The organism is Kitasatospora sp. NPDC127121, from assembly GCF_042677305.1.
In the GTDB taxonomy this organism is placed as follows: Bacteria; Actinomycetota; Actinomycetes; order Streptomycetales; family Streptomycetaceae; genus Kitasatospora.
Map to the genome: position 1 here is coordinate 1 of NZ_JBHXTQ010000027.1, position 88,522 is coordinate 88,522.

Sequence of the window (88,522 nt, forward strand, 5' to 3'; positions counted from 1 at the left end):
ATCCGCCACCCCGGATCCGCCACCGTGATCGCCACGGCCGTTCGGACGCTCCACCGTGCAAACCGGCCCGGGAGCAAGCACGGTGGGGGCGTGCTGAGGAGAAGGCTGGCGGCCCTGTGCGCCCTGTGCGTCCTGCTGTTCTGCGTGCCGGCGACCGGCGCGCAGGCCAGGTCGCCCGGGTGGGCGGTCGTGGTGGTGGACCAGGAGTCCCGTAGCGTCCTGGTGCTGCAGAGCGCCGAGGAGCTGATGGCCTACCGGGGCCCGGGGCGGCTGCCGGTCGTGTGGGGCTGGAGCGCCGACCGGGCGGCCGGGCTCGCGGACCTGGCGCCCGCGCGGAGCTGGACGAATCCGGACGAGGCGAAGAGCCGGGTCCGGCAGGGCCGGCGCTACCTGCTGACCACCGCCTCCGGCGGCCTGGCCGCCGTCGTGGACACCACCACCGGCGCGACGCGCTGGGCGGCGGACCTGGGCGGGGCGGCCAATCCGCACAGCATCGAGCTGCTGCCGGACGGCAACGTCGCGGTCGCGGCGAGCGGTGGCGGGTGGGTGCGGCTGTACGCGGCCTCGCAGGGGCCGCGTGCCACCGCCCACGCCGGCTACCCGCTCCCGGGCGCGCACGGCGTGCACTGGGACGGCCGGACGGGCCTGCTCTGGGTGCTCGGCGACGACGTGCTGACCGCGCTGCGGGTGGGCGGTACCCCGGCGGCGCCCACCCTGACCGCCGTCCGGTCGACGCCGCTGCCCGACCACGGCGGGCACGACCTCGCGCCGGTGCTGGCCGAGCCGGGGCGGTTCTGGGTGAGCACGCTGACCGGCCTGTGGCGGTACGACCCGGCGGCCGACCGCTTCACCGCCGTGCGGCTGGACGACCCCGCAGCCGTCCGGGACGTGAAGAGCGTCGGGGACGAGCCCGGCACCGGACGGCTGCTGACCGTGGCCCCCGACCACAGCGGGCCGTGCTCCTGGTGCACCTCGGTGATCACCCTGCACCGGCCGGACGGTACGCGGACCCTGCGCGGGACGCACCTCTACAAGGCGAGGTGGTGGGGAGGCTGGTAGCAGATTTGCGACGCGCAGGTGCCGGTTTCGGGGTTCGGGTCGGCGATGCCACCCGTTCTGCCGACGGCATTCGGATGATGGGGCATATTGTGTACCCCGGCAAACTACTCCAATAGAAGTGAGTTTCCCGTCGCCGTCCGTAAACCATCCGTCCACCGTGTCGGCTGGGATAGCGTCGAAGGCGTCGGGGGGCCGACACCGATTCGGTGTATTCGAACACTAGCTACCGGGCCGTAATGGCCGGATTGAGTCATGGAGAAAAACGTGTCGAATTTGATGCCGGAAAACATGCCGGAGAAAATGCCGGACACCGTCGACGACCTGCAACTCGCGGCGGAATCGCTGGCCGCTTTCCCGGCCCGGGGCGCGGCCGGAGGCGCGGATGTCACCGAGCGTCTCGCGGCGGTCGCCGAACTCTGCCGGTCGGTTGACGCGGTGCTCGACAGCCTGGTCGTCCAGGTCGCCGCGGAAGCGGCCGAGGAGGGTTGGACGGCGGCCCGGATGGCGGCGGAACAGTCCGGTTACTACGCCAGGTTGCGCCGGGCACTGCTCCCCGCCGCGACCGGCGCCGGGCTGACGCAGCAGTGAGCGCGCTGCACCTGGGCGTGCACGTGCTGTCCTGCCCCACCCGGTGGAGCGACGTCGACGAGAACGGGCACATCAACAACGCCCGGCTGGTCGGCTACGTCCAGGAGGGGATTTACGACATGTTCTGCCACCACGAGACCGCCGTCCGGGACGCCCTGTTCCCGTCCGGATTCATTATCGCGCGACACGAGATCGATTTTCTGGAGCAGTTGTACCACCGGCCCGAGCCATTGTCGGTGCAGTTGACGGTTGAACGGATCGGGCGGAGTTCCACGCATATCGTGGTGGATGTCTGCCGTGACCCGCACACCTTTATGCGGGCCAGGACCGTGGTGGTCGCGCGGGACCGTGAATCCGGCCGCTCGCGCAAACTCAGTTCGAACGAGCGGCGTTTTCTCGAGGCGTTTATGCCGGACGAGGTGCGGGCCCCCGCCGTGCCGGCTGTGCCTGCTGTGCCCACCGCACCGGCCGTGCCGGTCACGGCGCCGCCGCCGCAGCGGGTGGCGGCCCGCACGGGCGCCGCTCTGCCGCACCGCACCCGCAGACGGTGTCGGGCCTCGGCGGCCTGACACCCGGGCCCCTGGTGGCCCCGCGCCGGGCAGGGCGCGGGCCGGCGACGTGATCGACAACGGCGTCGATCCGTCCGGCCGGTCTCCCTGCCGCCGTGCCGCAGTACGCTGAGCAGCACGGGCACCGGCGAACCCCAGGCGGTCACGGGCCGTGACGGCGCAGCCGACCGGACCTCGCCGCCACCAGCCGTCCGCCACGGGCCGTCCGCCATCAGCCGTCCGCCGCCACCGGGCCATCGGGCCATCGGATCGTCCGCGCGAGGGCCGGCGGCTCTCGGCCTCCGGCTTCCGGGCGGAGCGCAGCCGGTCCCCGCCGACCGGAAGGAGGACGCGATGACCATCTCCCCGGAGGACTTCCGCGCCCGCGTCGTCGACTGCGGGGAGTACCCGAGCGAGGCGGAGGCGGAGCACGCCATCCGGGTCGTGCTCGCACTGCTCGGTGAGCACCTGGTCGGGGCCGAACGGGCCGAGCTCGCCGACGCGCTGCCCGAGGCGTACGCCCCGCTGCTGCGCGATGCCGGGCCCGCCGCCGAACCGCTGACCGCCGAGCGCTTCGTGCGCGGTGTGGTCGGCTGGATCGACGGCGCGACCGAGGCGACTGGGCCGTGGGACATCGGGGCCGTGCTCGGCACCCTCGCCGACCTGGCCCCGGGGGAACTGGTCGACCGCGTGGTCGAGCAGCTCCCGGACGGTTACGACCTGCTGTTCGGCCACCCGGTGCCGGCCTGGGCCGGCGCGCCGGTGGTGGCCCGGAACAGCTCCGCACCCCGGCCGGTCAGCTCGACCGGTCCGGCACCCGGCCGCAGGTAGACGGACGCGCCCCGGGGGAGGTCGAGGTCCGCGAAGCCGGGGGCGTGCAGTCGGGCGCGGCCCTCGGCGCACAGCAGGATCTGCGGGGTGGGCAGCTCGGCGCGGACGGCGGCCGGGCCCGGGCGCAGCCGGGAGAGTCGGAACTCCTCGGCGGGGGAGGGGAATTCGTCCTCGAACCGGTCTCCTGGGAGCGCCGTGAGGACCTGCGGTTCACCGGTGTGGAAGGACGTGACCGCCAGCAGGCCGTCGACGTCGACGTGCTTGGGGGTGAGCCCGCAGCGCAGCACGTTGTCCGAGTTGGCCATCAACTCCACACCCACGCCCCGGAGGTAGGCGTGCGGCACGCCAGCGTCCAGGTAGAGGGCCTGGCCCGCCGTAAGCCGGACGTGGTTGAGCAGCAGCGCGGCGACCAGGCCCGGGTCGCCGGGGTACTGCGCGGCGGCGCGGGCGTAGCCGGCGCAGGCCTCGGCGAACGGGCCGCCCTCGGCCGCGAGCCGGTGCAACGCCCTGGTGATGTCGCGGAGTTGGGGGCCGGTGGGACGGTCCTCGGCCAGGACCCGGCGCAGCAGTGCGGGCAGGACCTCGGCGGCGGGGTGCGCGCGCAGGTCGTCCGCCCAGCGGGCGAGCAGCGGGACGGCGAGCGCGTCCAGCAGCCGGGCCGTGTCGGGGGCCGGGCGGAATCCGCACAGTGCTTCGAAGTCCCCGAGGGCGCAGATGAGTTCGGGCTTGTGCCCGGGGTCCTTGAAGACCCGCTCGGGTGCGTCGAGCGGGACCCCGCGGGCTTCCTCGGCCGCGTACCCGGCCGCCGCCTGGGTCCGGGTCGGGTGGACCTGGAGGGAGAGCGCCCGGTCGGCGGCCAGCACCTTGAACAGGAACGGCAGCGCCGGGCCGAACCGCCCCACGGTGTCCGGCCCGAGCATGGCGTTCGGGTACCGCTGGATGAGTTCGTCCAGCGGCTGCGGCCCGCCGGCGCCGTCCGGAGCCAGCAGCTCGGAGGGAGCCGACGGGTGTGCGCCCATCCACAGTTCGGCCTGCGGGGCGCCGGTCGGCGCGGTGCCGGTCAGTGCGGGGATGGCGGTGGGCGAGCCCCACGCGTACGGGCGGACCGGGTTGTGGAGCAGGGCGAAGGGCGGGAGCGACATGGCGCGGCCTCCGAGGGGTTCGGGTCAGCGGCAGAGCGCGGCCGCGCCGATCAGCCCGGCATCGGTACCGAGTTCGGCGCGGCGGACGTCGAGGCCGCGGATGTAGGACAGCGTGGCGTAGCGGTCGAGGTGGCGGGCGAGCGGCGCGAACAGGACGTCGCCGGCGGTGGCGACGCCGCCGCCGACCACCACCCGGTCGAGGTCGACCAGGGCCGCGGTGGCGGCGATCCCGGCGGCGAGGGCCTGGGCGGCGCGGTCGAAGGAGGCGAGCGCGACCGGGTCGCCCGCCTCGGCGTCGGCGGCGACGGCCCGGGCCGAGCGGTCCTCCCCGGCCGGGCGCCAGCCCTCGGCGAGGGCCCGGCGGGCGATCGTGGTGCCGCTGGCGAGACCCTCCAGGCAGCCGCGCGAGCCGCACGGGCAGGGCTCGCCGTCCAGGTCGACGCTGATGTGGCCGAGGTGGCCGGCGTTGCCGCTCGGGCCGGGACGGACGGCGCCGTCGAGCACCAGCCCGGCGCCGACCCCGGTCGAAACCACCAGGCACAGCGCGTTGGCCGCGCCCCGGGCGGCGCCCTGCCAGTGCTCGGCGGCGGCCATCGCGACGCCGTCCCCGGCCAGGTGGACGGGCAGCCGCCGGGCGGCCACCGCCGGGTGCGCGGCGACCTCGGCGACCAGCGGGAAGTCGCGCCAGCCGGGGATGTTGACGGGGCTGACGGTGCCGGCGGCGAGGTCGACCGGGCCGGCGCTGCCGATCCCGACGGCCGTCACGGCGGTCCAGTCGGCGGTGCCGGCGAGCCGGTCCAGCACCTCGTGCACGACGGCGAGCACGGCCGCGCCCGGCTCCCGGGCCGGGGTGGGCAGTTGGAGCCGGTGCCGCAGCCGCCCGTGGCCGTCGACCAGCGCCCCGGCGATCTTGGTGCCGCCGATGTCCACGGCGGCGAACAGCGGGGTGGCGGCGGGCGGCGGGGTGAGGGTCATCGCGGCGGGCTCCAGGCGGGTTCGGGCGGGGGTGGCGCCCCGGCGGGCGGGCCGGGGCGCCGATCAGCGTAGTGCGGCATGCGGGGCGCGGCGGGCGGGGGTGCGAGACCCCCAACGGCGGGGCCCCCAACGGCGGGGCCCCCAACGGCGGGGCCCCAGCGGCGGGGCCCCAGCGGCGGGGCCCCAGCGGTAGGGCCCCGCCGTCAGCCGGCCGTGCTCAGCCCGCCGCGCTCAGGCGCAGCGTGACCAGCTCGAACGGCCGCAGCGCCAGCCGCACCGCGCCGTCCTCCACGGCCACCTCGCCGCGGGTGCCGTCCCAGGGCCGCTCCAGCAGGTCGCAGGGGACGGCGCCGGCCAGCGGGTAGGAGGTGGTGAGCAGGCCACGGGCGCGGCCGCCGCCGGCCTCGTAGACCCGGACGATCAGGTCGCCGCTGCGGTCGTCGGCGAGCTTGACCGCGCTGACCACCAGCGCGTCGTTGTCCAGCTGCACCAGCGGCGCGACCTGCTCGGCGCTGCCGGTGACGCGCCGCTCGGGCAGGCCGATCCGGTAGCCCTCGCGGACGGCGTCGCCGATCGCCGCGCCCGGGACGAGGGCGTGCCGGAAGCGGTGCAGGCCCTGGTCGGTCTTCGGGTCGGGGAAGCGCGGCGCGCGCAGCAGCGAGAAGCGGACGGTGGTGGTGGTGCCGCCGTCGGTGTCGCGCACGGCGCGGGTGACGTCGTGGCCGTAGGTGGAGGCGGTGACGAGGGCGACGCCCCAGCCGGGCTCGTCAAGGTGGACGAAGCGGTGGTTGCAGGCCTCGAACTTGGCGGCGTCCCAGCTGGTGTTGGTGTGGGTGGGCCGGTAGAGGTGGCCGAACTGGGTCTCGGCGGCGTACCGCTCGGTGTGCACGTCCAGCGGGAACGCGGCCTTGAGGAACTTCTCGGTCTCGTGCCAGTCGACCTCGGTGTCGATGTCGAGCCGCTGCTCGCCCGCCCGCAGGGTGAGCGTCTGGACGACGGTGGACGAGCCGAAGGAGCGCGCGACCCGGACGGTGGCCTGGTCGGGGGCGGAGAGCGCCGTCAGCGCGTCCACGGCGGTCAGGTCGGTGACGGTGTTGCGGTAGAACTGGTCGACGTCCCAGGCGTCCCACATGTTGGGGAAGTCCGGGTGCAACTGGAGCAGGTTGGCCCGGGTGCCGGGGGCGACGCTCTCCCGGCCGCTCGCCACCTCGACCACCGACGCCACCAGGCCGTCGGCGTCCACGACCACGTCCAGCAGCCCGTTGCGCAGCAGGAAGCCGCCCTCGGGCCGCTCGACGACCTCGCAGGCGCCCGCGCCGAACACGGCCGGGGCGGCCCCGCCGGCCGGGACGGCCGAGCGCGGGTGCGGCGCCGAGTTGAACACCAGCTCGCGCCCGCCGGCGGTGTCCCCGGCGAGGGCCTGCTGGGCGCCGTCGATCAGCGAGTCCAGCTCCGCGGCCAGCGCCGCGTACGTCGCCTCGGCCTCGCGGTGCACCCAGGCGATGGAGGAGCCGGGCAGGATGTCGTGGAACTGGTGCAGCAGGACGGTCTTCCAGATCCGGTCCAGCTGCTCGTACGGGTAGGCCGCGCCGGTGCGCAACGACGCAGTGGCGCACCAGAGTTCGGCCTCGCGCAGCAGGTTCTCGCTGCGCCGGTTGCCCTGCTTGGTCTTCGCCTGGCTGGTCAGGGTGGCCCGGTGCAGCTCCAGGTAGAGCTCGCCGACCCAGACCGGCGGGTTCGGGTACTCGGCCTCGGCCTTGGTGAAGAACTCGGCGGGCTTCTCCCAGCGGACGGTGGCCGAGCCCTCCAGGTCCTTCATCCGGCCCGCCTTGGCGACCATCTCGCGGGTGGTGCCGCCGCCGCCGTCGCCCCAGCCGGTCGGGGCGAGCGAGTGCCGGGCCACTCCCTTGTCCTTGAAGTTCCTTGCCGCGTGGGCGATCTCGCTGCCCTTCATGGAGCAGTTGTAGGTGTCCACGGGCGGGAAGTGGGTGAAGATCCTCGTCCCGTCGATGCCCTCCCAGAGGAAGGTGTGGTGCGGGAACTTGTTGATCTGGCTCCACGAGATCTTCTGCGTCAGCAGCCACTTGGAACCCGCGTTGCGGATGATCTGCGGCAGGCCGCCGGTGAAGCCGAAGGTGTCGGGCAGCCACGCCTCGTGGTTCTCCACCCCGAACTCGTCCAGGAAGAACCGCTTGCCGTGCACGAACTGCCGGGCCATCGCCTCCGAGCTGGGCATGTTGGTGTCGGACTCGACCCACATGCCGCCGGCCGGGACGAACCGGCCCTGCGCCACGGCCTTCTGCACCCGGGCGTACACCTCGGGGCGGTGCTCCTTGATCCAGGCGAACTGCTGCGCCTGGGACATGGTGTAGAGGAAGTCCGGCTCGTCCTCCAGCAGCGCGGTCATGTTGGCGGTGGTGCGCGCCACCTTGCGGACGGTCTCGCGCAGCGGCCAGAGCCAGGCCGAGTCGATGTGCGCGTGGCCGATCGCACTGATCCGGTGCGCGGACGGCACGGCGGGCGCGGCCAGCACCCCGGCGAGCTCCGAACGGGCGGCGGCCGCCGTGCCGTTGACGTCCTGGAGGTCGATCGCGTCGAGCGCCCGCTCGACCGCGCGCAGGACGTCCCAGCGGCGGGCGCCGTCCACCGGCAGCTCGGCCATCAGCTCGCCGAGCACCTCCAGGTCGATCACCAGCTGCCAGACCGTCTCGTCGAAGACGGCGAGGTCCATCCGGGTCAGCTTGTACTGCGGCTGGTCGCCGGCGGTGTCCTTGTCGCCCAACTCGGTGGGCAGGAAGGGGTGGTAGTCCAGGATGACCGGGTTGGAGGCCGCCTCGACGTGCAGCAGGACCTGCTCGCCGCCGGCCGCGGGGGCGGCGATGCGCACCCACTGGTTCTGCGGGTTGAGGCCCTTCACCGGGGTGCCGTCCGGGCGGTAGACCAGGCCCTCGCACTGGAAGCCGGGCATGTTGGCGTCGAAGCCGAGGTCGATCAGCGCCTCGACCGTCCGCCCGGCCCAGGCCTGCGGCACGGTGCCGGTCACGGTGATCCAGCTGGTGCCCCACGGCGCGCCCCAGGCGTCGCCGACCGCGATCGGGGTGCGCGGCGCGGCCAGGCCCTCGGCGACCGGGACGGGCTCGCCGGGTGCCGTCCAGATGCCGACCTCCAGCGGGACGGACTCGGGGTAGACGGCCGGGCGGATGCGCTCGTCCAGGACGCGCTTGAGGCGGGACTCGACCAGCGTGCGGTCATCGTGCATGTCAGCGGGCTCCGTTGCGTGACTGAGGGGCGTGTCTGAGGGGCGTGAGTGAGGATCGTGGCTGAGGGGTAACGGCTGGGGCGAAGGGTTACAGGGACCGTACGTCGTCCGGGTGGACCACCTCGGTGATCCCGCGCGCGGCCAGGTGGGCCTGGTCCTCGGCGTGTTCGGCGAGGACGGTGGTCGGGCGGGCGCCCGCCTCGGCGAGGCGCATGAACGCCTCGTAGACGGCGCCGCCGGGCCCGCAGACCGAGCGCTTGGGCGCGGTCACCTCGTCCCCGGTGGCCACCACCACGGCGGTGGTGCGCGGCGCGGGCGGCTGCCAGGAGCGGCGCGCCTCGGCGGCGGCCTCGGCCAGTCGGGCGCCGGCCGGCTTGACCGCGCGGTCGGTGGTGAGCAGGCCGAGGCTGTACTCCAGCTCGGGGAAGTCGGCCAGCGAGCGGTCCACGTCGTGCGAGCACCACCAGGTGACGCCCCACACGTCCGGGCAGTCGAGCACGGCCTCGACGGTGGCACCGGTGAACCGGGCGGCGTCCTCGGCGGTGATGTGCGGGGCGGGGGCGCCGACCTCCTGGAGCCAGACCGGGCGGGCCGGGTCGTCCGCCCAGGCCTTGGAGAGCTCGACCAGGTAGGCGGCGTGCTGCGCGGTGGCGGTGGAGTGGGCGCCGTAGCGCTGGGCGGTGCCGTTGAACACCCAGGAGTGCACGGCGGTGGCGGCGCCGATCCGGGCCGAGTGCCAGGGGGTGAACGGGTGTTCGTCCAGGTACCAGGCGGCGTCGTAGGAGGCGTGCAGGTGCATCCGGCCGGGCGCGCCCTGCTCGCAGGCGTCGAGCATCCGGCGCAGCCAGGCGTCGGCCTGTCCGGGGGTGATCCGGTCGGGGTCGGGGTGCGGTTCGCCGGAGAACTGGTTGATCTCGTTGCCGAGCGTCATGCCGAGGAAGTTGGGCCGCTCGTGCAGCGCCTCGGCGAGGGTGCGCAGGTAGGCGGCCTGGCCGTCGAGGACCTCGGGGTCGGTGAAGATGTTGCGCCGGTGCCAGGTCTGCGTCCAGGAGGGCAGGAAGTCGAAGCTCGACAGGTGGCCCTGGAGGCCGTCCACCGCGACGTCCAGGCCGCGTTCGCCGGCCGCGTCCACCAGGGCCGCCAACTGCTCGACGGCGCGCGGGCGGATCAGGGTGCGGTTGGGCTGGAACAGCGGCCAGAGCGGGAAGACCCGGACGTGGTCCAGGCCGAGTGCGGCGATGGAGTCGAAGTCGGCGCGGACGGCGTCCAGGTCGAAGTCGAGCCAGTGGTGGAACCAGCCGGCGCTGGGTGTGTAGTTGACGCCGAAGCGGGGGCGCTGCGGTGCGGGGGTGCTCATGGGCGGGTGATTCCTCAACGGGTGTGGGGCGAACGGGCGGTGGGGTCAGGAATCGTCGGACACGTCCTCGGTCGGACCGGGCCTAACCCTTGACGGCTCCCTCCTCGACGCCCTTGAAGAAGAAGCGCTGGCAGACGCCGAACACCACGACGATCGGCAGGAAGGCGATCATGGTGCCGGCCGCGATCAGCCGCGGGTTCGCGGAGAAGGTGCCGTTGAGGTACTGGAGTCCGACGGTGAGGGTGTACTTCTGCGGGTCGTTGAGCACGATCAGTGGCCAGAGGAAGTCGTCCCAGGCGCCGATGAAGGTGAAGATGACGATCACGCTGAGCATGCCGCGCACGTTGGGCAGGCTGATGTGCCAGAGCCGCTGCCACACGGTGGCGCCGTCGACCAGGGCGGCCTGGTCGAGTTCGAGCGGGACGGCGGCGAAGGCGGTGCGCATCAGCAGCACGTTGAGCATGGCGATCGCGCCGGGCAGGGCGACGCCGGTCAGGCTGTCGGCCAGACCGAGGCCGCGCACCAGCACGTACTGGGAGACGATGGTGACCTCGCCGGGGAGCACCAGGGTGGCGAGGAAGAGGCCGAGGACGAGCTTGGCGCCGCGGAAGCGCAGCCGGGCGAGCGCGTAGCCGGCCAGGGTGCAGCCGACCACGTTGCCGGTGATGCAGATGGCGGCGACGATCAGCGAGTTGAGGGCGTAGGTCCAGACCGGGATGGTCTCGGCGACCTTGCCGTAGTTGCCGAAGGTCAGCTGTTCGGGGATGAAGCTGGGGGTGCTGGTGTAGACGTCCTCGTTGGGGCCCTTGAGGGAGGTGGAGAGCTGCCACAGGAACGGCCCGACCACCAGCAGCAGGACGAGCACCAGGAGCAGGTAGCGGCCGGCGGTCTGGGCGGGGGAGGGGGTGTTGAAACCCCGGGAGCCCTGGGAGCCCCGGGAGCCCCGGGGTCCCTGCGAGCCCTGCGAGTCTTGAGCGCGGCGGGCGGCCTTCGAACGGGAGTCGGTCACGGGGTTCAGGCCGCCTTCCGGTTCAGGCGCATCAGCAGCAGCATCGGGCCGAGGGTGATGACGAACAGCATCAGGCTGAGCGCGGAGGCGTAGCCGAGGTGGCCGTTGAAGCCGCGGCTGTACATCTGGATCAGCATCACCACCGACATGTCCCGCCCGCCCGGGCCGCCCTGGCCGTGGGAGAGCACGTACAACTCGGAGAAGACGCGCAGCGCGCTGACCGAGATGAGGACGGAGACCAGCATCATGGTCGGCCGCACCCCGGGCAGGGTGACGTGCCAGAACCGGCGGATCGGGCTGGCGCCGTCGACGGCCGCCGCCTCGTGCAGTTCGCGCGGGACGTTGGCGAGGGCGGAGAGGTAGATGACCATGTAGTAGCCGAAGCCCTTCCAGACGGTCAGGGCGATCGCGCTGAACAGCAGCAGCCAGCGGTCGGTGAGGAAGGCGACCGGGGAGTCGGTCATCCCGGACTGCTGGAGCAGGCCGTTGACCAGGCCGCGGTCGTCCAGCACCCAGCCCCAGATCAGCGCCACCACGACGGCGGAGGCGATGACCGGGGTGTAGAAGGCGGTGCGGAAGAAGGTGATGCCGGGGACCTTGCGCTGGACGAGCAGGGCGAGCAGCAGCGGCAGGATGGTCAGCAGGGGCAGGCAGACCAGCATGAAGACGATGCTGTTGAGCAGGGCGTCGGCGAGCTGTTCGTCGTCGAGCAGGCGCCCGTAGTTCTCCAGGCCGGTGAACTGCCCGCCGCCCAGGGGCTTGGCGTTGGTGAAGGACAGGATCACCGTGTTGACGGCCGGCCAGAGGTTGAAGACGGCCAGCCAGAGTATCGCGGGCCCGGCGAGCAGCCAGGGGGTGAACCAACGCCGGTGGGTCATGCCGTTGCCTTCCTGGGGGTGGTGCGGGTCATTCCCGGGTGCGGCGGGCGGGGGTGGCCCGCCGCTCGACCGGTACGGTCGGGGTGGCGGTCGGCCGTCAGCCCTTGAGCAGCTTGTTGCACTGCTCGACGGCGGAGTCCAGCGCCTGCTTGGAGCTCGCGTCGCCGCTGATGGCCAGCGCGATCTGCTGGTTGATGATGGTGCTCATGGCGTCGTCGACCTGGACGGGCTGGATCAGCTTGGCCTTGGCGAGCGAGTCGAAGGCGACCACCTTGGCGTCGCCGGCGTTGGTGCCGTCGCTCTTGCTGAAGAACGGGTCGTTCGCGGAGGCCTTGGTGGACGGGAAGACGCTGGTCAGGTGGGAGAACGCGGCCTGGTTCTCGGGGCTGGTGACCCAGCGGGCGAGGGCGACGGCGGCGGCCGGGTTCTTGGTGTTCTTCGGGATGGTCAGGCCTTGTACGTACAGCGGCGGGACGCCCATGGTGGGGGAGGAGAGCATCTTCGGGGCCATCGTCGGGTTGTCGGTGGCGAGGCTGGTGATGAAGTTGCCGCCGCCGGTGGTCCAGGCCGCCGTGCCCGCGTTGAAGAGCTTGGAGTTGCCGACGTAGGTGTTGGTCAGCACGTCCTTGGGCAGCAGGCCCTCCTTGAAGGCGTCGCGGTACTTGTCGAGCAGCGCGGCGGCCTCGGGGGTGTTGAAGGTGAAGGACTTGCCGTCGTCGGACATGAGCTTCACGCCGGCGTTGTAGAGGTCGCCGAGGCCCGGCTTGCGGCTCATCAGGTAGGTCTGGCCGCCGGACTTCTCCTTCATCGCCCGGGACTGGGCGATCAGGTCGTCCAGGCTGGCGGGGAGCTTCTTCGGGTCCAGTCCGTTCTTCGTCAGGAGTTCCGAATTCCAGTAGTTCACATCGGTGTTGAGGTACCACGGGTAGCCGAAGGTGCCGTTCAGGCCGGTGTAGCGGTAGGCCTCGACGCCGCCTGCGACGTACTCGTCGGCGAGCTTGGGGTCGGCCTTGAGGACGTCCAGCAGGAGGTCCTTCTTGGCCAGCGGGAAGGCGAAGTCCGGCGGGAGGTTGACCACGTCGGGCAGGCCGCCGGACGCGGCCTGGCTGAGGACCTTGTCGGAGTAGCCCTCGCCGGGCTGGTCGAGCCACTCGACCTCGACGCCGGGGTACTTCTTCTTGAAGCCGTCGAGGACGCCTTGGACGTAGTCGGTGAACTTCGGCTTGAGCGCCCAGGTCTGGATCGAGACCTTGCCCTTGACCTCGCCGGTGGCGGCCGCACTCGCCACGCTGTCGCTGTTCTTGCTTTCGCTGGAGCCGAGTCCGCAGCCGGTGAGTGCGGCCGCGGTGAACGCCGTCGTGGTCAGTGCCGCCCAGATTCTTCGCATGAGGGTCTCCCGGTCCTGGGGGTGGGTGGGGGATCGTGCCGAGCTCGGGGGGTGGTTTTGGGTCACGGGGGTGGTGCCGAGTTCCAGAACCTGTATTACTAAACCGGTCTAGCTATGCCAGGGACTATGCTCCCGCCTAAACTTGGATGTCAAGAGAGGAGTCGGGTTCTGTGGCCAGACCGACGATCGCCGACATCGCGCGCCAGGCCGGTGTCTCCAAGGGCGCGGTGTCCTTCGCGCTCAACGGCCGCCCCGGCGTGAGCGAGGCGACCAGGGCCCGGATCCTGCGGGTCGCCGAGGAGATGAACTGGCGCCCGCACAGCGCCGCGCGGGCCCTCGGCGGAGCCAGGGCCGACGCCGTCGGGCTGGTGATCGCCCGCCCGGCCCGCACCATCGGCGTCGAGCCGTTCTTCAGCCAACTGCTGTCCGGCCTCCAGGCGGTGCTCTCGGCCAGCTCCGTCGCGCTGCACCTGATGGTGGTCGAGGACACCGCCGCCGAGATCGAGGTCTACCGGCGCTGGGCCTCCGAGCACCGGGTCGACGGCTTCATCGTCGTCGACCTCCAGGTCCGCGACCCGCGGCTGCCGGTGCTGGACGAACTCGGCCTGCCCGCCGTCATCCTGGGCGGGCCCGGCAAGGGCGGCGGCCCGCTGCGGATCTGGGCCGACGACCGGGAGGCGATGCTCTCCATCGTCGACTACCTGGCCGCCATCGGGCACCACCGGATCGCCCACCTCGCCGGGCTGCCGCACTTCCAGCACACCCAGCGCCGGATCCGCGCGCTGCGCGACGCCTCCCGCCGGCTCGGGCTGGAGGAGGCCGTGTCGGTGCCCACCGACTTCAGCGACGCCGAGGGCGCCGCCGCCACCCGCACCCTGCTCTCCCGGCCCCGGCGGCCCACCGCGATCGTCTACGACAGCGACGTGATGGCCGTCGCGGGGCTCGGCGTGGCCGGGGAGATGGGCGTCGCGGTCCCCGCCGAACTGTCCATCGTCTCCTTCGACGACTCGGTGCTGGCCCGGATCGTCCACCCGCCGCTGACCGCGCTCAGCCGGGACACCTTCGCGCTCGGCGAGCAGGTCGCCCGCAGCCTGCTGGCGGCCCTCGACGAGGCCGGCTCCGGGCGCGACCTGCAGATGCCCACGCCGCGGCTGACCGTGCGCGAGTCCACCTCGCCGCCGGGGGCCGAGCCACCCGACGGGGTGGTTGCTGCGCGAGTCGTTGACAGCGCTCCTGAACCGGTTTAGGTTCGCTGCGCCGAGCGGCCTCCGCCCGGCGCGCACCCAGGCCCTGTCCGGCCCGCACCCTCCGCAGGCCCGCTCCCCCCGCGGGCCCGCCGCGTCGCCGCTGCGCAGGCCGCAGCGGCGACGCGGTCGCCCCGCCCCCGCGCGCACCGCCACGCCCACATGCACCCGGCCCGTCCACGCCGACGGCCCGCCCCCACCCACCTCCGCTCGATCGGAGCCACGCATGTCACGACGGATACCCCTGCTGCTCAGCGCCGCCCTCGCGGCCGCCGTGCTGGGCGCCGCCCCCGCCGCCCACGCCGGGCCGCAGGCGCCCACCACCCCGACCGCCAGTACGCCCGGCACCCCCGGCACCCAGCCCTACGCCTCGTACTGGTACCCCTCCACCATCCTCAACTGGGACCCGGCCACCGACCCGGACGCCCGCTTCAACCGCTCCAGCGTCCCGCTCCAGCCGCGCACCAGCGACCCCGCCCTCAAGGCCAACCCCAACGCCCGCACCGGCGAAGGGAAGGTCGCCTCCCTGGTCTCCTTCGGGCCCACCTCCAACAACCCCTCCCAGGGCTCCGCCGACCCCAACTACTACGCCTTCGGCTACTGGCAGTACGTCGACAAGCTGGTCTTCTGGGGCGGCTCGGCCGGCGAGGGCCTGATCCTCGCCCCCAACCCGACCGTCATCGACGCCGCCCACCGCAACGGCGTCAAGGTCTACGGCACCGTCTTCTTCCCGCCCGCCGCCTACGGCGGTCAGCTCCAGTGGCTCCGCGACTTCGTCCAGAAGTCCGGCAACAGCTACCCCGTCGCCGACAAGCTCGCCCAGGCCGCCCAGTACTACGGCTTCGACGGCTGGTTCATCAACCAGGAGACCGGCGGCGGGGATTCGGCCCTCGCCACCGAAGTGCGCAACCTCATGCAGTACAGCAAGGCCAAGAGCGGCACCGAGTTCATGTGGTACGACGCCATGACCACCTCCGGCTCGGTCAACTGGCAGAACGCCCTCACCTCCGCCAACTCCCCGTTCCTCCAGGACGGTTCGAAGCGCACCTCGGACTCGATGTTCCTGAACTTCAACTGGAGCTCCGGCGGCCTGAACTCCTCCCGCGCACTGGCCCGGCAACTCGGCCGCAGCGAGTACGACCTCTACTCCGGCATCGACACCGAGGCCAACGGCTACAACACCGGCGTCGACTGGAACTCCCTCTTCCCGGCCGGCCGGCCGCACACCACCTCGCTCGGCCTCTACCGGCCCGAATGGACCTGGAAGTCCGCCACCGACCGGGCCGACTTCTACGCCAAGGACGCCCGCTACTGGGTCGGCGCCAACAACGACCCGTCCAAGGCCAACCCCGCCGACAACTGGCCCGGCCTGGCCGGCTACGTCGCCGAGTCCTCGCCGATCACCGCCAAGCCCTTCGTCACCAACTTCAACACCGGGCAGGGGGACTTCTACAACTCCGCCGGCACCCGGGTCGCCACCGGCGGCTGGAACAACCTGTCCCTCCAGGACGTCCCGCCGACCTACCGGTGGATGGTCGACTCCAGCGGCAGCCGGCTCACCCCGTCCGTCGACTTCACCGACGCCTACCAGGGCGGCTCCTCGCTGCGCCTCACCGGCACCCTGGACGCCGCCAACACCGTGCGGCTGTACGAGACCAAACTGCCCGTCGCCGCGAACACCAAGCTGGACCTGGTGGTCAAGACCCCGGCCGCCGGGCCCACCAAGCTCAAGGCCGCGGTCTCCTTCACCGACGCGCCGAACAGCTTCACCACGATCGACGTCGGCGCCAACTCCGGTACCGGGTGGGAGCGGCACACCCTCGACCTCGCCCCGTACGCGGGCCGCACCATCGCCCAGCTCGCCCTCCGGGCCGACGGCACCGACCCCGCCTACGACGTGCGGATCGGCCAGATCTCCGTCCACGACGGCGAGGTGGGCGCCCCGGCGGGGCCCAGCGGCCTCACCGTCCTCGGCGCGAGCGACGTGACGGCGGGCTCCAGCCAGTCGCTGCGGCTCTCCTGGACGGCCGCGCCCGGCGGCGACGTCCACCACTACGAGGTGTACCGGCGCAACGCCGACGGCAGCCGGACCTTCCTCGGCGCGACCCCCAACGACGCGTACTACGTCGGGCGGCTCGACCGGGCCGGCACCGAGGACGCCACCACCCTCGACGTCGAGGCCGTCTCCACCACCTACGGCCGCTCCACCGCCGCCTCCACCACCGTCGGCTGGACGGGCACGCCGCCCGCGACCGGCGGCAACCTGGCGCTGAACCGCCCGGCCACCGCCTCCGGCCAGTGCAACGCCAACGAAGGCCCGGCCAAGGCCGTCAACGGCACCGTCAACGGCGGCACCGGCGACAAGTGGTGCAGCCTGAACAGCTCCAAGTGGCTTGAGGTGGACCTCGGTTCGGCCAAGCAGCTGTCCAAGTTCGTGGTCAAGCACGCGGGCGCGGGCGGCGAGAGCGCGGCCTTCAACACCCGCGACTTCTCGATCCAGGTCCGCTCGAACACCACCGACCCCTGGACGACGGTCGCCGACGTCACCGGCAACACCGCGGGCACCACCACCCACCCGGTGACCACCACCGCCCGCTACGTCCGGCTGGTCGTCACCAAGCCCACCCAGAACACCGACCCGGCCGCCCGCATCTACGAGTTCGAGGCCTGGGGCCAGTAGCCGGGCACGCCGGCAACTCCCGCCGGGCGCGCGGCAACCGACCCCGCGCCCGGCCCCCGTACCTGCACCGAAAGGACCCTCCCCGTGCCGGTCACCATCACCGCCGTCGAGAACACCGACCTCTTCACCGGTCCCGAGGAAGCCCCGCGCCAACTGCTGCGGGTCACCCTCGACGGCCCGGCCGCCCGGATCACCGTCAGCGGTCCGGGTGTGCGCGGCGAGGCGACCGGCACGGGGCTGGTCGAAGTCCCACTGGAGCTCACCGGCGCCCCCGAGCCGGGCACCAAACTCCCCGTCACCGTCGAGGCGGAGGGCGCCTGCGTGGACGCCCTGGTGGAGGTCGCCGAGCCCGGCTGGACGATGTTCCTGGTCTCGCACTTCCACTACGACCCGGTCTGGTGGAACACCCAGGCCGCCTACACCTCCCCCTGGGAACTGCTCTCCGCCGACGCCACCACCCGGCCCCTCTGGGAGCGCAACGGCTTCGCGCTCGTCGACGCGCACATGGACCTCGCGCTGCGGGACCCGGTGTACAAGTTCGTCCTCGCCGAAGTCGACTACCTCAAGCCGTACTTCGACCAGCACCCCGAGCGCCGCGAGACCCTGCGCACGCTGCTGGAGCGCGGCCAGGTCGAACTCGTCGGCGGCACCTACAACGAGCCCAACACCAACCTCACCGGCGCCGAGACCACCATCCGCAACCTCGTCTACGGCATCGGCTACCAGCGCGACATCCTCGGCGGCGACCCGCAGACCGCCTGGCAACTCGACGTGTTCGGGCACGACCCGCAGTTCCCCGGCCACCTCGCCGCGGCCGGCCTCACCGGCAGCGCCTGGGCCCGCGGCCCCTTCCACCAGTGGGGCCCGATCCAGAAGAACTTCCGCGAGGCCAAGGACGACGCCCGGGTGATGCAGTTCCCGAGCGAGTTCGAGTGGATCGCCCCCTCCGGCGAGGGCGTGCTCACCCACTACATGCCGCACCACTACTCGGCCGGCTGGTGGATGGACTCCTCCCCGGACCTCGCCACCGCCGAACAGGCCGTCTACGAGCTGTACCGCAAGCTCAAGCCCGTCGGCGCGACCAGGAACCTGCTGCTGCCCGTCGGCACCGACTACACCCCGCCCAACAAGTGGGTCACCGAGATCCACCGCTCCTGGGCCGCCAAGTACCTCTGGCCGCGCTTCGTCTGCGCCACCCCGCGCGACTTCCTCGACGCCGTCCGGGCCGAACTCGCCGCCACCGGCCGCCGGCCCAGCCCGCAGACCCGCGACATGAACCCGGTCTACACCGGCAAGGACGTCTCGTACATCGACACCAAGCAGGCCCAGCGGGCCGGCGAGGTCGCCGCCGCCGACGCCGAGAAGCTCGCCACCCTCGCCGCCGTCCACGGCCTCGGGCAGTACCCGACCGCCGCCCTCGACAAGGTCTGGCGCCAACTCGCCTACGGCGCCCACCACGACGCCATCACCGGCTCCGAGTCCGACCAGGTCTACCTCGACCTGCTCGGCGGCTGGCGCGAGGCGCACGACCTGGCGGCCGCCGTCCGGGACGAGGCGCTGGACGTGCTGACCGCGCGGATCTCCACCGCCGGCGTCGGCTCGGCCGCCGACGCAGGGTCGGCCGACTCGGCTGTGGTCGTCACCAACACGCTCTCCTTCGACCGGACCGACCTGGTCGTCGTCCAACTGCCCCCGCGGACCGGGGCGGTACGGGTGCTCGACGACCGGGGCGAGCCCGTGCCGAGCACCGTCGACCGGGGGGCCCTGCGCTTCCTCGCCGCCGACGTCCCCGCGCTCGGCTGGCGCACCTGGCGGCTGGTGGAGGGCCCGGCGGCGGAGCCCTGGACGGCGGCCGAGGGCGTGGTGATCAGCAACGACCGCTACCGGGTGAGCGCCGACCCCGTCCGTGGCGGCGGCCTGTCCTCCGTCCACGACCTGCTGCACGACCGGGAGTTGATCCAGGGCGGCCGGATCGGCAACGAACTGCGGGTCTACGAGGAGTACCCGCAGCACCCCGACTTCGGCGAGGGCCCCTGGCACCTGGTGCCCAGCGGGCCGGTGCGCGGCTCCGGCACGGCCCCGGCCGACGTGCGCCGCGAGACCGGCCCGCTCGGCGAGCGGCTGGTGATCGGCGGCACCGTCGACGGGATCCGCTACGAGCAGACCGTCACCCTGTGGCGCGGCCTCGACCGGGTCGACTGCCGGACCAGGGTCGTCGACTACTCCGGCGCCGACCGACTGCTGCGGCTGCGCTTCCCCGTCGACCTGCCCGGCGCGCTGCCGGTCAGCGAGGTCGCCGGCGCCGTCGTCGGGCGCGGCTTCGCCCTGCCCGACGTCGACTCCGCCGAGGCGCCGTGGACCTTGGACAACCCGGCCAACACCTGGTTCGGCCTCGGCGCCACCGCGCGCGCCGTCCTGTCCGATCCGGCCGGATCGCCGCTGGGGGAGCGGGCGTTGGGCGTTGCCGAGGTGGTCGTCCCGAGCCTGGACGACGCCGCCGACGCCCGCCCGCTGGTGGTCGCCCTCGCCCGGGTCGGCGTCACCGCCACCACCTCCGGCGCCGACTGGGCCCGGTACGGCTGGCTGGACGTCGACTCCAACCTGCCCGACTTCCGGATCGTCCTCGGCGGGCCGGAAGAGAACGACGCCGCCCGGGAGTTGATCGAGCGGGCCGGCGAGGAGTACGCGAGCGTCCTCAAGACGCACGGCGCGGTCTGGGTGCCCGCGCTCACCCCGCTCGCCGAGGTCTGGCAGCCCGGCGCCGACCTGCGGGACCTGCGGGCACTGCCCGCGCTGGTCGTCGCGGACGCCGCCGCGCTGGTCGCGGACCTCGCCGACGCCCGGATCAGCGCCGTCTGCCCGTCCGAGGTCGTGGACCAACTCGCCGACCACACCGTCGCGTTGCTCAGCTTCGGCCTGCCCGGCTTCGCGGTCGACACCACCGGAGCCCTGCACCTCTCGCTGATGCGCTCCTGCACCGGCTGGCCCTCCGGCGTCTGGATCGACCCGCCCCGGCGCACCCTGCCCGACGGCGCCTCCTTCCAACTCCAGCACTGGACGCACGAGTTCAGCTACGCACTGGTCGGCGGCCCGGGCGACTGGCGGAGCCAGACCCTGCCCGCCCAGGGCCAGGAGTTCAACCACCCGCTCTACGCCCGGATCGCGCCGCCGCAGGACGGCCCGCTGCCGGCCACCCTCTCCTGGCTGCGGATCGAACCGCAGCGCGAAGTCCTGCTCGGCGCGCTCAAGCCCGCCGGCAACCCGATCGCGCACGGATCGGCGGCGGTCGTCGGGCGTGAACTCGCCGTCCGGTTGGTCGAGTCGACCGGCCTCGGGCGTACGGCGGAACTCGGCGGCGCACTCGGGCTGAGCCACCTGCGGCCCGCCGACCTGCTGGAACGCCCCCTCGGCGAGGCCGTCGAGCGCGTCGACCTCGCCGGCTCGCAGATCGCCACCTTGCTCGCCGCCCCGGGCGTCGCCGCCGAACCCGGCGGCCCGGTCCTCGGCCCGGTCGCCGAACCCGCGCAGCCCGTCCACGCCCGCTACTGGCTGCACAACCGGGGCCCGGCGCCGCTCGGCTACCTGCCGGTCTCCGTCGGCGCCTCGCCCGGCCTGCTGCGGACGGACGGCGAGGCGGTCGAACTCTCCGTCGCCCTGTCCTCGCAGCTGCGCGACGCGGTGGTCGAGGGCACGGCCGTCGTCCTGCCGCCCGAGGGCTGGCAGACCAGCCTCGGCAGCCGCCCCTACCGGCTGGAGCCCGGCGGCCACCTGCGCTTCCCGGTCACCCTCACCCCGCCCGCCGAAGCGCTGCCCGGCCTGCACTTCGCCGCCGTCCGGATCGTGCACGACGGCCAGGAGATCGAGGACGTCGTGACCATCGCCGTCGGCGACCTCCCCGGCCTGCTGCCCGCCCCCGGCGACACCCCCGAGGACTGGACGATCGCCCAGGGCACCAAGGCCACCACCGGCCGCGACACCGGCCTGGACGTCGCCGTCTCCGAGGAGACCCTGCGCGTCACCCCGGGCGGCCGCACCACCCTCGGCCTCACCCTCACCAACCGCACCCGCGGCGAGATCCGCGGCGAACTGCAACTCGTCTCCCCCTGGGGCACCTGGGAGGCCATCGCCGACCCGGTCCGCGGCTTCACCGTGGCGGCCGGATCGTCCTCGACCGTGGACTTCGAGATCGCCGCCCCCGAATCCACCGACCCCGGCGCGTACTGGGCGCTGGCCAAGGTGATGTGGTTCGGCCGCTGCCAGTACGCCCCGACCGTCGCCCTGGAGGTGGAGGCATGACCCTCGGTCTGCTCGACGGCCGGCCGCTCCCGCGCACCGCCCTCGACCACCGCCTCGCCGCCCTCCGCACCGGCCCGCGTTCCACCGCCCTGCCTCAGTCCGGCAGTTCGGAGGGCCGCCAGCTCACCCGCTGGGTCGCCCAGGTGCTGCTGACCGAGGCGCTGTGCGAGGCGGTCGCCACCGAGCGCGACCTGCCCGTACGGTCCACCGGACCGGCGCGCCTGGACCAGCAGGCCGCCGTCGAACTCGGCTCCATCACCGCCGCCGCCTACGAGGGCAGCGCCGCCGTCCGGGCCGTCTACGCGGCGGTCACCGCCGACGTCGAACCCTCCGCCGCCGACGTCGCCCACTACCGCACCCTGACCACCCGCCCGCCGTCGTCCGTCTGGCACCTCGCCCTGCCCGACGGCGAGTTGGAGGCCGACCCCGACACCCTGCCCGCCGCCCTCGCCGAAGCCCTCCGCGAGGCCGCACCCGGTACCTGGGTCACCGCCGGCCCCTGGACGGCCGCCCTCCTCGCCGTCCGCACCACCCCGGAGGAGCGCGACCCCACCACCGACCTAACCGAAGCCGCCCGCCGCGCCGCCTTCGTCCGCTGGCTCGACCACGAGCGCGCCCAACGCCTCACCCTCGTCGAGGGATTGGAGCACCCCGGCGACCCGGCCCAACCCGACAACCACCACCGCCACTGAGGCGCCGCCCCCTCCGCCGATCTCGACGGTGGCCCCGTCGAGGTCGGCGAAGGGGGCCGGTGGCCAGGCTCAGCCGCCGCCCACGCCGCCGGTCGAACCGCCGTGCCCGTACCGGAAGTGGTTCCACGAGCGCCGGTCCGAGACCGAGGGCGGGGGCGGCGGTGCGGGGCGCTGGTGGTGGCTGACGTGCAGGTCCACCTCGACGGCGGGGGAGAGGGCCTCGCGCAGCTCGCGGTGGAGCGCAGTGGTGTCGGTGTCCTGGGGCAGGGGCCGCTGGGGGAGCTCGCCGCGCTCCAGCAGGACGGTCAGCGTGATGGTGACGGACCTCGGGCGCGGGTCGCCGTCGTACGGCTCCTCTGTGGAGTGGTCGATCCGGATCCGTCGCACCTCGGTGACCGGCATCGGCCGGTCCGCCCGGGCCCCCCGGACGAGGACAACAGTGGCCGGCTCGGCGGAGGGCGCGAAGCGCAGCCGGTGCACGGTACGGAAGACCAGGCGGACCATCAGCGCCCACCCGATGACCGCGCACGCCCCACCGGCGATCCCGGCCGCCGCCCACACCGGGCCCCATCCGGTGCCGGCGAACAGCATGCCGATGTCGAGGGGAAGGGAGAAGAGAGCACCGTACAGGAACAGCACCGGTGCCGCGATCACGCTCTGGAGCGCGGCCGTGAGGGCGTACCGGAGCGAGCCGCCCCGCTCCACGAGGACCAGGTCGAGCACGCCCGGGTTCGAACGATCCATCAGAACACGCCGCATGACGCAACGGTAGAAGTGCGCGGCGCGCTGCGGAAGTACAAGGCGCCGACCGGCCGGCCGCGAGCCGCTACGGGTCGCCCCGACTCGGCAGCCCCCGTCAGGCGATCTTGCACGGCACGTAGGCGTGCCCCAGCTGAACGGCCGCGCCCAGGCGGTGGTTTCCGTCCTGGATGCTGATGCCGCCCCCGTCGACCCGGATCTTGATCGGTTCGAGTGCGGCGCTGTTCTTCATGCCGGTGACGGCGGCGCCGAGCCGCTTCTCGACGAGCCCGCCCGCCACGGTCTGCGCACGGCCGCTGGCCTGCTGCAGCAACGCGACGCTCACCTCGACCAGTTGGCCCGAACGCACACCCTGCGCCTCGAAGTCCTGCAACTGGTCGATCTGCGCACCCTGGAAGGCCCCGGCGCCCGCCCGGACGTGGAAGCTGGTGTCCCGCTGCCGGGAGAAGTGGCCGCTCAGGTCCGCCTGCGCCTGCTCCGGACCGACCTCCATGTTGACGAGCTTGTAGTAGGTCTCCAGGTCGTCGTCGACCTTGATGTACCCGTAGCTGCCGTCCTCGTCGAAGATCACGCGCTCCTCGGAGCCCGCGAGTTGGTAGATCTTCTCGTAGTACTCCTTGGTCAGCTTCTCGTCCAGGACGAGCCGCAACCCCGGATAGTCCGGGTCGACGTGGGTGTGGTCGCCCTCCTCCCCGGCGGGCTTCGCCGCAGGGCGCCGCTGCACCGAGGGCCCGACGGCCTGCGTGCCGTGCGCGTGCGCCGCGTGCTCCGCCTCGGACTCCCGGGCGAGCGGCCGGGACAGCACCCGGGAGGCGTTGGCCTCGGCCTCGCGCTCGAAGCGGTCGGAGGGGTCGCTGACCCGCAGTCCCGTCCCGTCGTCGGTGCCCGCGACAGGGCCGCTGCGCTGCTGGATGACGTGGGTCAACTCGTGCGCGAGCGTGTGCTTGTCGCCCCCTCCGGCGCCGAGCACGATGTGGCTGCCCGAGGTGTACGCGCGGGCGCCGATCCCCGCCGCCGACTCCCGGGCGGTCGCACCCGTGTGCAGCCGGACATCGGAGAAGTCCGCACCCAGCCGCGTCTCCATCTCGCTCCGGATCCCGTCGGCCAAGGGCGTGCCGGCGCTCCTCAGCACCTCGTGGACGGCAGAACGCTGTACGTCGGCCGCGGCGTGCTCGTGCTGCTCCTGTTCCTGCTCCAGCATCCGGCTCACCGCGGCATTGCCCACGGCCCGCTGCATGGCGGTGAGCGCTGCCGGAGTCACCGCCCGGGCACCGGACGGCAGCCGGGCGGGAGCCGCGGGCCGACTGCTACGGCCCGGTCGTCGGTCGGCGGCAAACGCACTACCGGAGTCATGGGCACGCACAGGAAAGGCCCCTTCGAGGGATCGGCGACAGTCCCTCCCAGTCTGTTCGACCCCGCACCTCCGGCGGAAGGTACGCCAGGGCAACGTCCGATGTCCCCAGGGGCCACACCCGTCGTCAGCCGGCCGAGCTTGGACTGATGGCTTGGCTAGGCTGTCGGCATGATTCGCGCAGTGGTGTTCGACGTCGGCGAGTGCCTGGTGGACGAGACCCGGGAGTACGGCACCTGGGCGGATTGGCTGGGCGTGCCTCGGCACACCTTCGTGGCACAGTTCGGGGCGGTGATCGCCGAGGGGCGCGACTACCGCGAGGCCTTCCAGGTCTTCCGCCCCGGTTTCGACCTGTACGAGGAACGGGAGAAGCGGGCGGCGGCCGGTCAGCCCGAGACGTTCGGCGAGGAGGATCTGTATCCCGATGTCCGCCCGGCCCTGGCCCGGCTCCGGGCGGACGGCCTCTGGCTGGCCATCGCCGGAAACCAGACCGTGCGGGCCGGGGCGATCCTTCGCCGGCTGTTCTCCGCCGACGTCGACCTGATCGGCACGTCCGACGACTGGGGCGCGAGCAAGCCGGACCCCGCTTTCTTCGAACGAGTCGCCGCAGTGGTTCCGGCTGATCCGGGCGAGATCCTCTACGTCGGCGACCGCCTGGACAACGACGTCCTGCCCGCCGCCCGCGCGGGGATGCAGACCGCGCTGATCCGCCGGGGACCGTGGGGCTGGATTCAGCAGCACGACCCCGCAGTCGACCGCGCGACCCTCCGGATCGACTCGCTCGCCCAGCTGCCGGAGCTGATCGCGAAGGCTAACGCCGGAGCGAACTGAGCGTCGCGGACCACGAGTAGAGGCGGTCGTCGACCCGCCGCGCTCGCCCCGAGCGCGGCGGGCTGAACTGCTTCGGATACCGCGGTTTGTGTCGCCGTCGGACTTACGGGTGGTGCCGCGGCCGGGCCTGCACGGCGGCGGCCTGGTGTCGGCCCGTTGCTGCTGCGCGGCGGTGCGGACTGACCGGGCTACCGAAGGACGCGGACCATGACGGCGTAGAGCGGGGCGTCTTCGAACGGACGGTGCTCGCCGACCTTTTTGTATGCCCAGCGTTCGTACAGTGCCAGGACACGAGGGTGGGTGACGTCGACGTAGAGCACGGCCAGCGCCTCGGCCCGCTCGGACAGCAGTGCATTGTGTGTCTGCTCGGCGATGCCGAGCTTCCGCCAGTCGGGGCGCACCATGACCTCGGACACGGCGAACGTCGACGTGTCGGCGGGCGGCGGCATGTGGGGGCGCCACCACTCGCGGCCGTCTTCCAGCGGGGCGCCGTAGGAGTAGCCGACCGGCTCGTCGGCGTCGTAGGCCATGACACAGCTGTAGCCCGGCCGGGACGTCCAGTGCTTGGCGAACCAGGGGAAGCGCTGGACGAAGGGGTCGTCGGCTTGCTCCCGATAGGCGTCCGCGTGGACGTCGATGAGCAACTGCGTGTGGTCGGCGGGAATGCTGCCGGCCTCGTAGCGGCGGAGGGCTATCGTCACTGGGTGTCTCCCTGGGCGTGGACTCGGTCGGTCCACTCTCGCGTAGCCGCCGAGGTCGGTGCCAGGGTGATCAGGCCGCGGTGGAAGTCGCCGAGGAGAGTGCGCAGCCTCGGCGGAAGCGGGTCGGCGCCCATCAGGGCGTACACGCCGGTGGCGGTGACGATGGCCTGTTCGACTTCTCCTTGTCCGAGCTGGGCAAGCGCGAGGCGGGCGGTGGCGGACGCACGGTTGCGGCGGAACTGTGGGGGGATCCCGGCCAGGGCACGGTGTGATGCGCTCTCGGACTCTGCGCTGTCGTCGAGGTGCTGATGGACGACAGCACTCAGCGCGAACAGTTCGGCCGGCCCGTAGAAGTCGGTCCACGGCGGACGCTCGCGGCTGTCCGCGCGGCCCAGCGCATCACGGGCGTGTCCGAGGCAGCGCAGGGCGGCCTGCCGGTCGCCTGCGGTGGAGTGGGCGATCGCGGCGCGGGCGTGCGCGAGGGAGGCGAGGAACGGGTCGCGGCGGGTTGCCCCGGCGTCCTGGGCGGCTCGGGCGGCTGACAGGGCGGCCGACGGCCTGTTGCGTTGATAGCCCACCATGGAGAGGCAGTTGAAGACTCGCATTGCGGTCACGTGGTCGTTTCCGAGACCGGCGAGGCGCAGAGCCGTCTCGAAATACCGCTCGGCGTCGTCCAAGCGGCGGTCGTCGATGCAGGAGAACCCGGCCGTGGCGGTGTAGTCGGCGGCGAGGCTGTAGAGACGTCGTTGGACGCCGCCGCTGATCGTTTTGTCCACCTTGCTGAGTGCCTGATTGGCGCCGGTCCGCGCGGCCGCCCTCGCTGCGGGCGGTGGCGTAAATGCCGTCGCCGTTCACCCCCGGTGCCTCGATGGGAGGTGCCGCCGTTGCCGCCCGGCTCGTGTGGTGGGTGGTCATCGCTGCTGCCTTGGTGGCGGGATTCGCCGCAGGGCGTGACCGTTGATGGCCACCGGTTGGCGTGGCCGACCGGCCCGCCGAGCTGGTTGCTCGGCGGGCCGGGAGCACCGTCGAGGCGGCAGAGGGATTGGCGTTCAGACGATCTTGCAGGGGGCGTAGGCGTGGCCCAACTTGGTGGCCGCGCCCAGGCGGTGGTTTCCGTCCTGGATGCTGATGACGCCCCCGTCTCGACCGGGAGGGTCCGCCGGGCTGCCTGGGCCTCGGGCGTTGGTCGCCGTGCACCGGACGGTTCCGGCTGTCAGCCGGCGAGCGTGGCGTTGACGAGTGCCTTGATGTAGGGGAGGTCGTTGCCGGTGCCCGTCGGGTTGAGGGAGTACACCACGCGGTGTCGGAGGTCGCGGGTGGCGAAGACGCCGTTGTCCCAGCCGGGGCGGGAGCCGGTCTTGCCCCAGGCGTACTCGCCGTTCGGGAGTTGGTAGCGCATGAGCCCGCCGATGCTGTAGCAGGCCGTTTGGCCGACGCAGTTCGTGTTGTCGGCGGCGTTCGGCACGTTCGGCACCTCGAACACCAGCTTCTGCTGGGCGGGCGGGAGCAGGCGGCCCCGGAACAGCGCGGTGATGAAGTGGTCCAGGTCGGCGGCGGTGGAGACGATGCCTCCCTCGGCCCACGGGTACGGGCTCTGCTCGGTCACGTCCTGTCCGTCGAGGTACACCTCCGCGTGGGGCGAGGGGATGGTCGGGTCGTCGGCGGCGGGCAGGCTGGTGTGGCTCAGGTGCAGCGGCCGGATGATCCTGTGCTCCAGCTCGGTGGTGAGGGAGTGGCCGGTGACCTTCTCGACGATCAGCCCGAGGACCAGGGAGTTGAGCCCGTTGTACTGCTGCTCGGCAGGGGGTGCGGGCGGCACGTCGGTGGCTGTGGCGAACGAGGCACGCAGGAGGTCTTCGGGCGTCACGGACTTGAACTGCCATCCGGGTCCGTCGTCCGGGCCGGGAGTCCGGGCGGGCTTGGGCAGGCCGCTCGTGTGGTCGAGGAGCTGGCGCACGGTGACGCGGTCGTACGCCTCGGGCAGCACCTCGGGGACGTACTGCCGTGCCGGTGTGTCCAGGCCGATCCGGTGCTCGGCGACGAGTTGGAGAGCCACGGTGTTGGTGAACACCTTGGTGACGCTGCCGATCCGGAGGTAGGCGCCGGCGGTGACCGGGCCGGCGGTGGCGTCCACGCCGTCCTGCCTGATGAGCGCGCCCGCAACGACGGCGTCGGGCAGGTGGTCGAGGATGCCCTGGACGGTCGGGTTCACCAGCGCCGGGGCGTTGGAAGCAGGTGTGGCGGCGGCCGCCGGCAGAGCCGCGCCGGTGGTGAGGGCGGTGGCCAGGGCGAGGGTGGTGACGGCGAGACGGATGCTCATCGGGGTTTCTCCGGGGCGGCGTTGACGGACTTGTTGACCTCGTCAACTCTGCTGCGTCCAGCTGCCGTTGCCCATCGGTGATCACCCTGATAACAACCCTGGACTGTCCCTGGGGGCGATCAGACGATCTTTGTTCCTGTCGGGTTGCTCTTACCGGCCCGACGGAGCGCGGCGCTGGAACGTGACGGCGCCGCTCAGGGCAGCAGCGAGACCTGGTAGTGGGCGATGGACCAGTCGTCGGCCGACCGGCGCAGCAGGACGCCGAGGTTGACGGTGAGGGTGGGGCGGTCGGGGAAGGCGAAGTCGACGCCCAGGTACCCGAGCAGGAGGTCGTCGGTGAGGCGGCGGGTCTCCAGGACGTTGTAGGCGGCGGTCATGCCGGGCGGCTGGGAGGCGTAGTACTCGGCGATGCCGGTGCGCCCGACGGTGTACGGGTGGAGGCCCTGGAAGATCGCGTCCTCGGTGAAGCAGTCGGCGACCTGTTCGGGCTGGTGGGCGTCGACGGCGGCCTTCCAGCGGTCGAGGACGGCACGCAGGACGGTTTCGTCGTTCATCGGGCGCCCTCCGGGAGGCCGGGGTCGTTGGGGTGGGGGGAGAGCGGGGTGACGGTGTCCTGGCGCCAGACCCGTAGCGGCATGGAGGTGAGCACCTGCTCCAACCGCTCCTCGTCGGGGGCGTTGAACAGGCCCCAGGTGCGCCATTCGCCGGGGGCGAGTGGCGGGCGCCAGAGCCGCAACAGGACACCTTGGGCGGCGAGTTGGCCCGAGCGCCGCGCCTCGCGGGCCCGGATGTCGGCGATCGCCTCCTCGGTGGTTCCGTCCGGGACGGTGGTCACCATGTCGACCAGGAATTCCATCGGCGTCCTCTCGTACGGGTCTACCGGAGTATCGAGGGGCGCAGGCGCCGGGGGTGCGGAGGCACGCCGGTCACGGCCGGGCGTCGTGGCCGGCGCGCAGGCTGAGGACGGAGCCGGCCAGGAGCAGGCCGACCAGGGTCAGCAGCGGGGCCGTCCAGGAGCCGGTGGCGGTGTGGAGGGCGGCGGTGAGGGCGGGGCCGGTGGCGGCGAGGAGGTAGCCGCAGGTCTGGGCCATGGTGGAGAGCGCGGCGACGTGGTCGTGGTCGGTGCCCCGGCGGGCGAAGAGGACGGCGGCCAGGGCCTGGCCGCCGCCCATGCCGATGCCGAGGATGCCGGCCCAGAGCGGAGCGCCGGTGGCGGGGGCGAGTACGACGCCGAGCAGGCCGAGGACGCAGACGGCCACCACGGCGAGCAGGTGCGGCCGCTGGTCGGCGCGGGCGGCGGCGAGGACGGGGGCGAGGAAGCCGCCGATGGCGAGGCCGAGGATGAGGACGGCCTGGTCGGTGCCGGCGGCGGTGCGGCTGAGGCCGGCGTCGACCAGGATCGAGGGCAGCCAGGCGAGGGTGGCGTAGAAGACCAGGGTCTGGATGCCGAAGAAGGCGGTGAGGCTCCAGGCGAGCGCGGTGCGGCCGACGGGCCGGCGGTGCACCGGCGCGGCGGCGGCTGGTATCCGTCGTTCCACCCGCAGCTGTGGCGCCATGCCCGCCGCCGCGAGGACGGCCGGGAGGATGGCGAGGCCGATCGCGGCCCGCCAGGACCACGCGTCGGCGACCGGCGCGACCAGGGCGGCGACCACGGCCGACCCGGTGCCCATCGCGAGGGCGTAGACGCCCATCATGGTGCCGATCCGCCGGGGTGCGAAGCGGGCCCGGACGAACACCGGGATCAGCACGTTGACGACCGCCACCGCGATGCCCACCAGCACCGTCCCCGCGTAGAGCCCGGGCAGGCCCGCCGTGCGCAGCAGCGCTCCGGCGACGAGCAGCACGCTCGCCCAGAACAGCCCGCGCTCCTCGCCGATCCGCCGCCGGGCGAGGGCGCCGAGCGGTGCGAACAGGCCCATGCACAGCGGGGGCAGCAGCCCGAGCACGGTGACGGTGCCCTGGCCCCAGCCGGCGACTGGCGCGAGCGGTCCGACCTGCCCGAACGCGACCCGGGTGTTGAGGCTGAGCAGGATGAAGCCGACGACGAGCAGCGCGCCGGAGGCGGGGGCGGTGTGGCCGGGTGAGGTCCGGCTGGGGGCGGAGGCGGTGCTGAGCGGCATGAGCGGCGAACCCTTCGCTGCGGCAGGAAGTTAGGCTTGCCTAAGCTTTCACGCTCAAGTGCGCTTGAGTGCAACCCGCCGGCCGTGAACCGTGAAGGAGACGACGCGTGGAGCAGCTCTACTCGATCACCGAGGTCGCGAAGGCCTTCGGCCTCTCCGTCCCCGCCCTGCGCTACTACGAGGACTGCGGCCTGATCGCCCCCGCCGCCCGCCGCGGCCGGGTGCGCCAGTACGACCGGGCGGCCCTGGAACGCCTCGCCCTGGTCCAGCTCTGGCACGTGGACGGCATGATCCCGCTCGCCGGGACGGCCGCCGTGATGGCGAGCGAGCAGGCGGCGGAGCGGAAGGCGCTGCTGGCGGCGCAGCGGGACGAGATGACGGCCCGCGCCCGCCGTCTGGAGCGCGCCGCGGCCGTCCTGACCCACATGCTCGACTGCCACCGCGACCGCCCGCTGGACTGTCCGGTCACCCACGCGCACATCGACGCCCGCGTCGACGCCGCCCTCGCCGGCGAGGAGCTGGCCGACGACTTCCTCCCGCCCGCGACCGGGACCGGGACCGGTTAGCTCAGCACCGCCGGCGTCGGCCCGTCGGGTCGCACGGTGATGCTGTAGGCGGAGCCGGTCGGGACGGAGCGGAACCGCACGGTGTGGGCGGGCAGCAGGAGTTCGAGCAGCGCGGTGGTCTCGCGGACGGCGAACTGGGTGCCGAGGCAGGCGCGGGCGCCGAGGCCGAAGGGGAGGTACGCGCCGAGTTGGGCGGGGCGGGCGCCGGTGGCGGTGAAGCGGGCGGGGTCGAAGCGTTCGGGGTCGGGCCACAGGGCCGGGTCGCGGTGGGTGAGGTAGGGGCAGACCAGGACGTCGGTGCCGGCGGCGATGCGGTGGCCGTCGATCACGTCGTCCTCGACGGCGTGCCGGGGGAGCAGCCAGGCCGGGGGGTAGAGCCGCAGGGCCTCGCTGACCAGGGCCTGCGGGTCCGCGCCGCGCGCTTCGGGGTGGCGGTCGAGGAGGAGGAAGAGCCAGGTGAGGGTGGTGGCGGTGGTCTCGTGCCCGGCGACGAGCAGGGTGACGAGTTCGTCGCGGATCAACCGGTCGGTGTACTCGGGGTGTTGGGCCGCGGCGTCGAGCAGGACCCGCAGCACGCCGGGCTCCTCGACGTCGGTCGCCGAGCGGGCCGCGTCGATGGCGGCCAGCGCGACGGCGTCGATCCGGGCGAGGTCGGCGGCGACGGCGTCCCGGGCGTCCCCGGCGTCCGTGGGCAGGGTCGGCATGGCCGCCACCACCCGTTCCACGGAGCGGAGTTCATGGTCGGTGCGGTCGTCCAGCGGCAGCCCGGTGAGGGCCCGCCAGACGGTGTCGAGGGCGAATCCGCGCATCTCCTCGCCGAGGTCGAAGGTCTCGCCGGTGCGCGCGTACCCCTCCCAGCGGTCGGCTGTCCGGCGGGCGGCGGCGGCGATCCGCTGCTCGTAGCGGCGCATCCCGGTGCCGGTGAACTGGGACTGCAGCAGCCGCCGTTGACGTTTCCAGGCGTCTCCGGTGGCGGAGAGCACGCCGTCGCCGACCAGCATCCGCGCGCGGTGCGAGCGCTTGACGTAGCGGTCGGGGTGGCGGCCGAGCACGTGCTGTACGGCGGCCGGGTCGGTGACCAGCACGGTGGGCGTGGGGCCGAGCCGGAAGGCGGCGATGCCGCCGATGCCGCGCTGCGCCCGGGCGAGCAGGTCGATGAGGTCGGCCTCCTCGGTGCGCCACTGCTCGACGGCCTCGGCGGCCAGCTCCGGTACGGGGCGGGTGTCGGTGGTCACGGGTGTTCTCCTCGGGGCGGCTGACGGTCCGTCGGCTCCGACTCTACGGACTCCGGGCCAGGGCTGCGCCGAACGGGTTTCCCGGCCGGCCGCCGCCCGCGCGGCAGCCGGCACACCGTGTGCGAACCGGTACGGTGCGGCGGGGCCGGTCGGCCCCGGCTCGCTGCGCGGATGGGAGAACGCATGTCCGGGACCAGGCACCTCGAAGGCGGCGCGACGGGACGAGCGGCCCGATGGCTGGCAGGCGCCCTGCTCGTCCCGGCCCTCGCGGCCTGCTCCGGTGGAGGCGGTGGGGGAGGCGGCACCGCCACCGTCCCGACCGGCCAGGGTGGAGGCGGCTCGTCAGGTCAGAACGGCGGCTCGTCGGGCCAGAACGGCGGCTCGTCGGGCCAGAACGGCGGCCCGGGTGGGACGGAGGACGCGCGGACCAAGGGGGGCGGGGGCGGCGGGGGGTTCGCGGACGCGGGTGAGGTGTCGGCGTCCGCCACGGGTGTCGGGGTCTACGCCTCCGTGACGCTGCGGAGCACGTCCACCAAGACCTTCACGGCCGTCCTCAGCCAGGTCACCGACTGCTCGGAGGGTGCCGCGCCCGCGACGCCGCCGAGCAAGGAGGTCACCGTGACCGGGGGCCGCAGCGCGCCGCAGCAGTTCGTCCTGGCGACCGACAGCGCGACCGGGCGGCCGCTCTGTCTGACCGTGACCGTCGACGGCGAGAGCAGGTACATCAGGGCCGAGGGCCTGATCAAGGGCTCGGAGGGAGGCGGCGGCACCGGGACCCCGAACAGCGGCGGCACCGGGCTCCCGACCGGCGGAGGCGGCACCGGAACTCCCACCGGGAGCACACCCTGAGCGGGTGGACGGCGGGGGAGCCGGCCGACGGCGAACCGAAGCCGCCGGAGGCTCCCCGGTTCAACTGGGTCGGCTTCCTGGCCTCGGTCCTCGGCCCGACCACCTTCGTGACCGCGTTGGTCTTCTTCCTCGGTTTCGCCTACACCGACTCCTTCTACCACTACTTCGGGCTGGACGCCGCCACGCTCGGTTTCGGGACGCCGGACCTCCTGCTCCGGGGCTCCCCAGCGCTTTACCTCCCGGTCGGGGGCCTGCTCTTCGGGGTGCTGCTGGTCGCGCTCGCCTACCACCTCGCGACCAGGCGGGGCGCCTCGCGCTGGGTCCGCCCGGCCTGCGTGCTGATCGCGGCGGCCGTGGCCCCGTTGCTGGTCCTGGGCTTCCTCGCCGGCTTCGGGGCGATCGACCTCGGCCAGTACGCCGTCCCGCTGCTGATCGGCGGTGCCCTGCTGCTCGCCGTGCTGGCCCGGTTGTTGTTCGCGCGCGTCACCGGGAGCCCGTACCCGCTCCCGGGCGAGCGCGCGGCCGTCGTCGTGACCGTGGCGATCGTCGTGCTGTGCTCGTTCTGGGCGGCCACCGGGTACGCCCACGCGAAGGGGACGGAGGACGCCCGCCGGTTGAGTGCGCGGCTCTACCAGCGCCCGGCGATGATCGTGGACACCACGGAACGCCTCTACCTGGCCTGGCCCGCGGTGCAGGAGTACGCGTTGGCCGACGCCGGGCAGGGGCAGCGCTTCCGCTACCGCTACCACGGGTTCCGGCTGCTGGCGCAGTCCGGCGCCCGGATGGTCCTCATCCCGCGCGACTGGACCTGGGACACCGGCAACGTCCTGGTCCTGCCGCTCGACACCAACGTCCGGGTGACCTTCCACCCTGGGTGAGGCCCGGCTGAGGCCCGGTTGAGGCCCGGGGGTGCGTCCGGCGCACAGCTGCGCCGCGATCCGTCCCCCTCGACGGACCGCGGCGCAGCGGCTTACGGGGTGTCAGGCGGGTGCCCTACGGGTCACACGGCCTGCCACAGGGCGGGGACGATGGGCGGCTCCCAGCCGACCTGGGCGGTGTGACCCTGGATGCAGCGGTAGCTGACCCCGTTGTAGGTCACGACGTCGCCCGCCTGGTAGGTGGTGCCGGGCGTCCAGGTGCCGCCGGGGTTGGTCGGGCCGTTGCCCACGACCAGCGAGAAGCTGGTGCTGTGGGTGGCGGTGCCGGTGCCGGTGAGCGTGATGCTGTAGGTGCCGGCCGCCGTGTTCGCGGCGGTCGCGATGGTCAGCGAGGCCGAGGCGCCGGACTGCACCGAGGACGGGCTGAAGGAGACCGTCACGCCCGCCGGGGCGCCGGAGGCGGTCAGGTTGACCGTCTGGGCGGAGCCGGAGGTGGTGGCGGTGGAGACCGTCGCGGTGGCCGAGTCGCCGGGGTTGACGGTGGCGGTGGCCGGGTTCACCGCGAGGGAGAAGTCGTTGGCGGGGGTGGTGCCGCCGACGGAGGTCTTCCAGATGGTGTAGGCCACGCCGTCGGCGCTGCGGTTCAGCGCGGTCGGGTCGATGTTGCTGGTGGTGTCGCAGGACTGGTGGTAGCAGGAGTCGTACGAACGGCCCGCGCTGCCGCCCCACTTGGTCGCCTGGCCGGAGGTCTTGACGGCGTCGGCGCCGGCCGCGTAGCCGGAGGTGGGGATGCCGGCCTGCTGGAAGGAGTAGTCGTCCGAGCGGCCCTGGCCCTCGACGTTCTCCTCCGGCTGGAGGTTGAGGGAGTCCCAGTAGGCCTTCATCGGCGCGGAGGCGGCGGAGGTGATGTTGTTGATGAAGTAGCCGGCGTTGGGCGAGCCGACCATGTCGAAGTTGTAGTAGGACTTGATCGCGGAGCGCTGGGTGGAGCTCAGCTGGCCGACGTAGGACTGCGAGCCCTGGAGGCCCTGCTCCTCACCGGTCCACCAGGCGAACCGGACGTGCCGGGTCAGGGTGGGGTTCTGCTGGGCGAGGACGAGGGCGTTCTCCAGCAGGGTGGCCGAGCCGGAGCCGTTGTCGTTGATGCCGGGGCCGGCCGAGACGCTGTCCAGGTGGGCGCCGAACATGGTGACCTGGTCGGCGGGGCCGCCGGGCCAGTCGGCGATCAGGTTGTTGGACTGGTAGGTGCAGGAGGTGCAGGTCTGCTCGGTCACGGTGTAGCCGGCGGCCTGCAGCTTGCCCTTGATGTACGCCACGGACTGGCTGTGCCCGGCGCTGCCGGCCCGGCGGTTGCCGCCGTTCTGGTTGGCGATGGTGTTCAGCTGGGTCAGGTGGGCCTGGACCTTGGCGACGTCGATGTCGGGCGCGGGCCCGCCGGGGGTGCCCCCGCCGCCGACGGTCAGGGTGTACTGGGCGGTGTGGGTGGCCGCGCCGGCGGTGCCGGTGACGGTGATCACGTACGTCCCGGCCGGGGCGCCCGAGGAGGCCGACAGGGTCAGCGTCGCGGACGAACCCGTCTGCACGGAGGAGGGGTTGAGCGTCGCGGTGACCCCGGTCGGGGCGCCCGAGGCGGTCAGGTTGACGGTCTGCGCGGTGCCCGAGGTGACGGCGGTGGAGACCGTCGCCGTGGTCGAGGCGCCGGGCTGGACGGAACCGGAGGCCGGGCCGAGCGCGAGCGAGAAGTCGTTGTTGCCGGACGGGGTGCAGGTCGGGTCGCCGCTCTGCGCGGGCACGCTGATCGCGTCCCAGGCGGCCTTGGTCCGGTTGAAGTAGTTGCAGGTCGGGTCGAGGTTCTTGGCGGCGGTCAGGGTGGTGGTGCGGTACCGCTTGTAGGTCATGCCGCTGGTCTTGAGCAGCATGCCGCCGTAGAAGACCTGGCCGGCCTGCTTGACGCCGATGCCGGTGACCGAGGAGTTGTTGCAGGTGGGGCTGGACGGCTTGCCGCCGCCCGGGTTGGAGCCCATCGACAGGAGGTAGAACCAGTGGTTCAGCGGGCCGGCCGCCGCGTGCACCTCGGTGCTGGGGATGGAGGAGGAGTAGCAGTTCGGGTCGTTGTTGACCAGTGAGGGCTGGTAGAGGTTGCGGATCGGCCCCTGGCCGACCAGGTTGACCTGCCGGCCGACCTGGTAGTCGGGGTAGTCGTAGGGCGCGGGCTGGTTGGCGTACTCCTTGGTGAGCGCGCCGAAGATGTCGCCGGTGCCCTCGCCCAGGCCGTTCTCGTTGTTGGCGCCGCCGGGGGTGTACTGGTCGATGCCGTGGCCGAACTCGTGGCCGACGACGTCCTGGGCGGCGATCCACTCGTTGTTCTGGTTGTGGCCGATGGAGATGGAGCTGCCGTCCCAGTAGGCGTTGACGTCGTTGAGGCCGACCTTGACCGGCCAGCTGCCGCCGTTGCCGTTGTGGCCGTTGCGACCGAGCCAGTCGCGGAGCATGTCCCATTCCTTCTGGGCCGCCCACATGGCGTCGGCGCAGCCGGTCTCCTTGCTGGAGGGGTTGCCGGTGCCCCAGGAGTCGGAGGACTTGCTGAACACCTGGCCGCTGCTGTAGTCGGAGCAGGTCAGGCCGGGCCGGTTCGGGTCGCGCAGCGAGTACGAGCCGCCGGAGTTGGTGGTGCTGATGGTCAGCGGGCCGGGGCCGTTCCACTTGCTGTTGATGGTGCCGGCCCGGACATCGTCGTAGCTGTCGATCACCTCGCCGCTGGCGGCGTCCACGAAGACGTGCAACGTGCTCGGTGCGCTCTCGGTACGGCCCTTGAGGACGGTCTCCCAGGCGAGCCGGCTCGCGCCGTCCTTGACCCGGACGACCAGGCGGCGCTCGGCCACCGAGTCCACCGCGGCCAGCTTGGTGCGCGCGGTCTTCTCCGCGTTCGCCGCGCTGACCTGCGGGGTTATCGAGCCGCCGACCGGCCCGGTGGCGGCCGACTGGAGGCCGCGGACCTTGCCCTGGCCGTCGGCGAGCACCACGGCGTCGCCGCCGACCACCGGCAGGCCGCGGTAGCTGCGGTCGTACGCGACGGAGTAGAGGCCGCCGAGCCAGGGGGTGACGGCCCGGCGCTCGTAGGTCTCGCCGGGGCCCTTGGCCAGTGCGTCCAGGCCGGCGGCCGCGGCCGCGTCGGCGGCGTTGACGGCTGCCGCGAGGGCGCTGGGTGGTGCGGGAGAGGGGGTGGGCGCGGCGGTGGCCGGCCCGGCCGTGGCGGCGATCATGCCGGCCAGCACGGTCAGGGTGGTCGCCGTGGTCAGCAACCGTCCTGTGGAAACTCTGCGTTGCATCGAGGCTCCTAGCATGTGGGGGCCCTCGACCGCGGACGGCATGGCTGGTGGCGCACCGCAGGGCCGTGTCTGGGGGACGGCCGTGCGGGCCGTCCGCGTTCGGGTGCCGGAACCCTCACACGGCGTCATGCTCTGGTCAATGGCTGGTGCACGCGATGCATAGGGTTGGCAAATTCCGTCAAGCTGGGCTTTTGCCCGAGTGGTTGAGACCACCTCATGTACGGACCGGGTGTCATCGAGTACCGTCCTGATGGTCGGAAGGTTGGCGAGGGCCCGGGGGAAGCGACCGGAGGAGGCAGCCGTGCACCGGAACCGCGTGGCCGTGGCACCGGCGTCCGCACCTCCGTTCCCATCTCCGTCCCCACCCGTCGCCCCGCCCGCCCAGGAGCTCGGCGCCTGGCGGGACTTCGGCGCCCGGCTGCGCCACTGGCGGCGCCGGGCCGGCCTCACCCAGGCCCAACTCGGCGCCGGCATCGGCTACGACCACACCGCGGTGAGCAAGATCGAGCACGGCGCCCGCCGGGTCACCCCCCGGATCGCCGACCGGATCGACGAACTCCTCGGTGCGGGCGGTGACTTGCGGGCCGCCTGCCAGCGGGCCGAGACCGCCGAACTGCCCTCCCTGGCGCCCCTCGCGCCCGCCCTGCTGCGGCCCCCGCTGCCCACGGCGGCCGTGAACGGGCCCGGCGGCCCGGCCCGCTGGAGCGCCCCCGCCCAGCCGCCGCCCCGGCTGCCTGACTACGGCCTGCTCTGCCCGCTGCACGGCGCCGACGGCTGCGACGTCCCCGACCCGGTCGAACTCGCCGCGCTGCACGCCGAGTTCTGCGCCGCGAACCCGGCCGCCGCACCGCCCCTGGACGCCGCCACCGCACACGCCCTCACCGGGCTGCTCGCCGCCCACCTGCGTTCCGGCGAGGCCGGCGGCCTGCCGGGCCTGGCCGCCGCCGTCGAACGCACCTTGCAGGCCGTGCTCGCCCGGCTCGCCGCCGCCCCCGCCGCGCAGCGCCGCCCGCTCGCCCGGCTGGCCGCCGAGCACGCGCACGCCGCGGGCGCGCTGCGGATGCAGGACGGCCGCAACGCCACCGCGATGGCCTGCTTCGACCGCGCGCTCGCCTGGGCGGAGCTCGCCGGGGACCAGGCCACCCAGGTCGCCGCGTTGAGCGACATGAGCACCCTCGCCCGGATGGACGGCGACCCGGCCGCCGCCCTCGGCTACGCCCGGGAGACCGGCCGCGCCGCCCCCGGCCGGCACTGGGCCGGCGCGATGGGCCAGATCGGCCAGGCCCGTGCGCACGCCCTGACCGGCGACGTCCGGGCCACCATCCGGCACCTCGGCCGCGCCCGGCTGCACCTGGACCACATCGGCGCCCGGGACGAGGACGACGCGCCCTGGCTCTCCATCGCCTCGATGCGGCTGCGGGTGGAGTCCGGCGCGGCCGCCGCGCTGCGCGACCTCGCCGCGGTCGTCGACGACCCCCGGCTGGCCCGCCGTGCGCTGACCGCCGCCGAGACCGCGCTCGGCCTGCTCGGCCCGGCCCAGCTCCCCTCCAGCCGGCTCCTGTTCACCGTCCGGGTGGCGGACTGCCACGCCTGCGCGCACGACCCGCAGACGGCCGTCCAACTGCTCGGGCCCGCCCTGGAGACCGCCCCGGCGGCGGCCCTGCCGGCCCTGGTCGGGTACGAGCTGCGCGGCCTGCGCGACCGCCTCGCGGCGTACCGGCCGGACGCGGCGTGGCGGCTGGCGGAGCTGGCGGGATCCTGACGGGCGCCGCCGCCCGCGCTGCCCACCCCGCCCACGCCCGCGCTGCCCACCCCGCCCACGCCCGCGCGCCCGGTTCGCGCTCGCCCCGTGCCACCCGCGCCGCCCTCGCGGGACCGGTGGCCGGATCCGGGTCCGGACCGCACCCCGCCACAGGGGGGCGTGCGACCTCGCCCGGCGCGAAACCGGCCTCGCTGCGCTCCGGTTTCTCCAGTGCCTACGAACAAACGCGCCCCTTTCGCGCCGCCCTAGCGTCAACTTCGTGCGCGGATCTTCCTCCGATCGGGTTATTTATGGCGTTAACACGTCGAATGACTGCCGCAGCTGACCGCTCCCGCTAGAGTCTCTGACGTTTCCAGTCATTAGTTCGCGAATAACCAAGGGGGCGCGTGCTGTCCGCCATTGCACGCCGGCTCGCTCATCCGCTTCTGCTCCTGGGGGTGCTGTGCACGGCCGTCGCCACACTGCACTTCCACTGGGAGCCCGACCGGGTCTCCCCCCTCGTGCTGGTCGGCGTCCTCGGGTACCTGGCGGTACTGGAGCGGGTGATCCCGTACCGGACCGACTGGCATCCGAGCGGGCGTGAACTGCGCTGGTACACCGTGTACTTCGTGCTGAGCATGGTCGGCGGTGCGGTCGCGGTGGGGCTGGTGACGGCGCTGGTGCAGGTGCTCGGGGCGGCCCGTCCGGCGCTCCCGTTCGCCGTGGAGATCCCGCTCGCGCTGCTGGTCGGCTCGCTCGGCGACTACCTCGTCCACCGCTGGTCCCATCACAACCGGTGGCTCTGGCGCCTGCACGGCGTCCACCACGTGCCGGACAAGGTGAATGTCGCGAACAACGGCGTGAACCATATTCTCGACGTGTTCGTCGCGCAGTCCGTGGTGCAACTCTTGTTGTCGCTGATCGGCTTCTCGGCGGAATCCGTGTTCGTGGTCGGAATATTCATTCTTGCGCAGGGGTATTTCGTTCACGCGAACATCGACGTCCGCCTCGGGCTCCTCGGCCACCTGCTGGCCGGCCCCGAGCTCCACCGACTGCACCACAGCACCGACCTCGCTGAGGCCGGGCACTACGCCTCCGACCTCTCGCTGTGGGACCACGTGTTCGGCAGCTTCACCTGGCGCCCCGGCCGGGTGCCCACCGCCGTCGGCCTCGCCGATCCGGCCGCCTTCCCGGCCACCGGCGAAGTGGGCGCCACCCTGCTGCACCCCTGGCGCCAGGTGAAGGCCACCGAGCCGTCCGTCTGACCCTGCCCGCGAGGCCGCTCTTCCTCCGCCCGTGTCCGCGCCGCCACGCCATCACCCTCGGATTGGATCATGACCACCTCGCCCTTCGCCGTGCCCTGCGACCGGATCGCGATCACCGGCATCGGCTGCCGCCTGCCGGGACACGCCAACGACCACCGGACCTACTGGCGCAACCTCGTCGAGGGCCGGGACTGCCTCACCGCGACACCCGCCGACCGCTACGACACCGGCACGCTCGGCAGCCGCGACCGCTCCAAACCGGGCCGCCTGATCGGCGGCCGGGGCGGCTACATCGACGGGTTCGACACCTTCGACCCGGACTTCTTCGGCATCAGCCCGCGCGAGGCCGAGCACATGGACCCGCAGCAGCGCAAGCTCCTGGAGGTCAGCTGGGAGGCCCTGGAGGACGGCGGCCTGCGCCCCGGCGAGCTGGCCGGCCGCGACGTCGGCGTCTACATGGGGGCCTTCACCCTCGACTACAAGATCCTCCAGTTCGCCGACCTCGACTTCCGCACGCTCGCCGCGCACACCGCCACCGGCACCATGATGACGATGGTCTCCAACCGGATCTCGCACTGCTTCGACTTCCGCGGCCCCAGCGTCTCGATCGACACCGCCTGCAGCTCCTCCCTGGTCGCGGTGCACCTCGCCTGTCAGAGCCTGCTCCGCGGCGAGACCGAACTCGCCCTGGCGGGCGGCGCGTTGCTGCACATGGCGCCGCAGTACACGATCGCCGAGACCAAGGGAGGCTTCCTGTCCGCCGACGGCCGCTCACGCGCCTTCGACGCCTCCGCCGACGGCTACGTCCGGGCCGAGGGAGTCGGCGTGGTCGTCCTCAAGCGGCTGTCGGACGCGCTGCGCGACGGCGACCCGGTGCACGCCGTCATCCTCGGCAGCGGCGTCAACCAGGACGGGCGCACCAACGGCATCACCGTCCCCAGCGCGGACGCCCAGGTCACCCTGATCGAACGGGTCTGCGCCGAGGCCGGGGTGGTGCCCGGCAGCCTCCAGTACGTCGAGGCGCACGGCACCTCCACCCCGGTCGGCGACCCGATCGAGGCGGCCGCGCTCGGCCGGGTGCTGGGCGTCGGCCGCCGCCCGGGCGACCGCTGCTACGTCGGCTCGGTGAAGACCAACATCGGGCACACCGAGGCCGCCGCCGGCGTCGCCGGGCTGATCAAGACCGCCCTCGCCCTCAAGCACCGGCGGATCCCGCCGCACCTCAACCTGGAACGGCCCAACCCCGGCATCGACCTGGCCGCGCTGCCCTTCGACATCCCGACCGCCCCGGTCGACTGGCCCGAGCACGACGGGCCGGCCCGGGCCGGCGTCAACTCCTTCGGCTTCGGCGGCACCAACGCGCACGTCCTGCTGGAGGAGGCGCCGAGCGCCGGGCCCGCCGCCCCGGCCCCGCAGCCGGCCTGCACCGTGCTGCCGCTGAGCGCCAAGGACGCCGCCGGACTGCCCGAACTCGCCGCCGGAATCCGCCGGGAGCTCGCCGCCGGGGTGCCGCTCGCCGACCTCGGCCACACCCTGGCGCACCGGCGCCAGCACCTGCCCGAGCGGCTCGCGGTGGTCTACTCCACGCAGGACGACCTGGACGAGGCGCTGGCCGCCCACGAGCGCGGCGAGGCGCACCCCAGGGTGCTCCAGGGCCGCGCCCGGGAGCGCCAACAGCGCCGCCTGGCCTGGGTGTTCACCGGCATGGGCCCGCAGTGGTGGGGCATGGGCCGGGGCCTGTACGAGAACGAACCGGTCTACCGGGCGGCCGTCCAGGCCTGCGACCGGGAGATCCGCGAGCAGGCCGGCTGGTCCCTGCTCGACGAACTGCACCGCGACGAGGCCGACTCCCGGATGGCCGAGACCTGGCTCGCCCAGCCCGCCAACTTCGCCGTCCAGCTGGGCCTGTCCGCGCTCTGGCGCAGCCACGGCCTGCGCCCCGACGCGGTGGTCGGGCACAGCACCGGCGAGGTCGCCGCCTTCCACGAGGCCGGGGTGTACGACCTGGCCGACGCCGTCCGGGTGGTGCTCGCCCGCAGCCGCCTCCAGCAGCGGCTGGCCGGCACCGGCACCATGCTCGCCGTCGGCCTCCCGGAGGCCGAGGCGGAGCGCCGGATCCGCCCGTACCGCGCCCGGGTCTCGCTGGCGGCCGTCAACAGCCCCTCCGCCGTGACCCTGGCCGGCGACACCGACGCGCTGCGCGAACTCGCCGAGGACCTGCGCGGCCAGGAGGTGTTCACCCGCTTCCTGGAGGTCGAAGTCCCGTACCACAGCGTGCGGATGGACCCGATCCGGGACGAGCTGACCGCCGCGCTCGCCGCGCTCAAGCCCAACGAGGCCCGGCTGCCGCTCTACCTCACCGCCCGCGAGGGCCTCGCCCGCGGCCCCGAACTCGACGCCGGGTACTGGTGGCACAACGTCCGCAACCCGGTGCGCTTCCGCGCCGCCGTCGAACGGATGGCCCAGGACGGGCACGGCCTGTTCCTGGAAATCGGCCCGCACCCGGTGCTCGGCCACGCGATCCGCGAGTGCGTCGACGGCGCGCACGCCCTGGCGTCCATCCGCCGGCACGCCGACGAGCCCGCCTGCTTCACCCGGTCGCTCGCCGAACTGCACACCCTGGGCGTCGAACCGGACTGGCGCGCACTGCACCCGGCCGGCCGGCCGGTGCCGCTGCCCGGCTACCCGTGGCGGCGCGACCGGTACTGGGTCGAGCCGAGCGCCGTCCGGCAGGTCCGGCTCGGCGAGGTCGACCACCCGCTGCTCGGCCGCCGCACCGCGAGCGCCCAACCCGCCTGGACCACCGCACTCGACCCCGAGCGGCTGCCCTACCTGGCCGACCACCGGATCGAGGGCCAGGTGGTCTTCCCGGCGGCCGGGTACCTGGAGATGGCCGCCCAGGCCGTCCGCGCCCTCACCGGCGGCACCGAGGTGGTGCTCGCCGAGATCGAGCTGAACCGGGCCCTGTTCCTCTCCGACACCGAGCCCACCCCCGTCCAGCTCGGCTACGCCCCGGAGGACGCCCGCTTCACCATCGCCTCCACCCCGGCCGGCGGCGAACCGGTGGTGCACGCCGGCGGCCGGGTCCGCACCGGCCAGCGCCGCGCCCACGGGCCGGCGCTGGACGCCGAGGCGATCCGCTCGCGCGGACAGCGCTTCGACGGCCCCGACTGCTACCGGCTCCTGGCCGCCCGCGGCTACGACTACGGGCCCGCCTTCCAGGCCGTCCAGGAGGTGTGGGCGAGCCCCGGCGAGGCACTGGCCCGGATCAGCCCGACCGACCGGCTCGGCCCCGAGGCGGCCGACCACCAACTGCACCCGGTGCTGCTCGACGCCTGCTTCCAGACCCTGCTGGCCACCCGGCTGCTCACCCCCGAGGACGGCGGCGTCCGGCTGCCGGTGTCCATCGAGGAGGTCCGGCTCGACCAGGTCGGCGACCGGCCGCTGTGGGCGCACGCCACCGTCACCCGCGAGGGCGGCGGCGAACTCGTCGGCGACCTCGCCCTGTACACCGAGGACGGCACCCCGGTCGGCCGGATCACCGGCTTCCGGGTCGCCGACGTCGCGCAGGCCCCCGCCTCGGTCGGCCTCGCCACCATTGACGGCTGGCTCACCGAACTCGCCTGGACGGACGCCCCGGTCGCGCCCGCCGACCAGGACCTCGGCGACCTACTGCTGTTCGCCGACGCCGGCGGCCTCGCCGAACGCCTCGCCGCGCTGGCCGCCGAACGCGGCGCCCGCTGCCACCTGGTCCGGCCCGGCACCGGCTACCGGTCCGGCGACGGGCGCTCGACCGTGCGCCCGGACTCCGCCGAGGACCTCACCCGGCTCCTCACCGACCTCGGCCCCGGCTACCGCACCGTCGTCCAGCTGTGGAACCTCGACCAGCCCGCCCTCGACACCACCACGGCCGACCGGCTCGGCCAGCTCGCCACCCTCGGCGGCTACGCGCTGATCGCCCTCGCCCAGGCCCTTCCCGCCGCCCTCCCGGACGCCCGGCTGCACATCGTCACCCGGGGCACCCAGGCCGCCGACCCCGCCGACCGGGTCGAGCCGCTCGGCGCACCCGCCTGGGGCATCGGACGGGTGCTCTGGCAGCAGGAACTCGTCGCCCAGCGCGGCACCCTGATCGACCTCGACCCCGCCGCCGACCCGCTCGACCAGGCCGAGGCGCTGCTCGCCGAACTCGCCTCCCGGGACGAGCAGGAGATCGCGCTGCGGGCCGGCCACCGCCGCACCAGCCGGCTCCGCCAGGCCGAGGGCCTCACCCGCCCGCTGCCGCCGGTCCTGCGCCCCGACGGCAGCTACCTGGTCACCGGCGCGTTCGGCGCGCTCGGCCGGCTGCTCTGCCGCACCCTGGTCCGGCGCGGCGCCCGGCGGCTGATCCTGGTCGGCCGCACCGCGCTGCCCGAGCGCGACCAGTGGTACCGGACCGACCCCGCCAGCCCGGCCGGGGAGCGGATCGCCTTCCTGCGCGAACTCCAGGCGCTCGGCGCCGAACCGCTGCTCGCCCCGGTCGACGTCACCGACGAGACCGCCCTCGCCGCCTGGCTCGCCGACTACCGGCAGCGCCAACGCCCGCCCATCCGCGGGGTGTTCCACCTCGCCGGGCAGGTCAAGGACGTGCTGGTGCCGCAGATGGACCGGGCCGCCTTCGACGCCGGATACGCCCCGAAGGTGGTCGGCGGCCACCTGCTGCACCGGCTGCTGCGCGACGAACCGCTCGACCACTTCGTGCTGTTCGCCTCCGTCGCCTCGCTGCTCACCACCGCCGGGCAGACCAACTACGCGGCCGGCAACGCCTTCCTGGACGCCCTCGCCCACCACCGCCGGGCCGCCGGCCTGCCCGCGCTCAGCCTCGACTGGGGCCCCTGGGCCACCGGCATGATCGAGGAACTGGGCCTGGTCGCCCACTACCGCGACGCCCGCGGCATGAGCTCGCTCCCGCCGGACGCCGGCACGGCCGTGCTGGAACGCGTCCTCGGCCAGGACCGCGCCCAGCTGCTGGTCGCCACCGTGGTCGACTGGCCGACCTTCCTCGCCTGGTACCCCGCGCCGCCGCCGCTGGTCGCCGACCTGGCCGCCAGCGCCGCCGAGCAGGCCCCGGCCGAGACCGGCGGCTTCCTGGACGCCTACCGCACGGCGGATCCGCCGACCCGGCACCGGCTCGTCACCGAGCGGTTCACCGCCGCCGCCGCGGCCGTGCTGCGGATCGGCGCCGAGCGGATCGCCCCGGACACCAGACTCGGCGCGCACGGCCTGGACTCGCTGCTCGCGATGGAGCTGCGCGCCCGGGTGCACGGCGAACTGGGCGTCGCCCTGCCGGTGGTGGCGCTGCTCAGCAACGGCACCGTCGGCGACCTGGTCGACCTGCTCGTCGCCGGCCTGGCCGAGCGGCTCGACGCCGAGGGCGGCCCCGAGCAGGCCGAGGTCGAGCTGCACACCGACGAGGCCCGCTACCCGCTCACCCACAACCAGCAGGCGCTGTGGTTCCTGCGCCAGCTGCACCCGGACGGTTTCGCCTACAACATCGGCGGCGCGGTGGAGGTGCGCGCCGAGCTCGACCCCGAGCTGGTCTTCGCCGCCTTCCGCGCGCTGGTCGCCCGGCACCCCGGGCTGCGGGCCGCCTTCACCGCGGAGGAGGGCCGGCCGGTCCAGCGGATCCGCCCGGAGGCGGTGGCCGACACCGGACTGTTCGACGTCGAGGGCCGCCCCTGGGAGGAGATCCACGCGCTGATCGTCGCCGAGTACCGGCGGCCGTACGACCTCGCGAACGACCCGCTGGTCAGGCTGCGGCTGTTCCGGCGCGGACCGGACCGCTGGGTCCTGATGAAGGCCGTCCACCACATCGTCTCGGACGCGATCTCCACCTTCACCTTCATCGAGGAGCTGTTCGAGGTCTACGAGGCGCTGCGCCAGGGCCGCACCCCCGAACTCCCCGCCGTGGCCGCCCGCTACCTCGACTTCCTCAACCACCAGAACCGCTTCCTGGCCGGCCCCGACGCCCGGCGGATGCTCGACTACTGGCGCGGCCACCTGCCGGCCGAGATGCCCGTCCTCGCCCTGCCCACCGACCGGCCCCGGCCGGCCGTGCAGACCCACAACGGCGCCTCGGCGTTCTTCCGGCTCGACGCCGACCTGACCGCCCGCGTCCACGAGCTGGCCCGCGCGCACCACGCCACCCCGTTCATGGTGCTGCTGAGCGCCTACTACCTGCTGCTGCACCGCTGGTCGGGCCAGCAGGACATCGTGGTCGGCAGCCCCGTCACCGGCCGCACCCAGGAGGAGTTCGCCTCCGTCTACGGCTACTTCGTCAACCCGCTGCCGCTGCACGTCAGTTTGGCCGGGGAGCCGACCGTGGCCGAGCTGCTGGCCCGGGTGCGGGAGAGCGTGCTCGGCGGCCTGGACAACCAGGAGTACCCGTTCCCGCTGCTGGTCGAGCAGTTGGGGCTCCAGCACGACCCCAGCCGCTCGGCGGTGTTCCAGGCGATGTTCATCCTGCTCACCCACAAGGTCGCCGTGGAACGCTTCGGCTACCGCCTGGAGTACATCGAACTCCCCGAGGAGGAAGGACAGTTCGACATGACGCTGTCCGCCTACGAGGACCGCGGGGACGGCTGCTTCCACTGCGTGTTCAAGTACAACTCCGACCTCTTCGACGCCGCCACCGTCGAGCGGCTGGCCGCGCACTACCGCAACCTGCTGGACGCCATGACCAGCGCCGGCACCGACCGCCCGGTCGGCCGGCTGCGGATGCTCGACGAGGCCGAACGCCGCCGCATCCTCACCGGCTTCAGCGGCGCCGACCGGCGGGCCGACCACGACACCCCGGTGCCCGAACTCGTCGCCAAGGCCGCCGCCGAACACCCCGAGGCCGTCGCCGTCACCTCCCCCCGCCCGGACGGCGTCCGCCGCCTCACCTACGGCGAGCTCGACCGGCGGGCGCAGCGGACGGCCCTGCGGCTGCGCGAACTGGGCGTCGGCGAAGGCTCGGTGGTCGCGGTCTGCCTGGACAAGTCACCCGAGCTGATCGTCGTCCTGCTGGCGATCTGGCGGGCCGGCGCCGCCTACCTGCCGCTCGACCCCGGCCACCCGGCCGACCGGCTCGCCTACCAGGTGACCGACGCCGGAGCCGCCCTCGTCGTGGTCGCCGAACGGAACCCGTTCGGCACCGAAGCGCCCGTCCGCCCCGTCACCCTGGACGAACTCGACCGGCCGGCCGCCGAGAGCGGCCCGCTGCCCGCCGCCGACCCGGACCGCCCCGCCTACGTCATCCACACCTCCGGCTCCACCGGCCGCCCGAAGGCCGTACGGGTCGACCACCGCAACCTCGCCGCCGTCACCGCGGGCTGGCGCGCCGAGTACCGCCTCGACACCGAGGCCCGGGTGCACCTCCAGATGGCCGGGACCGCCTTCGACGTGTTCTCCGGCGACCTCGCCCGGGCGCTGAGCACCGGCGGCACCCTCGTCCTGGTCGACCGCGACCTGCTGTTCGACACCGCCCGGCTGTACCGCACCATGCGCGAGGAGGCCGTCGACTGCGGCGAGTTCGTGCCCGCCGTCGCCCGCGGCCTGCTGGCCCACTGCGAACGCGAGGGCCTGCGGCTGGACTTCCTGCGGCTGCTGGTCGTCGGCTCCGACTCCTGGAAGGCCGCCGAGCACCGGAGGCTGCGCGCCCTGTGCGGGCCGGATACCCGGCTGGTCAACTCCTACGGCCTGACCGAGGCCACCATCGACACCAGCTACTACGAGGGCGGCGCGGACGCCCTGGAGCCCGGCCGGATGGTGCCGATCGGCCGGCCCTTCCCCAACAGCGCGCTGTACATCCTCGACCACTACGGCGAGCCGGTACCGCCCGGAGTGCCCGGCGAGCTGTGGATCGGCGGCGCCGGTGTCGCCGCCGGCTACCCGAACGACCCGGAGCAGACCACCCGGCGCTTCACCACCCTGGAGCTCGACGGCCCGCCCGTCCGGCTCTACCGCACCGGCGACCTCGGCCACTGGGACGCCCACGGCACCGCCCACCTGCTCGGGAGGATCGACAACCAGGTCAAGGTGCGCGGCCACCGGATCGAGATCGGCGAGATCGAGGCCCACCTCACCGCCCGCCACGAACTCGCCCAGGCCTGCGTGACGGTCCGTCGGGACGCCACCGGCGAAGCCGTGCTGGCCGCCTACCTGGTCCCCGCCGAGGGGACCACCCTGGACCGCCGGGAACTGCGCCGCCACCTGGCCGAGCACCTGCCCACCGTGATGATCCCGTCCCACCTCACCGAACTGCCCGCCCTGCCGCTCACCCCCAACGGCAAGGTCGACCTGGCCGCCCTGCCCGAGCCCCGGATCGACACCGGCGACGCGCAGCACGAACCGCCCGTCACCCTCTACGAGATCCGCACCGCCGAGCACTGGAGCAACCTGCTCGGCGTGGCGGAGGTCGGCCTCCAGCACGACTTCTTCGAACTCGGCGGCAGCTCCATCCGGCTGATCGAGCTGATCCACCACCTGCAGACCGAGTTCAACATCAGCATCCCGGTCGGCCTGCTCTTCAAGGTCACCACCCTGCACGGGATGGCCCGCACGCTGGAGCAGATCATCACCGGCGAAGTCGCCGGCGGCCAGCCGTACCTCTGGTTCAACCCCGGGGCGCCCGAAGGGCGGACGGTGTTCTGCTTCCCGCCGGCCGGCGGCCACGGCCTGGTCTACCGCCAGCTCGCCGCCCACCTGCCCGACCACCGGCTCGCCGCCTTCAACTACCTCGCCGGCGACGACAAGACCGCCCGCTACGCCGACCTGGTCGAGGAGCTGGAGGAGTCGGGGCCGTACGTCCTGCTCGGCTACTCGCTCGGCGGCAACCTCGCCTTCGAGGTGGCCCGGGAGCTCGAACGCCGAGGCCGTACGGTCAGTTCCGTCCTGGTGGTGGACTCCTACCGGATCCCCGAGCCCTTCGAGCTCGGCGAGGAGCACCTGGCCGTCTTCGAGCGCGAACTCCACGAGCACCTGCACCGGCACACCGGCTCCCGGATCGTCGCCCAGGAGACCCTCGAACAGGCCCGGGACTACCTGGCGTTCTGCAGCCGAACCCCCAACCTGGGCGTCCTGAAGGCCCCGCTCAACGTCGTCTGCGAACGGGACCGGCTGGCGCTGCACGCGGGCGGCGAGCACGGCTCCTGGCACGGCGCCTCCAGCGCCGGCACCGCCGTCCACTCCGGCCACGGCAGCCACGCCGAGATGCTCGACGCCGAATTCGCCGCCCGCAACGCCGAACTGGCGGGCGCCATCCTGGCCGGAGGCACCGCCGATGGCCGGGCCTGAGCGCGGACCGGACTGGTCGAGCCGGGAGCGGGCCCCCGGGGGCCCGCCCCGGGTCATCGTGATCGGCGCGGGCATCGGCGGGCTCTCCACCGGCTGCTACGCGCAGATGAGCGGGCTGGAGACCCGGATCTTCGAGAAGCACGTGCTGCCCGGCGGCTGCTGCACCGCGTGGTCCCGGCACGGCTACCTGTTCGACTACTGCATCGACTGGCTGATCGGCACCGCCGAGGGCACCGGCGCGAACCAGGTGTGGCGCGAACTCGGCGCCCTCGACGGCAAGTCGATCACCCGCTTCGACGTCTTCAACCGCGTCGTCGACGAACACGGCCGCGCCGTCACCTTCTACGGGGACCCGGACCGGCTGGAACGGCACCTGCTGGCCACTGCCCCCGGCGACGCCAAGTCGATCCGGGCCTTCTGCCGGGACCTGCGCCGCTTCGCCGCCATCGACCTGCCCTGGGACCTCACCCCGCCGCCGCTGCGCGGCCCGGCCGAGCGGCTGCGCACCCTGCGCACCGTGCTGCCCGCGTTCCGGCTCTTCTGGCGGACCGCGACGACCCCGATGAGCGGCTTCGCCGAGCGCTTCCAGGACCCCCTGCTGCGGCGGGCACTGCCCAACATGTTCCTCCAGGAACCGGCCGGCTTCCCGCTGCTGCCGTACCTGTACACCTTGGCCGCCGCGCACAACGGCAACGCGGGCTTCCCGCAGGGCGGTTCGCTCGGGCTGGCCCGCTCGGTGGAGGAGCGCTACACCTCGCTCGGCGGGGTGATCGGCTACCGCTGCCGGGTGGAGCGGATCCTGGTCGAGGGGGACCGCGCCGTCGGCGTCCAACTCCGGGACGGCTCCCGGCACTTCGCCGACCACGTGGTGGCCGCCTGCGACGGGCCGACGGTGCTCGATCGGCTCCTCGAAGGCCGCTGGTCCAGCCCCGCCACCGACCGGCTGTACGGCGAGCTGCTGGACAAGCCCGGCAACCTGTACCCGGCCGTGGTCTCGGCCTTCGTCGGCGTGGACGGCCCGCTGCCCGAGGGCGAACCGCACAGCACCACCTACCTGCTGCCCCCCGAGCAGGGCGCCCGGCTGCCCGGCTCGCTCCAGCGCAGCCTGGTCGTCCAGATGCGCTCGGACTACGCGGAGGGCTTCGCGCCGCCCGGCAAGTCGGTGCTGCACTGCACCTACTTCAGCGACTACCGCTCCTGGAAGGACCTGCGGGTCAGCGACCGCCGCGCCTACCGGGCGCGCAAGCAGGAAGTCGCCGCGTTCGTCCGGGAGTTCCTGGAGCGGACGTACCCGGGGCTCGGCCGCCGGATCGAACTCGTGGACGTCGCCTCCCCGGTGACCACCGAGCGGTTCACCGGCAACACCTACGGCAGCATCCTCGCCTGGCAGGCCTTCTCCGAGGCCGAGGACGCCGCCAACCGGCTGGTCAACCGGGACCGGATGCGGCTGCCCGGGCTGCGCGGCTTCTCGATGGCCGGCCAGTGGGCCGGCCTCGGCGGTCTGATCCGCGCCGCCACCAGCGGCCGGTACGCCGCGCAGTACCTCTGCCGGGAGCTCGGCCGGCCGTTCCGGGCCTGGCCCAGTGACAACCAGGAACCTTGGCACGCAGGCAAGTTGGGCAAACTGCCGCAACTCGACCGGGCCACCGTGGGAGTGCCGGAATGACCGGAACGAGTACCAGCAGGCAGACCATGGTGATCGTCGGGGGCGGGCTGGGCGGCCTGTCGACCGGCTGCTACGCGCAGATGAACGGCTACCGCACCACCGTCCTGGAGATGCACGAACTCCCCGGCGGCTGCTGCACGGCCTGGGACCGCGGCGAGTTCACCTTCGACTGCTGCGTGAGCTGGCTGCTCGGCAGCGGCCCGGGCAACGAGATGCACCAGATCTGGCTCGAACTCGGCGCGCTGCAGGGCAAGGTGATGCGCAACTTCGACGTCTTCAACGTGGTGCGCACCCGGGACGGCCGCGCCGTCTACTTCTACTCCGACCCCGACCGCCTCGAAGCGCACCTGCTCGACCTCGCCCCGGAGGACGCCCGGCGGATCCGGCAGTTCTGCGAAGGGCTGCGCAAGTTCCGCCGCGCCCTCGTCCGTTACCCCTTCCTCAAGCCGGTCGGACTGATGGGCCGGGCCGAGCGCTGGCGGATGCTCGCCTCCTTCCTGCCGTACTTCAACGTCATCCGGCGCTCGATCACGGTGCTGATGAGCGACTACTCGGCGCGCTTCCGGAGCCCGCTGCTGCGCGAGGCGTTCAACTTCATCCTCTACGAGAAGCACCCCAACTTCCCGGTTCTGCCCACCTACTTCCAACTCGCCTCGCACGCCGGGCAGTCGGCCGGGGTGCCGGAGGGCGGCTCGCTCGGGCTGGCCCAGTCGATCGAGCAGCGCTACCGGCGGCTCGGCGGCGAGATCAGCTACAACACCAAGGTGGCCGAGATCCTGGTCGAGCAGGACCAGGCCGTCGGGGTGCGGCTGAGCGACGGCCGGGAGATCCGGGCGGACATCGTGGTCGCCGCCTGCGACGGACGCACCACCATGCTGGACCTGCTCAAGGGCCGCTACCTGAACGACACCTACCGGCGGCTGTACACCCGGACCATCACCGAGCCCGGCATGGTCTTCCCCGGCTACCTCACCGTCTTCCTGGGCCTGCGCCGCCCCTTCCCGGCCGGGGACCCGTGCACCACCTACCTGTTGGAGGACGAGGTCGCCGACCGGCTCACCGGCATCCGCCACCCCAGCATCAACGTCCAGTTCCGCAGCCGCCACTACCCCGAGCTGTCGCCCGCCGCGACGACCGTCGTCTACGCCAGCTACTTCTGCGACATCGCCCCCTGGCGGGAGTTGAGCACCGGCCCGGAGCAGGCGCCGCGGCTGCGGCGGGGCGAGGAACTGCACACCCTGCCGGTGGGGCGCGGCCGCGAGTACCAGCGCGAGAAGCGGCGGGTGCGGGACGCCATCGTGGAGTTCCTGGACGGGCACCACCCCGGTCTGCGGGACGCCGTCGCGGTCAAGGACGTGTCCACCCCGCTCACCCAGGTCCGCTACACCGGCAACTACGACGGCACGGTGCTCGGCTGGCAGCCGTTCGTGGAGAGCGGCGAGACGCTGGAGGAGGAGATCAAGCGCAACGGGCCCGGGCTGCCCGGCCTGGCGAACTTCTACCTCTCCGGCGTGTGGGCGACCACCGGGGGACTGATCCGGGCGGCCGCCGCCGGTCGGCACGTCGTCCAGTTCATCTGCCGCGACGACGGCCGGCCGTTCACCGCCGCCGTGGACGACAGCGCGCCGCCGCCCACCCTGGTCATCGAACCGGTCGGGCCCGCCGACCGGCGGTTTGGAGTCACCTCATGAGGGTCGAGAAGTGGGTCGTCCGCGAGCACGTGGACGGCGTGCCGGACGTCGAGCGGATGTACCGGAAGGTGGTCGAGGAGGTGGACGTCCGCCTCGCCGCGGACGAGATGCTGCTGCGGACCAGGTACGTCTCGGTCGACCCGTACCTCCAGGGGATCGCCCTGGACACCCCGATCGGCGACCACATGGGCGCGGACTCCATCATGGAGGTGGTGGAGGCCGGGCCGGACGCCGCCTTCGCCGTCGGTGACCTCGTGCAGGGCTTCGGCGGCTGGCGCAGCCATGTGATCAGCAACGGCGCCCCGGCGCTCTGGCAGACCGGCACCTTCCCGATGGTCTTCCCCGCCTACCGGCGGCTGGACCGGGGCGACTACGACGACGCCCTGCCGCTCTCCACCGCCCTCGGCGTCCTCGGCGGCCCGGGGATGACCGCCTGGGGCACGGTCGAGAAGTTCCTGAAGGTCCGGCCGGGGGACACCGTGCTGGTCAGCGGGGCGTCCGGGGCGGTCGGCTCGGTGGTCGGACAGCTGGCCCGGCACCGGGGGGCCCGGGTCATCGGCACCACGGCCACCCCGGCCAAGGCCGCCCGGCTGCGTGAGCTGGGCTTCGACGCGGTCCTGCTCTACCGCGACGGCGACGACCCCGAGCGGCTGCGGGAGGAAATCGCCAAGCTCGCCCCGGCCGGCATCGACCGCTACTTCGACAGCCTCGGCGGGGCGCTCACCGACGCGGTCTTCTCCCAGCTCGCCGTGGACAGCCGGGTCGCGGTCTGCTGGCAGTGGGGCAGCCAGGTCGGCGGCGACTGGGCGGGCCCGCGACTGCTGCCGATGATCATGTTCCCGCGCACCACCATCCGCGGCATCTTCTCGCTGGAGTGGTTCACCGAGGAGAACTGGTCGGCGCTGCGGCAGGAACTGGGCGCCCTCGTCCGCAGCGGGGACCTCGGCTACCAGCAGACCGTCCACCGGGGCTTCGACAACATCCCGGCCGCCTACCGCAGCCTGTACGTGGACCGCTCCGCGAGCCGGGGCAAGGTGCTCGTCGAACTCTGAGCCGGGCGGTCCGCGGGGCCGGCCGGGGCGGGCGGTTCGTGGGCCCGCCCCGGCCGGGCGCAGGTCAGTTCAGGGTGAACCAGGTGGAGCGGGACTTCTTCCACTCCGGCTGGGCGAGGTCCTTGGCGGCGGTGCCGTCGCCGTACAGGTCGGCGGAGCCGTCGTCGGTGATCAGCTGGGCCCGGGCGCCGGGGGCGTCCAGGTTCGGCACGTCCGGGACGGCCTCCCAAGCGCCGGCGTCGCTGGTCGGCAGGTCGACCAGCTTGACCGGCTGGGAGCCCGGCTGCCCGTTCCAGCGGTAGAGGGCGTACGGGGCGGAGTTGTCCTCGGCGGACCAGGAGCCGGCCACGATCAGGTACTGGCCGAGGTCGTTGCGGCGCAGGTCGCGGATGGAGAGCCCGCCGAGGTCCAGCTCGACCGGCTCGCCGAAGGTCGCGTGCGAGGCCGAACCGGACAGCAGCGACGGGAGGTTGGTGACCGGGACGAGCAGCGCGCGGCCGCCGGTGACCGCCGGGGTCAGCGGCGCGCGGAAGCCGATGTACGCGGTGGTGGTGCTGCCCGGGGCGAACTCCAGCCCCTCGACGTTGAATCCGTCGATCTGCTTGGGCGCCTGCCCGTCCGCCGCGCCCGCCGCGAAGCCGTAGCGGTCGCCGTGGGCGCCGTCCCAGGCGATCAGGTCGTCGCGCAGGCCGTGGTACGAACCGGCCAGCGACAGCTGGGTGTTGGCGCCCGAGCCGGTGACCTTCGTGGTGAACACGGTGTGCCGGTCCGGCTTGACCTTGCCGTCCTTGTTGTTGCCGAGCGAGCCCGTCCAGTAGATCGTGTCGCCGACCCGGGCCGCGGCCTCGATGTCGATCTCCTTGGAGACGCCGAGCGCGGAGCTGAAGTCCCAGGTGCGGACCGGCGCGCCGGAGGCGTTGCGGTCGTACAGCCGCAGCACGTTGGACTCGTCGTCGCCCACCAGGATGTAGCCGCCGCCCGCGTCCACCGCGGCCGAGGCGTCGCTGGAGCCGGTCAGGTAGCGGCTGGCGGCCGGGAACTGGACGGCGGGGGAGGCCGCGTAGTGCAGGGTGCGGGTCGCGGTCTTGCCGCCCAGGCCGGTCACCTTGATGGTGAGGTCGGTGTAGCCGACGCCCTGCGCGGCGACCGCCAGGGTGCGGGTGCCGCCGGTGCCCGTCACCGCCACGTCGCCGGTCCGCGCGACGGCGCTGCGGGTGCTCGCCGAGGCGGCGACGGTCAGCGCCGAGGTCGCGGCCCCGCTCTGCGCCACCGCCACGGACACCGTCGGATCGCCGGTGGCGCCGACCGCGCCGGACAGGTAGCCGGCCGAGAAGGTGATCGTCGGAGTGCCGTACGAGGCCGCGGAGGCCGGGACGACCGGCAGGGCGAGTACGGGCACCGCCGCGACGGCGACGGCCAGCGGCAGCAGACGGCGGGGGGAACGGGACACGGTGACAGCCCTTCGACGCACGGGGAGGAGCGGGGGCGGTGCGGATCCGGACCAGCCTGGGCGGCCGCGGCGAACGCCAACCCTACGCCGGAGAACCGGACGGCGAACAGCAGGCCTCCAACGGCGGGCGGGAGTTGGCGCGGAAGCCCGCTAGCCTCGGATTCCGGCCGTGTGCAGCCGGCGGCGGACCTCGTCCCACTCCGGGGTGACCGGCGCGGTCGACCGCGCGCCGACGCCCCGGTCCTTGAAACCGCTGGACGTCGACACGCACACCACCGGCCCCTCGGCCTCCCCGAGGCCCTCGACGCCGCCGAGGCTGCGCAGCCCCGCGAGCCCGGCCGCCGCGGACAGCTCCGTCCAGAGCCCGGAGCGGGCCAGTTCGGCCTGGGCGGCCGCGAGTTGGCCGTCGTCCAGGGTCAGCACCCGGCCGCCGCTCTCGCGGACCGCGACCACGCCCCGGTAACCGCCGACCGGGGAGGCGATCGAGTACGCCTCGCTCGGCCCCACCGTCACCCGGGCCGCCGGCAGGCCCTGGCGGACGGCCAGGGCGAGCGGCGCGCCGGACGCGGACTCGCAGGCGACGATGCGCGGCACCCGGTCGGCCAGGCCGAGCCGGTGCAGTTCGCTGAAGCCCTTCCAGACGCCGAAGAGCAGCTCCCCGTAGCCGGTGGGCACGAACACCGCGGCCGGCACGCCGATGTCCCGGAAGATCTCGTACGCGACGGTCTTGTAGCCCTCGGGGCCGTACGCGTGGCCGGTGTGGGTGGTGGTGAGGTTGCTGACCGGGTGCAGGCCCAGCCGGTCCACGACCTGCCGCAGCAGCGGCCAGCGGGCCTCCCACGGCACCGGCAGCACGACGGCGCCGTAGGCGTTGAGGAACGCGTCGACGGCCGGCGGCAGGTCGGGCCCGGTGAACACCACGCAGCGCAGCCCGGCCCGGGCGGCGTAGGCGGCGGCGGACGCGCCGTGGTTGCCGGAGGAGGCCACCGCGATCCCGGGCGCGCCGACGCCCACGGCGGCGCTGGTGGTGCAGCGGTTCAGCCGGTCCTTGTGGCTCCAGGTCGGGTTGCGGGCCTCGTCCTTGACGTACACCCCGGGTTCGAGCTCGACCAGCGGCGTGCCGCCCTCGCCCAGGCCCGGCGCGAGCAGCGGCGGCAACAGGGGGGCCCACCGCTCCAGCCCGCCGCGCGGCGCCCCGGCGTCCGCCCCCGGGGCGAACAGGGCGGCCGCGTCGGCCTTGAGGTAGGCGTAGTCGACCTCGACGGGGTAGGACACGTCCTCGGTGCCGGTGCGGGGACAGCCCGCGGTGAGCGGGGGCCACAACGGGTAGTCGAGGGTGGGATCGCCGAGGGAGCGCTGGCCGGTTGCGAGGGAGCCGTCTGTCGCCATGTCAGGAGCCTAACCGGACCTGCGGCGCCCGGTCCGGCGGATTTCGGGGCCCGGTGGGCGGGGGATGGCGGGCCTCAGGGGTTCCTGCGGCCGCTACTGGCCCTGCCGGACGGCCGAGACGTCGAACTCCAGGACGACCTTGTCGCCGACCAGGACGCCGCCGCTCTCCAGGGCCGCGTTCCAGGTCACCCCGAAGTCCTTGCGGCTGATCGTCACCGAACCCTCCAGGCCCACCCGCAGGTTGCCCTGGGGGTCGACGGCGTTGCCGGTGTACTCGACGTCGATGGTGACCGGGCGGGTGACGTCCTTGACGGTGAGGTCGCCCGTCACCCGGAACTCGCCGTCCCCGCGCGGCTCGATTGCCGTCGTGGTGAAGGCGATGGTCGGGAACTTCGGCACGTCCAGGAAGTCGTTGGTGCGCAGGTGCTGGTCGCGCTGCTCGACGCCGGTGTCGATGCTGTCGGTCCGGATCGTCACCCGGGCGGTGGAACGGCCCGGGTCGGCGCCGTCCAGGTGGGCGCTGCCCTCGAAGGCGGTGAAGGAGCCGCGGACCTTGGTCACCATGGCGTGGCGCGCCACGAAGCCGATCCGGGTGTGGGCGGGGTCGAGGACGTAGTCCCCGGTGAGATCGGACAGGGAGACGGTCATGGTCGGCTTACCTCCTGGGCCTGTGTGGGGCCTCTGCGGGGAATCGCGGGGGCAGGGTCCTCGGGGGTCGCCGACCTCGGCGGCGGTGCCGCCCCGGTCGCCCCGGACCACGCTAGGTGCTGCGCCCCGTCCCCGCCCGTCGGGCCCGGGCCGCTGTCTTCCACGCGGGTGCCCCCGCCCGGGTGGAAGACAGCGGCATGGGTTCAGCGGTGGCTCGGGAACTGCACCACCTGCTGGTAGGTCGGACGGTTCTGCCAGGTGGTCTTGTCGTCCGTGACACCGCCGAGCGGGCGCTGGATGATCGTGTCGGCGCACCACTGGTCGCCGGCGGAGCAGTCCGCGTCGCCCGGGTAGACCTGGGCCGGGGTCTGGGCGGCCGCCCGCTTCAGGGTGTCCAGCAGCACGCCCCGGCAGGCCGCCAGATCGCCCCCGCCGCAGTACGGGCGGGCCAGCGGGCCGGCCACCTGGTCGCCCAGGACGGACCGCAGGTCCTTGTCCAGGTAGCTCCACCAGCCGTACTGGAAGGCCGAACCCTTGTGCGGGATCGCCTCGTTGGCACTCACGGGGCCGCCGCTGCCGGGACCGGTCTGGCCGCCGGAGGGCGACTCGTTGATCTGCAGGGCGCCGGTCAGGGCCGTGAACAGCTGGTCCCCGAGGCCGGGTCGCATGACGCCCTCCGCGACCAGCGGCCACCAGGCGTCCAGGACGCGGATCGCGGCGGCGTCGGCGTAGCCGTGGCTGCCGGGCGACGTCTCCTTCCGCTGGGCGCCGCCGGCCAGCCAGGCCTCCAGCTGCTGGAGCGCGGTGGCGGCGGCCGGATCGGTGACGGGGGCGCTGCGCAGCACCCGGATCAGGTCCGGCAGGACGTCCTCGGCGCGCAGGTCGGCCAGGGCGGCGCCGGCCATGGCCTGGGTGAGCGAGACCCGGCTCGCCTTGCCGCCGTTGCGCAGCAGCGCCTTGACCCGGTCGTCGAGCAGGTTGCCGCGGTGCACCGAGCCGTTGCCGAACCCGGCCGAGGTGAAGCCGTCGGCCTGCTTGTTGTTCCAGGAGATGTAGTAGTCCTGGTTGACGGACTGCGGGTGCTCGGCCGCCGGGGTGTACCGGGCGGTGTTGGTGGCGGGGTCGAAGTCGGCCCACTCGTAGGCCGGTTCGGCGCGCAGCGGCAGGCCGGGGTCGACCCCGGGGGCGCGTACGGGGTTGCTGCCGGAGTTGTAGTACGCGATGTCGCGCGAGTCGGCGTAGAACCAGTTGAAGGTGTAGTTGATGTCCTGCGCGGCCTGCTGGAAGCCCGCCGCGTCGTGCACCGCGCCCGGGTCGTTGAGCTCCTGGAAGCCGATGATGGAGTCCGCCTCGTGCCGGTAGGTGGAGCGCAGCGAGGTGAAGGCCACCGGGGCGCCGCCGACCGTGCCGCGGGCGGTCACCAGGCCGTACCTGCTGCGGTACATCACCAGGGTGTAGGAGCCGGCGGCGGTGGAGTCGGCGGTGGTCGGGTTCCAGGTGTTCTTGCGTTCCAGCCGGTCGAAGGGGACGCACTGGCCGTGCCAGAGGTAGGAGTTGGCGGCGGTGGTGGCCGGGGAGCCGTCGGTGGTGCAGAGCGGGACGGCGTAGGTGTCGGTGATGTCCTGCCCGGCGGAGGTGGCGCTCCAGGCGTAGTCCTGGCCGCGGCCGAGCTGCACGTAGAAGCTCAGGCCGGCGAAGGCCGCGCCGCGCGCGCTGATGCCGGGGCCCTGGATCTCCTCCAGCATCAGCAGCTGCGGGGCGAAGTAGCCGGTCTGCGGGCCGAACACGGCCACCGGGTGGCCGTCGTCGGTGTGGGCGCCGGAGACCAGCAGGGCGTTGGACATGCCGTGCTTGGCGGTGAGCAGGTTGCCGGGCAGCACACCCGGGGCGGCGGTCCTCGCGGCGCCGGCGCCCGTGCCGGTGGCGTCGTAGATCATCCGCTCGGGCACCACCGAGCCGGGGTCGGGCAGCGCCTCGCCCTGCGGGGCGTCGGGGACCGGGGCGTAGGGGAAGCGCTGGCCGTCGTGCAGGGTCTGGACGGCCTCCGGGTCGTCGGCCTCGCGCAGCGACTTCCAGACCGCGTCCCCGGCGTCCTTGCCGTAGCGGGCCTCGGCGGCCGACTTGACCTGGGCGGAGGCGAGTTCACCGCCGCCGCCGGAGCCGAACAGGGCGCCGACCACGGAGGCCAGGGCGACCAGGTCGGTCAGCTTGAACGGCTCGATCGACCCGGCGTTGGTGATCGGGTCGATGTGCCCGGTCAGGTCGTACTCGCCGGGGAAGGTGCGGGCGTTGTACGACTCCTTGGCGTACTGGTTGATGCCGTCGAGGTAGGCGTTCGCGTCGGTGAGGGCCTGGGCGGCCCGGCCGCCGCGGGCCGCCAGGGCGTCGATCTGCTGCTGCAGTTCCGCCTCGGTGTACGGCGCGGCCTGCCAGAAGCTCTGCTCCAGCTGGCGGTTGGCGGCGGCGCCGCCGGCGAAGCCGGACAGCTGGCCGCGGCCCACGTGCCGGAACAGGTCCATCACCCACAGCCGGTCCTGGGCGGCGGCGTAGCCCGCGCCGTACTCGGTGCCGTAGCGGGTGGTGCCGGTGATGTGCGGGACGCCGGTGGCCTTGTCGCGGACGATGGTGACGTCGGCGCGCGGGCTGATGGTGCTGGCCACCTGGTCGGCGGGGACGCCGAAGGAGGCGTCGTTGAAGAAGTCGCGCAGCTTGGCCTCGGTCAGGCCCGGGTAGCCGGAGGCGAGGGCGGCGTACGGGCCGAGCTGGTCGTCGGTGTGGGCGGGGCGGCTGCCGAACATCCGGTTGAGCAGGATCTCGGCGAGCGTGGCGTTGCCGTTCTCGCCGGGCGGCAGGATGTCCCGGCAGTGGCCGCCGCAGTAGTCGGCCGCGGTGGCGGTCGGGGCGGCGGGGGCGGCGGCGGTGGGGGTGGTGGTCAGGGCGGCGGTGACGAGCAGGGCCGACGCTGCGGCGGCGGCCGGGAAGCGCAGGGGGTGGGGGCGTAGGCGCAAGGGGAGCTCCTCCGTCGAAGCCACGGGAGCTCGACGGTAGGGGCGTTACTGACCGGTTGGCTAGTGGCGTGCATGCCATTTCCGGTGTGGTGCAGTGGAGTTGGTGATCCGTCGGGACCGTCTACCGCTTACGGCCTACCGCCTACCGCCCGGCGGCGAGGCGGGTGGCGAGGTGGGCGGCGGCGGTGGCGGCGTCGGTGCGGGGGAGGCGGGGGTGGAGGTCGGCGAGGAGGTGGTGGAGGCCGTCGCGGATCGGGCCGGGGGCGGTGGCCACCGAGCCGGTGAGGACCAGGGGTTCGGCGGGGGCGGCGGTGGCGCGGGCGAGGTCGGCCAGGTGGTCGGCGGCGGTGTCGGCGATGGCACGGGCGGCCGGGTCGCCCTGCTCGGCGAGCCGGGAGACCAGCGGGGCGAGGGTGGCGAGCCGGCGGGGCGGGCCGGCGTAGGCCCAGTGGAGCAGGGCGTCGGGGGAGTCGGCGGCGCAGTGGGCGCGGACGGCGGTGCCGAGCGGGCCGGCCGGGTCGGCGTGGGCGTGGCGCAGGGCCTCGCGGCCGAGCCAGAAGCCGCCGCCCTCGTCGCCGAGCAGCCAGCCGAGCCCGCCGCTGCGCGCGAGCGTGCGGGCACCGGCGAGCCGAACGCAGATCGCGCCGGTGCCCGCGATCAGGACGGTGCCGTGGCCGTCGGTGACGCCGCCGGAGGCCAGGGCCGGGACGGTGTCGGGGACGAGCCGCACCGGGTGGCGGAGGCCGAGGGCGGCCCGGCAGCGCTCGGCGAACGCGTCCGGGTCCGGTAGGGAGCGGTACCCGGCGAGGCCGATCAGGCAGGCGGCGATCCGGTCCGGGCCGCGCCCGTCGAGGGCGGCCGTGACCGCCGCCGCCAGTCGGCCGAGCGCCGGCTCCGGCCCCTCTCCGGCGGGGTTGGCGCCGGGGCTCTCGCCGCGGCCCCGGACGGCGCCCGCGGCGTCCAGGAGGACGGCGCGGGTGCGGCTGCCGCCGGCGTCGACGCCGAGGTGGAGGGTGGTCATCGGGCGCCTCCGGTGCGGGCTCGGCGGGTGGCCGGGGTGGTGGTGAGCGGCATCAGGTCGGCGGCCGGCAGGGCGCCGCGGACCTGCGCGAGCGGCTGCCGCCGGGGCTCCGGAGGGGGCGCCGGTGGGCTGACCGGTCCTCAGCGTAGAGGGATCGCGGCGGAAGGGGCATCTACGCCGCCGAGCCCGGCACCCTGCGCTTCGCCGACGCGATGATCGCCGCGCTCCTCGACGGCGGCCTGGACGAGCGCCGCGCGTCCTGGGTGTTCTGGACCATCCAGTACCTGACCCTCGGCCTGACCCAGGAGGAGCAGGCCCTGGCCGCCCAGTGCGGCGTGCACACCCTCGGCCCGGCCCTCGCCGGCGGCGGCTACCCGGCGCTCGGCCGGGTCGTCCCGGATCTGGAGGATGCCGCCTTCACCGAGCGCTTCGAGTTCGGCCTCTCCCGGATCCTCTCCCCGTCCGGCCCCACCGCCCCCTGAATTCCCAACAGCCGCCCCCTCGTTGCCCCGGCCGCTCCACACGCCCCCCCTCGGGACCGCCTTTACCGGTGCTCGGCGAGCGGCGGGTGGGGCGGCCGATCGGCTCTGTGACAGCAGGTATTCCGCCGACCGGCGGCGATTTTCGGCCCTCCTCCCACATCGGGCGATCCCGGCCGCGCCGCCCCGCCGGATCGGCCCCCGCCGCTCCCCGGCCCGGGAACCCGCTGGGCAGGCGCGAGATCACCGTTTGTGAGGCTTGCCTAACCTGTGCCCCGCTGCGACCGGAGGGCGCTGTCCGCTTCGAGGTGTTGGCCGGATCGGGCGACATGCGGACTTCTTGACAGGCGGGAGCCCATACGCCGAAGCTCATCGCAGTTGGCGAATTTCTCACCGAACTCCCGCTCCGCTTCGGCCTCTTCGCGAGGCGTTTTTCTCAGCAGTGGCTTCGTCATGAGGGAAAGTGAGATCCGCTTGACGTTCGTGACCGCGGAAACCCGCGCGGAACCGGCCCGCCCGGTGAAAGCGAGAAACCGGGACAGTGGGGTTCCGGACCACGGGCGGATGTACGGGCGGATGTACGGGCGGGCCGATGTCGAATTCCGCACTGCAGTGCGGGAATTCGGGTTGCCCGACCGCGCCGCCCCGGCGCGCCCCGTCCCGGCGTGCCCCGCGCACGTGACCGCACCTCCTCCGGCGACGGCCTGATCCGGAGGGCCCCGCCCGGTGCGGACGACCGCGCCGGGCCGCCCGCCCCTGCCCGTCCGGGACCGACCCGTCGCCGCCGCACCACCGCCTCCGTACCACCGTGTCCGTACCACCGCACGGAAGGAACAGCCATGTCGCAGAACACCTGGGACAAGGAACCGCGCCCCGCCAGGCTGGAGGAACGCCTGGACGACGGCGTGGTCCGATGTCATCTCAGCCCCCGGAACTGCCGGATCCGCCCCGGCCAGCACGGATTCTGCATGGTCCGGGCCAACCGGGACGGCCGCCTGGTGACCCTGAACTACGGGCGCTCGGTCCACGCCACCGAGGAGACCATCGAGACCGAGGCGGTGTTCCACTACGCGCCCGGCGCCCGGATCCTCTCGATGGGGAACGTCGGCTGCATGCTCAACTGCGACTACTGCCACAACTGGAAGACGTCGCAGGCGCGCCACGTGGAGGACAAGGACGTCTACCACTACACGCCCGAGGAGGTCGTGGACATCGCCGTCCGGCACGGCGTGAAGGTGATCTCCTGGACCTACAACGACCCGGTGGTGTGGCACGAGTTCGTCGTGGAGACGGCCGCCCTCGCCAAGGCGGCGGGAATCGTCAACCTCTACAAGTCCGCGTTCTTCATCAGCGGCGAGGCGATCGAGGAACTGATCCCGGTGATCGACATCTTCTCGGTGTCGATCAAGTCCCTGGACCCGAAGTACTACCGGAAGATCACCAAGGGCTGGCTGGAACCGGTCCTGGAGGGCACCGAGCAGGTGTTCCGGGCCGGGAAGCACGTCGAGGTCTCCACGCTGATGGTCACCGACCTCAGCGACGACGAGGCGACCGCCCGGGACATGGCGAGGTTCGTCGGCGAGCGGCTCAGTCCCGACGTGCCCACGCACTTCGTGCGCTTCCACCCGGACTACAAGATGACCAACACCATCCGCACCCCCGTCGACCGGCTGGAACGGGCCCGCAAGGTCGCCATGGACATGGGGCTCAACCACGTCTACCTGGGGAACGTGTACGACACGGAGTCGACCAACACCTGGTGCCACCGGTGCGGGCAGCTCCAGATCACCCGCTACGGCCTGAACGCCGACCTGGTCGGCCTGGACGCGGCCGGCGCCTGCATCGGCTGCGGCGCCCGCTCGCCGATCGTCCTGCTGCCCGACGCCCGCCCGCGCGCCCGGGTGCCGGAACTCCCCGCCGCCGAGGGCCTGGACCTGGCCCGCTTCGACTGGCACGGCGACGTCCGCGCCCTGCACGTCCAGGTGCGCAACACCTCCGCCGCGCCGGTGCGGGCCTACCACCGCCGCTACGGCGACCCGGCCGCCGACCAGGGCTGGCAGGTCATCGACCTGGCCCCGCAGGAGAGCTTCCGGTACATCGCGGCCAAGAGCACGGCGGGCGAGGTCGGCGTCCAGGTGGCCGTACCGCCGCAGTGCACCTCCAGCCTCCACCAGGTCTTCGACCGCGCGCACTTCCCGACCGTGGAGGCCTCCGCCGGAACGCTGAACGAGGACGTCTCGCCGCTGCCGCTCTTCCAGCCCCGCGCCAGGTCATGACCGGGCCCGCGAGCACGACGGAGCAGGCGGGTCCGATGCGGCACGGGACCGACTACCGCGTCCTGCCGTTCAGCGACGACCTGTCGGCCGTCCTCATCACCGGCAGCCACCGGCTGCTGCTCGCCCCGGCGGACACCGCCGAGCGGCTGGCCTCCGGCGTCGACCACCTGCGGCTGGACGAGCGGCGGGCGTGGGAGCGGCTGCAGGCCGGCGCCGCCACCGGCCGGGAGGCCAACCGCATCCGGCTCCGGGAGAGCGCGCTCTCCGACGGCGCCGACTTCGCGGTCAACGTCAACCTGACGAACGTGTGCAACCTCGCCTGCACGTACTGCTTCGCCGAGGGCGGGGACTACGGCCGGATCACCGAGGCGATGGGCGAGCACTCGATCGCCTGGATCTTCGACTTCATCCACCGCTACGCCGCGCCCGGGCAGCGGGTCCGCTTCGAGTTCTTCGGCGGGGAGCCGCTGGCGAACTTCACGGTGATCCGCAAGATCTGCGAACGCGCCCGCGACCTCACCGGGCGCTCGGGCCCCGAGTTCGTCCACCGGATCTCGACCAACCTCACCCTGATGCCCCAGGGCGTCGAGGAGTTGTTCCGCGACCACCGGTTCATCGTCTCGGTCTCGATCGACGGCGGCCGCGAGGTCCAGGACGCCAACCGCCCGTCCAAGAACGGGAAGGGCTCCTACGACCGGATCATCCGCAACCTGTTCCGGCTGCGCGAGGCGTGCGGCGACGACGTCACCCTGGTGGCCCGGATGACCATCGCGACGGCGCAGCCCAGCCTCACCGAGAGCGTGCTCGACCTGTGGGGGCTCGACCTCTTCGACTACTTCCAGATCTATCCGGGCGTCTACCCGGTGGAGCAGGGCACGACGGTGCCGATCGCCCTCACGCTGGGGGACCGGAAGCTGTCCGAGCCGAAGGGCATCCAGTACATCAACCACTTCCTCCAGCCCGGCATCGTCGAGCAGTTCAAGGACTTCCTGGTCCACTACCCGCGGCTGTTCGCCCCCGACAACCGGTTCAAGGGCGTGCTGGAGTACGAGCGCGCCGTGCAGATGGTCACCGAGGGCGCGGCGGCGCTGGCGTTCTGCTCGGGCGGGCGGACGTACTACACGCACTCCCCGGACGGCAGCGTCAGCCCCTGCCACCGCCTGGTCGGCGACCAGGGCTTCGACGTGGGCACCGGGGCCGAGGGCCTCACCCGGGACCACCCCGAGTGGCGGCGCACCGTCGACGAGCACCGGGTGTGCGGGTCCTGCTGGGCCCGCTACCTGTGCGGCGGGGGCTGCCGGCAGGAGAACCACGTGGCCTCGGGCGACGTGAACGTCCTCAACACCGAGTCCTGCCAGTACCAGTTGATGCTCGCGGAGGAGGTCGTCAAGATGTTGGCCCGCTCCGCCGCCGACTACCGCGAGCGGTCGCGGGCGCGCTACGACGACCTCTTCGTCTCGTGCGGGCGCCCGGTGGTCCCCAACGACCGGCCCGCCCTCGACGCGGCCGCCGACGTCCGCCCGTTCCAGGTCCTCTGCTGACGGCCTCCGCCCCCGGACCCGTCCACCACCACGCCAGGCCGGCCCCGACGAAGGAGTGACAGCAGATGGCCGAGAAGATCATCCGACGGAACATCCACACGTACCCGTTCAAATACCGGCACCACGAGTACGACGAGTACTTCCGCCCCGAGAACGCGGTGCTCTACCTGCACGTCCCGTTCTGCATCACCAAGTGCGGATTCTGCGACTACACCGTCTACATCAACCGGAACGAGCAGCACTTCGCCCAGTACGTCGACGTGCTCGAACGCGAGATCCGCGCCTTCGCCGCCAATCGGGCCTTCCCCGCGTTCCGGGTCGACGCGGTGTATTTCGGCGGCGGTACGCCGGGCATCCTCACCGGCGACCAGACGGCCCGGCTGCTGGACGCCTGCCGGGAATCGTTCGAATTCAACGAGGGCGCGGAGATCGGCCTGGAATTCGACCCCTCGACGGTCGACGAGGCCAAGATCGCGCGGATGCGGGAGGCCGGATTCACCCGGCTCAGCGTCGGGGTCCAGGCATTCGACGACCGGCTGCTGGAGATCTGCAACCGCTCGCACGACCTGGCCACCGCCGAACGCGCCTTCCGCACCGTCGTCGACGGCGGTTTCACGCACACCAACATCGACCTGATCTTTCCGCTGCCCGGCCAGTCCGTGGACGACTGGAAGCGCAGCGTCGACCGGGCCATCGAACTCGAACCGGCCTGTATCACGGCCTACGGCCTGGAGATCTGGCCCAAGACGGCGTTCCACTCGCTCATCACGTCCGGGAAGATGGCGCTCCCCTCGGCGCAGGACGAGCGCCGGATGTACGAGTACGCCATCGACGCGCTGGAGGCGGCGGGCTTCGCCCGGCGCAGCTCGACGGGGTACTACCACCCCGACCGCTGCGCCGACTACTCGCGCTTCCTGGAGTACTACTGGCGGACCTGGCCGATGATCGGATTCGGCGTCTCGTCGAAGAGCGTGATCCACGACCGGCTGTTCGTCAATGTCAAGCCGCTCAAGAAGTACTACGAGATGGTCGGAAGTGGTCAAATTCCGCTGGATTTCGCCACGTACCTCACCAAGGAACAGGAAATGCGCCGCGTCATGATCCGCGGCCTCAAGATGTGCGAGGTCAACCGGCCGGACTTCCACGACCGGTTCGGCGTCACCATGGAGGCCGTCTTCGGGGCGGAGATCGAGCAGCTCATCGACAAGGGCTGGCTGGAGGAACGGGGCACGGACGTGTATGCGCTGACCAGGCTCGGTCAGTTGTTGTCGACCAATGTGTACGAGCTGTTCTACGCGCCGGAAGATCTCAGTCCCGCCGAAGGGGATGAGGTACGGTTCGGCATATCGGAGCTCGTCGAGTGACCTGATCGGCGGGTGTTGTGACGAGGGGCAGAGCGAATTGTCGCGCACGTGCTCGCACCAGGCCTTCCGCCGGGCCTTCCGCCGGGCCTTGAGCCGGGACCTGAGCCGGGACTTTCACCGGGACTTTCACCGGGACTTTCACCGGGACTTTCATCGGACCGGAATGATCGCGGTGACCTGCGGGGGACCGCGGTGAACATCCTCCCCGCGTGGTTCGCCGGGCTCAGCCTCGGCTTCCTGGTCGCCCTGCCCCTCGGCCCCATCGGCCTGCTGTGCGTGCGCAGCGTCCTGCGCGACGGCTTCCCGACCGGCTGGGCGATCGGCCTGGGCGCGGCCCTGGTGGACATCGCCTACGCCGGCCTGGGCCTCGCCGGGGTCGGCAGGCTGCTGGACGTCCCCGCGCTGCGGACGGCCCTGGGGCTGGCCGGGGCTGCCGTGCTGGTGTACATCGGCGCGCGCTCGCTGCGCTCCGCCTTCCGGGTCCAGACGGCCGCGGAGGACGAGCGCAACCCCGAAGTGGTCCGCCCGCTGGCGGCGTTCCGCACCGCGCTGGCGGCCACCGCCTCCAACCCGGCGACGATCGGCTACTGGGCCGCCGCCTTCGCCGCGGCCACGGCGGCGAACGTCACCGGGACGCTGCCCGCCTCGGTGTCCATGCTGGTCGGCGTCGGCTGCGGCACGCTCCTGTGGTTCACCCTGCTGAGTACGGGCGTCGTGGTGTTCCGCCGGCGCTTCAGCGCCCGGCTGCTGAAGGGCGTCGACCTGGTCGCCGGGATCGGGGTCATCCTCTTCGGCGGCTTCCTGGCCTACCAGTCGCTCGCCTGAACCGGCCGCGGTGACGGCGTCGGGCGGCGGCTGACCGAGGCCCTGCATCGAACTCCCAGCTGTGTGACGGGAGTTCGGTGGCGGGGCCCCGGCTTCCGAACAGCCCGGTGTCCGCGCCGCTGCCCGCCTCCGCGCCTCTGGGGGCGGCAACGGGCCGGACGCCCGTCCCCCTGGAGGAACCCATGGCGTCGCACCGTCCCCCTGGCGTCGATCCGAACGGAAAACCTTGGCGGCTGGGCGAGTTACTGCCCAGGGCGCTGGTGTACCTGGCCGGCTGCGTGGTCTTCTCGACCGGTGCCCACTTCTTCATCCAGTCCGATCTGGGCACCGACCCGCTCGACGTCTTCTCGCTGGGCGTGCTCAAGCACCTGCCGCTCACCATCGGCCTGTGCCAGGCGGCCGTCGCGGTGGTGTGCATCGGGGCGTGGGCGGCGTGGAACCGCAAACGCCCGGTGGTCTCGCCCTTCGTGACCTTCTTCCTGTGCGGCAGCCTGATCGACCTCTTCCAATGGCTGCGGCCGGCGGCCTGGTTGGGGCTGAGCAGCTACCCGCTGATGCTGCTCGGCGCGCTGCTGTGCGCCTACGCCTCGGCGCTGATCATCATGAGCGGCTTCGGCATCCGGGCCATCGACCTGCTGGCGATCACCATCCGGCACCGCTGGACCTGGCCGTTCTGGTGCGCGAAGGGGCTGATCGAAGGAGTGCTGCTGCTCTGCGGCTGGCTGCTGGGGGGCCCGGTGGGCATCGGTACGGTGGCCTTCCTGGTCTTCGTGGACCTGCTCATCGAGCCCTTCGTCCGGTTCAACCGGCGCTTCCTCGACATCCCGGACCACGGCTTCGCGGTCGCCCTGGCCGTGCCCTGACCGGTGCCGGTCCGGCCGGCCCTGGTGGTCGCCGGCGACGGCCGGTGGCGGGGCGGTTGCCGGAGTACCGTGGAAGGGGTCGAGACACCGCCGCCGTCGGCGGTTGCCGCAGGTGTCCTCGACCCGGTGGTGCGACGTGGGGACCGGAGGCGCCGGTGGCGCGAGAGAGCACGCCCGCGGTCGACGACTCCCGGCAGAGCCCGGTCGGAGCCGTCGGCAAGGTGACGGTGCCCATTCCGGCGGGCGGCCCGGGCGAGGTCCTGGTCGCCCTCCGGGGTGGTTCGGAGGTGTTCGCGGCCTGGTGCTCGGAGCCGGTCGGCCGGGACGTCCGGGTGGTCGTGGTGGACGCGATCTCGGCCCGCTCGGTGATCGTCGAGCTGTTGCCGCCCTAAGTAGAGCTGTTGCCGCCCTCATCGCGGTTTCGGATCCCAGCTGGTCAGGTGGTCGGTCATGTTCTTCTGGCACGTTCCCGCACCCAACGAGGCGATGCTCATCTCCGGGTCCAAGCACCAGGCGCAGGACACCCAGTTCCGCATCGTCACCGGGCACGGCAGCCTCGTCCTGCCGGTCAAGCAGAAGGTCCGCATGCTCTCCCTGGCCCTGCGGGAGGCGGAGATCGCCGAGGACTGCGTGACCCAGCAGGGGATCCGGCTCACCGTGCGCGCGGTCTGCGTGTTCAAGGTCGGCGACGACGCCGTGTCGATCGCCAACGCGGCCCGCCGCTTCCTCTCGGAACAGGACCAGATGGAGGAGCTCGTCGGCCGGATCTTCGCCGGCCACCTGCGCTCGATCATCGGCGGGCTGACCGTCGAGCAGATCATCCGGGAGCGCAGCCGGGTCGCCCAGGAGGTGATGGCGGGCAGCCACGGCGAGATGGAGAAGCTCGGCATCGTGGTCGACGCGCTGCAGATCCAGGAGATCGAGGACTCGACCGGGTACATCGACAACCTGGCCGCGCCGCACGTGGCGGCGGTCGCCAGTCAGGCCCGGATCGCCCAGGCCAAGGCGGACCAGGAGGCCGCCGAGCGGGAGCAGCAGGCGGCCGCGCTGAAGGCCGAGTACGAGCGCGACACCGCGATCAAACGGGCCGGGTTCCTCGCCGAGACCGAGCAGTCCAGGGCCCGGGCCGCCCAGGCCGGGCCGCTCGCCGAGGCCCGGGCCTCCCAGGACGTCATCGAGGAGCAGACCGCGCTCGCCCAGCGCCGGGCCGCGCTGGCCGCCCAGCAGCTGGAGGCCGACGTGCGGCGCCCGGCGGACGCCGAGGCCTACCGGCAGCGGACGCTGGCCGAGGCCGCCCGCGACCGGGTGAAGTTCGAGGCGGACGGCAGCGCCTACAGCGAGCGGGCGCTCGCCCAGGCGCAGGCGGACGCCAACACCGCCCGGGCCGACTCCCTGCGCGGCGGCAACCAGGAGCTCATCGCGGCCAACCGGATCGTGGAGAACCTGCCGGCCCTCGCCGACGCGGCGGCCCGGGGCATGTCCGGAGCCGAACTCACCGTCCTCAACGGCAGCGACGGGGTCAACCAGATGGCGGCGGGCATCGTCAGCCAGGGCCTCGCCATCCTGCACTCGCTCCAGCACTCGACCGGCCCGTTCGGCGACGGCAAGTCCAAGCCCCGCTTCCCGGAACGGACTTGAGGCACCCGGGGGCCCGCGGGCCGAGGCGTCAACGGGCGGCGACGAGGCCGTCCACCAGGGCCCGCAGGCCGTCCAGGTAGGTGTCGTCGGTGGTCAGCGCGGCCCAGCGGTCCGCGACCTGGGCGAGGCGGGGGAGTTCGTCCGGGTCGAGGCCGGCGAACACCTGCTCCCGGTACGTGGCGCGCTCGTCGTCCGCGCGCCGCCGGGCCGCCGCCGCCCGGACCACCAGCTCGCCGGCGGTGTAGTACCAGATCGTCCGGTACCCCTGTACGGCCCGCTCCGGCGTGAGGCCGCACGCGGTGAGGCCGTCGACGATCTGCTCGACGAACCACAGCGCGGACGCGGACATCAGGTCGTCGGCGGTCAGCACCTCGACGATCCAGGGGCAGTCGGCCAGGGCCTCGTGGATCGCGGCGGCGGACCGGACGACGCGGTCGCGCGGGTCGGCGGGTAGTTCGGGCCGGCGCAGTGTCCGTGCCGCGTGGTCGTCCAGCAGCAGGACGAGCAGTTCCTCCTTGTCGCGCACGTGGTGGTAGAGCGCCATCGGCGTGCTGCCGACCTCGGAGGCGAGGCGGCGCATGGTCAGCCGGTCCGCGCCCTCCTCGGTCACGATCCGGCGGGCCGCCTCGACGAGCTGCTCACGGGAGATGCGGGGCGGTCGGCCCGAGGTCCTGCGCGGTGCGGTCGGCATGGGTCCATTCTTCCCCAGAGGTCGACAGCGGCGATGGTGTGGGGTTAGTTTTCTTACGCGTATAGAAATTGCTGACCGGAAGGAACACCGCCATGACGCCCACCGCCGTCGACCTGTTCGCCTCGGCCCTGCACTTCCACTCCGATGGCGAAGTCCGAGCCGCCGAGCGGCAGATGGCCGGCGGCGCGCCGGGCACCTGGCACCTCGGCGCCTTCCACGTGGAGACCGACGCCGACGTCCACGCCGACCACTGGGAGATGCACCCGGAGGCCGACGAGGCGGTGTGCTGCCTCACCGGCGGCGCGCGGCTCTACCTCCGACCCGCGGGCGGGGACGCGGACGGGGGCGGCGACGGCGCGGGGGGCGGTGTCGACGAGCTGGTGCCGCTGCCCGCCGGCAGCGCCGTGGTCGTCCCCCGGGGCCGCTGGCACCGCCTCGAACTCGACGGCCCCAGCGACCTGATGTCGCTCACCCTGCGCCACGGCACCCGGCTCGAAAAGCGCACCGACGCCCCCTGACCGCAGGCGCCCCGGGCGGCTTTCTCAGCGGCGGCCGGTCAGGACTCCCCGCTCCACGACCGCCAGAGCGCCGCGTACGCCCCGCCGGCGGCGACCAGCTCGTCGTGGGTGCCCAGCTCGACGATGCGGCCCGCCGCCATGACGGCGACCCGGTCCGCGTCGTGCGCGGTCTGGAGCCGGTGGGCGATGGAGATGACCGTGCGGTCGGAGCGCACGGCCGCCATCGCCCGCTCCGCCTGCCGGGCCGTGGTCGGGTCGAGCAGGGACGTCGCCTCGTCCAGGATCAGGGTGTGCGGATCGGCCAGCTGGACCCGGGCCAGGGTGAGCTGCTGGGCCTGCGCGGCGCCGAGTTCGGTTCCGCCGGTGCCCAGGAGCGAGTCCAGCCCGTCCGGGAGGTCGCGCACCCAGTCCGCCTCCACCAGGGCGAGCGCGGCCAGCACCGCCGCGTCCTCGGCGTCCGGGGCGGCCAGCGTCATGTTCTCCCGGAGCGTCCCCATGAACACGTGGTGCTGCTGGGTGATGAGCACGACGCGGTTGCCCAGCTCGCCCGCCGCGGCGAGGTCCGCGACCGGCACGCCGCCGACCAGGATCCGCCCCGCGTCCGGGGCGTCGACGCCGGCGAGCAGCTTGCCGAGGGTCGACTTGCCGGCGCCGGACGGGCCGACCACGGCCAGCCGCTCGCCCGGCCGGACCACCAGGTCGACGTCCGTCAGCACGTCGTGCGAGCCGGTGTAGGCGTACCGCACGCCGACGGCCTCGATCCGGTCGTCGGCGGGGCGCAGTCCGGTGGCCGGCGGCTCCTGCGACACCAGGCCGACGCCCTTGATGCGGGCGAACGAGGCACCGCTGCGCTGCAGTTGCTCGACCCAGTTGAGCGCCCGGTCCAGCGGGTCGACGAGCTGCCACATGTAGAGGCCGCCCGCCACCACCGCGCCCAGCGTCACCGAGCCGTGGAGGTGGCCGAGGCCGCCCACCAGCAGGACGAGCGCCATCGGCAGCGCGTGCGCGAACTCGGTGACCGGGAACAGTACGGTCCGCAGGAACAGGGTGCGCACCCCGGCCCGGTAGGCGGTGTCGACGGCCCGGTCGACCACGCCGTCCTGGCGCGCCCCGACCCCGTACGCCTCGATGGTCCGGGCGCCGTGGGCAGTGGAGTCGAGGACCTCGGTGACCCCGCCCGCCGCGGCCCCCTCGGCGAGGTAGGCCTCCCGGGCCCGGGACAGGTACCAGCGGCTCACCGCCCAGACGATCGGCAGGCCCACCAGGGCGCAGAGCCCGATCAGCGGGTCGAGCAGGAAGGTCGCGGTGAGGATGACCAGCACCTGGACGACGGCGATGAAGACGTCCGGGGCCGCGTTGCGCAGGGTGGCGGCCACGGTGCCCACGTCCAGCGAGGAGCGGGTCACCAGGTCGCCGGCGCCGACCCGTTCCGCGTACCGCCCGGGCAGTGCGAGCGTCCGGTCGACGACCTCCTCGCGGAGCCGGGCCAGGGCGCGTTCGCCGAACCGGTGGGAGAGGTAGCGGGCGTAGCGGGTGAGCACCAGCTGGGCGAGGGCGAACCCCAGGACCGCCGCGGCGAAGCCGTCCACCTGGCCGACCGTCAGCTCGCCGTTCTCGACCCGGGTGACGATGCGGCCCAGCAGCCACGGCCCGGCGACGCCCGCGAGGGCGGCGAGGCAGGTGAGGGCGACGATCGCGCCCATCGCCCGGCCGTCGTCCGCCAGCAGGCGCCAACTGGCCCGGCGCACCGTCGCGGTGTCGGCGACCGGGAGGCGGTGGGGGGCGTCGGGGGTGTCGGGGTTGCTCATCGGACCATGCCTTCCTCGGCGTCCGCAGGGGCGCTCGCCGGGTGGTCGTCGCTGCCGCCGCGGAACACCAGCGCCGCGTAGCCGGGGTCGCGGGCGAGCAGCTCGCCGTGGGTGCCGGTGGCCCGGACCTTGCCGTCCACCAGGTGGACCACCTCGTCGGCGCGGCCGAGCACCAGGGGGGAGGTGCTGACGACCAGGGTGGTCCGGCCGCCGCGCACGGCGCCGATCCGGGCCGCCACGGCCGCCTCGGTGAGCGCGTCCAGCGCCGAGGTGGGCTCGACCAGCAGCAGCACCTCGGGATCGGCCAGCAGCGCGCGGGCCAGTCGCAGCCGCTGGCGCTGCCCGCCCGAGACGTTGCCGGCGCGGTCGTCGAGCGGCGCGTCCAGGCCGCCCGGCAGGGCGTCGACGATGTCCTCGGCCGCGGCGGCGTGCAGGGCGCGCCGCAGCTCCTCCTCGGTGCGGTCGCCGCGGATCGACACCGCGGAGCGGAGCGTGCCGCCGAACACGTACGCGTCGTCGTCCGACACCAGGATGTGGCGCCGTAGTTCGGCGGGCACCCAGTCGGAGAGCCTGGTGTCGCCCCAGGTGGCGTCCGAGTCGGTGTAGCCGCCCAGCCGCTCGACGACGGTCCGGGCCTCCTCGGGCCGGGCGGCGGCCAGCGCGGTGAGCCGCCCGGGCCGCAGCAGCAGGCCGGAGTCGGGATCGCTCAGCCCCGCCGGGGCCTCCGGCGGGGTCGTCAGTGTCCGGCTGCGCGTCGAATCCGGCCGCAGCGCCAGGATGTCGATGACCCGGCGGGCGGAGACCAGCCCGCGCGGCAGGTCGTCCGCGCCCTCGACGAAGGCGGAGACGGGCACCAGCAGGGCCGCCACGTAGCCGTAGACGGAGACCAGTTCACCGACCGTGATCGAACCGGCGGCCGCCATCCGGGCGCTGAGCCAGGTCACCACGGCCAGGAAGACCACCGGCAGGCAGGCGCCGAGCGCCTGCACCCAACTGGTGAACGAGGCCACCCGGTAGCCGAGCGGGACGAGGGCCTGCGAGCGCTCCCGGTAGCGCCGGGCGAACATCGGCTTGCCGCCGATGCCGTTCAGCACGCCCAGCCCGGCGACCAGGTCGCCGGCCAGGGCCGTCAGCGACCCCTGCTGCTCGCGGTAGCCGCCCTCGGCGCCGTGCAGCTTCCCCAGCAACGGGCCGACGGTGAGGGCCAGTAGCGGCACCCCGAGGAGGATCACCGCCGCGAGCACGACGGAGATCCGGACCAGCAGGACGGCGGTGGCGAGGTAGGCGATGACCGCGCCGACCCCGGGCCCGGTGATGGTCAGCGTCTGCGCGATCCGGCCGATGTCGCCGGCCTGGAGATGGGTCAGCTCACCGGCCGACACCTGGCGCGGCAGCGTCGTCCCCAGCCGGTTGACGTGCCGGGTGATGACCTGGACGGTGCGGTACGCGGCGTCCGCCCGGACGAAGGTCATGGTGCGGTGCCGCAGGATCCCGAGGACGGCGATGAGCGCGCCGACCACGAGGACGGCCGACACCCAGAAGACCAGCGCGCCGCTGTCGCGGGCCCGGAGGCCCTCGTCGATCGTCCTGGACATCAGGTAGGGCGGCAGCATCAGGGCGCACATCCACAGGCTGCCCCAGGTCGAGCCGAGCAGGACGCGGCCGCGTTGCCTGCGCACCAGCCACCAGAGGAAGCGCAGCGGACTCCGGTGGTCCGGCAGCCCGGGATCACGGTAGGGGACCCGGCGCGCACCCCCGGGCAGGTCCGGTCCGTCGCCGGTCATCCCGCCTGCCCCCGGGCAGGCCCCCGAGCTATGAACTGGTCCAGGATCCGTTGACGTCTCATTCCCGGAGTCTGGCAGACCGCCCCGCCACGGAACTGACGCACCCCCAGGTCGGGCCGGCGGGGGCCGCGGAGCCCGGCTGACCCGGGGGTGACGCGGTGGGGGCGGTCGGTTCCGGCGGCCGCCCCCACCGGGTCACCTCTGCGGTGTGCCGGCCGCGCCCACCACCAGCCAGTGGGACGGGAGGTCGATCCGGCTGCCGTCGGGCGCGAACTCGGTGAGGAACAACGGCAGTTCGCCGGAGGCGAGGACGGTGAGCCCGGCGGTGCGGAACAGTTCGCCGAAGGCCGAGTCGACGACCTCGGCGGGGGCGAGGCCGTGCTCGAAGACGGGGCGCAGCTTCGGGGGAGGGCCCTGCGGGCTCTGGGCGAGGCCGGCCAGGACGGCCTTCGCCGACGAGGACAGCTCGACGACGAACGCCCGGCCGCGATCCCCGACCAGGGCGGCGATGGCGTCGGCGACCGGCTGGCGGTCGGCCGGTTCGCACTGGTGGATCAGGGCGCGTACGTACACGTTGGCATCGCCGAGCCGGGCGTGCAGCTCCCGCACGCCCTGCCGGTCGGTGGCGTCGAGCCGGGCGAACTCGGCCCGCCCGTCCGGATGCTGGGTGCGGGCGAGCTCCACGGCGGCGGTGGACAGGTCGACCCCGAGGGCGCGGTCGAAGCGTTCGGCGAGGAAGCGGGTCTGGGTGCCGTTGCCGCAGCCGACGTCGACGACGGGCAGCGCCGGGTCGACGAGGTAGGGGTCGAACAGCGCGAGGTGCACGCTCGCGGTGAGTGCCGGCTCCGCGTCCCAGATCACCGCGCCGGCCTCCGCCGGTGCGTCGCGCCAGAAGCCCTCCCAGGCGTTCAGGTATCGACTCGACACGGGCATGGCGGAGAACCTCCCAGCTGGTGAAGCACGGTGTCGGGATCGTCCCCGGACAGCGGACAGCGGACAGCGGACAGCGCGTGGGGAATCCGGCGAAGGCCTCTGCCTCCCGGCTTTCCCCGGCCCCCGAGCTGTGCGCAGCTCCGTCCGACCGGACGGCCGATGACGGTCAGTCACGCTAACGGCCCCGGCGGGCGAGGCCGGCCGCGCGTCACCCGAACGCGGTAATTCCGAGGGAAGTTCGCCCGAACGGCCGCCCGTCGTGCGAGCGCTTCGCGGTGACCCCGCAGGGCCGGTTCGGGTCGGTGCGGGGCTCAGTCGGCCACGCTCGCGGGGGTGGCGGCGAGGTCGCGGACGGTGTCGGCGATGGCGTGGAAGTCCTTGCGCAGGATCTTGGAGTGGTTGCTCGCGACCTTCGTGCTGACCCGGATGTTCGGGTTGCGGGCGAGCACCGGGTCGAGGTTGGTGCGGATCTGTTCCATCAGCTTCGCTTCGCCGCCCAGGTTGCCGCCCGTGGCGACCACGTACCGGACCGGTGCGGTCACCTGGTCGAAGACCGGGTCGAGGGCGGCGGGCGCGCAGAGCTCGTTGATCTCAAGATTGATCTCGGCGTGCTGCTCGGCGCTCATCCGCGCGGCCATGCCGAGTCGGCGGGCGATCGGGAACAGCGGGCTGAGCCGGCGGAACAGCTTGCGGACCTGCTCCCGGGTGGCGTCGTCGAGCCACTCGTGCGGGAACGCGCCGTCCACGGACACTGCCCCGAGGACGCGGTCCGGGTTCCGGGCGGCCCAGTGCACCGCGAGCATCGCGCCGTAGGACCAGCCCACCAGGATCGGCCGGTCCACGCCCCTCGCGGTGAGGACGGCGTCGATGTCGCGCAGGCACGCTTCGAACGAGTAGTCCGCCGAGCGCTTCGACTTGCCGCGGGCGCGCTCGTCGAAGGTGATGTGCCGGTAGCCGTCGCCGAGGTCGGCGATGACGCGCCGCCAGTGCGACTGGTCGGCGTAGGAGCCGTTGAGGTAGACCACGGGACGGCCGGGCCCGCCGGTGTCGGTCACGGCCAGGGCGGTGTCGTCGACGGAGACCATGCCGGTCCAGACGGGCTGCTTGATGGTCATGGGGTGCCTTCTTCCGGGTGCGGGGGTGGCGGGCTGCTGCGGCTCGTTGTTTCTGATGATGGAAACGCTACGTTGCCTTCACGGATAGTGGCAACAAGTCCGTTGCTTGAAATCGGTATCGATGCAGGTGAAAGCGGAATTATCGTTGCAGTGGCTTTGGATTTAACGCAACGTCAGCCGCCGTCTTCGTTGCACTGGAATGGGGGTGAACGCTATGGTGAGGGCATTCAGGGAAGCGTGAAGGGAGAATCGCGGTGCCGGGAGGCAGGCTCACTCAGCAGGAACGCCAGCAGATCGCGCTGGGGATGGCCGACGGCCTCGCCTACGCGGAGATCGCCAGGCGGCTCGACCGCCCCACCTCGACGGTCACGCGCGAGGTGATGCGCAACGGAGGCCCCACCGCCTACCGCGCCGACCTGGCCCATCGCGCCACCGAACGCCGCCGCGCCCAACGGCGCAGGCCGGCCGCGCCCCGGGGGTCGGAGGCGCCCCCGCAGGCCCACGGGCGCGACGCCGAGGCCGTGCGCGAGTACCAGGAGACGTACACCACCGTCCTGATGGCCTCCGGCATGCCCAAGATGACGGCCCGGGTGCTGGCCTGCCTCACCCTCACCGACAGCGGCAGCCTCACCGCGTCCGAGCTGGCCCGGCACCTCCAGGTCAGCCCGCCGTCCATCTCCAAGGCGATCGCGTTCCTCGACGGCCAGGGCCTCGTCCGCCGGGAGCGCGACGAGCGCCGCCGCGAGCGCTACGTCGTCGACGACGATGTCTGGTACCAGTCGATGATGGCCAGCGCCCGCGCCACCGCCCACCTCGTCGAGGTCGCGCGGCAGGGCGTCGGCGTCCTCGGCCCGCAGACCCCGGCCGCCACCCGCCTGGAGAACATCGCCCGCTTCGTCGATTTTGTCTCCGAGAGCATCGTCCGCGCGGCGGAGCAGGCCCGCGAGATCCTCCACACGAAGCCGGAGGCGGCCCCGGCCGGCCCGGCCGCTCCGGGTTCGGGCCGCGGATAGCCGACGATCAGCGGGAGGCGGCGCGGTAGGCGCGGCGCCAGGGGGCCGGGTCCGCGCCGAGGGCCTGGACGATGTCGGAGAGCAGTTCGACGTCCAGGCGTTGGCGTCCGCTGCGGAAGCAGTCGTAGACGGTGATCCGCCCGGGTGTGCGTTCCCCGGCCGGGACGCCGCGGGCTGCCCGGACGGAGCTGATCCGCCGGACGATCGTCGAGTAGGAGGGGCTGCCGGCCTCCTGCCGGAGCAGGGTGAGGGACTCGGTCAGTGCGTCAAGGGAGTGCGAACGGGCTAGCGTCGCAGCGGAGTTGGCCTCGGCTGCCCGGCAGATGCACGGGGCCGCTGTGGTGCGCATAGGTGACCAGGTCAAAGCTCTGTCCTCCCCCCGCCGGGCCTGCGTGAACAGCCTCTTCGCGCCGGGGGTTCCTGTCAACTGAGGTGAATCAAATGGCGAAATCCATACACTCCCGTTTGTTCGGGATCGTTCGGAAAGCTGCCCAGGCCCTCAACTCCGCTGCCAGGATGGCCGCATTCCGCAGTGACACACCGTCAGAGAGGGAGGTGTCGGACCTCATGAAGTCCGCCCGAAAGATCGTCTCAGCACTGGCACTCGCGATCGGCCTGAGCGTCTCGTTGCCCGTCGCCGCCGCGCAGGCCGACCCCGTCAATCCGCAGCCCTACGCCTACGGTTCCCTCGTGGCGCTCGCCCGCCCGGCCAGCGGCGGCCCCAACGGCACCTACTACTGCATGGACGAGTACCGGCAGACCAACGGCGACGGCCGGCCGGTCGTCCTGCGCCCGTGCGACGGCTCCTGGAACCAGTTCTGGTTCGTCTCGCCGGACGGCCTCATCCACAGCACCAACGACGGCCGTTGTCTGTCGGGCCACGTCCCGAGCGGCCCGTCCGACGGCCCGGGCGCCACGGCGGTGGGGTGCAACGGGGGTGACCCGAAGCAGCGTTGGACGTTCGACACCGACCGCGGCGTGTGCAACGCCGTCGGTGCCTGCCTGACCTACGTCGGCAACCAGGGCCCGCGGTCCTCCTACGGACTCTGGACGCTGGGGCGGAACGCGAGCATGGGGCAGACCCAGGAGTTCGACTGGCACCACTCCGACAGCGACCGTCCGATCAACCCCAACATCTAGACATCTGGGCACTGTCAGGGGCCCGGCGTGGGCGGGGGGGGGGGGGGGGGCGGCGGGCCCCCCCCCCCCCCCCCGGCCGAACGGGGGCGCCGGTCACCAGACGCGGCGGTCGGCGGGGGTGCCGAGGCCGGTGCGGAGGTGGCGGACGAGGCTGCGGCGCAGCTCGCGGTCCTGGTCGGTCTCGACGGGGAGGTCGAGCTGGACGATGTCCACGCCGGCCGAGCGGAGCAGGCCGATGCGGGCGGCGACGGTGGCGGGGGAGCCGGCGTAGGCGGCGGTGAGGGAGCGGCGGATGTAGGCGGCCACCTGCTCGTCGCCCCGGGAGGGGTCGGAGCGGCCGCGCTCGCGGTCGCGGTCGAGCTGGACGGCTTCCGTCCAGGGCCCGCCGCTACCGGAGGTGAGGCGCAGGGCGTCGCGGCGCAGCCGGCGGACGCGGTCGCGGGCCGCCTCGTCGGTGTCGGCGAGGACGACGGTGACGTGCCGCCAGATCCGCAGGGTCCGGCCGTGCGCGGCGGCGGCGGTGCGGACCTGGGCGATCCGCCGCCGAGTGTCCGGCAGCGGCAGCGGGCTGACGGCGTACACCTCCGCGTAGCGGGCCGCCAGGTCGAGGCCCTGCGGTGACGAGCCGCCGAAGGAGAGCAGCTCGCCGCCGGGTCTGGGGTGCAGGCCGGGCCGGGCGGCGGTCACGGTGTAGAACTCGCCCTTGTGGTCGATGTCCTGGTCGGCGGCGAGGTAGCGGGTGAACAGGTCGAGGTACTCGTCGGCCCGGCGGTAGCGCTCCTGCTTGTCCAGGAGGTCGCCGTCGCGGGCCGTGTCGTGGTCGCTGGAGCCGATGATGACGTGGGCCGCCGCCCGCCCGCCGGAGAGGCGGTCCAGGGTCGCGAGGGAGCGGGCGGCGACGGTCGGCGCGGTGGTGCCGACCCGGTGGGCGACCGCGATGCGCAGCCGGGTGGTGGCGGCCAGGGCCCACGAGGCCACCAGCCACGGGTCGGGCCACGAACTGGACTGCACCACCAGGGCGCTGTCCAGCCCGTCCTCCTCGTTCTCCCGCGCGGTGCGGGTGACGTACGCGGGGTCGGCGGTGCGGTCGCGGCCGTCGGGGGCCCAGCGCAGGGCCTGGCGTTCCTGCGCGGTGTGGCCGGGGACGGGTGCGGCGCGGACCCCGCCGCGGATTTCGAGTGGCACGGCTCGCCTCCGGTCGTGAGCGTCGTGAGGGTGACAGGGGATGGGACGGGTGGGGCGCGACGGTCAGAGGGCGGCCGGCCCGAGCCGGGCCAAGGTGTCGAGCAGCTTGGCGCGGCTGACGAACACCTCGGGCGGCAGCGACACGTACAGCTGGATGGTGGTGACACCGGGGCGGTGGTAGGCGAGGATGCGTTCCCGGCACTCCTCCGGCGAGCCGCTGATGAACAGCCCGTCGACGACCTCGTCGGGCAGCGCCTTCTGGGCGCTCTCCGGGTCGCCGGCCGCCCAGAGGCGGTGGGTCTCGGCGAGGAGTTCGCCGTGGCCCAGCCACTCGTGGAACTTGCGGTACGGCTCGCGGTTGAGGATCCAGGCGAGGAACGGCCGGCTGGCGCGGTGGGCGTAGTCGGTGTCCTCGGTGGGGCAGACGAAGACCTTGACGACCAGCTCCTTCCCGGGCGGCTGCGGGCCGACGGCGTCCAGGATCTTCGGCACGTCGTGCGGGAACAGCAGGTTGGTGATGGCGCCGTCGCCCTCGTTGAAGCCGAGCCGGAGCATGTTGGGCCGCAGCGCGCCCAGGATGACCTTGACCGGCTCGGTCGGCGGGTGCGGCAGCCGGTAGCCGGTGATGTCGAAGGTGTCGAACCCGCCGGTGACGTACTCGCCGCGCAGCGCCCGGGTGACGAAGCGCAGGACGTCCCTGGTCCGCTTGAACGGCTCGTCGAACGGGATGCCGTTGATGTCGGTGACGTGCGCGGGCACCGAGGCGCCGATGCCCAGCAGCAGTCGGCCCGGGGCGAGTTGGGCGAGCGTTGCGGCGGTCTGGGCGAGCACGGCCGGGCCGCGGGTGTGCACCGGGACGATGCCGGTGCCGATCCGCAGCGAGGGGGACCAGGCCGCCGTGGCGGCCAGCGGGGTGAAGGCGTCGGTGCCGCCGCCCTCGGCGCTCCACACGTCGGTGTAGCCGAGGTCGGGCAGCCGCTCGACCAGGAACCGGTGCCGGTCGATGGTCAGGCCGGGCAGCGGGAGGGTGATGCCCCACTTGGGCGGCGCGGCGTGCTCGGGGCCGTGCGCGGAGCCGTGTGCGGAGCCGGGCGGGACGGTCCCGCTGTGGTGGTGCGGTCGGTGCGGGTCGGTCATCGGGATGGCCGTCCTTCCTGTGGTGCGCGGTGCTCTTCGGCGGTGGCGGGCGAGGGCGGGGGAGAGGCGGTGTCCGCGGGTCAGCGGACCCATACGGTGGTCAGGTCGAGGAACCAGGACTGCGGCTGCACGAGCCCCTGGACCCTCGGCGAAAGGGCCCGCGGATTGCGGTCGTTGACCACGAACAGCCAGGGCGCGTCCTGGGTGACCAGGGCGAGCGCCTTGCGGTACCCGGCCTGCCGGGCGGCCTGGTCGGCATCGGCGGCCGAGGAGGCGAGCAGCTCGTCGACCTGCGGGTTGGCGTAGTGGCCGGTCCAGAACGGGCTCTTGGAGCCGATGAACAGCGGGAGCAGCGCCTCGGACTGGAACAGCGTGGTGGACTGGGCGACGGCGTCCGAGCCGAGCGCCACCTGGCCCTTGGCCTCGGCGCCGATCAGCGTGGTCCAGTCGGTGGTGCGCAGCTCGACCTTGATGCCGACGGCGGCGAGATCCCGCTGGAGGGCCTCGGCGATCGGCACCGGCAGCAGGTTGCCGCTGCCGCCGGTGGGCACGGTGACGGAGGTGCTGAAGCCGTTCGGGACGCCGGCCTCGGCGAGCAACTGCCGGGCCTTGGCGGGGTCGTAGGAGTAGACGTCGCCGGCGGGGTCGTAGGCGGCGGTGGCGCGCGGCGCGGTCTGGTAGGCGGGGTCGGCGGTGCCGTGCAGCAGCTTCTCGGCGATGGCCTTGCGGTCGATCGCGAAGTTGGCGGCCCTGCGGACCAGCGGGTTGTCCCAGGGCGCCTTGGAGGTGTCCAGGATCCAGTACCAGAGGTGGTCGTAGCTGTTCGTGGCGATCTGGACGCCGTCGGCCTTGAGGCTGTCGATGTCGTCCGGGTTCGGGTACTCGATCCAGTTCACGCCGCCGGAACGCAGGGCGGCGGTGCGGGCCGCGGCGTCCGGCAGCGCCTTGATCACGAGCCGGTCGAGCTTGGGGGCGCCGCGCCAGTAGTTCTTGTTGGCGGCCAGCTCGATCTGCTGGCCCTCGGTCTGCGAGACGAACGAGAAGGGGCCGGTGCCGACCGGGTGCTGGGCGAAGTCCGCCGAGCCGGACTTGCGGACGGCGGTGGGGCTCGCGATCAGGACGTGTGCGAGGTCCTCGGGGAAGTGGCCGTTGGGGTCCTTGGTGACCAGCTCGACGTGGTCGGCGTCGGTCTTGCGGTACGAGGCGATGTCGCCCGCGTACTCGGCGGCGGCGGCGCCGAGGGCGTCGGTGTACTCGGGGCTCTTCTTGTCGAGGTAGCGGGCCAGGTTGAAGACCACGGCGTCGGCGTCGAACGGGGTGCCGTCCTGGAAGGTGACGCCCTTGCGGAGGGTGAAGGTCCACGTCCTGGCGTCGGCGGCGACCTGCCAGTCGGTGGCCAGGGCGCCGGTCACGACCGGCGGCTTGTCGGTGTCCTTGAGCAGTTCGTACCGGGTGAGGCCCTCGTAGAGCTGGAAGGAGACCAGCCGCTTGCCCTCGAAGCCGGCGCCGCCGATCACCGTGTCGGGGTTGGGGAGTTTGCCGGTGGCGCCGATGACCAGGGTGCCGCCGCGGCCGTCACCGCCGCCCGCCCCCGCGGAGCCGCCGCCGTCGGAGCCGGCGCAGCCTGCCGCCGCCGCGAGCAGAACGGCGGCGGCCGGCAGGGCGACGGCTCTGGAGCGGATACGGCTGGTGCGCGTCATGGCGATTCCTCGTCGGTTCGGTGGTGCGGAGGTGCGGGGGTTCGGTGGTGCGGGGGTTCGGTGGTGCGGGGGTTCGGCGGTGTGTCGGCACGGAGCTTCGGCGGCGGGTCACGCGACGCCGGTGGCGGCCTCCAGCAGCGCCCGGGTGTACGGGTGCGCGGGGGAGTCCCAGAGCAGGCCGGCCGGGCCCTCCTCGACCACCCGGCCGTGCCGCAGCACCAGCACCCGGTGGGCGAGGTGCCGGACGACGGCGAGGTCGTGGGAGATGAACAGGTAGGCCAGGCCGGTGCGTTCCTGGAGGTCGGTCAGCAGGTCGAGCAGGCGGGCCTGCACGCTGCGGTCGAGGGCGGAGGTCGGTTCGTCGCAGACGACCAGGTCCGGTCCGGTGGCCAGGGCCCGGGCGACGGCCACCCGCTGGAGCTGCCCGCCGGACAGCTCCCGCGGGTAGCGGTCGGCGAGTGCGGGCTCCAGGCCGACCTGGGCGAAGAGCCGGGCGACGGCCGCGGCGCGTTCGGCGCGCGGCGTACCGTGCAGGCGCAGCGCGAAGGCGACCGCCTCCCCGGCGCGCAGGCTGGGGTTGAGCGATCCGCGCGGGTCCTGCGGGACGAACTGGAGGCGGCCCCGCAGCGCCCGGTCGGCGCGGCCGCGCAGCCGGTACGGATCGCGGCCGGCGAAGCGGACGCTGCCGGCGTCGGGGGCGAGCACCCCGAGGGCGAGCCGGGCCAGGGTGGACTTCCCCGAGCCGGATTCGCCGACCAGGCCGACGGTCTCGCCCGGCGCGACGGTGAGGCTGACGGCGTCCAGGGCGGTCCGGTCGCCGTAGCGCTTGGTGACGGCGTCGACGACCAGGACCGGGCCCGGGCGGGCGGGGACGGCGTCCGGCCGGGTGTGGGCTACGGCGTTCATCGGCGGGCTCCTGGTTCGGCGGCCACCAGGGCGGCGGTGAAGGCGTGTTCCGGGTCGCCCAGCACTCGTTCGGCGGGCCCGAGTTCGACGATCCGGCCGGCCCGCATGACCGCCACGGTGCCGCCGATCCGGCGGGCCGCCGCGAGGTCGTGGGTGACCAGCAGCAGGGCGATGCCGCAGTCGGCGCGCAGGGTGGTGAACAGGTCGAGGATCCGCCCGCGGATCAGCGCGTCGAGCGCGGTGGTCGGCTCGTCGGCGATCAGCAGTTCCGGGCCGCAGCAGATCGCGACGGCGATGGCGGCACGCTGGCGCAGGCCGCCGGAGAGCTCGTGCGGGTAGGCCCGGGCGACGCGTTCCGGGTCCGGGATGCCGGCGGTGGCGAGCAGCTTCGGGACGGCCGCGCGGGCGGCCCGGCGGTCGGCGGCGATCCCGTGCCGCCGCAGCACCTCGGCGAGCTGCGGGCCGATCCGGCGCAGTGGGTCGAGCGAGGCGGTCGGGTCCTGCGGAACGTAGCCGATCCGCCGGCCGCGGACGTCGGCCAGTGCGCGTTCGCCGAGCGCCCGCAGGTCCGTCCCGGCGAGCCGGACGCCTCCGGTGACGGCGGCGCCGTGCCCCGGCAGCCCGAGCACCGTGCGGGCGACGGTGGTCTTGCCGCTGCCGGATTCGCCGAGCAGCACCAGGGAGCGGCCGGCGGGCAGGGCGAGGGAGACGTCGTCGACGGCCCGGACCCCGCCGGGGTACTCGACGGTCAGGCCGTTGATCTCCAGCAGCGCGCTCATGCGCCCACCCGCTTCGCGGCTCGCGGCCGGGCCGAGCCGTCGGCCGAGCGGTCGGCTGAACGGTCGGTGGACCGGTCGGTGGACCGGCTCGCGGCGGCGGGGGCGGCGTGCGCCAGCAGGGCGGCCGTGTCGCCGACGCGGGTGCGCAGCGTCTCGCCGAGGGTGTTGAAGACGACCGAGACGGCGATGATGACCAGGGCCGGCAGGACCGCGACCCAGGGGTGGGTGAGCAGCGAGGGCCGCAGCTCCTCCAGCATCGCGCCCCACTCGGCGGTGGGCGGGGCGACCCCGAGCCCGAGGAAGGACAGCCCGGCGGCGTACATGATGGCCAGCCCGACCAGCGAGGACGCGTACACCAGGACCACCGGCGCGACCACCGGGGCGACCTGGCGCAGGACCAGCGACCCCCAGCCGGCGCCGCTGACCCGGGCGGCCACCAGGTACTCGGCGGCCCGGACCCGCCGGGTCTCGGTGAACGCGACCCGCGCCACCGCGGGGGTGAGCACCACCGACAGCGCGAGCACGGTCGCGCCCAGGCCGGGCGTGAGCAGCGAGGCGATGGCGATCGCCAGCAGCACCCCGGGGAAGGCGTAGAGCACGTCCAGCAGGCGCAGCAGGGCCTGTTCGGTGATCCGGCCGCCGAGCCCGGCCACGACGCCGAGCAGGGTGCCGACGACGGCGGCCACCGCGACCGGGACGAGCCCGCCGGTGAGCGAGGCGCGCCCGGCCCAGATCAGCCGGCTGAGCAGGTCGCGGCCCTGGCCGTCGGTGCCGAGCAGGTGGCCGGGGCTGCCCGGGTCGAGCAGCCGGTCCGCCAGCCGCCCGGCGGCCGGGTCGTACGGGGCGACCAGTGGCGCGGCGAGCGCGAGCAGGACCAGCAGCGCGGCCAGGGCGGCGGGGACGGTCAGGCCGAGGTTCGCTCGGGCGAGGACACGTGACGTCACATCAGTTCCTTACTCGCGGGTCGATCGCCGCGTGCGCCGCGTCCACGAGGATGTTGACGCCGACGAACGCGACCGCCACCACCAGCACCCCGCCCTGCACCAGGGGCAGGTCGCGGGAGGTGAGGGCGTCGTACAGCAGCCGGCCGACGCCGGGCCAGGCGAACAGGGTCTCCACGAAGATCACCCCTTCCAGGAGGTAGGCGAGTTGCAGGCCGCCGATGGTCAGCAGCGCCGGCGAGGCGTTGTGCACGCAGTGCCGCAGCACGGTGGCCGGGCGCAGGCCGCGGGCGCGCAGCGAGTCGGCCAGCTCGCCGGCCAGCACGCCGCCCAGCGCGGCCCGGAACACCCGGGCGGTGAGCCCGAGCGGGACGAGCGCGGCGGCCACGGCCGGCAGGACCAGGTGGCGGGCCAGGTCGGGCAGGCCGCCGGAGCCGAACACGTCGTGCGTGCCCCCGGCCGGCAGCCAGCGCAGGCCCACGGCGAAGACGGCGATCAGCAGCAGGGCCACCGAGTACTGCGGGGCGGAGACCGCGAGGGCGGACAGCGCGCCGGAGATCCGCCCGCCGGGGCCGCGCGGGCGCAGCGCGCCGACGGCGCCCAGCGCCACCCCGCCGACCAGCACCAGCAGGAAGGCGGCCGCGGTCAGGGTCAGCGTCTGGCCGAGCGCCGGGAGCAGCAGGTCGGCGACCGGGCGCTGACCGGAGACGGAGGTGCCGAGGTCGCCGGTGAGCGCGTGCCAGAGCCAGGAGGCGTAGCGGACGGGCAACGGCTGGTCCAGGCCGAGCCGTTCGGAGAGCTCGCGGCGGGCCTCGGGCGGTGCGCCCGGCCCGAGGAAGAGGGCCACCGGATCGCCGGGGACGAGCGTGACGGTCGCGAAGACGACGGCGGTGACGCCGAGCAGGGTCGGTACGGCCAGCAGGAGGCGGCGCAGCAGGAAGCGGGTCACCCGGCCCTCCGTGGCGTGGCGCCGGACTGGCCGGCGGCGGGCCGGTTGGGCGGGGCGGGCATGGGGCTGGTGGTCCTTCCGGGAGGGGCGGTTCGGGGAGCGGTTCGGGACGGTCGGCGGTGGTAACCGGCAGTCACCGGCGGCGTCCGGGGTGCTGGACCGCCGGACCGGGGCCGTGGGACGGGCCGTTCGCCGGGGGCGGATGCCGCGTCGGGGCGGGATCGGGTGCCGGAGCACGGGTCGGGCGGTCCGTGGGACGGGGACGTCGGTGCCGCTCCGGCAGCTGCGGCCGCTTGAAGGAGCGTTGCGGACCGGTGGCCCGGACAGCCAGTCAGCACTTGATGCTGTTACTCCTGGTCACAGCATCCGGAGTGCCAGGACCGCCACTGCCCAGGGCGCCGAGCCCCGGTTCTGTCCTTGACCTGCACAAGGAACCGGACCTAGGGTTCCCCGCATGGCTATTCGGCGGACCGACATCACCCTGGTCGGGATCGGCGGCTCGTGGCACCGACGGTGTTTCGACGAGCTCTGTCGCCCGCGCGCTGCGCGCTGACCGCCCCGTTCCCAGCCGCTGCGGTCGGCGCCCCTCCCCAGTCCCGGATTCCGCAGCCGACGCCCGTGCGCGTCCTCGACGGATCCTCGCCGCAGCACCCGTGCCCACCGGGCCGGCCCGCCACCAGCAAGGGGACCGTATCGCCATGCCGTACCTCAGACGCCCTGCCTCCGCCCCCGGGGGTGCGCGATGGCAGCAGTGAGCAAGCTCGCCGTCCCGGCCGGCCCGCGCGGCCGCCGGATTCCCGCCCGACGCGGCGCCTGCGGCGGCGCCACCCTGGTGGACGCCCCCGCCGCGGGCGCGCCGCCGGTGCACGCCGCACCACCGGCACAGGCCGAGATCGACAACCCGCTCGACCTGATCGCCGGTCACCAGCTGCTGGCGGAGACGGTGACGCCGCCGCCGTCGGTCGGGCCGACCGCCACCGGTTGCGGGTGCGGCCATCCGATGTGCGTGGAGGAGGACCGCGACCGCACCGCCGACGCCCGGGTGTTCCTGGTCGAGCGGCACTCGGTGGCCAGCGCCGGGCTGCGCAGCGTGCTGACCACCGTGCCCGGACTGGCCGTGGTCGGGTCCACCGGCGACCCGCTGCGCGCGGTGGCCGCCGTGCGCCGGGTCGCCCCCGACGTCATCCTGCTCGGCCGCGGCGCGAGCCTGGAGGCCGACCTCGCCGTCGTGGTGGCGCTGCGCGGCCCGGACGCGGCGCCCGACGCCCGGGTGCTGCTGCTGCGCCGGGCCGAGTCGACCGCCGAGGCGAGCCGGATGCTGCTGGCCGGGGCCAGCGGCTGCTTCCCGCTCGACCTGGCCGAGGACCGGATCATCAGCGCCGTCCAACTCGCCGCGGCGGGCGGGTCGGTGTTCCTGCCGGCGCCGCCGCCGGCCCGGACCCACGCGGCGGCGCCCCCGCAGCACGTCGGCGAACTGCCGCCGCAGCACGCCGGACTGACGGATCGTGAGCACGAGGTGCTGGTCCAGCTCGGGCTCGGGCTGAGCAACGCCGAGATCGGGCGGGAACTCGCCCTGGCCGAGGCGACCGTGAAGAAGCACCTCACCCAGGCCATGCGCAAGATCGGGCAGCCCGACCGGCTGCGCGCCGCGCTCTACGCCCACCGGCACGGCCTCGCCGGGTAGTCGTCCCCGCACGTTCTCGTCACCACCCTCCGGAGGGCGGGCCCCCGCCCCCCGGGGGGCCGCCCACCCGGCGGGGGCGCCCCCCCGCCGCCCGGGGCGCAGGGGGGCTTGGCGGGGGGCCGGAGC

Annotated in this window: 65 protein-coding genes; 30 read left to right on the forward strand and 35 right to left on the reverse strand. The window is 73.5% G+C overall.

Annotated elements, in window-relative coordinates:
• Positions 1 to 90 precede the first annotated feature (90 nt).
• The 4 genes from ACFVHI_RS15995 (at position 91) to ACFVHI_RS16010 (ending at position 3,026) form a co-directional block, all read left to right on the forward strand.
• On the forward strand, positions 91 to 1,059 hold the full coding sequence (locus ACFVHI_RS15995) for a DUF6528 family protein (RefSeq protein WP_380339544.1): 969 nt from the start codon (positions 91 to 93) through the stop codon (positions 1,057 to 1,059).
• A gap of 252 nt (positions 1,060 to 1,311) precedes the next feature.
• Positions 1,312 to 1,647 (forward strand): hypothetical protein, encoded by a 336-nt coding sequence (locus ACFVHI_RS16000; RefSeq protein ID WP_063346410.1) that lies wholly within the window; start codon positions 1,312 to 1,314, stop codon positions 1,645 to 1,647.
• Positions 1,644 to 2,216, forward strand: a complete 573-nt coding sequence (locus ACFVHI_RS16005) for a thioesterase family protein (RefSeq protein ID WP_063346409.1) — start codon at positions 1,644 to 1,646, stop codon at positions 2,214 to 2,216. The genes ACFVHI_RS16000 and ACFVHI_RS16005 overlap by 4 nt, the downstream gene beginning before the upstream one ends.
• 333 nt (positions 2,217 to 2,549) lie before the next feature.
• The gene (locus tag ACFVHI_RS16010) at positions 2,550 to 3,026 is read left to right on the forward strand and encodes a DUF2267 domain-containing protein (protein ID WP_079135401.1); all 477 of its coding nucleotides are present in this window, start codon (positions 2,550 to 2,552) and stop codon (positions 3,024 to 3,026) included.
• On the opposite strand, the gene manA is transcribed toward ACFVHI_RS16010, so the two are convergent.
• From manA to ACFVHI_RS16045, 7 genes are all read right to left on the reverse strand, one after another.
• Positions 2,909 to 4,168: a mannose-6-phosphate isomerase, class I gene (gene manA / locus ACFVHI_RS16015; RefSeq protein WP_380339549.1), complete on the reverse strand. Its 1,260-nt coding sequence runs from the start codon at positions 4,166 to 4,168 to the stop codon at positions 2,909 to 2,911. The two genes, ACFVHI_RS16010 and manA, sit on opposite strands and share 118 nt — an antisense overlap.
• Positions 4,169 to 4,192: 24 nt before the next feature.
• The gene (locus ACFVHI_RS16020) at positions 4,193 to 5,143 is read right to left on the reverse strand and encodes an ROK family protein (RefSeq protein ID WP_380339552.1); all 951 of its coding nucleotides are present in this window, start codon (positions 5,141 to 5,143) and stop codon (positions 4,193 to 4,195) included.
• Between the two features lie 217 nt (positions 5,144 to 5,360).
• Complete coding sequence (locus tag ACFVHI_RS16025) at positions 5,361 to 8,402, reverse strand: alpha-mannosidase (RefSeq protein ID WP_380339555.1); 3,042 nt, start codon at positions 8,400 to 8,402, stop codon at positions 5,361 to 5,363.
• 88 nt (positions 8,403 to 8,490) lie between these two features.
• Positions 8,491 to 9,759: a glycosyl hydrolase gene (locus tag ACFVHI_RS16030; RefSeq protein ID WP_380339557.1), complete on the reverse strand. Its 1,269-nt coding sequence runs from the start codon at positions 9,757 to 9,759 to the stop codon at positions 8,491 to 8,493.
• An 82-nt stretch (positions 9,760 to 9,841) separates the two neighbouring features.
• A complete protein-coding gene (locus tag ACFVHI_RS16035) occupies positions 9,842 to 10,777 on the reverse strand; it encodes a carbohydrate ABC transporter permease (protein ID WP_380339692.1) in 936 nt (311 codons plus the stop codon).
• Complete coding sequence (locus ACFVHI_RS16040) at positions 10,774 to 11,646, reverse strand: carbohydrate ABC transporter permease (protein ID WP_380339560.1); 873 nt, start codon at positions 11,644 to 11,646, stop codon at positions 10,774 to 10,776. Before ACFVHI_RS16040 ends, ACFVHI_RS16035 begins: the two co-directional genes overlap by 4 nt.
• 97 nt (positions 11,647 to 11,743) lie before the next feature.
• Positions 11,744 to 13,033, reverse strand: coding sequence for an ABC transporter substrate-binding protein (locus ACFVHI_RS16045; protein WP_063346402.1), 1,290 nt, complete (start codon positions 13,031 to 13,033; stop codon positions 11,744 to 11,746).
• 170 nt (positions 13,034 to 13,203) lie between these two features.
• Here ACFVHI_RS16045 and ACFVHI_RS16050 point away from each other — a divergent pair, with 170 nt between their 5' ends.
• The 4 genes from ACFVHI_RS16050 to ACFVHI_RS16065 all read left to right on the forward strand — a co-directional run bounded on the left by ACFVHI_RS16050 (position 13,204) and on the right by ACFVHI_RS16065 (position 21,945).
• Entirely contained in the window at positions 13,204 to 14,280 is a 1,077-nt protein-coding gene (locus tag ACFVHI_RS16050; RefSeq protein ID WP_380339563.1) for a LacI family DNA-binding transcriptional regulator, read from the forward strand.
• A gap of 223 nt (positions 14,281 to 14,503) precedes the next feature.
• The gene (locus ACFVHI_RS16055; RefSeq protein ID WP_380339565.1) at positions 14,504 to 16,957 is read left to right on the forward strand and encodes a discoidin domain-containing protein; all 2,454 of its coding nucleotides are present in this window, start codon (positions 14,504 to 14,506) and stop codon (positions 16,955 to 16,957) included.
• Positions 16,958 to 17,041: 84 nt separating this feature from the next.
• Positions 17,042 to 21,253, forward strand: coding sequence for an NEW3 domain-containing protein (locus tag ACFVHI_RS16060; protein ID WP_380339568.1), 4,212 nt, complete (start codon positions 17,042 to 17,044; stop codon positions 21,251 to 21,253).
• Positions 21,250 to 21,945: a hypothetical protein gene (locus tag ACFVHI_RS16065; RefSeq protein WP_380339571.1), complete on the forward strand. Its 696-nt coding sequence runs from the start codon at positions 21,250 to 21,252 to the stop codon at positions 21,943 to 21,945. The genes ACFVHI_RS16060 and ACFVHI_RS16065 overlap by 4 nt, the downstream gene beginning before the upstream one ends.
• Positions 21,946 to 22,014: 69 nt before the next feature.
• Here ACFVHI_RS16065 and ACFVHI_RS16070 read toward each other — a convergent pair whose 3' ends face one another.
• Together ACFVHI_RS16070 and ACFVHI_RS16075 are read right to left on the reverse strand one after the other, a co-directional pair.
• The gene (locus tag ACFVHI_RS16070; protein ID WP_380339574.1) at positions 22,015 to 22,704 is read right to left on the reverse strand and encodes a hypothetical protein; all 690 of its coding nucleotides are present in this window, start codon (positions 22,702 to 22,704) and stop codon (positions 22,015 to 22,017) included.
• Between the two features lie 97 nt (positions 22,705 to 22,801).
• Complete coding sequence (locus ACFVHI_RS16075) at positions 22,802 to 23,965, reverse strand: DUF4157 domain-containing protein (protein ID WP_380339577.1); 1,164 nt, start codon at positions 23,963 to 23,965, stop codon at positions 22,802 to 22,804.
• Positions 23,966 to 24,226: 261 nt separating this feature from the next.
• Between ACFVHI_RS16075 and ACFVHI_RS16080 the strand changes: the two genes are divergently transcribed.
• The gene (locus ACFVHI_RS16080; RefSeq protein ID WP_380339580.1) at positions 24,227 to 24,886 is read left to right on the forward strand and encodes an HAD family hydrolase; all 660 of its coding nucleotides are present in this window, start codon (positions 24,227 to 24,229) and stop codon (positions 24,884 to 24,886) included.
• 188 nt (positions 24,887 to 25,074) lie between these two features.
• Here the strand turns inward: ACFVHI_RS16080 and ACFVHI_RS16085 are convergent, their stop codons facing one another.
• The 6 genes from ACFVHI_RS16085 to ACFVHI_RS16110 all read right to left on the reverse strand — a co-directional run bounded on the left by ACFVHI_RS16085 (position 25,075) and on the right by ACFVHI_RS16110 (position 30,027).
• The gene (locus tag ACFVHI_RS16085; RefSeq protein WP_063346395.1) at positions 25,075 to 25,587 is read right to left on the reverse strand and encodes a GNAT family N-acetyltransferase; all 513 of its coding nucleotides are present in this window, start codon (positions 25,585 to 25,587) and stop codon (positions 25,075 to 25,077) included.
• Positions 25,584 to 26,363, reverse strand: a complete 780-nt coding sequence (locus tag ACFVHI_RS16090; protein WP_380339583.1) for a hypothetical protein — start codon at positions 26,361 to 26,363, stop codon at positions 25,584 to 25,586. Before ACFVHI_RS16090 ends, ACFVHI_RS16085 begins: the two co-directional genes overlap by 4 nt.
• Before the next feature lie 437 nt (positions 26,364 to 26,800).
• Complete coding sequence (locus tag ACFVHI_RS16095; RefSeq protein WP_380339586.1) at positions 26,801 to 27,907, reverse strand: serine hydrolase domain-containing protein; 1,107 nt, start codon at positions 27,905 to 27,907, stop codon at positions 26,801 to 26,803.
• A gap of 194 nt (positions 27,908 to 28,101) precedes the next feature.
• Complete coding sequence (locus tag ACFVHI_RS16100; protein WP_380339589.1) at positions 28,102 to 28,461, reverse strand: SgcJ/EcaC family oxidoreductase; 360 nt, start codon at positions 28,459 to 28,461, stop codon at positions 28,102 to 28,104.
• Positions 28,458 to 28,763 carry a muconolactone Delta-isomerase family protein gene (locus ACFVHI_RS16105; protein ID WP_380339592.1) on the reverse strand — a complete coding sequence of 102 codons (306 nt, stop codon included), beginning with the start codon at positions 28,761 to 28,763 and terminating at the stop codon, positions 28,458 to 28,460. The genes ACFVHI_RS16100 and ACFVHI_RS16105 overlap by 4 nt, the downstream gene beginning before the upstream one ends.
• Positions 28,764 to 28,833: 70 nt before the next feature.
• On the reverse strand, positions 28,834 to 30,027 hold the full coding sequence (locus tag ACFVHI_RS16110; RefSeq protein ID WP_380339595.1) for an MFS transporter: 1,194 nt from the start codon (positions 30,025 to 30,027) through the stop codon (positions 28,834 to 28,836).
• Positions 30,028 to 30,134: 107 nt separating this feature from the next.
• On the opposite strand from ACFVHI_RS16110, the gene ACFVHI_RS16115 reads away from it, so the two are divergent.
• Positions 30,135 to 30,593 (forward strand): MerR family transcriptional regulator, encoded by a 459-nt coding sequence (locus ACFVHI_RS16115; protein WP_063346388.1) that lies wholly within the window; start codon positions 30,135 to 30,137, stop codon positions 30,591 to 30,593.
• On the opposite strand, the gene ACFVHI_RS16120 is transcribed toward ACFVHI_RS16115, so the two are convergent.
• Positions 30,590 to 31,828, reverse strand: a complete 1,239-nt coding sequence (locus ACFVHI_RS16120) for a cytochrome P450 (protein WP_363369546.1) — start codon at positions 31,826 to 31,828, stop codon at positions 30,590 to 30,592. The genes ACFVHI_RS16115 and ACFVHI_RS16120 overlap by 4 nt on opposite strands.
• Positions 31,829 to 32,011: 183 nt before the next feature.
• On the opposite strand from ACFVHI_RS16120, the gene ACFVHI_RS16125 reads away from it, so the two are divergent.
• Together ACFVHI_RS16125 and ACFVHI_RS16130 are read left to right on the forward strand one after the other, a co-directional pair.
• Positions 32,012 to 32,677: a hypothetical protein gene (locus ACFVHI_RS16125; RefSeq protein ID WP_380339600.1), complete on the forward strand. Its 666-nt coding sequence runs from the start codon at positions 32,012 to 32,014 to the stop codon at positions 32,675 to 32,677.
• A gap of 107 nt (positions 32,678 to 32,784) precedes the next feature.
• Positions 32,785 to 33,555, forward strand: coding sequence for a hypothetical protein (locus ACFVHI_RS16130; RefSeq protein WP_380339602.1), 771 nt, complete (start codon positions 32,785 to 32,787; stop codon positions 33,553 to 33,555).
• A gap of 122 nt (positions 33,556 to 33,677) precedes the next feature.
• Here the strand turns inward: ACFVHI_RS16130 and ACFVHI_RS16135 are convergent, their stop codons facing one another.
• Positions 33,678 to 36,884: a M28 family peptidase gene (locus ACFVHI_RS16135; protein ID WP_380339605.1), complete on the reverse strand. Its 3,207-nt coding sequence runs from the start codon at positions 36,882 to 36,884 to the stop codon at positions 33,678 to 33,680.
• Between the two features lie 301 nt (positions 36,885 to 37,185).
• On the opposite strand from ACFVHI_RS16135, the gene ACFVHI_RS16140 reads away from it, so the two are divergent.
• The 6 genes from ACFVHI_RS16140 (at position 37,186) to ACFVHI_RS16165 (ending at position 53,611) form a co-directional block, all read left to right on the forward strand.
• Positions 37,186 to 38,646 carry a helix-turn-helix domain-containing protein gene (locus ACFVHI_RS16140; protein ID WP_380339608.1) on the forward strand — a complete coding sequence of 487 codons (1,461 nt, stop codon included), beginning with the start codon at positions 37,186 to 37,188 and terminating at the stop codon, positions 38,644 to 38,646.
• A 386-nt stretch (positions 38,647 to 39,032) separates the two neighbouring features.
• On the forward strand, positions 39,033 to 39,890 hold the full coding sequence (locus ACFVHI_RS16145) for a sterol desaturase family protein (protein WP_380339611.1): 858 nt from the start codon (positions 39,033 to 39,035) through the stop codon (positions 39,888 to 39,890).
• A 69-nt stretch (positions 39,891 to 39,959) separates the two neighbouring features.
• Positions 39,960 to 49,202 carry an amino acid adenylation domain-containing protein gene (locus ACFVHI_RS16150; RefSeq protein WP_380339614.1) on the forward strand — a complete coding sequence of 3,081 codons (9,243 nt, stop codon included), beginning with the start codon at positions 39,960 to 39,962 and terminating at the stop codon, positions 49,200 to 49,202.
• Positions 49,189 to 50,868 carry a phytoene desaturase family protein gene (locus ACFVHI_RS16155; protein WP_380339617.1) on the forward strand — a complete coding sequence of 560 codons (1,680 nt, stop codon included), beginning with the start codon at positions 49,189 to 49,191 and terminating at the stop codon, positions 50,866 to 50,868. Before ACFVHI_RS16150 ends, ACFVHI_RS16155 begins: the two co-directional genes overlap by 14 nt.
• On the forward strand, positions 50,865 to 52,559 hold the full coding sequence (locus ACFVHI_RS16160) for a phytoene desaturase family protein (RefSeq protein ID WP_380339620.1): 1,695 nt from the start codon (positions 50,865 to 50,867) through the stop codon (positions 52,557 to 52,559). Before ACFVHI_RS16155 ends, ACFVHI_RS16160 begins: the two co-directional genes overlap by 4 nt.
• The gene (locus tag ACFVHI_RS16165) at positions 52,556 to 53,611 is read left to right on the forward strand and encodes a zinc-binding dehydrogenase (RefSeq protein WP_380339623.1); all 1,056 of its coding nucleotides are present in this window, start codon (positions 52,556 to 52,558) and stop codon (positions 53,609 to 53,611) included. The genes ACFVHI_RS16160 and ACFVHI_RS16165 overlap by 4 nt, the downstream gene beginning before the upstream one ends.
• Positions 53,612 to 53,675: 64 nt before the next feature.
• Here the strand turns inward: ACFVHI_RS16165 and ACFVHI_RS16170 are convergent, their stop codons facing one another.
• The 5 genes from ACFVHI_RS16170 to ACFVHI_RS16190 form a co-directional block, all read right to left on the reverse strand.
• The gene (locus tag ACFVHI_RS16170; protein WP_380339626.1) at positions 53,676 to 55,061 is read right to left on the reverse strand and encodes a hypothetical protein; all 1,386 of its coding nucleotides are present in this window, start codon (positions 55,059 to 55,061) and stop codon (positions 53,676 to 53,678) included.
• Between the two features lie 150 nt (positions 55,062 to 55,211).
• Complete coding sequence (locus ACFVHI_RS16175) at positions 55,212 to 56,450, reverse strand: pyridoxal-phosphate dependent enzyme (protein WP_380339629.1); 1,239 nt, start codon at positions 56,448 to 56,450, stop codon at positions 55,212 to 55,214.
• Between the two features lie 93 nt (positions 56,451 to 56,543).
• Positions 56,544 to 57,098 (reverse strand): YceI family protein, encoded by a 555-nt coding sequence (locus ACFVHI_RS16180; protein WP_380339632.1) that lies wholly within the window; start codon positions 57,096 to 57,098, stop codon positions 56,544 to 56,546.
• Positions 57,099 to 57,301: 203 nt separating this feature from the next.
• Positions 57,302 to 60,106, reverse strand: a complete 2,805-nt coding sequence (locus ACFVHI_RS16185) for a penicillin acylase family protein (protein ID WP_380339635.1) — start codon at positions 60,104 to 60,106, stop codon at positions 57,302 to 57,304.
• Positions 60,107 to 60,248: 142 nt separating this feature from the next.
• Positions 60,249 to 61,127 carry an N-acetylglucosamine kinase gene (locus tag ACFVHI_RS16190; RefSeq protein ID WP_380339637.1) on the reverse strand — a complete coding sequence of 293 codons (879 nt, stop codon included), beginning with the start codon at positions 61,125 to 61,127 and terminating at the stop codon, positions 60,249 to 60,251.
• 194 nt (positions 61,128 to 61,321) lie between these two features.
• Between ACFVHI_RS16190 and ACFVHI_RS16195 the strand changes: the two genes are divergently transcribed.
• The 8 genes from ACFVHI_RS16195 to ACFVHI_RS16230 all read left to right on the forward strand — a co-directional run bounded on the left by ACFVHI_RS16195 (position 61,322) and on the right by ACFVHI_RS16230 (position 70,113).
• A complete protein-coding gene (locus tag ACFVHI_RS16195) occupies positions 61,322 to 61,609 on the forward strand; it encodes a TetR/AcrR family transcriptional regulator C-terminal domain-containing protein (RefSeq protein ID WP_380339695.1) in 288 nt (95 codons plus the stop codon).
• A gap of 836 nt (positions 61,610 to 62,445) precedes the next feature.
• Positions 62,446 to 63,882: an AmmeMemoRadiSam system radical SAM enzyme gene (amrS, locus tag ACFVHI_RS16200; protein WP_063346372.1), complete on the forward strand. Its 1,437-nt coding sequence runs from the start codon at positions 62,446 to 62,448 to the stop codon at positions 63,880 to 63,882.
• 35 nt (positions 63,883 to 63,917) lie between these two features.
• A complete protein-coding gene (locus tag ACFVHI_RS16205) occupies positions 63,918 to 65,423 on the forward strand; it encodes a radical SAM protein (protein WP_380339640.1) in 1,506 nt (501 codons plus the stop codon).
• Positions 65,424 to 65,488: 65 nt separating this feature from the next.
• Positions 65,489 to 66,787, forward strand: a complete 1,299-nt coding sequence (locus tag ACFVHI_RS16210; protein WP_380339643.1) for a coproporphyrinogen-III oxidase family protein — start codon at positions 65,489 to 65,491, stop codon at positions 66,785 to 66,787.
• Positions 66,788 to 66,979: 192 nt separating this feature from the next.
• The gene (locus tag ACFVHI_RS16215; protein ID WP_380339646.1) at positions 66,980 to 67,612 is read left to right on the forward strand and encodes a LysE/ArgO family amino acid transporter; all 633 of its coding nucleotides are present in this window, start codon (positions 66,980 to 66,982) and stop codon (positions 67,610 to 67,612) included.
• 182 nt (positions 67,613 to 67,794) lie between these two features.
• On the forward strand, positions 67,795 to 68,475 hold the full coding sequence (locus ACFVHI_RS16220; protein ID WP_208869047.1) for a YitT family protein: 681 nt from the start codon (positions 67,795 to 67,797) through the stop codon (positions 68,473 to 68,475).
• A gap of 155 nt (positions 68,476 to 68,630) precedes the next feature.
• On the forward strand, positions 68,631 to 68,867 hold the full coding sequence (locus ACFVHI_RS16225; protein WP_063346368.1) for a hypothetical protein: 237 nt from the start codon (positions 68,631 to 68,633) through the stop codon (positions 68,865 to 68,867).
• 58 nt (positions 68,868 to 68,925) lie between these two features.
• Complete coding sequence (locus tag ACFVHI_RS16230; protein ID WP_063346367.1) at positions 68,926 to 70,113, forward strand: flotillin family protein; 1,188 nt, start codon at positions 68,926 to 68,928, stop codon at positions 70,111 to 70,113.
• A gap of 28 nt (positions 70,114 to 70,141) precedes the next feature.
• On the opposite strand, the gene ACFVHI_RS16235 is transcribed toward ACFVHI_RS16230, so the two are convergent.
• Positions 70,142 to 70,804 (reverse strand): TetR/AcrR family transcriptional regulator, encoded by a 663-nt coding sequence (locus ACFVHI_RS16235; RefSeq protein WP_380339649.1) that lies wholly within the window; start codon positions 70,802 to 70,804, stop codon positions 70,142 to 70,144.
• 92 nt (positions 70,805 to 70,896) lie between these two features.
• On the opposite strand from ACFVHI_RS16235, the gene ACFVHI_RS16240 reads away from it, so the two are divergent.
• Positions 70,897 to 71,322: a cupin domain-containing protein gene (locus ACFVHI_RS16240; RefSeq protein ID WP_380339652.1), complete on the forward strand. Its 426-nt coding sequence runs from the start codon at positions 70,897 to 70,899 to the stop codon at positions 71,320 to 71,322.
• A 38-nt stretch (positions 71,323 to 71,360) separates the two neighbouring features.
• Here ACFVHI_RS16240 and ACFVHI_RS16245 read toward each other — a convergent pair whose 3' ends face one another.
• The 4 genes from ACFVHI_RS16245 to ACFVHI_RS16260 all read right to left on the reverse strand — a co-directional run bounded on the left by ACFVHI_RS16245 (position 71,361) and on the right by ACFVHI_RS16260 (position 76,962).
• Positions 71,361 to 73,130, reverse strand: a complete 1,770-nt coding sequence (locus tag ACFVHI_RS16245; RefSeq protein ID WP_380339655.1) for an ABC transporter ATP-binding protein — start codon at positions 73,128 to 73,130, stop codon at positions 71,361 to 71,363.
• Positions 73,127 to 74,914: an ABC transporter transmembrane domain-containing protein gene (locus ACFVHI_RS16250; protein WP_380339658.1), complete on the reverse strand. Its 1,788-nt coding sequence runs from the start codon at positions 74,912 to 74,914 to the stop codon at positions 73,127 to 73,129. The genes ACFVHI_RS16245 and ACFVHI_RS16250 overlap by 4 nt, the downstream gene beginning before the upstream one ends.
• A 195-nt stretch (positions 74,915 to 75,109) precedes the next feature.
• On the reverse strand, positions 75,110 to 75,847 hold the full coding sequence (locus tag ACFVHI_RS16255; protein WP_380339661.1) for a class I SAM-dependent methyltransferase: 738 nt from the start codon (positions 75,845 to 75,847) through the stop codon (positions 75,110 to 75,112).
• A 311-nt stretch (positions 75,848 to 76,158) separates the two neighbouring features.
• Complete coding sequence (locus ACFVHI_RS16260; protein ID WP_380339664.1) at positions 76,159 to 76,962, reverse strand: alpha/beta fold hydrolase; 804 nt, start codon at positions 76,960 to 76,962, stop codon at positions 76,159 to 76,161.
• A gap of 254 nt (positions 76,963 to 77,216) precedes the next feature.
• Here ACFVHI_RS16260 and ACFVHI_RS16265 point away from each other — a divergent pair, with 254 nt between their 5' ends.
• Entirely contained in the window at positions 77,217 to 77,975 is a 759-nt protein-coding gene (locus tag ACFVHI_RS16265) for a helix-turn-helix domain-containing protein (protein WP_380339667.1), read from the forward strand.
• Between the two features lie 7 nt (positions 77,976 to 77,982).
• Here the strand turns inward: ACFVHI_RS16265 and ACFVHI_RS16270 are convergent, their stop codons facing one another.
• On the reverse strand, positions 77,983 to 78,324 hold the full coding sequence (locus ACFVHI_RS16270; protein WP_380339670.1) for a hypothetical protein: 342 nt from the start codon (positions 78,322 to 78,324) through the stop codon (positions 77,983 to 77,985).
• A gap of 218 nt (positions 78,325 to 78,542) precedes the next feature.
• Here ACFVHI_RS16270 and ACFVHI_RS16275 point away from each other — a divergent pair, with 218 nt between their 5' ends.
• Positions 78,543 to 79,115 carry an RICIN domain-containing protein gene (locus tag ACFVHI_RS16275; RefSeq protein ID WP_380339673.1) on the forward strand — a complete coding sequence of 191 codons (573 nt, stop codon included), beginning with the start codon at positions 78,543 to 78,545 and terminating at the stop codon, positions 79,113 to 79,115.
• Positions 79,116 to 79,208: 93 nt separating this feature from the next.
• Here the strand turns inward: ACFVHI_RS16275 and ACFVHI_RS16280 are convergent, their stop codons facing one another.
• The 7 genes from ACFVHI_RS16280 to ACFVHI_RS16310 form a co-directional block, all read right to left on the reverse strand.
• A complete protein-coding gene (locus tag ACFVHI_RS16280) occupies positions 79,209 to 80,300 on the reverse strand; it encodes an LLM class flavin-dependent oxidoreductase (RefSeq protein WP_380339676.1) in 1,092 nt (363 codons plus the stop codon).
• Between the two features lie 63 nt (positions 80,301 to 80,363).
• Entirely contained in the window at positions 80,364 to 81,437 is a 1,074-nt protein-coding gene (locus tag ACFVHI_RS16285) for an LLM class F420-dependent oxidoreductase (RefSeq protein WP_380339678.1), read from the reverse strand.
• Positions 81,438 to 81,517: 80 nt separating this feature from the next.
• Positions 81,518 to 83,137, reverse strand: a complete 1,620-nt coding sequence (locus ACFVHI_RS16290; RefSeq protein WP_380339681.1) for an ABC transporter substrate-binding protein — start codon at positions 83,135 to 83,137, stop codon at positions 81,518 to 81,520.
• Positions 83,138 to 83,245: 108 nt separating this feature from the next.
• Positions 83,246 to 84,043: an ABC transporter ATP-binding protein gene (locus tag ACFVHI_RS16295; RefSeq protein ID WP_380339684.1), complete on the reverse strand. Its 798-nt coding sequence runs from the start codon at positions 84,041 to 84,043 to the stop codon at positions 83,246 to 83,248.
• The gene (locus tag ACFVHI_RS16300; RefSeq protein ID WP_380339687.1) at positions 84,040 to 84,822 is read right to left on the reverse strand and encodes an ABC transporter ATP-binding protein; all 783 of its coding nucleotides are present in this window, start codon (positions 84,820 to 84,822) and stop codon (positions 84,040 to 84,042) included. Before ACFVHI_RS16300 ends, ACFVHI_RS16295 begins: the two co-directional genes overlap by 4 nt.
• Positions 84,819 to 85,766: an ABC transporter permease gene (locus ACFVHI_RS16305; protein ID WP_380339689.1), complete on the reverse strand. Its 948-nt coding sequence runs from the start codon at positions 85,764 to 85,766 to the stop codon at positions 84,819 to 84,821. Before ACFVHI_RS16305 ends, ACFVHI_RS16300 begins: the two co-directional genes overlap by 4 nt.
• Position 85,767: 1 nt before the next feature.
• Positions 85,768 to 86,712 (reverse strand): ABC transporter permease, encoded by a 945-nt coding sequence (locus tag ACFVHI_RS16310; RefSeq protein WP_350880832.1) that lies wholly within the window; start codon positions 86,710 to 86,712, stop codon positions 85,768 to 85,770.
• A gap of 742 nt (positions 86,713 to 87,454) precedes the next feature.
• On the opposite strand from ACFVHI_RS16310, the gene ACFVHI_RS16315 reads away from it, so the two are divergent.
• Positions 87,455 to 88,396: a response regulator transcription factor gene (locus ACFVHI_RS16315; RefSeq protein ID WP_079135394.1), complete on the forward strand. Its 942-nt coding sequence runs from the start codon at positions 87,455 to 87,457 to the stop codon at positions 88,394 to 88,396.
• The last annotated feature ends 126 nt before the right edge of the window (positions 88,397 to 88,522 follow it).

Excerpts from the sequence above, each read along its gene's own strand:
- ACFVHI_RS16000 (WP_063346410.1), top strand. The coding sequence starts at position 1,312 with ATGGAGAAAAACGTGTCGAATTTGATGCCGGAAAACATGCCGGAGAAA.
- ACFVHI_RS16010 (WP_079135401.1), top strand. The coding sequence starts at position 2,550 with ATGACCATCTCCCCGGAGGACTTCCGCGCCCGCGTCGTCGACTGCGGG.
- manA (WP_380339549.1), bottom strand. The coding sequence starts at position 4,168 with ATGTCGCTCCCGCCCTTCGCCCTGCTCCACAACCCGGTCCGCCCGTAC.
- ACFVHI_RS16020 (WP_380339552.1), bottom strand. The coding sequence starts at position 5,143 with ATGACCCTCACCCCGCCGCCCGCCGCCACCCCGCTGTTCGCCGCCGTG.
- ACFVHI_RS16025 (WP_380339555.1), bottom strand. The coding sequence starts at position 8,402 with ATGCACGATGACCGCACGCTGGTCGAGTCCCGCCTCAAGCGCGTCCTG.
- ACFVHI_RS16030 (WP_380339557.1), bottom strand. The coding sequence starts at position 9,759 with ATGAGCACCCCCGCACCGCAGCGCCCCCGCTTCGGCGTCAACTACACA.
- ACFVHI_RS16040 (WP_380339560.1), bottom strand. The coding sequence starts at position 11,646 with ATGACCCACCGGCGTTGGTTCACCCCCTGGCTGCTCGCCGGGCCCGCG.
- ACFVHI_RS16045 (WP_063346402.1), bottom strand. The coding sequence starts at position 13,033 with ATGCGAAGAATCTGGGCGGCACTGACCACGACGGCGTTCACCGCGGCC.
- ACFVHI_RS16055 (WP_380339565.1), top strand. The coding sequence starts at position 14,504 with ATGTCACGACGGATACCCCTGCTGCTCAGCGCCGCCCTCGCGGCCGCC.
- ACFVHI_RS16065 (WP_380339571.1), top strand. The coding sequence starts at position 21,250 with ATGACCCTCGGTCTGCTCGACGGCCGGCCGCTCCCGCGCACCGCCCTC.
- ACFVHI_RS16070 (WP_380339574.1), bottom strand. The coding sequence starts at position 22,704 with ATGCGGCGTGTTCTGATGGATCGTTCGAACCCGGGCGTGCTCGACCTG.
- ACFVHI_RS16080 (WP_380339580.1), top strand. The coding sequence starts at position 24,227 with ATGATTCGCGCAGTGGTGTTCGACGTCGGCGAGTGCCTGGTGGACGAG.
- ACFVHI_RS16095 (WP_380339586.1), bottom strand. The coding sequence starts at position 27,907 with ATGAGCATCCGTCTCGCCGTCACCACCCTCGCCCTGGCCACCGCCCTC.
- ACFVHI_RS16100 (WP_380339589.1), bottom strand. The coding sequence starts at position 28,461 with ATGAACGACGAAACCGTCCTGCGTGCCGTCCTCGACCGCTGGAAGGCC.
- ACFVHI_RS16105 (WP_380339592.1), bottom strand. The coding sequence starts at position 28,763 with ATGGAATTCCTGGTCGACATGGTGACCACCGTCCCGGACGGAACCACC.
- ACFVHI_RS16110 (WP_380339595.1), bottom strand. The coding sequence starts at position 30,027 with ATGCCGCTCAGCACCGCCTCCGCCCCCAGCCGGACCTCACCCGGCCAC.
- ACFVHI_RS16125 (WP_380339600.1), top strand. The coding sequence starts at position 32,012 with ATGTCCGGGACCAGGCACCTCGAAGGCGGCGCGACGGGACGAGCGGCC.
- ACFVHI_RS16135 (WP_380339605.1), bottom strand. The coding sequence starts at position 36,884 with ATGCAACGCAGAGTTTCCACAGGACGGTTGCTGACCACGGCGACCACC.
- ACFVHI_RS16150 (WP_380339614.1), top strand. The coding sequence starts at position 39,960 with ATGACCACCTCGCCCTTCGCCGTGCCCTGCGACCGGATCGCGATCACC.
- ACFVHI_RS16155 (WP_380339617.1), top strand. The coding sequence starts at position 49,189 with ATGGCCGGGCCTGAGCGCGGACCGGACTGGTCGAGCCGGGAGCGGGCC.
- ACFVHI_RS16160 (WP_380339620.1), top strand. The coding sequence starts at position 50,865 with ATGACCGGAACGAGTACCAGCAGGCAGACCATGGTGATCGTCGGGGGC.
- ACFVHI_RS16165 (WP_380339623.1), top strand. The coding sequence starts at position 52,556 with ATGAGGGTCGAGAAGTGGGTCGTCCGCGAGCACGTGGACGGCGTGCCG.
- ACFVHI_RS16175 (WP_380339629.1), bottom strand. The coding sequence starts at position 56,450 with ATGGCGACAGACGGCTCCCTCGCAACCGGCCAGCGCTCCCTCGGCGAT.
- ACFVHI_RS16180 (WP_380339632.1), bottom strand. The coding sequence starts at position 57,098 with ATGACCGTCTCCCTGTCCGATCTCACCGGGGACTACGTCCTCGACCCC.
- ACFVHI_RS16190 (WP_380339637.1), bottom strand. The coding sequence starts at position 61,127 with ATGACCACCCTCCACCTCGGCGTCGACGCCGGCGGCAGCCGCACCCGC.
- amrS (WP_063346372.1), top strand. The coding sequence starts at position 62,446 with ATGTCGCAGAACACCTGGGACAAGGAACCGCGCCCCGCCAGGCTGGAG.
- ACFVHI_RS16205 (WP_380339640.1), top strand. The coding sequence starts at position 63,918 with ATGCGGCACGGGACCGACTACCGCGTCCTGCCGTTCAGCGACGACCTG.
- ACFVHI_RS16210 (WP_380339643.1), top strand. The coding sequence starts at position 65,489 with ATGGCCGAGAAGATCATCCGACGGAACATCCACACGTACCCGTTCAAA.
- ACFVHI_RS16220 (WP_208869047.1), top strand. The coding sequence starts at position 67,795 with ATGGCGTCGCACCGTCCCCCTGGCGTCGATCCGAACGGAAAACCTTGG.
- ACFVHI_RS16230 (WP_063346367.1), top strand. The coding sequence starts at position 68,926 with ATGTTCTTCTGGCACGTTCCCGCACCCAACGAGGCGATGCTCATCTCC.
- ACFVHI_RS16235 (WP_380339649.1), bottom strand. The coding sequence starts at position 70,804 with ATGCCGACCGCACCGCGCAGGACCTCGGGCCGACCGCCCCGCATCTCC.
- ACFVHI_RS16240 (WP_380339652.1), top strand. The coding sequence starts at position 70,897 with ATGACGCCCACCGCCGTCGACCTGTTCGCCTCGGCCCTGCACTTCCAC.
- ACFVHI_RS16245 (WP_380339655.1), bottom strand. The coding sequence starts at position 73,130 with ATGAGCAACCCCGACACCCCCGACGCCCCCCACCGCCTCCCGGTCGCC.
- ACFVHI_RS16250 (WP_380339658.1), bottom strand. The coding sequence starts at position 74,914 with ATGACCGGCGACGGACCGGACCTGCCCGGGGGTGCGCGCCGGGTCCCC.
- ACFVHI_RS16255 (WP_380339661.1), bottom strand. The coding sequence starts at position 75,847 with ATGCCCGTGTCGAGTCGATACCTGAACGCCTGGGAGGGCTTCTGGCGC.
- ACFVHI_RS16260 (WP_380339664.1), bottom strand. The coding sequence starts at position 76,962 with ATGACCATCAAGCAGCCCGTCTGGACCGGCATGGTCTCCGTCGACGAC.
- ACFVHI_RS16270 (WP_380339670.1), bottom strand. The coding sequence starts at position 78,324 with ATGCGCACCACAGCGGCCCCGTGCATCTGCCGGGCAGCCGAGGCCAAC.
- ACFVHI_RS16275 (WP_380339673.1), top strand. The coding sequence starts at position 78,543 with ATGAAGTCCGCCCGAAAGATCGTCTCAGCACTGGCACTCGCGATCGGC.
- ACFVHI_RS16285 (WP_380339678.1), bottom strand. The coding sequence starts at position 81,437 with ATGACCGACCCGCACCGACCGCACCACCACAGCGGGACCGTCCCGCCC.
- ACFVHI_RS16290 (WP_380339681.1), bottom strand. The coding sequence starts at position 83,137 with ATGACGCGCACCAGCCGTATCCGCTCCAGAGCCGTCGCCCTGCCGGCC.
- ACFVHI_RS16295 (WP_380339684.1), bottom strand. The coding sequence starts at position 84,043 with ATGAACGCCGTAGCCCACACCCGGCCGGACGCCGTCCCCGCCCGCCCG.
- ACFVHI_RS16300 (WP_380339687.1), bottom strand. The coding sequence starts at position 84,822 with ATGAGCGCGCTGCTGGAGATCAACGGCCTGACCGTCGAGTACCCCGGC.
- ACFVHI_RS16315 (WP_079135394.1), top strand. The coding sequence starts at position 87,455 with ATGGCAGCAGTGAGCAAGCTCGCCGTCCCGGCCGGCCCGCGCGGCCGC.